Annotated in this window: 100 protein-coding genes and 3 pseudogenes; 56 read left to right on the top strand and 47 right to left on the bottom strand. The window is 30.8% G+C overall.

The annotated features are described in order from the left end of the window. Window positions 1–63: 63 nt before the first annotated feature. Entirely contained in the window at window positions 64–1,251 is a 1,188-nt protein-coding gene (locus tag BTO16_RS07920) for a C40 family peptidase (protein WP_105021066.1), read from the bottom strand. Between the two features lie 168 nt (window positions 1,252–1,419). Between BTO16_RS07920 and kynU the strand changes: the two genes are divergently transcribed. From kynU to BTO16_RS07830, 18 genes are all read left to right on the top strand, one after another. Further along, a complete protein-coding gene (gene kynU / locus BTO16_RS07915) occupies window positions 1,420–2,685 on the top strand; it encodes a kynureninase (RefSeq protein WP_105021065.1) in 1,266 nt (421 codons plus the stop codon). A gap of 65 nt (window positions 2,686–2,750) precedes the next feature. Then, entirely contained in the window at window positions 2,751–3,101 is a 351-nt protein-coding gene (locus BTO16_RS07910) for a DUF6980 family protein (protein WP_105021064.1), read from the top strand. Further along, on the top strand, window positions 3,102–4,511 hold the full coding sequence (locus BTO16_RS07905) for an FAD-dependent oxidoreductase (protein WP_105021063.1): 1,410 nt from the start codon (window positions 3,102–3,104) through the stop codon (window positions 4,509–4,511). Window positions 4,512–4,645: 134 nt separating this feature from the next. Beyond that, window positions 4,646–5,179 carry a DUF1697 domain-containing protein gene (locus tag BTO16_RS07900; protein ID WP_170064429.1) on the top strand — a complete coding sequence of 178 codons (534 nt, stop codon included), beginning with the start codon at window positions 4,646–4,648 and terminating at the stop codon, window positions 5,177–5,179. A gap of 31 nt (window positions 5,180–5,210) precedes the next feature. After that, on the top strand, window positions 5,211–5,615 hold the full coding sequence (locus BTO16_RS07895) for a RidA family protein (RefSeq protein ID WP_105021061.1): 405 nt from the start codon (window positions 5,211–5,213) through the stop codon (window positions 5,613–5,615). Between the two features lie 33 nt (window positions 5,616–5,648). After that, the gene (locus tag BTO16_RS07890; RefSeq protein WP_105021060.1) at window positions 5,649–6,413 is read left to right on the top strand and encodes a DUF6090 family protein; all 765 of its coding nucleotides are present in this window, start codon (window positions 5,649–5,651) and stop codon (window positions 6,411–6,413) included. Further along, window positions 6,403–7,182: a DUF6090 family protein gene (locus BTO16_RS07885; protein WP_146105365.1), complete on the top strand. Its 780-nt coding sequence runs from the start codon at window positions 6,403–6,405 to the stop codon at window positions 7,180–7,182. The genes BTO16_RS07890 and BTO16_RS07885 overlap by 11 nt, the downstream gene beginning before the upstream one ends. A 55-nt stretch (window positions 7,183–7,237) precedes the next feature. Further along, window positions 7,238–7,912 (top strand): DUF6090 family protein, encoded by a 675-nt coding sequence (locus tag BTO16_RS07880; protein ID WP_245892033.1) that lies wholly within the window; start codon window positions 7,238–7,240, stop codon window positions 7,910–7,912. Beyond that, on the top strand, window positions 7,909–8,670 hold the full coding sequence (locus BTO16_RS07875; protein ID WP_105021057.1) for a DUF6090 family protein: 762 nt from the start codon (window positions 7,909–7,911) through the stop codon (window positions 8,668–8,670). The genes BTO16_RS07880 and BTO16_RS07875 overlap by 4 nt, the downstream gene beginning before the upstream one ends. Next, window positions 8,667–9,410, top strand: a complete 744-nt coding sequence (locus BTO16_RS07870; RefSeq protein ID WP_105021056.1) for a hypothetical protein — start codon at window positions 8,667–8,669, stop codon at window positions 9,408–9,410. The genes BTO16_RS07875 and BTO16_RS07870 overlap by 4 nt, the downstream gene beginning before the upstream one ends. A 35-nt stretch (window positions 9,411–9,445) precedes the next feature. Continuing rightward, window positions 9,446–10,159, top strand: a complete 714-nt coding sequence (locus tag BTO16_RS07865) for a DUF6090 family protein (protein ID WP_170064386.1) — start codon at window positions 9,446–9,448, stop codon at window positions 10,157–10,159. Next, complete coding sequence (locus tag BTO16_RS07860) at window positions 10,156–11,598, top strand: aldehyde dehydrogenase (protein ID WP_105021054.1); 1,443 nt, start codon at window positions 10,156–10,158, stop codon at window positions 11,596–11,598. The genes BTO16_RS07865 and BTO16_RS07860 overlap by 4 nt, the downstream gene beginning before the upstream one ends. After that, the gene (locus tag BTO16_RS07855) at window positions 11,591–12,031 is read left to right on the top strand and encodes a GNAT family N-acetyltransferase (protein ID WP_105021053.1); all 441 of its coding nucleotides are present in this window, start codon (window positions 11,591–11,593) and stop codon (window positions 12,029–12,031) included. Before BTO16_RS07860 ends, BTO16_RS07855 begins: the two co-directional genes overlap by 8 nt. Next, entirely contained in the window at window positions 12,024–12,242 is a 219-nt protein-coding gene (locus tag BTO16_RS07850) for a DUF6500 family protein (RefSeq protein ID WP_105021052.1), read from the top strand. The genes BTO16_RS07855 and BTO16_RS07850 overlap by 8 nt, the downstream gene beginning before the upstream one ends. Before the next feature lie 75 nt (window positions 12,243–12,317). Beyond that, the gene (locus BTO16_RS07845) at window positions 12,318–13,094 is read left to right on the top strand and encodes an SDR family oxidoreductase (RefSeq protein ID WP_105021051.1); all 777 of its coding nucleotides are present in this window, start codon (window positions 12,318–12,320) and stop codon (window positions 13,092–13,094) included. Window positions 13,095–13,205: 111 nt separating this feature from the next. Next, on the top strand, window positions 13,206–13,736 hold the full coding sequence (locus BTO16_RS07840) for a 3-hydroxyanthranilate 3,4-dioxygenase (RefSeq protein WP_105021050.1): 531 nt from the start codon (window positions 13,206–13,208) through the stop codon (window positions 13,734–13,736). Window positions 13,737–13,741: 5 nt separating this feature from the next. Next, entirely contained in the window at window positions 13,742–14,146 is a 405-nt protein-coding gene (locus BTO16_RS07835) for a PaaI family thioesterase (protein WP_105021049.1), read from the top strand. A 1-nt stretch (window position 14,147) separates the two neighbouring features. Continuing rightward, window positions 14,148–15,233, top strand: coding sequence for an amidohydrolase family protein (locus BTO16_RS07830; protein WP_105021048.1), 1,086 nt, complete (start codon window positions 14,148–14,150; stop codon window positions 15,231–15,233). 137 nt (window positions 15,234–15,370) lie between these two features. Here the strand turns inward: BTO16_RS07830 and BTO16_RS07825 are convergent, their stop codons facing one another. The 7 genes from BTO16_RS07825 to dnaK form a co-directional block, all read right to left on the bottom strand. Then, window positions 15,371–15,994, bottom strand: a complete 624-nt coding sequence (locus BTO16_RS07825) for a hypothetical protein (protein ID WP_105021047.1) — start codon at window positions 15,992–15,994, stop codon at window positions 15,371–15,373. A 42-nt stretch (window positions 15,995–16,036) separates the two neighbouring features. Further along, window positions 16,037–16,459, bottom strand: a complete 423-nt coding sequence (locus BTO16_RS07820; protein WP_105021046.1) for a DUF2141 domain-containing protein — start codon at window positions 16,457–16,459, stop codon at window positions 16,037–16,039. A gap of 253 nt (window positions 16,460–16,712) precedes the next feature. Continuing rightward, window positions 16,713–18,869, bottom strand: a complete 2,157-nt coding sequence (locus tag BTO16_RS07815; protein WP_105021045.1) for a TonB-dependent receptor — start codon at window positions 18,867–18,869, stop codon at window positions 16,713–16,715. A gap of 90 nt (window positions 18,870–18,959) precedes the next feature. Continuing rightward, window positions 18,960–20,243 (bottom strand): NAD(P)/FAD-dependent oxidoreductase, encoded by a 1,284-nt coding sequence (locus BTO16_RS07810; RefSeq protein ID WP_105021044.1) that lies wholly within the window; start codon window positions 20,241–20,243, stop codon window positions 18,960–18,962. Window positions 20,244–20,392: 149 nt separating this feature from the next. Beyond that, window positions 20,393–20,917: a hypothetical protein gene (locus tag BTO16_RS07805; protein WP_105021043.1), complete on the bottom strand. Its 525-nt coding sequence runs from the start codon at window positions 20,915–20,917 to the stop codon at window positions 20,393–20,395. A gap of 9 nt (window positions 20,918–20,926) precedes the next feature. Beyond that, window positions 20,927–21,814 carry a metallophosphoesterase gene (locus tag BTO16_RS07800; RefSeq protein WP_105021552.1) on the bottom strand — a complete coding sequence of 296 codons (888 nt, stop codon included), beginning with the start codon at window positions 21,812–21,814 and terminating at the stop codon, window positions 20,927–20,929. Between the two features lie 236 nt (window positions 21,815–22,050). After that, the gene (dnaK, locus tag BTO16_RS07795; RefSeq protein WP_105021042.1) at window positions 22,051–23,952 is read right to left on the bottom strand and encodes a molecular chaperone DnaK; all 1,902 of its coding nucleotides are present in this window, start codon (window positions 23,950–23,952) and stop codon (window positions 22,051–22,053) included. 241 nt (window positions 23,953–24,193) lie between these two features. Here dnaK and BTO16_RS07790 point away from each other — a divergent pair, with 241 nt between their 5' ends. Together BTO16_RS07790 and BTO16_RS07785 are read left to right on the top strand one after the other, a co-directional pair. Next, window positions 24,194–24,535 carry a DUF2853 family protein gene (locus BTO16_RS07790; protein WP_105021041.1) on the top strand — a complete coding sequence of 114 codons (342 nt, stop codon included), beginning with the start codon at window positions 24,194–24,196 and terminating at the stop codon, window positions 24,533–24,535. A gap of 89 nt (window positions 24,536–24,624) precedes the next feature. Continuing rightward, complete coding sequence (locus BTO16_RS07785; RefSeq protein ID WP_105021040.1) at window positions 24,625–26,049, top strand: L-serine ammonia-lyase; 1,425 nt, start codon at window positions 24,625–24,627, stop codon at window positions 26,047–26,049. Window positions 26,050–26,107: 58 nt separating this feature from the next. Here the strand turns inward: BTO16_RS07785 and BTO16_RS07780 are convergent, their stop codons facing one another. Beyond that, on the bottom strand, window positions 26,108–26,839 hold the full coding sequence (locus BTO16_RS07780; RefSeq protein ID WP_211298210.1) for a bacteriorhodopsin-like: 732 nt from the start codon (window positions 26,837–26,839) through the stop codon (window positions 26,108–26,110). A gap of 88 nt (window positions 26,840–26,927) precedes the next feature. Here BTO16_RS07780 and BTO16_RS07775 point away from each other — a divergent pair, with 88 nt between their 5' ends. Then, complete coding sequence (locus tag BTO16_RS07775) at window positions 26,928–27,812, top strand: Brp/Blh family beta-carotene 15,15'-dioxygenase (protein ID WP_105021039.1); 885 nt, start codon at window positions 26,928–26,930, stop codon at window positions 27,810–27,812. 284 nt (window positions 27,813–28,096) lie between these two features. Here the strand turns inward: BTO16_RS07775 and yaaA are convergent, their stop codons facing one another. After that, the gene (gene yaaA, locus BTO16_RS07770; protein WP_105021038.1) at window positions 28,097–28,855 is read right to left on the bottom strand and encodes a peroxide stress protein YaaA; all 759 of its coding nucleotides are present in this window, start codon (window positions 28,853–28,855) and stop codon (window positions 28,097–28,099) included. Window positions 28,856–29,003: 148 nt separating this feature from the next. On the opposite strand from yaaA, the gene BTO16_RS07765 reads away from it, so the two are divergent. The 4 genes and pseudogenes from BTO16_RS07765 (at window position 29,004) to BTO16_RS07750 (ending at window position 31,474) form a co-directional block, all read left to right on the top strand. After that, window positions 29,004–30,119 (top strand): DUF2914 domain-containing protein, encoded by a 1,116-nt coding sequence (locus tag BTO16_RS07765; protein WP_105021037.1) that lies wholly within the window; start codon window positions 29,004–29,006, stop codon window positions 30,117–30,119. Window positions 30,120–30,174: 55 nt separating this feature from the next. Next, window positions 30,175–30,291, top strand: a pseudogene (locus BTO16_RS17830) (transcriptional regulator); the annotation flags it as partial. 139 nt (window positions 30,292–30,430) lie between these two features. After that, window positions 30,431–30,898, top strand: a complete 468-nt coding sequence (locus BTO16_RS07755) for a DUF6428 family protein (protein WP_105021036.1) — start codon at window positions 30,431–30,433, stop codon at window positions 30,896–30,898. Window positions 30,899–30,943: 45 nt separating this feature from the next. Continuing rightward, window positions 30,944–31,474: a CIA30 family protein gene (locus BTO16_RS07750; protein WP_245892026.1), complete on the top strand. Its 531-nt coding sequence runs from the start codon at window positions 30,944–30,946 to the stop codon at window positions 31,472–31,474. A 22-nt stretch (window positions 31,475–31,496) separates the two neighbouring features. Here the strand turns inward: BTO16_RS07750 and BTO16_RS07745 are convergent, their stop codons facing one another. Both BTO16_RS07745 and BTO16_RS07740 read right to left on the bottom strand, forming a co-directional pair. Next, window positions 31,497–32,534 carry an RluA family pseudouridine synthase gene (locus tag BTO16_RS07745; protein ID WP_105021034.1) on the bottom strand — a complete coding sequence of 346 codons (1,038 nt, stop codon included), beginning with the start codon at window positions 32,532–32,534 and terminating at the stop codon, window positions 31,497–31,499. A gap of 49 nt (window positions 32,535–32,583) precedes the next feature. Next, window positions 32,584–33,207 carry a PASTA domain-containing protein gene (locus tag BTO16_RS07740; protein ID WP_105021033.1) on the bottom strand — a complete coding sequence of 208 codons (624 nt, stop codon included), beginning with the start codon at window positions 33,205–33,207 and terminating at the stop codon, window positions 32,584–32,586. Window positions 33,208–33,297: 90 nt separating this feature from the next. On the opposite strand from BTO16_RS07740, the gene BTO16_RS07735 reads away from it, so the two are divergent. The 8 genes from BTO16_RS07735 (at window position 33,298) to BTO16_RS07700 (ending at window position 42,134) form a co-directional block, all read left to right on the top strand. After that, window positions 33,298–34,272 (top strand): D-alanine--D-alanine ligase, encoded by a 975-nt coding sequence (locus BTO16_RS07735; protein WP_105021032.1) that lies wholly within the window; start codon window positions 33,298–33,300, stop codon window positions 34,270–34,272. A gap of 121 nt (window positions 34,273–34,393) precedes the next feature. After that, window positions 34,394–34,858, top strand: a complete 465-nt coding sequence (locus BTO16_RS07730; protein ID WP_245892025.1) for a four helix bundle protein — start codon at window positions 34,394–34,396, stop codon at window positions 34,856–34,858. 289 nt (window positions 34,859–35,147) lie between these two features. Further along, window positions 35,148–35,603 (top strand): pantetheine-phosphate adenylyltransferase, encoded by a 456-nt coding sequence (gene coaD / locus BTO16_RS07725; RefSeq protein ID WP_105021031.1) that lies wholly within the window; start codon window positions 35,148–35,150, stop codon window positions 35,601–35,603. Next, entirely contained in the window at window positions 35,603–37,360 is a 1,758-nt protein-coding gene (locus BTO16_RS07720; protein WP_211298209.1) for a M14 family metallopeptidase, read from the top strand. Before coaD ends, BTO16_RS07720 begins: the two co-directional genes overlap by 1 nt. A 13-nt stretch (window positions 37,361–37,373) precedes the next feature. Next, on the top strand, window positions 37,374–37,880 hold the full coding sequence (locus BTO16_RS07715; protein ID WP_105021029.1) for a pyridoxamine 5'-phosphate oxidase family protein: 507 nt from the start codon (window positions 37,374–37,376) through the stop codon (window positions 37,878–37,880). A 2-nt stretch (window positions 37,881–37,882) separates the two neighbouring features. Beyond that, complete coding sequence (locus tag BTO16_RS07710; RefSeq protein WP_105021028.1) at window positions 37,883–38,989, top strand: lactonase family protein; 1,107 nt, start codon at window positions 37,883–37,885, stop codon at window positions 38,987–38,989. A 470-nt stretch (window positions 38,990–39,459) separates the two neighbouring features. Continuing rightward, window positions 39,460–39,924 (top strand): (2Fe-2S)-binding protein, encoded by a 465-nt coding sequence (locus BTO16_RS07705; protein WP_105021027.1) that lies wholly within the window; start codon window positions 39,460–39,462, stop codon window positions 39,922–39,924. Beyond that, complete coding sequence (locus BTO16_RS07700; RefSeq protein WP_105021026.1) at window positions 39,921–42,134, top strand: xanthine dehydrogenase family protein molybdopterin-binding subunit; 2,214 nt, start codon at window positions 39,921–39,923, stop codon at window positions 42,132–42,134. The genes BTO16_RS07705 and BTO16_RS07700 overlap by 4 nt, the downstream gene beginning before the upstream one ends. A gap of 35 nt (window positions 42,135–42,169) precedes the next feature. Here BTO16_RS07700 and BTO16_RS07695 read toward each other — a convergent pair whose 3' ends face one another. Next, on the bottom strand, window positions 42,170–42,571 hold the full coding sequence (locus BTO16_RS07695; RefSeq protein WP_245892023.1) for an HU family DNA-binding protein: 402 nt from the start codon (window positions 42,569–42,571) through the stop codon (window positions 42,170–42,172). A 484-nt stretch (window positions 42,572–43,055) separates the two neighbouring features. Between BTO16_RS07695 and BTO16_RS07690 the strand changes: the two genes are divergently transcribed. From BTO16_RS07690 to BTO16_RS07680, 3 genes are read left to right on the top strand one after another with little or no spacing between them, the layout of a single operon-like run. Then, on the top strand, window positions 43,056–44,321 hold the full coding sequence (locus BTO16_RS07690; protein ID WP_105021025.1) for a DNA cytosine methyltransferase: 1,266 nt from the start codon (window positions 43,056–43,058) through the stop codon (window positions 44,319–44,321). After that, the gene (locus tag BTO16_RS07685; RefSeq protein ID WP_105021024.1) at window positions 44,318–44,632 is read left to right on the top strand and encodes a hypothetical protein; all 315 of its coding nucleotides are present in this window, start codon (window positions 44,318–44,320) and stop codon (window positions 44,630–44,632) included. The genes BTO16_RS07690 and BTO16_RS07685 overlap by 4 nt, the downstream gene beginning before the upstream one ends. Beyond that, window positions 44,629–45,708: an HpaII family restriction endonuclease gene (locus BTO16_RS07680; protein WP_105021023.1), complete on the top strand. Its 1,080-nt coding sequence runs from the start codon at window positions 44,629–44,631 to the stop codon at window positions 45,706–45,708. The genes BTO16_RS07685 and BTO16_RS07680 overlap by 4 nt, the downstream gene beginning before the upstream one ends. Window positions 45,709–45,973: 265 nt before the next feature. On the opposite strand, the gene BTO16_RS07675 is transcribed toward BTO16_RS07680, so the two are convergent. The 3 genes from BTO16_RS07675 to BTO16_RS07665 form a co-directional block, all read right to left on the bottom strand. Then, complete coding sequence (locus BTO16_RS07675) at window positions 45,974–46,210, bottom strand: hypothetical protein (protein ID WP_105021022.1); 237 nt, start codon at window positions 46,208–46,210, stop codon at window positions 45,974–45,976. 330 nt (window positions 46,211–46,540) lie between these two features. Continuing rightward, window positions 46,541–48,202 (bottom strand): SulP family inorganic anion transporter, encoded by a 1,662-nt coding sequence (locus tag BTO16_RS07670; protein ID WP_105021021.1) that lies wholly within the window; start codon window positions 48,200–48,202, stop codon window positions 46,541–46,543. Window positions 48,203–48,333: 131 nt separating this feature from the next. Beyond that, entirely contained in the window at window positions 48,334–48,930 is a 597-nt protein-coding gene (locus BTO16_RS07665) for an NUDIX hydrolase (RefSeq protein ID WP_105021548.1), read from the bottom strand. Between the two features lie 7 nt (window positions 48,931–48,937). Here BTO16_RS07665 and pyrE point away from each other — a divergent pair, with 7 nt between their 5' ends. Both pyrE and BTO16_RS07655 read left to right on the top strand, forming a co-directional pair. Beyond that, on the top strand, window positions 48,938–49,579 hold the full coding sequence (gene pyrE, locus BTO16_RS07660; RefSeq protein WP_105021020.1) for an orotate phosphoribosyltransferase: 642 nt from the start codon (window positions 48,938–48,940) through the stop codon (window positions 49,577–49,579). Window positions 49,580–49,591: 12 nt separating this feature from the next. Beyond that, a complete protein-coding gene (locus tag BTO16_RS07655) occupies window positions 49,592–49,981 on the top strand; it encodes an orotate phosphoribosyltransferase (RefSeq protein ID WP_105021019.1) in 390 nt (129 codons plus the stop codon). Here BTO16_RS07655 and BTO16_RS07650 read toward each other — a convergent pair. Then, window positions 49,978–50,709, bottom strand: a complete 732-nt coding sequence (locus BTO16_RS07650) for a biotin--[acetyl-CoA-carboxylase] ligase (protein WP_105021018.1) — start codon at window positions 50,707–50,709, stop codon at window positions 49,978–49,980. The two genes, BTO16_RS07655 and BTO16_RS07650, sit on opposite strands and share 4 nt — an antisense overlap. Before the next feature lie 87 nt (window positions 50,710–50,796). Between BTO16_RS07650 and rsfS the strand changes: the two genes are divergently transcribed. From rsfS to BTO16_RS07615, 7 genes are read left to right on the top strand one after another with little or no spacing between them, the layout of a single operon-like run. After that, the gene (gene rsfS / locus BTO16_RS07645) at window positions 50,797–51,165 is read left to right on the top strand and encodes a ribosome silencing factor (RefSeq protein WP_105021017.1); all 369 of its coding nucleotides are present in this window, start codon (window positions 50,797–50,799) and stop codon (window positions 51,163–51,165) included. A 21-nt stretch (window positions 51,166–51,186) separates the two neighbouring features. Beyond that, the gene (gene ftsH, locus BTO16_RS07640) at window positions 51,187–53,166 is read left to right on the top strand and encodes an ATP-dependent zinc metalloprotease FtsH (RefSeq protein ID WP_105021016.1); all 1,980 of its coding nucleotides are present in this window, start codon (window positions 51,187–51,189) and stop codon (window positions 53,164–53,166) included. A gap of 7 nt (window positions 53,167–53,173) precedes the next feature. After that, window positions 53,174–53,758 carry an LUD domain-containing protein gene (locus BTO16_RS07635; RefSeq protein WP_105021015.1) on the top strand — a complete coding sequence of 195 codons (585 nt, stop codon included), beginning with the start codon at window positions 53,174–53,176 and terminating at the stop codon, window positions 53,756–53,758. A gap of 1 nt (window position 53,759) precedes the next feature. Then, entirely contained in the window at window positions 53,760–54,554 is a 795-nt protein-coding gene (locus tag BTO16_RS07630) for a phosphatidate cytidylyltransferase (protein ID WP_105021014.1), read from the top strand. Between the two features lie 2 nt (window positions 54,555–54,556). Then, entirely contained in the window at window positions 54,557–55,213 is a 657-nt protein-coding gene (locus BTO16_RS07625) for a phosphatidylserine decarboxylase family protein (RefSeq protein ID WP_105021013.1), read from the top strand. After that, window positions 55,188–55,460, top strand: a complete 273-nt coding sequence (locus BTO16_RS07620; protein WP_105021012.1) for an acyl-CoA-binding protein — start codon at window positions 55,188–55,190, stop codon at window positions 55,458–55,460. Before BTO16_RS07625 ends, BTO16_RS07620 begins: the two co-directional genes overlap by 26 nt. Before the next feature lie 32 nt (window positions 55,461–55,492). Next, on the top strand, window positions 55,493–56,137 hold the full coding sequence (locus tag BTO16_RS07615) for a YceI family protein (protein WP_105021011.1): 645 nt from the start codon (window positions 55,493–55,495) through the stop codon (window positions 56,135–56,137). A gap of 302 nt (window positions 56,138–56,439) precedes the next feature. Here the strand turns inward: BTO16_RS07615 and BTO16_RS07610 are convergent, their stop codons facing one another. The 5 genes from BTO16_RS07610 to BTO16_RS07590 all read right to left on the bottom strand — a co-directional run bounded on the left by BTO16_RS07610 (window position 56,440) and on the right by BTO16_RS07590 (window position 62,507). Next, entirely contained in the window at window positions 56,440–57,384 is a 945-nt protein-coding gene (locus tag BTO16_RS07610) for an XdhC family protein (RefSeq protein WP_105021010.1), read from the bottom strand. After that, entirely contained in the window at window positions 57,381–57,884 is a 504-nt protein-coding gene (locus BTO16_RS07605) for a hypothetical protein (protein WP_105021009.1), read from the bottom strand. The genes BTO16_RS07610 and BTO16_RS07605 overlap by 4 nt, the downstream gene beginning before the upstream one ends. Further along, window positions 57,874–60,126 (bottom strand): xanthine dehydrogenase molybdopterin binding subunit, encoded by a 2,253-nt coding sequence (locus tag BTO16_RS07600; protein WP_105021008.1) that lies wholly within the window; start codon window positions 60,124–60,126, stop codon window positions 57,874–57,876. Before BTO16_RS07600 ends, BTO16_RS07605 begins: the two co-directional genes overlap by 11 nt. Next, window positions 60,126–61,526, bottom strand: a complete 1,401-nt coding sequence (locus BTO16_RS07595; RefSeq protein ID WP_105021007.1) for an FAD binding domain-containing protein — start codon at window positions 61,524–61,526, stop codon at window positions 60,126–60,128. The genes BTO16_RS07600 and BTO16_RS07595 overlap by 1 nt, the downstream gene beginning before the upstream one ends. Before the next feature lie 102 nt (window positions 61,527–61,628). After that, the gene (locus BTO16_RS07590) at window positions 61,629–62,507 is read right to left on the bottom strand and encodes a TIGR01777 family oxidoreductase (protein WP_105021006.1); all 879 of its coding nucleotides are present in this window, start codon (window positions 62,505–62,507) and stop codon (window positions 61,629–61,631) included. A gap of 125 nt (window positions 62,508–62,632) precedes the next feature. Here BTO16_RS07590 and BTO16_RS07585 point away from each other — a divergent pair, with 125 nt between their 5' ends. Together BTO16_RS07585 and BTO16_RS07580 are read left to right on the top strand one after the other, a co-directional pair. After that, entirely contained in the window at window positions 62,633–63,760 is a 1,128-nt protein-coding gene (locus tag BTO16_RS07585; RefSeq protein WP_105021005.1) for a vWA domain-containing protein, read from the top strand. 90 nt (window positions 63,761–63,850) lie between these two features. Then, window positions 63,851–65,317, top strand: coding sequence for a MoxR family ATPase (locus BTO16_RS07580; protein WP_105021004.1), 1,467 nt, complete (start codon window positions 63,851–63,853; stop codon window positions 65,315–65,317). 111 nt (window positions 65,318–65,428) lie between these two features. Here BTO16_RS07580 and BTO16_RS07575 read toward each other — a convergent pair whose 3' ends face one another. The 13 genes and pseudogenes from BTO16_RS07575 to BTO16_RS07515 all read right to left on the bottom strand — a co-directional run bounded on the left by BTO16_RS07575 (window position 65,429) and on the right by BTO16_RS07515 (window position 79,681). Next, entirely contained in the window at window positions 65,429–66,004 is a 576-nt protein-coding gene (locus tag BTO16_RS07575; protein WP_105021003.1) for a YdeI/OmpD-associated family protein, read from the bottom strand. A gap of 102 nt (window positions 66,005–66,106) precedes the next feature. Then, the gene (locus tag BTO16_RS07570) at window positions 66,107–66,700 is read right to left on the bottom strand and encodes a hypothetical protein (RefSeq protein ID WP_105021002.1); all 594 of its coding nucleotides are present in this window, start codon (window positions 66,698–66,700) and stop codon (window positions 66,107–66,109) included. Between the two features lie 359 nt (window positions 66,701–67,059). Further along, window positions 67,060–68,383: pseudogene (locus tag BTO16_RS07565) on the bottom strand (M28 family peptidase). 122 nt (window positions 68,384–68,505) lie between these two features. Then, entirely contained in the window at window positions 68,506–69,021 is a 516-nt protein-coding gene (locus tag BTO16_RS07560; RefSeq protein WP_105021001.1) for a GNAT family N-acetyltransferase, read from the bottom strand. A gap of 18 nt (window positions 69,022–69,039) precedes the next feature. Continuing rightward, on the bottom strand, window positions 69,040–69,948 hold the full coding sequence (ypfJ, locus tag BTO16_RS07555) for a KPN_02809 family neutral zinc metallopeptidase (protein WP_105021000.1): 909 nt from the start codon (window positions 69,946–69,948) through the stop codon (window positions 69,040–69,042). A gap of 30 nt (window positions 69,949–69,978) precedes the next feature. Next, complete coding sequence (locus BTO16_RS07550; RefSeq protein ID WP_105020999.1) at window positions 69,979–71,037, bottom strand: alkaline phosphatase D family protein; 1,059 nt, start codon at window positions 71,035–71,037, stop codon at window positions 69,979–69,981. Window positions 71,038–71,082: 45 nt separating this feature from the next. Beyond that, window positions 71,083–72,318, bottom strand: a complete 1,236-nt coding sequence (locus tag BTO16_RS07545) for a DEAD/DEAH box helicase (RefSeq protein ID WP_105020998.1) — start codon at window positions 72,316–72,318, stop codon at window positions 71,083–71,085. Window positions 72,319–72,394: 76 nt separating this feature from the next. Then, window positions 72,395–72,727: pseudogene (locus BTO16_RS07540) on the bottom strand (SRPBCC domain-containing protein); the annotation flags it as partial. Between the two features lie 90 nt (window positions 72,728–72,817). Continuing rightward, complete coding sequence (locus tag BTO16_RS07535) at window positions 72,818–73,438, bottom strand: hypothetical protein (RefSeq protein ID WP_146105364.1); 621 nt, start codon at window positions 73,436–73,438, stop codon at window positions 72,818–72,820. A 175-nt stretch (window positions 73,439–73,613) separates the two neighbouring features. After that, window positions 73,614–74,426 carry an amidohydrolase family protein gene (locus BTO16_RS07530; RefSeq protein WP_105020996.1) on the bottom strand — a complete coding sequence of 271 codons (813 nt, stop codon included), beginning with the start codon at window positions 74,424–74,426 and terminating at the stop codon, window positions 73,614–73,616. A gap of 111 nt (window positions 74,427–74,537) precedes the next feature. Further along, window positions 74,538–75,032, bottom strand: a complete 495-nt coding sequence (locus BTO16_RS07525; RefSeq protein WP_105020995.1) for a GNAT family N-acetyltransferase — start codon at window positions 75,030–75,032, stop codon at window positions 74,538–74,540. A gap of 179 nt (window positions 75,033–75,211) precedes the next feature. After that, on the bottom strand, window positions 75,212–77,122 hold the full coding sequence (gene htpG, locus BTO16_RS07520) for a molecular chaperone HtpG (protein WP_105020994.1): 1,911 nt from the start codon (window positions 77,120–77,122) through the stop codon (window positions 75,212–75,214). A gap of 144 nt (window positions 77,123–77,266) precedes the next feature. Next, entirely contained in the window at window positions 77,267–79,681 is a 2,415-nt protein-coding gene (locus tag BTO16_RS07515) for an alpha/beta hydrolase family protein (RefSeq protein WP_105020993.1), read from the bottom strand. 400 nt (window positions 79,682–80,081) lie between these two features. On the opposite strand from BTO16_RS07515, the gene BTO16_RS07510 reads away from it, so the two are divergent. Continuing rightward, window positions 80,082–81,089 carry a 3-oxoacyl-ACP synthase III family protein gene (locus BTO16_RS07510; RefSeq protein ID WP_105020992.1) on the top strand — a complete coding sequence of 336 codons (1,008 nt, stop codon included), beginning with the start codon at window positions 80,082–80,084 and terminating at the stop codon, window positions 81,087–81,089. A gap of 433 nt (window positions 81,090–81,522) precedes the next feature. Then, a complete protein-coding gene (locus BTO16_RS07505; RefSeq protein ID WP_105020991.1) occupies window positions 81,523–81,885 on the top strand; it encodes a CoA-binding protein in 363 nt (120 codons plus the stop codon). Here the strand turns inward: BTO16_RS07505 and BTO16_RS07500 are convergent. From BTO16_RS07500 to pyrR, 5 genes are read right to left on the bottom strand one after another with little or no spacing between them, the layout of a single operon-like run. Next, window positions 81,872–82,789, bottom strand: coding sequence for a ribonuclease Z (locus tag BTO16_RS07500; RefSeq protein ID WP_105020990.1), 918 nt, complete (start codon window positions 82,787–82,789; stop codon window positions 81,872–81,874). The two genes, BTO16_RS07505 and BTO16_RS07500, sit on opposite strands and share 14 nt — an antisense overlap. Continuing rightward, window positions 82,786–83,106: a T9SS type A sorting domain-containing protein gene (locus BTO16_RS07495; RefSeq protein WP_105020989.1), complete on the bottom strand. Its 321-nt coding sequence runs from the start codon at window positions 83,104–83,106 to the stop codon at window positions 82,786–82,788. Before BTO16_RS07495 ends, BTO16_RS07500 begins: the two co-directional genes overlap by 4 nt. Window positions 83,107–83,118: 12 nt before the next feature. Further along, window positions 83,119–83,445, bottom strand: coding sequence for a hypothetical protein (locus tag BTO16_RS07490; protein WP_105020988.1), 327 nt, complete (start codon window positions 83,443–83,445; stop codon window positions 83,119–83,121). Window positions 83,446–83,449: 4 nt separating this feature from the next. Continuing rightward, window positions 83,450–84,379: an aspartate carbamoyltransferase catalytic subunit gene (locus tag BTO16_RS07485; protein WP_105020987.1), complete on the bottom strand. Its 930-nt coding sequence runs from the start codon at window positions 84,377–84,379 to the stop codon at window positions 83,450–83,452. A gap of 2 nt (window positions 84,380–84,381) precedes the next feature. Then, window positions 84,382–84,921, bottom strand: a complete 540-nt coding sequence (gene pyrR, locus BTO16_RS07480) for a bifunctional pyr operon transcriptional regulator/uracil phosphoribosyltransferase PyrR (protein ID WP_105020986.1) — start codon at window positions 84,919–84,921, stop codon at window positions 84,382–84,384. A 291-nt stretch (window positions 84,922–85,212) separates the two neighbouring features. Here pyrR and BTO16_RS07475 point away from each other — a divergent pair, with 291 nt between their 5' ends. The 5 genes from BTO16_RS07475 to BTO16_RS07455 all read left to right on the top strand — a co-directional run bounded on the left by BTO16_RS07475 (window position 85,213) and on the right by BTO16_RS07455 (window position 91,458). Continuing rightward, complete coding sequence (locus BTO16_RS07475; protein ID WP_105020985.1) at window positions 85,213–86,583, top strand: tetratricopeptide repeat protein; 1,371 nt, start codon at window positions 85,213–85,215, stop codon at window positions 86,581–86,583. Window positions 86,584–86,783: 200 nt separating this feature from the next. Further along, window positions 86,784–87,707: a DUF368 domain-containing protein gene (locus BTO16_RS07470; protein WP_105020984.1), complete on the top strand. Its 924-nt coding sequence runs from the start codon at window positions 86,784–86,786 to the stop codon at window positions 87,705–87,707. Next, window positions 87,708–88,715 (top strand): DUF368 domain-containing protein, encoded by a 1,008-nt coding sequence (locus BTO16_RS07465; RefSeq protein WP_105020983.1) that lies wholly within the window; start codon window positions 87,708–87,710, stop codon window positions 88,713–88,715. Continuing rightward, complete coding sequence (locus BTO16_RS07460; protein ID WP_105020982.1) at window positions 88,696–89,448, top strand: shikimate dehydrogenase family protein; 753 nt, start codon at window positions 88,696–88,698, stop codon at window positions 89,446–89,448. The genes BTO16_RS07465 and BTO16_RS07460 overlap by 20 nt, the downstream gene beginning before the upstream one ends. A gap of 108 nt (window positions 89,449–89,556) precedes the next feature. Then, the gene (locus tag BTO16_RS07455) at window positions 89,557–91,458 is read left to right on the top strand and encodes a DUF349 domain-containing protein (protein ID WP_105020981.1); all 1,902 of its coding nucleotides are present in this window, start codon (window positions 89,557–89,559) and stop codon (window positions 91,456–91,458) included. Window positions 91,459–91,563: 105 nt separating this feature from the next. On the opposite strand, the gene BTO16_RS07450 is transcribed toward BTO16_RS07455, so the two are convergent. Next, window positions 91,564–92,337: a zinc ribbon domain-containing protein gene (locus BTO16_RS07450; protein WP_105020980.1), complete on the bottom strand. Its 774-nt coding sequence runs from the start codon at window positions 92,335–92,337 to the stop codon at window positions 91,564–91,566. A 2-nt stretch (window positions 92,338–92,339) separates the two neighbouring features. Beyond that, complete coding sequence (locus tag BTO16_RS07445; protein WP_105020979.1) at window positions 92,340–93,434, bottom strand: Nif3-like dinuclear metal center hexameric protein; 1,095 nt, start codon at window positions 93,432–93,434, stop codon at window positions 92,340–92,342. 197 nt (window positions 93,435–93,631) lie between these two features. On the opposite strand from BTO16_RS07445, the gene lpxK reads away from it, so the two are divergent. Continuing rightward, window positions 93,632–94,657, top strand: coding sequence for a tetraacyldisaccharide 4'-kinase (gene lpxK / locus BTO16_RS07440; protein WP_105020978.1), 1,026 nt, complete (start codon window positions 93,632–93,634; stop codon window positions 94,655–94,657). A gap of 148 nt (window positions 94,658–94,805) precedes the next feature. Continuing rightward, a complete protein-coding gene (locus tag BTO16_RS07435; protein ID WP_105020977.1) occupies window positions 94,806–95,294 on the top strand; it encodes a thioredoxin family protein in 489 nt (162 codons plus the stop codon). Window positions 95,295–95,702: 408 nt separating this feature from the next. Here BTO16_RS07435 and BTO16_RS07430 read toward each other — a convergent pair whose 3' ends face one another. From BTO16_RS07430 to BTO16_RS17595, 5 genes are all read right to left on the bottom strand, one after another. After that, a complete protein-coding gene (locus tag BTO16_RS07430; RefSeq protein ID WP_245892021.1) occupies window positions 95,703–96,803 on the bottom strand; it encodes an OmpA family protein in 1,101 nt (366 codons plus the stop codon). Between the two features lie 86 nt (window positions 96,804–96,889). Continuing rightward, window positions 96,890–97,786, bottom strand: coding sequence for a Ppx/GppA phosphatase family protein (locus BTO16_RS07425; protein WP_105020975.1), 897 nt, complete (start codon window positions 97,784–97,786; stop codon window positions 96,890–96,892). Between the two features lie 6 nt (window positions 97,787–97,792). After that, a complete protein-coding gene (locus tag BTO16_RS07420; RefSeq protein WP_105020974.1) occupies window positions 97,793–98,281 on the bottom strand; it encodes a SixA phosphatase family protein in 489 nt (162 codons plus the stop codon). A gap of 32 nt (window positions 98,282–98,313) precedes the next feature. Further along, a complete protein-coding gene (gene pdxH, locus BTO16_RS07415; protein WP_105020973.1) occupies window positions 98,314–98,961 on the bottom strand; it encodes a pyridoxamine 5'-phosphate oxidase in 648 nt (215 codons plus the stop codon). A gap of 128 nt (window positions 98,962–99,089) precedes the next feature. After that, window positions 99,090–99,497, bottom strand: a 408-nt coding sequence (locus tag BTO16_RS17595) for a T9SS type A sorting domain-containing protein (protein WP_170064428.1), incomplete at its 5' end; no start/stop codon positions are given.

Genomic DNA, 99,497 nt, shown 5'->3' with positions numbered 1-99,497 from the left:
TAGCACGAGCACACGAATGCCAAACTGAACAGATTGCTTTGTTCCTCGCAATGACGGCTATTTCTACAACTTCAGCTTCTTTTTCAAGTCAACAATCATAGCATCTTTAACACCTAAATAACGTTTGCTCCCTAAGTATCTATTTTTATTCATTTCGTCATAATTCGATTGGTTTTGATCCATAGAAGATAAATGTACATTGCCAGAAGCATGAATAAATTCCATTTTATCATTGCCCAACCAAATACCAACATGAACAACTCTTTGTTTTTGATCTGAGGTTGCCTTTGTTCCGAAAAATAGTAAATCGCCTTTTTCTAAACCTTCAAATTTTAAAGTAGCATCTATCGTTTTACCAGCATTAATTTGTTGAGACGCATCTCTTGGAATTATAAAACCGTTCATTAAATACACCATTTTTGTAAATCCGCTACAATCCATTCCTTTAGCAGATGTTCCGCCCCATAAATAAGGAAAACCTACCATATTTTTTGCAACATTTTCAATATTTTCTGGTGATGAAGCTAAATTTGTTAACCAAGATTCATAAAGTACTGCCTCCTCTTTTTTAATAAAACCAATTCTTTGATCAGGATATGCTACTTCATAGAAGTTTGCCTCTAAAGAGATGTATTTTAAAATTCCGCCTAAAGTAATGTCTGATATAATTTCAGAATTTTCGCTTTTATCAGCATAAACATATCCAAAATTTTTAGTGTAAATTACTTTTTTACGATTATTCCAAGTAGCAATCTCTTCTTTGGTCATTAATTGAATTCCGCCTTTATCAACCCAAGAAATATAAGTATCTGGAGTTTGAATTCTATAAAAATCGCCATTTTTATCCAATACTTTTAAAGACATGCCTAATAAACCTTGCGTACCCAGCTCTGCAGAATGCTTTGGTTCTGAACGAATATTAATTACCGAATTTTTAGCTACGGCAAACTGTAGATCTCCAATAACAGCATCTGGCAAAACACGCACATTATTGGTAAATTGTAATTTTCTAGCGTTTAAACTATCTAGCAAAATTGAAAATGCTTTTTTAGAAGTGGTTTCTCCTTCTATAATAAGTTGATTGTCGGCCAATTCAAAATGGATGTCAAACAATTCAACTCGTTTGTCAGGAGCAAATTCGGCTTTTATGGTTGCATGAATATTCTCTAATTCAGAAATTATTTTTGCATCATTTTTGCACTTCATTAAAATAAGCAGCAATAGAAAAGAAACGTATTTTAGAAACTTCATTCGAATAGATTTTTTGCTAAAATACAAAACAAAATTGCTGTTTCATAAAATGCAGAAAATCATTTAAAACAAGAAAGACAGGTTTTTGTGATTTTGCGAAATTCGTGTAGAAACAACCAATTCTCAATAGGATTGTTTTATATTTACGATAAATCATTTTTAGTATTGATGAAATATCAAAACACAGAAGCATTTGCGAAACAGCAAGATAAAGAGGATGCACTTTCTCATTTAAGAAATCGATTTCATATTCCGAAAGATAAAAACGGAAATGAATGGTTGTATTTTACTGGAAATTCTTTGGGTTTACAGCCCAAATCGACCAAAGAATACATCAATCAAGAATTAGAAGATTGGGCAAACCTTGGTGTAGAAGGTCATTTTGAAGCGAAGAATCCATGGTTAAATTACCATGAATTATTAACAGATAAGATGGCTAAAATTGTAGGTGCAAAACCAATTGAAGTGGTGGTAATGAATACGCTTACAACAAATTTACACTTATTAATGGTTTCTTTTTACAGACCAACAAAAACAAAATATAAAATTGTTATTGAAAGCGATGCTTTTCCTTCGGATAGATATGCGGTGAAATCTCAATTAAAATTTCATGGTTTTGATGATGAAGACGGAGTTATAGAATGGAAACCAAGACCAGGAGAAACGCTTTTAAATATCGAGGATTTAGAATCGATTCTTAAATTTGAAGGCGATGAAATTGCGCTATTATTAATTGGAGGCGTAAATTATTATACAGGTCAGTTTTTAGATATCAAAAAAATAGCAGAAATAGGGCATTCAAAAAACTGTATTGTAGGTATTGATTTGGCGCACGGAGCAGGAAATGTGCAACCTAATTTACACGATTCAAATGTAGATTTTGCAGCTTGGTGTACGTACAAATATTTAAATGCAGGTCCGGGAAGTTTAGGCGGTGTTTTTGTGCACGAAAAACATGCAAAAAATAAAGATTTGCCGCGTTTTGCAGGTTGGTGGAATCATAACAAAGAAACACGTTTTAATATGAGACAGCCTTTTGATGTGATGGAAGGCGCAGAAGGTTGGCAATTAAGCAACCCGCCAATTTTATCGATGGCCGCAATTAAAGCTTCTTTAGATGTGTTTGATGAGGTTGGGATGGATGCATTAAGAGAAAAATCAGAAAAACTAACCGGTTATTTTGAGTATTTAATCAATGAAATCGATTCTGATGATATTAGCATTATCACGCCGAAAAACCCAAAAGAAAGAGGTTGCCAATTATCGATTCAAGTTAAAAATGCAGATAAGAATTTACATAAAAAACTTACCCAAAATAATATTATTACCGATTGGCGAGAACCTGATGTAATTCGTTGTGCGCCTGTGCCAATGTACACTTCTTTTGAAGATGTGTTTAGAATGGTCACTATTTTAGAAACACTTTTAAAATAGTAAAACTTGATTTTTCTTCGTTTTTTATGAAATGAAAAGGAGTTTAAATAAACAGCATTGCAACAATGAATTTTACAGAGTTTAAAAAATTATATCAGAAATTTGAAAATATTGACTACTCAAAATCAGGTTGGAGAACAGCTGAATATGATGCTTTTTTAGACGCAAAAGATGATCATCATCATTTTTACGAATGGTATTTGAAGCAGGAGTTGATAAAAGAAAACTTTAACACAGAGAATTTTTGCTGCCCTGTTTTGGCATACCATACTTTCTCAGGCAAAAAGAATGAAAACGAAGCAATCATTTATCAAAAAGTTGATAAAAGCTTTGCGATACCAATTCACGATGGAGGGCCTTCTTTAATCGCAATTAGAAATTGTCCGTGGTGTGGATCAGGATTAAATAAGAAATAAATGAATAAAAAAGAGAACATATTAATTATAGGAGCTGGTTTATGTGGCTCATTATTAGCGTTACGATTAGCGCAAAGAGGTTATAAAGTAGAGGTGTATGAAAGTAGACCCGATTTGCGAAAAGTAGATATTTCTGCAGGAAGATCGATCAATTTGGCTTTATCCGATAGAGGTTTAAAGGCATTGCGTTTATGCGGAATGGAAGAAAAAGCAAGAGAGATTTGCATACCAATGTATGGCAGATTGATGCATGATACCGCTGGCAACACTTTTTCTTCGAACTATTCTGGACGAGATAATGAATATATCAACAGTATTTCTAGAGGGGATTTAAACGCTCTTTTATTAGACGAAGCAGAAAAACATGAAAATGTAACTCTTTACTTTAATAAACGATGTCAAAAAGTAGCTATCGAAAATACGATTGCGCATTTTAAAGATTACGAAACGGATGAAGAATTTACGGTAAACGCAACAGTTCTTTTTGGTACCGATGGTGCTGGTTCAATTTTAAGAAAAAGCTATATTTCTGAACGTAAATTTTTATTTAGTTATGCTCAAAATTATTTAAATCACGGGTATAAAGAGTTAGAAATTCCTGCGGATAAAACCGGGAATCATCAAATAAGTAAAGGGCATTTGCACATTTGGCCAAGAGGCGATTTTATGTTAATTGCGTTGCCAAATATGGATGGTAGTTTTACAGTAACCCTGTTTTTAAGTTATGATGAAGGCGAGTTTAATTTCGATAATTTAATATCCGAAGAAAAAATTACCGCCTTTTTTGAAAAAGAATTCCCAGATGCGTTGGCTCTAATTCCTAATATTTTAGAAGAGTTTACAAACAACCCAACCGGACCTTTAGGAACCGTAAAATGTTCGCCTTGGTTTTATAAAAATAAGACCCTATTATTAGGCGATTCTTCGCATGCAATTGTGCCGTTTTACGGACAAGGAATGAACGCTTCTTTTGAAGATGTGGTGGTTTTTGATGAAATATTAGATAAAAACGTAGGTGATTGGCAAGCTGTTTTTAAAGCCTATCAAAAAGCAAGAAAAATAGATACAGATGCGATTGCAGATTTGGCAATTGATAATTTTTATGAAATGCGAGACCATGTGGCAAATCCGCTTTTTAAAGAAAAAAGAAAGATTGAAATGGATTTAGAAAAGCATTTTCCTACGCAGTATTTTTCTAAATATTCTTTAGTTACGTTTAATGAAAATATTGGGTATCATGAAGCGATGACAAGAGGGCGAGCACAAGACAAAGCCTTGCTAAATTTAGTTGCAGATGCCGCTGTGCATACAAACTTAAACATGACAAAAGAGGAGTTGAAAGTTATTTTAGATAAAGTAAAAGAAGAAACAAATGCCATTTTAGAAGAGGATAAAATTGCAGGAATGTAGTTTTTTTAGAAGCTATTTCCTGCTTTCCATTATATCTTTTTTCTGAAAAAGAAAAAAGGATGCCATTTCAATCAGGGCTAACCCAGGTATAATGGTATTGATTGTCGAAAGCAACAAGAAGTTTAAAAAGCAAATTGGAAAGATATATTGTTTTATTAAGAGGAATTAATGTATCCGGAAAAAATAAAATTCCGATGGCAGCATTACGCCAAATGTTACATAACATGAAGTTTCTAAACGTACAAACCTACATTCAAAGTGGTAATATTATTTTAGATTCAAATAAAACAAAAGCAGAAATCTGTCAGCAAATAAAAGAAGGAATTAAAGAGAGGTTTTACTATGATGTTCCTGTTATTATAAGAACAATTCCAGAATGGAAAAAAGCAATTGAGAAGTATCCTTTTTCATTAGAAAATGAAAAAATAGTGGCTTTTGCTTTTTTGGATAGAACATCAGAAATTACAGCAATTGAAATCAATAATAGTGGAGAAGATCAATATAAAATAGTAAATGATATTGTGTATTTATATTGCCCAACAGGATTTGGTAATACAAAATTAACGAATAATAGTATTGAGAAAAAATTGAATGTTATTGCAACATCAAGAAATTTAAGAACAGCTTTAAAGTTGTTAGAATTGGGTAAAGACCTCACAGGTTTTTAAAACCTGTGAGGTCTATTTATATAAAATAATTATGTCAGAAAAAAAAGTAACACCAAGAGGCGCATATCCACATGTAAAAGTTGTGGGAGATTTTATTTTTGTATCAGGAACAAGTTCTAGACGCGCAGACAATACCATCGCAGGCGTTGATATTATTGACGAAATGGGAACAAAATTTCTAAATATAGAAACACAAACTAGCGAAGTATTAAAAAACATTGATATCAATTTGCAAACGGTTAGGGCAAGTTTAAAAGATGTGGTAGACGTTTCTACATTCTTAGTAAACATGAATGATTTTGCAGGCTACAACAAGGTATATGGAACCTTTTTTGACAAAGAGACAGGGCCAACAAGAACTACCGTTGCTGTGCATCAATTGCCACATCCAGATTTGGTAGTAGAGATAAAAGTAACGGCATTTAAGAAAAAGTAGTTGATAAAACTCTTTAAAAATATCCGGAAATCAATGATTAAAAAAAACAATACAACGAAGTATTTACTCTACGCTATAGGAGAAATAATTCTTGTAGTAATTGGTATTTTGATTGCTCTTGCTATAAATAATAGTAATGAGGAGCAAAAGTTTCGCAAGCAAGAAGTAAAATATCTTAAAAATTTGCAAGCAGATGTTAAATTAGAACGAGTAAATAATGATAGTATTATCAAGTACAGAGGTGGTACCATAAAAGCTGCGGCACGACTGCTCGATTTTAAAACATTAGAAACAGCACTTGATGTAATAGAATTAGAAATGACCATTAACCAAGTGTTTTCTAGGCAAATATTCATTCCTACAAACAATACGTATAAAGAATTATTGAGTTCTGGTAATCTCAATTATATTACTAACGACGCTATTAAATATCAATTATTAGAACTAGATAAAATGTATGTGTCTATAAATAATAGTGAGCATCATATGTATAGAGAATATGAAGAGTATCTTTATAATGTTTCTATAAAAAATGGTGAAGTACTCAATTTATTAGATGTTCAAAAAACTGCAGCAACAGGAATACCAACTTATAGTGCTCCATCACAAATTCCGGTACTTACTGTAATTCCTGATTATAATAGACTGCTAAAAATTAATGAATTTAGAAATGGACTAAAGCTTTCTGTCATGAATAATGTAGGACTAAAAAGTGCGCATAAAAAAATGATTCATCTTCTTTTAAAGTTAAACGAATTGATAGAGAAAGACTTACAAAAGAGTGGGGATGATGATTAAATTTTTTAGAAAAATTCGTCAAAACCTTTTAAAAGAAGGAAAAACCACCAAATACTTTAAATATGCAATTGGCGAAATTGTATTGGTAGTTATTGGTATTTTAATTGCACTTCAAATTAATAATTGGAATGAAGAAAATGCGAACCATAAAAAACAGATTGATTATTTAAAATCTTTAAAAAATGAAATGGAAAGCAACCTGCAAAATGTTAACAAAGAAGAACAGCACATTTTAGATTTTATGAAAAGGGAAGAAGTATTGGTTAAAATAATGAGTTCCTCTAAAGCAATAGATAGTACAAGCGATAAAACAATATTTAAATTTTATTTTGATATTTATAATGATGACGTAATAACCAATATTGAAACGGGTGCCATAAGTGAAATTATTTCTTCAGGTGGCTTGCAGTATATAAAAAATGATAGTATTAGGAAATTAATAGCCTCTTGGGACACGAACACTTATCTTGTAAAATATCAAGAAGAGAACTTAAAAGAAACCTTAAAAGAAATTGACAATTTATTTTTTGATGAAGAACTAATCAGTACCAGATACGTTTACTCGTTCCTTGAATCATTTGATACCCAAAAGTTAGGAGAACCTTTGGGAACGAATTCGCTCAAACCCTTATTACAATCAAAAAAATTCGAAAGCCTTTGTCTTTTACATTATGGCAAATCTCGTGTTATGATAATTAAGACGTATCCAAAATACAAAGCGAGTCTAAACCAAATGATTAATTTAATAAACATCGAAATCGATAAATAAAAACATATTATATGTTATGATAAAACTCTTCCGAAAAATCCGTCAAAACCTACTTATGGAAAATAAAACATCCAAGTACTTTAAATATGCAATTGGCGAAATTGTTTTGGTAGTAATTGGGATTTTGATTGCTTTGCAAATTAATAATTGGAACGAAGTACTTAAGGCAAAAAAATTTGAGCAAGAGATTATTGGTTTAATAGATCAAAATCTCGAACAAGATTCTATCGCAATGTCCAAAGAATTATTTTCGGCTAAACTTGCCATACAATTAACAGATAGTCTGTTGTCTCAAGTTTCAAGAAAAATATATACTAGTAATCTTGATAATTGGATGGGAAAGATTATCTGTTTTGAGCGTTTTAAATCTCAATCTAGTGCTTTTGAAGTATTAAAGTCTAAAGGAATAGAATTTATTTCAAATAATGAGTTGCAATTATCTTTGATTTCATATTACGACGAAAGTCTTTTTAAAGTATATGAAAGTTTGCAGGATGTAGAAGACTCTTTTCAGACTGATTGGAATCCTGTAATTAAAGAGGATTTTTTAGATTTTAAGTGGAAAGATTTCTGTGTGCCAACTAATTCTAAAAACTTCTTTGAGAAACCTTCTACTATTGTACTTTTTAAAATATATCGAGATAATAGAAACGGTACGGTAAATAGTATAACATCTAGTTTAAAAAAGCTTTCAGAAATTAGAATGCAAATAAGAAAGAATAAAACATGATAAAATTCTTTAGACATATTAGAAAATCTTTAGTTATGGAAAATAAAACATCTAAATATTTTAAATATGCTGTTGGCGAAATTATACTGGTAGTTATTGGAATTTTAATTGCACTACAAATAAATAATTGGCATGAAGCCAGAAAACAAGAAAAACAAATTCATACCAATATATTATCTCTTGCTAAAGACATCTCGATAGATACGCTAGAACAAAACCGAACAACGAAATCCTTACAAAGAGAAATAAAAGCGGGCAAAAACATCATTGCAATTATGGAGTCTGAAACACATTATATATCTGATTCTCTCGCCTTTATTCTAGATTTTAATGCGTTTACAGGTGTTTATAATTACCCGGAACAAACCAATACTTGGAAACTTTTAAATTCTTCGGGCAGTCTGGCTGAATTTCCAGACACTATATTATTAAGGATGTTGCAAGATTATTATGATAGTTACACTAGTTTAACTACTAATTTTTCAGAATCAGGAAACCAAAGTAGATTAGATCTTAGAAAAATAAAATATGAACTCTTTTTAGACGCAGATCATAAAAAGTTTTTTCCAACAAACACACCAAAACCACCCAGTAAAAAAGCGTATAAAGCAATTTTTGAAGACAAAAGAATATTGCCTCTATGTCGCTATATAAATGGTGGTGCTAATTTTTTTGAACCCAAATTTATAAGTGTTCAAAAAAAAGCGGAGGCTATCATCCGTTATATTAAACTTAATTATAAATCATTAAAACAATGATAAAATTCTTTCGAAAAACCCGTGAAAAAGTTCTGAATGAAGGTAGAACATCCAAATATTTTAAATATGCACTTGGTGAAGTCATTCTTGTCGTTGTTGGTATTTTAATTGCGCTTCAAATTAATACTTGGAATCAACAAAAAAATAATCAAGCAATACTTAAACAATTTCTGGTGGAGTATAAAGAAGAACTTAAATTAAACATAGAAAATTCTAAACGGGATATAAAGTTTATTGAAGTTGAAAAAGAAGAAAAAGATAAACTTTTAAAAAATAGAAGACTAGATACAATTAAGTTACAGTCTTTAGAACTGAAGGTTGAGGTGCATTATCTTAATCTAGATTATAGTCCAACCCTACAAAAAAGATTTGAAAATTCACAGATTACGGCATACGGAAAATACAACGCTATTTTTATAGAATTACAAGAACTTTATGGATTTCAATGGCCATTTTTAAAAAGGTCGCTAAACAGTCACAATAAAGAAGTCGATCAAGCGAATGAGTTTTGGCGTTATCAGCAAAAGAGTTATGAATTAAAATATTACAACGATGGCGATACTTTTATTGGGGATTCAATTGAACGGAAAAAAGAATTGATTAAGTTGCTAAAATCACCAATAGTAAGAAATATATTAAAAACTGATTTTAAAGAAAAAGAAATAATAAAAAGAAAAATAGAAGATGTGCTTAGACTGTCTGAACGTTCTCTTGAGCAAATAAATAGCGTACTTCAATGATAAAACTCTTTAGAAAAATCCGTCAAAACCTACTAATGGAAAATAAAACCAGTAAATACTTTAAATATGCCATTGGTGAAATTGCATTGGTGGTTATTGGTATTTTGATTGCTTTGCAGATTAATAATTGGAATGAAAATAGAAAAGCCAACATAGAAGAAACAGTAGTTCTAAATAATTTATTCGAAAATCTAACGCTTGCCAAACAACAATCGGAAGTATTAATTTTAGAAGAAAAAGAGTTGAAAAAGTCACTTATGTTTATTCTTGGAATTGATTTAATTCAAGATAAAAAAAGTGTTACAGACTCAATTTTTGAAAGTGCAGTTTGGGATTTACAAACGGATTCACCAACTGTAAATGCCTATATTAACTTAAAAAACACCAACAAATTAAGTTTGATAAAAAGCAAAGAAATTAATGAAAAATTTTCTGGTTTTGAGTTTAGCATAAATAAATTAAAAGATTTACTTGAGGACAGATTAAATGTACATCAAATTAGAATAGATGCTATTTTTGAAAACGACATCAATTTTATTCCGTTAATAAAATACAATATCCCGAATATTTCTATTGAAAAAGAAAAGACAAATGAGTATTCACAGATTTTAAAACAAAAAAGAATTCGGAATCTTTTGGGAATGAAACTTTCTTTTACGCAAGATGTTATAAATTACAGAGAAAATCCAGATACAGAAATAAAAGATTTATTACTTTTAATAGCGTCTGACTTAAATAGTAAACAATGAAAATTCAAAACTACATAAATGGCGAATTTGTAAACCCGATTCAGAATAATTGGATAGATAATTACAATCCTGCAATTGGAGAAGTCTACGGGCAAATTCCGAGTTCAACAAAAGAAGATGTACAGAAAGCATACGAAGCAGCGCAAAAAGCATTTCCAACATGGAGCAATACTACCTTGGATAAAAGAAGCAAAATCCTTTCTAAAATAGCTGATTTAATTTTAGAGAAATTAGACTTTTTAGCAGAAGCGGAATCTAAAGACAACGGCAAACCAATTAGTTTAGCAAAGCAAGTAGATATACCAAGAGCTGCAAGTAATTTTCGGTTTTTTGCAAATGCGATTACTCAGTTTTCATCCGAAGCGCATGAAAGTGTTGGTTTAAATGCGGTTAATTTTACGTTGCGCCAGCCAATAGGAGTTGTAGGTTGCATTTCGCCTTGGAATTTACCTTTGTATTTATTTACATGGAAAATTGCACCTGCAATTGCAGCAGGAAATTGTGTGGTTGCAAAACCAAGTGAAATTACACCAATGACCGCTTTTTTATTAGGTCAAATTTGTACAGAAGCTGGCTTGCCAAAAGGGGTTTTAAATATTGTTCATGGTTTAGGAACCTCAACAGGACAAGCAATTGTAGCACATCCAAAAATAAAAGCAATTTCATTTACGGGAGGTACAAAAACAGGAGCTCATATTGCAAGTGTTGCTGCACCTATGTTTAAGAAATTGTCATTAGAATTAGGAGGTAAAAATCCGAATATTATTTTTGCGGATTGCGATTACGACAAAATGTTGGCAACTACCGTGCGTTCTTCATTTGCAAATCAAGGTCAGATATGTTTATGCGGAAGCCGAATTTTTGTGGAAGAAAAAATTTATGATAAATTCAAAAAAGATTTCATTAAAAAAGTAGCTGAATTAAAAGTAGGAAATCCATCCGAAGAAAGTACAAATATTGGTGCTTTAGTATCCAAAGAACATTTAGAAAAAGTAAAAAGGTATATTGATTTAGCAGAAAATGAAGGAGGGAAAATCCTTTTTGGAGGTGATAAAGTTGCCGTTAAAGAGTGTGAACAGGGTTATTATTTACAACCCACAATTATTGAAGTATTTGATAATAAATGCAGCTTAAATCAGGAAGAAATTTTTGGACCAGTTGTAACCATCATGTCGTTTAAAACTGATGAAGAAGCCCTATCTTTAGCGAATGATGTAAAATATGGATTGTCATCTACCTTATGGACTAACAATCTAAATAGAACGATGCAGTTTTCTAAACAATTACACACAGGCATTGTTTGGGTAAATACTTGGATGTTACGCGATTTAAGAACACCTTTTGGTGGGCAAAAAGACTCGGGAGTTGGCAGAGAAGGAGGTTTTGAAGCGTTGCGTTTTTTTACAGAACCAAAGAATATTTGTATTCAATATGAATAAAATTACTGATGACATTTATTTTTCTGATGATAAAAAAGATATGGATTTTGATGTGATTTTTAAGCTAATTAAAAACTCATATTGGGGAAATTTAAGAACCATAGAAGAACAAAAAATAGCATTAGAAAATACGCTTAATTTTGGATTGTTTTATAATAATACTCAAATTGCATTTGCAAGAGTAATGACCGATAAAGTGTTTTTTGCGTATCTTTTAGATGTTATTGTAGCTGAAAATTATAGAGGAAAAGGATTGTCTAAATTATTGATAGCTAAAATTTTAAATCATTCTGATTTGCAAAAAATAGAGAAATGGATATTAGCCACTAAAGATGCTCATTCTCTTTATGAAAAATTTGGTTTTGAAGCTTTAAAAAAACCGGAAATGATTATGGAAAAACTAAGTAAAAGAGCAAAATTAATATATGAATAAAGAAATCAATGAAAAAATAATTCAGGTTTGTGATGAAAAGATTGCAAAAAAAGGAGAAAATGTTGGTTTGTCCTTTTACGCATTTTTTAAGAATAAAAATGACAACGCAGCTTTATTAATGGAAGTCGTAACTTGGTGGATTGAAAAACACCAATTAGATCATTTCGAGAAAGCAGTTAAGATTAAACAGATAATTGAAGAGAGTAAATAAGAATCAAGATGAAAGAGCCAAGAGAAAAGAGAGCAGTCTTAATTCTTGGTTTTTACTTCTTATATCATTAGAAATATGGAATTAAATTTAAAAAATAAAAACGCATTAGTTTGCGGTAGTACACAAGGAATAGGCAAAGCAACTGCAATTTTATTAGCAAAAGAAGGGGCAAATGTTACCTTGATCGCTAGAAATGAAGAAAAGTTAAAAGCTGTTTTATCAGAATTAGAAAACGATACGCAATGTCACAGCTATTTAGTAGCAGATTTTTCGAAACCAGAAGAACTGAAAAAAGTGATAGAAAATTCTAATTTACAGTTCCATATTTTAATAAATAATACAGGAGGTCCAAGAAGTGGTGCAATTTTAGACGCAACTTTAGACCAATTTCAACAAGCTTTTTCGCAACATTTAGTATGTAATCATATTTTGGTGCAAGCTTTAGTTCCTTTTATGAAAACACAGTGTTTTGGAAGAATTATTAATGTAATTTCAACATCTGTAAAAGAACCAATTCCGGGTTTAGGAGTAAGTAATACTATTAGAAACGCCGTTGCTAATTGGTCAAAAACTTTGTCGGAAGAAATAGGTAGTCACGGAATAACGGTTAACAATGTGTTACCAGGGTTTACAGAAACGGTGCGTTTATCAGAAATTATTAAGATAAAAGCAAACAATGAAAATACAACTATTGAGCAAATGACTGCCACAATGAAAAATTATTCGCCTGCAAAACGATTTGCAAAACCAGAAGAAACTGCTAGTGCAATTGTGTTTTTAGCTAGTGAAAAGGCGAGTTATATAAACGGAATCAATCTTCCTGTTGATGGTGGAAGAACGAAATCACTTTAAAAAGAACCAAGAACCAAGAACCAAAGAATCGAGATATCTAGAAGTAGGTCTATTTTTAGTTATCTTAAATGATCTTGGATGTATAAGTCTAATAATCTAATTTTCAGAAAAATGAGTACACTCGTAAAACCTTTAAATTTTAAAAAATGGATTGATGAAAATCGTCATTTATTAAAACCACCAGTTGGTAACAAACAAGTTTGGAAAAATGGTGAATATATTGTAATGGTTGTTGGTGGCCCGAATAATAGAAAAGATTATCATTATAATGAAACTCCAGAATTCTTTTATCAAGTTGAAGGAGATATGATTTTGAAAATCATTGATGATAAAGGCAAAATGATGGATGTAGAAATTAATGAAGGCGATATTTATTTATTGCCTGCAAAAGTGCCCCACTCACCACAAAGAAAAGAAAACACTGTTGGTTTAGTAATTGAGTACCCGCGTTCTAGAAGAATGTTAGATGCTTTAGAATGGTATTGCGAAAACTGTGGAAATCAATTATATAGAGAGGAATTTGCACTAGATAATATTGAAACAGACATGCCAATTATTTTTGATAATTATTACTCTGATGTAGAAAAATGTACTTGTGATACTTGTGGAACAGTAATGGAGGCACCAAAGAAAATTAAATAGTTTTTATGAAACAAGAAATTTTAGAAAGTCATAGTAAGCAGGGATTTCTGCAATATTTAGGTGTGGAAATTATTTCGATCGAAAAAGGAATTGTAAAACTTTCTTGTAAAAAAAGCGATAAACTAACACAACAAAATGGATTTTTTCATGCAGGTGTTATTACCACTATTGCAGACGCAGCTTGCGGTTATGCAGCTTTAACAACGATGCCAAAAGGAGCTGATGTTTTAAGCGTAGAGTTTAAAACTAATTTAATGAAACCGGCAACTTCCAATACCATTATTGCAACAGGTACCGTCATAAAATCAGGAAGAACGTTGGTTTTTTGTGAGGCCAAAATAACAGACGAAAGTGAAGAAATTACTTTTGCAACATTACAAGGAACGATGATTTGTATTCAACCAAAATAAAATGGAAAAAAGAAAACTACGCATAAACGGACATTCTCATTTATTACCATATCCAGAAGAAATTCCTCAATTTATGAAGGAAAAAGAAATTTTTTGGGTAGATGATGAGCGCAAACATATGTTGCAAAAAGGGTGGAGACGACCTGTAACAGATTCTAGTTTTTTCTTAGATGAAAAACTTCTTTGGATGCAAAAAAATAAAATTGATCATGCGGTAGTTTTAAACCTTTCACAATTATATGGTAATGGATTGCGTTTGGAGGAAATGAAAAAAGCACTTCGTTTTCAGAATGATTTTAACGCAAAAGTACAGCATAGTCATCCAGATAAATTTACTTGCGGATTTGTGGTGCATCCGGGTTTTATCTATGGTGCATTAGATGAAATGAAACGTTGTGTAGAAGAATTAGGCTTAAAAGTGTTGTGTTTGCCAACGCATTTTATGGATTCTATTGGGCAGTGGCGTTGTGTTTTTGATGAAGAAAACGATCGAATTTTTGAATTGGCAGACAAGTACAAATTGGCAATTGAAATTCATCCGTATGACGGTGATAAAATGATAAAACTAGAAAACACAAATTGGCGTTTTCATTTAATTTGGATGTTGGCACAATGTGGAGATGCGTATCATTTTTATACTTTAAACGGTATGCAAGAGCGCTATCCAAACATTAGAACTTGCTTTGCACATGGTGGTCAATTGGCACAAATGAATTTAGGAAGACGTATTCAAGGTTTTGATGGAAGGCCCGATTTATTTGAAGGAAAATACCATCCAAGAAGAGCTGTAGGACATAAAAATATTTTCTTTGACACACTTGTACATGATACAGATTCGTTAAAATTGATGTTTCAAAGACAAGGCACAAGTCAGGTTTTAATGGGTTTAGATGATCCGTATCCGTTAGGAGAAATGGAAAGTGACAAACAATCTTCGTATCCCGGAAAAATTTTAGATTTAGCAGTAGAAAAAAAGATAATTTCAGAAACCGAAAAAGGTCAAATTTGGGAGGATAACGTGTTACAATGGTTATTTGGTGATGATGAAAAAGCCAAACAAGAATTGATTGATAAAATTTTAAAGTAAGCAGTATTCAGCTGGCAGTATTCAGCTGGCAGTATTCAGTTTTCAGTATCCAGTATTCAGTAGCAGTAGCAGTAGCAGTCGCATGAGAACTTAAAACCGCTACTGAATACTGGATACTGAGTGCTGAAAACTGAAAACTAATTTTCACATTGTTTCAATACTTCTAAAGCTCTTTTTAATAAAAACTTCGGATAAAATTCTTGTTCAATTTTTTCATCTTTACCTAAAGTTATTGCGCGCTTTATTTCATCACAATACGGTTTTGTAGATTTTCCAAAAAAGGCTGCAGCACCCATTTCCCATTCTGCTTTTCCTAAAATTACTCGAGGGTTTTGCGGAGCAATTTGCAAAGCTTGCGCATATAATTGATTGTTTTTTCCGGATAGCGTCATTCCGTATTTTTGACCATCAAAAGCGATATAAGCGAGGTTTAATAAAGCTTGAGTTATTATAATTTCTGGATTATTTTCTGATTTGGAGGAAGCAGCATTTAAAAATTCTTGTGCTTTTGATAATTTGGCAGTTAGTATTGCTTCCTCTTTTAAACCAAAACTTCCTATTATTTCTATAGTTGCAGCATAATAAAAAGGTAACCAGTTTTCTGTTTCTACGGTAGAAATTCTTTCAAAAAGCTGCGAAGCTTCTGTCATTTTTTCTGCTTCCCAAAGAGAGAAAGCTTTTTTCATTCCTGTTTGATATGGAGTTTGAGCAGTTACATTTAAGGCAATACATAGCCCTATGAATAAAAATAAATTTTTCATAATTAATTGATTTTAAGTAATTTGGTGTTAAATTAAAGTGTTTTAATTTACGTTTATGGTGATTGTTTTATTGGAGTCTAAGTTGAATTTTGCGTCTTGAAATTTTGGCGGTCCCATAAAACCAGTTGCATCATTTGAAAAGCCATACGGCTCCTTGGGAATACCAAAAATTTTAGTATCCATTTTTTTATTATTGTTTTCATCATGAAATAAAGAAACAGCATACGAACCTTTCTTTAATCCTTTAAGTATGCCTGTAGCTTTTTTGTCTTTTACATCGGCAATAACTCCGATTTCTTTTTTAAGAAAATTTTCTTCACTATCGTAAATTGCAATAAAGATTTTTCCTTTATTTTCTTTGATTCCTTTTACTTCAATTGTTAAATCGAAAGTTTCGCTCTCTTGCGCATTAGTAGAAAATATTCCAGAAAAAAGAATAGCTAAGATTAAGATTGTATTTTTCATAATATTTTTTTTTTGATGATTCAAATATCTAACGTTTTTATAACAACTTAGCAAGAATAATACCGAATTGTATTTTTTTAGTACTGAACTGTTGTTTTTAATTTATGTATTTATTTTTAGTGTGTGTAATTGCCTATAAAAATGCTTAGCCCTGATTGAAACGGCATCCTTTTTTTGATGTAATTTTTGCTTTTTAGCAGAAATTTTAGCGAAAAAAGATATAGTGGAAAGCAGGAAATAGCTTCAAAAAATACTACAAATTATCTAACTGATTACTCTTTTTATCATCGCTCATTGTCCAGAAAAAGCCTACAAAAAAGAAGCTGTCTGCATTTGGGATTATAGCTTGTCTGTCAAAAGTGCCATTTGTATTTGGTGTGTTTTTATAATTATAACCAAATACGTTTTTTGTACCTAAAATATTGTTTGCAGAGAAATATAAAATTTTCTGTTGGTCTATTAAATACGCCCAATTTAAGCTTAAAGAATTGTAGTTTTTTGTTTGATTATTTAAAAAGCCGGCTTCATTAGGATTTGTGTAATTTCTGCCAGAAGCCAAGGTATAGGTAAACCCGATTTGGCTTTTTAAATCTGTTATAAAGTGTTTACCAACCAAAGATAGATTGTGCTTTGAGGCAAAATTGGGCCTTGCCGCTGTTGGGTAATTTTTATAGTCTCTTTCTGTATCTAGAAAAGAATATGAAACCCAATAATCTGTGTTTTTGATACGTCCATTTTGCCTCCAAAAAATATCGACTCCTTTTGCAAAACCAGTTCCGTTATTCGAGAAATTTGAGTTAAAGCCAACAACATCAGTATTATATTTTACCAAATCATTGTAGTCTTTAAAATAGGCTTCAATTCTAAAAATTTGATTTTGTTTTGTGTGTTGATAATTTGCAATTAAATGCGATGTGTTTTCAGCTTTAAAATCAACATTAAATTTTAAATAATCGTTTTTTGGATTCTGATAAAATTGCCCATATGCCAAAGAAAATTGCGAGTTTTTTCCTGATTTATAAGAAAGCGAAGCCCTAGGCGAAATGGTAAATTCGTTTAATAACCCAGAATGCTCTGCTCTAATTCCGATTTTGGTAACCAAGTTTTTAGAAAAGAAAATATCAGTTTCTGCAAACGATGCGAATAGGTTGTTTTTAAAGCCGTAGGTAAATTTTTGAGCATTGATTTGTATATAGCTTTCATCAAAATTTGTGATAAAATATTCTGACCCAAAACTGATTTTAAATCGCGTTGTAAACTGTTTTTTTAGTTTTATTTTAAAATGTACAGAGTTGTCTGTATTATCAATTTTGTCATCAATAATTTTTAAATTAGAATGATCATTTGTAAAACTTAAACCCGTTTCAAGTTTCCAATTATCGCTAAATTTATTTTTGTAAGAACTATTAAAATATAAGTTTCTATTTTGCAATCCAAAGTGAAAACCATCCGTGAAATTAATGTCATCCTGAATTAATTCAAAATTAGTATAACTAAAAGCGCCGTAAATTTTTAGTAAAGATTCGTCTTTAAAAGTGTGTCGGTAAATCATTTCGCCGTTCGCAGATTGTACCGGTTTGTTCCATTTATTTCTGTCTGGAAAAGCTTCTTGATACGGCGCTAAATTAATATAAGAAGCATTTACACTCAGCGAGTTTTTATCCCAAATTTGGGTATTTCCAACACCAACTCCAACCGTCATTAAAGACACATCTGTTTTTTCTTGATCTGGTTCATCGATGGTTTCTAATAACAAAACACTAGACAGCGCTTGCCCGTATTCTGCAGAATAACCACCCGTAGAAAAGGTAATTCCTTTAAATAAAAAAGGCGAATAGCGTCCACGTGTAGGAATGTTATTTGCACTAGGTGTGTACGGTGTAAAAACACGAATTCCGTCAATAAAAATCTGAGTTTCCTCGGCTTCACCACCTCTTACAAACAAGCGTCCATCTTCATCAACAGTTGCCGTTCCTGGTAATGTTTGCAAAGCACCTAAGAAATCGCCCTGCGCACTTGCCGTTGTAACAATATCTAAAGGTTTTAAAACGGTTACTTTTGCTTTTTCGCCAGCTTCAAAAGTACCTGCATTTATAACAACGGCATCTAAAGAATTTACATCATCTCTTAACTTTATGTGTAAATTTTTGAGGGCTGAAACATCCGCAGTTTTTATAAAAGTTTCAAAAGAAATAAAAGAAATTACTAAAGTTTGAGTATCTTTTTCTGATGTTTTAAAAGAGAAGTCTCCATTTTCGTCTGTGGATGTTCCGTCGTAAGTGCCGTCTAAATAGATATTTGCACCTAATATTGGGTTGCTTCTAATATCGGTTACTTTTCCTGAAATTGTAGTTTGAGCAAATAAAGAAATTTGACTACTTAAAAATAGAATACCTATAAAACGTTTCATCTGATTTGTTTTTGATACTACAAAAGTGAAGCGATTTTACTTTTTAAAATAAAAAGAAATACTGAAACGTGTAAAAAGCAATCTGAACTGTTATGCTTTTTTATTCTTTTTAAAAGGTCTAATAATCAATCTTGATTCTCGATCAAAACGAATATAATTATAGACCCAATTTAGAAAAACGACGGCCTTGTTTCTAAAACCGATAAGTGAAAACAGATGCACAAACATCCAAACAAACCAAGCAAAAACTCCTTGAAATTTCCAAAAAGTTAAATCTACAACGGCTTTATTTCTACCAATTGTTGCCATAGAGCCTCTGTCTTTATAAACAAAAGGAGTTTGTGTTTCGTTAGAGATTTTGGCTAAAATGTTTTCTGCGATTAATTTTCCTTGTTGAATGGCAGGTTGCGCCATCATTGGATGACCGTTTGGGTTTTTTAAGGATGACATACAAGCAATATCACCAATTGCATAGATATTTGTGTAATTTAAAACCTTGTTAAATTCGTCAACTTTTATTCTTGCAGCCCTTTCTACAATGCATTCTGTAGTTAAACCGTTAATCAATTCTCCTTTTACACCAGCAGCCCAAATAACAGTTTCTGCTCTAAAAGAATCGGCACTATTGGTCGTAACTGTTTTTCCATCATATTCTAAAACGCGTAAATTTTTCCAAACATTTACGCCTAAATGAATTAAGAAATCTTCTGCTTTTTCGGATGCTTTTGCACTCATCCCCTTTAAGATTTCGCTAGAACTTTGAATCAAATTTATTTGCATTTGACGGATGTCTAAATCAGGATAATCTTTAGGTAAAATTCCTTTTTTCATTTCTGCTAAAGCACCAGCTAGTTCAACTCCTGTTGGTCCACCACCAACAATTACAAAATTCATTAAGGCATTTCTTTCATCCATATTTGAAGTTAGCAATGCCTCTTCAAAATTCTCTAAAATTAAACTTCTAATATCTAAAGATTGCGGAACAGATTTCATTTCCATTACATGTTTTTGGATGTTGGTATTGCCAAAAAAATTAGTGGTAGAACCTGTTGCAATAATTAACTCATCAAAGTCTAAATTACCAATCGATGTTTCAATCTGATTTTTTTCTGGATTGATTTTTAGCACTTCTGCCAATCTAAAATAAAAATTTTCTACATCGTTAAAGCGTTTTCTTAAAGGAAAAGCAATAGAATCTGGTTCTAATCCGCCCGTTGCAACTTGATAGAGTAACGGTTGAAACGTATGGTAATTATGTTTGTCTATTAAAACTACTTGTAATTCTTGTTTTTCTAACCCTTTTGCAGCCGCTAAACCTGCAAATCCGCCACCAATTATAACAACTCTAGGGAAACTTGACTGTGGGATATTCATTTTTTATGACTGTTAGTAATTTAGAATAGTAGATTTTTAGAAATGCAAAGCTACTTAAAAGGAATTTATTTTTTACCTTTTTTCATTTTTCTAATAATCTCTATGAATTCTCTGTGAAACTCTGCGAAATAACAATTCCAAAGCTTGAATTATTTATAACACTTCTTAATTTCTTGCAACGTTTTATCAGAATTGATAAAATCAGAAATAATTTTAAATTTGATGTCTTTTATACTTGCTTCAAAATAACGTGTCCATTTATCCTCATTTAATAAATGAGTACTCTGTTTTATTCGTTTTTGAGCTTCAGAAAATGTAAATAAATGATTGGTAGAATCTTTTGTGCCTGACTGAATTTTAGCTGTTCTTTTATCAAAATTTACAGCAATAAAAAATAGTTTTTCTGATGAACTGATGGGGTAGAAGTCGCTCCATTTTGCAAATCCGATAACTATTTGTTGATTTTTATAGTTTTCATTTGTAGTTATTTTCCATCTACAATTTGCAACTCTTCCCCAATGATTCGATTTTCTGTACACGCCTTCATCCGTATAAAAATAAATACTTTCTGATTTACTTTTATAATTGGTGTTTTCTGGGAATTCAAAAGTATCAATTAGATCGAATTCGCAAAAAGTGTGTTTAAAAAAGTTGGTTTGATTGTAGGTTTTCAAGTTAAGTAATTATTTGATGATTAATTTTCTTGAAATTTCTCTATGAAAACCTTCTACAAAAACAGTGTCTTTATCAAATTTTACTTTCGCAAAAGCAGAGGTTTTTTCTGTGTCTACCATTCCTTTAAAAGTTAAATAGTGCACATTATCAACCAACTGATAAGCGCCTGCATGATTATGACCATTAAAAAACAATTTTACATTTTTATATGGTTTAATTAAAGATAAAAATTGTTCTCTGTTCCAAATAGTATGTTGATCTATTGGAAAAATGGGAAAATGACAATAAAAACCAACTTTCTGATTTTCTTGAACAGCTTTGTTTAATTCTGATCGAATCCAATTTAGTTGCGTATTGCTCAAACCGCCATTCCATTTTTTTAAATAAGGTAAATTTTTATTTTCTAAAGAATTGAAAAGTGAATCTGTTTGTTGTTTTTTAAGCTCTGAAGTTGTGCCGTAAAAGCTTAAATCGTTTCCGTCTAAAACAATAAATCGCCAATCTCTTTCTACAAAACTATAATACCTATCTTTTAAATTTAGTTTTTCGATAATCTTTTCTTTGTGGGCTTCGCTAACGTCAAAATCATGATTTCCTAAAACGTGATAAGATGTAGACTTCAAACTGTTCCAAGTTGGTAATATACTATCTAAACTGCTCATTTTTTGATCAATAAAATCACCTAAATGAATGGTGTAATTTAAAGAATCTTTGTTTAAAATAGCAATTGCTTCTTTTAATCTTTGTGGAGATTTTTTATAGTACCTGTCCCATTTTACTTCGCAATCACAATATTGGCAATCTGCAATAATACCTATTTTAAAAGACGAATAGGTTTTTTTTGAACAGGAAATTATCAAAACTAATAGAAGTACAAGAAATATAAATTTTTTCATAAGCATCAAAAGTAATTAAAAGCAGACAATTTTTAATCATAAAAAAACGCAATCAAATGAATGATTGCGTTTTAGTTATTTTAAGAAAATATGTTTTTCTTGAGATAATCTGAAACAAGTTTAAGATTAACTTCTTGTGATTCCCTAAATTAATTAGAGATGATCTTCTTGAGATGCCCCTAAAAGGCGGGATAAGCGATATGTAAGAATTTGTAAAAACAAATTCAACATTCTGCTTACTTAACCTCTTCGAAATCTACATCTTCAACATTGTCTCCTTGAGCGTCTTTAGCTTCTGGTTGACCTTGTTGCTCTGCTCCAGGTGCTCCTCCGGCTCCTTGTGCAGCATACATTTCTTCAGATGCAACTTTCCAAGCAGCATTAATTTTCTCCATTGCAGCATCAATTAGTGCAATATCTCTAGATTCATGAGCAGCAACTAATTCAACTAAAGCAGCTTCAATTGGTGCTTTTTTATCATCAGATAATTTATCACCAAATTCTTTTAATTGATTTTCTGTTTGAAAAATCATAGAGTCAGCTCCATTTACTTTTTCTGCAGTTTCTCTAGCAATCTTATCAGAATCAGCATTTTCTTCTGCTTCTTGTCTCATTTTAGCGATATCTTCTTCAGATAAACCAGAAGAAGCTTCAATTCTAATTTCATGAGATTTGTTTGTTCCTTTGTCTTGAGCAGAAACTTTAATGATACCATTTGCATCAATATCAAAAGTAACTTCTACTTGAGGTACGCCTCTTTGTGCAGGAGGTAAACCATCTAAATGGAAACGACCAATTGTATTATTATCAGCAGCCATTGCTCTTTCACCTTGTAAAACGTGAATTTCTACAGATGGTTGATTGTCTACTGCTGTAGAGAATACTTGAGATTTCTTAGTAGGAATAGTTGTGTTTGCATCAATTAATTTTGTGAAAACATTCCCCATTGTTTCGATACCTAAAGATAAAGGTGTAACGTCTAATAACAATACATCTTTAACATCACCAGATAAAACTCCACCTTGAATTGCAGCTCCTAAAGCAACAACTTCATCAGGATTTACACCTTTACTAGGCGCTTTTCCGAAGAATTTTTCAACAGCTTCTTGTACAGCAGGAATTCTTGTAGAACCACCAACTAAAACTATTTCGTCGATATCAGATTTTGATAAACCAGCATTTTTTAACGCAGTAGCACAAGGTGCAATTGTACGTTTTACTAAATCATCAATTAATTGCTCAAATTTTGATTTAGATAAAGTTCTTACCAAGTGTTTTGGGCCACTTGCGGTAGCAGTAATATATGGTAAGTTAATTTCTGTAGAAGCAGAAGAAGATAATTCAATCTTCGCTTTTTCAGCAGCTTCTTTTAAACGTTGTAAAGCCATTGGATCTGTAGTTAAATCCATGTTTTCATCCGCTTTAAACTCAGCAGCTAACCAGTCAATGATTTTTGCATCAACATCATCACCACCTAAATGTGTATCACCATCTGTAGCTAATACTTCAAAAACACCATCTCCTAATTCTAAGATAGAAACATCATGTGTTCCACCACCAAAATCAAAAACAACGATTTTTTTATCATCGTGAGATTTATCTAAACCATACGCTAATGCAGCGGCAGTTGGTTCGTTTATTATTCTTCTAACTTTTAAACCAGCAATTTCACCAGCTTCTTTTGTAGCTTGTCTTTGTGCATCGTTAAAATAAGCAGGTACCGTAATTACAGCTTCAGTTACTGTAGTTCCTAAATAGTCTTCTGCTGTTTTTTTCATTTTCTGTAAAACCATTGCAGAAATTTCTTGAGGCGTATATAAACGACCATCAATATCTACTCTTGGCGTGTCATTATCACCTTTTACAACTTTATAAGGTACTCTTTTTACTTCGTTAGAAGAATCAGAGAACTTATTACCCATAAAACGTTTAATAGAATAAACTGTTTTTGTTGGGTTTGTAACAGCTTGTCTTTTTGCAGGATCACCAATTTTACGCTCTCCACCTTCTACAAACGCTACAATCGAAGGAGTTGTTCTTTTTCCTTCAGCATTAGGTATTACAACAGGCTCGTTACCTTCCATTACAGATACACAAGAGTTTGTTGTTCCTAAATCTATTCCAATTATTTTACTCATAACTCAATATTTATATTTAAAAAATTCTTAATTCAATTTTACATTTAAACAATTGGCAAACTGTGTGCCAACTGCTTTTTAATTAGAAAATGTCAGTTTTAGAAAATATTTTTTAATGATTTGTGACACTTTGACATAAATTGTGTCCAAATTAAAGAGCACCTATTCAATTTGAAATAATTAATTATTTTCTTATATTTGGGAAGTTTAACAAAAAATTAATAATTTAAAAAACAAAATCATGAGTAAATTTGATGAAAAAGTAGCATTGTACAAGAAATTTATGGACGACAGAGATTTACGTTCTAATTCTGATTTATTAGCAGCTGTAACAAAAGGTTTAGGACCATCTATTTACAAAGCAGACGCAGAAACAGTTTCTGGTTCTGATGCTAAAGAATTAGCAACAGTAAAAAATAACTTCTTAATTAAAAAATTAGGTTTGGCAGATGATGCTAAATTAGATGCAGGAATAGAAGAAGTTATGGAAAGAATTGGAAAGTCTGAAAGAAAAAAATACAGAGCTGTGGTTTACTACATGTTAGTTAAGAAATTTGATAAAGAGTCTATTTACGGAATGTAAATAAGTTTCTTTTAATAATATCAAAATAAATCCAACTCATTGAGTTGGATTTTTTACATTTACAGCCATAATAAGTCAAATTTTTACGGATGTCGCAATTTATTAGTGTTTTTGATATGCTCAAAATTGGTGTTGGTCCATCAAGTTCTCATACGCTTGGGCCTTGGCGAGCTGCACAACAGTGGATTAAAACTGTAAACGAAACTAAATTATTTCATCAAATAGATGGAATAAGAATAGATTTATTTGGCTCTTTGTCTCTTACCGGAAAAGGACACGCTACAGATTATGCAATTTTGCTAGGTTTAAGTGGTACAGACCCAGAATATATTCCTATTCCTGAAATTGAAAATATCGTCAGTCAAATTAAAAATCAACATAAATTACAATTTAATAACGAAAGAGAAATTACTTTTTCTTTTGAAAATATTGTTTTTAATAAAGACTTTCTTCCTTTTCATGCAAACGGAATCACTTTTAGAGGTTTTTGTAAAGGCAAAGAAATATCAACTGAAACCTATTATTCTATCGGTGGAGGTTTTATTGTGCAAGAAAAAGACCATTTAGAAGAAGTAATAGAAATTACTAAAAAGAATTTTCCGTATCCAATAAACAAAGCAATACAATTAGAAGAATATTGTGAAAATGAAAATCTACTAATTTCTGATGTCGTTCTAAAAAACGAATTAGAATTAAGAAGTGCCGATGAGATCGATTTTGAATTGAAAAGAATTTGGGAAACGATGTTAGAATGTATGCATATTGGTTGCCATACAGAAGGCAAACTTCCTGGCGGATTAAATGTAAAGCGTAGAGCGTTTGATTTACACAATAAATTAATTAAAGACACAACGTATAAAAATCTAGAGCAATGGATAACTGCTATTAGAAGTACCGAAGTTAAATTTAGAGAAATTTTAAAATGGGTAAGCTGTTTTGCACTTTCTGTAAATGAAGTAAATGCTGCTTTAGGTAGAGTTGTAACCGCACCAACAAACGGAAGTGCAGGTGTAATACCGTCTGTTTTAATGTATTATTTAGTAATAGAAAATCATCAAGCAGATTTTAGTCACATAAAAAGATTTTTATTAGTTGCTGGCGAAATTGGTAGTATTTTTAAAAAGAATGCCACAATTTCTGCAGCAATGGGAGGTTGTCAGGCAGAAATAGGAGTGTCATCTGCAATGGCAGCAGCTGCTTTAACCGAACTGTTAGGTGGTTCTCCTGCACAATGTTTATCCGCAGCAGAAATTGCGATGGAACATCATTTGGGGTTAACTTGTGATCCTATTGGTGGTTTAGTGCAAGTGCCTTGTATTGAAAGAAATTCTATGGGTGCAATAAAAGCGATTCATGCCGCAGAAATTGCTTTAGAAACCAATCCGAAAGAATGTTTAGTTTCTTTGGATAAAGTAATTGATACGATGTGGGAAACTGCAAAAGACATGAATAAAAATTACAAAGAAACATCCGAAGGAGGTTTGGCGGTTACTGTTAGAATCGTTGATTGTTAAAAAAAAAGTCCAAAGGCTTTTTAAGGCTTTTGGACTCTAAAATAATTAATTAAAATTATTATTTTTTGATTTCTTCAGAACTTTGAACAGCTAAGTTGTAAACAACCAATCCAAATCCAATTTTGTTAATAGCATCTCCAATGTTGTAAATAACATCTAAGTCTAATCCTCCAAATACACCTTCGTACCATCCTGGAGTTCCTGCCATATACCCAATTGGGTAAATTGCCCATCCAACTAATACAAACCAGCATAATGTTTTGTGTGCTTTTAATACAGCTCCGCCTGCAGCTTCAGCTAGTTTCTTAGCAGTACCGAACCAGATGTCATACACAATTACGAAATATGCTAGACCTGAAATTAATCCCCAGAACCATGCTTGATCTCTGTAAAGAACTTCTCCCATGTATCCTGTAACTAACATTACTACAGATAAGAAAATTAATCGCCACATTAACGATTTTTTAGCTCCTGCTACTTTTAAAATTAAATAGAATTCAACACACATTAATGGTACTGTTAATACCCAGTCTACGTATCTAAAGAAAGTTGGCGATTCCATGTTTGATACCCAATAATCTCTCATGTACCAATAATGTACAGCAGCGATAAAAGTAATCAAACCTGAAACTAAAATTGATGTTCTCCATTTCTTATCAAAGCTACTCATTGATAAAAAGAAAAATACTGAAGCGGCCATCATAGCCATACAGCCTACAAAAAATGTAAACCCAACATAATCATCGGGCGCCATCTTTGCAACCGACAAAAAATTAATTGATAAATTCATTGTAAATAGATTTAAGTTAGTAAAAATTGTTTAACGTTTATTTGTAAACGCTAAACAAAAATACAATAAAAATTCATAACTTTGATATATGGTAGCAAAAAAAACATACAATTATCAAGATTTTATGATCTTTTTTACATTTTTCTTATTTTGGATAAGTATTCAATTTGGAGAAGTAGTAGAAGATTTATTAGCGTATGTAATGGTTGTTTCTATAGGTATTTTGCACGGTGCCAACGATTTATTAATTCTATCTACTAAAGATAAAATTGATAAAACGTTTAGAAAAAACCTTATTATCTATATAAGTATTATTGTTTTATGTGTTTTTATCTATTTAATCAGCCCTTTTATTGCGATTTTACTTTTCGTTTTACTAAGCGCTTATCATTTTGGAGAAGAACATCTTGGTGAAACAATCAATTTAAATTTTTTATTTAATGTAGTTTACTTTTTAGCTTACGGATTGTTTATTTTTTCGTTACTCTTTTATCAATCAATTATGGATGTAGATACCATTATGATAGAACTCACAGGGGCAACATTCACTAAACTTCAAATTGAAACTACGTTAATAACGAGCGCTATTTTTTTATTTACCGGAAGTTTGTATTTGGTTTTAGCTAAAAAAAATACGGTCGAAATATTTGTGAAAGAATTCTTTTATTTACTGCTATTATTTCTAGTTTTTAAAACTTCTTCTTTGATTTTAGGTTTTGCCATCTACTTTATTTTTTGGCACTCTATTCCTTCAATAATCCACCAAATAGAATTTATTTCGGGAGATTTGAGCAAGAAAAACACCCTATTTTATGTAAAAAAAGCTATGATTTATTGGGTCATTAGCATCGCTGGGTTATTAATTTTATACCAATTAGTTCCTCAAATAAAGTTATTTGCAACCGTTGTTTTTGTAATTTTATTTGCAGTTACTGCGCCACATACTTGGGTGATGCATAAAATGAAGAATTGATTAAGTTTTTCTTCAGTATATAGTTTTCAGTCTTCAGTTTTCAGTTTTCAGTTTTCAGTCTTCAGTCTCAGTCTCAGTTTTCAGTCTAAGTGTTCAGTTTAAAGTTAGTCCTTTATCTAAAGAAGCTATTGCTCAATTTCCACTAAATACTGCAACTGCAACTGCTACTGTCCACTGTAACTGTCCACTGCAACTGCAACTGCAACTGCAACTGTCCACTGCCACTTCATACTGCCATTTCATACTGCCATTTCATACTGCTACTAAAAACGACTAACTAAAAATTACCTGGTAAACACCAAATCATTTCCAGAAGACATTTCTTCAGAAAAACGATACTTATCAATATTAAAACCTTTTAATTCTTCGATGGTTTTAACGTTGTTTTCAATAATAAAACGCACCATTAATCCACGCGCTTTTTTGGCATATGTCATCACAATTTTATATTCTCCATTTTTAAAATCTTTAAAGACTGGCGTTATCATCGGTACTTTTAAAACCTTTTTTGGCAACACTTTAAAGTATTCTGAGCTGGCTAAGTTGATCAATAATTCACCATCAGCTAATTCAGTATTCAAAGCTTCAGCAACAGAATTATCCCAAAATTTGTACAAATTTTCTGTTTTACCAACTTGTAAACGTGTTCCCATTTCTAAACGGTACGGTTGTATTAAATCCAACGGTTTTAACAAGCCGTATAAACCAGATAAAATACGCAGACGTTCTTGCAAAATGGGTAATTTTTTTTCATCCAAAGAATTAACGTCAATTCCTCTAAAAACCTCACCAGTAAAAGCGTAGATAGCTTGTTTAGAATTCTCGGTTGTAAACGGAGTTTCCCAAGTTTGATTGCGATCATAATTTAAGGCAGCTAAATCATCAGAAATTTTCATTAAGTCGGATAATTTATTTTTTGAAAGTGTTTTTAGTTTCTTGTGTAGTTTTTCTGATTGTTCTAAAAAACGAGGTTGCGTATGCAAACTAGTAGGAACTTTACTTTCGAAATCTAGAGACTTTGCTGGAGATATAATGATTTTCATTTGTTTTTATTTAATAATTTAAACACTAATTATTAATTGTAAATATACAAATCATTAAAACTTTTTTAAAGTTCTGCAACTATTTTAAATTGATATTTAAATTGATAAAATTTATTTATATTCACTTAAAGTCAATCTTATAATAATTATGAAAAGGAGTATAGTTAAATTAAAGAAAAGTAGGGTTAACTTATTTTTAAAAAAGCATAAAAAATATGCGCCACTTCTATTTTTTATTGCTGGTTTTACTTGGGATTCTTTTACACTTGGCAGAATCGATAGATTGTATGACATTGTTATTTTGTGCACTTATATGTGCCTATTAACCCTTAGTATTTATTTCTTTAATTTGGTTGGTAATAAAAAACGAAGAAATAGTTTTTTAAAAAAATATGGAAATTATTTACCATTGGCAATTCAGTTTTTCTTGGGAGGTTTAACAAGTGCCTACGTTATTTATTTTTCTAGAAGTGTATCGCTTTCTAAAACAGCTTCTTTTTTTGTTATTTTAGTTATTGTATTATTTGCAAATGAGTTTTTTAAAAAACGAATTTCTAATAAATACTTTCAGTTTTGCGCTTATTACTTTGTCAACTTTACTTTTTTTAGTTTTTTTTTACCCTTAATGCTAAAAGAAATGAACACAACTATTTTTTTAATTTCTGGCGCAATTAGTTTAGTGTCTACATTTATTTTGGTAACTCTTGTATACAGAACGAGTGACTCTGCTAGAGTAGAAATTGTAAAAAGGAAAATGATGTTCATGATTTTTGCAATTTATCTATCAATTAATATGTTCTATTATTTTAAGTTGATTCCCCCAGTTCCTCTAGCTTTAGACAAAGGAGTTGTTGCTTATAATATTGATGTTAAAAATGGATATTACGAAGTAACTTATGAAGTTGATGATTGGTATGTTTTTTGGCGAGATCATAAAATTAATTTTAGTAGATATTCTAATAAACCAGTATATGTTTTTACATCAATATTTGCTCCAACAGATTTAAAGAAGAAAATTTACCATCAATGGAAATGGTATAATAATGAGTTAGAAACTTGGGAGAATTCAGATAAAATAGGTTTCGAAATTATAGGTGGAAGAGATAATGGATACAGAGGCTATAGCTATAAAGAGAATGTAAAAGATGGTGAATGGAAAGTAGAAGTAATTACAGATGAAGATTTGGTTTTAGGTGTTGTAGATTTTAATATTAGTACCCAAAAAGCTGTTTTAAAACCAATCTTGATTACCAAGATGTATTAGTTTTAAAAAAAAGAGTACAGTTTAAATATATTAATCGTAATATTGCAATAAACAAATTAAGACGGGTCTTACCAAGTCAGAAATATTTACTGATGAACAAAATGAAATTGCTGCCATTGCAAAAGTGTTTGGTTATCCTGCAAGAATTGCTATTTTATATTTTTTAATAAAATAAAAATACGAGAAGTCTGTTTTTTAAATAAAAATTTAACAGATAGTTGTTGTTGAAACAAGCATTAAGAAAAGAGAAACAGTATACAGAAAACAAAAAAACAAAAAATAAAGAATAAAGAACCAAAAAATATAATAGTATGAAATTATCAGAAATTAAAAACCATTTAAAAGGTGTAAACAAAATAGGCTTTCAGTTGCCAAACGGTAATTTGGTTGCTAGTCATTTTCATGTAACAGAAGTTGGTAAAATAACAAAAGATTTTATTGATTGTGGAGGTAAAGTTAGAAGCGAAACGGTAATTAATTTTCAACTTTGGGAAGAAAATGATTACGATCATAGATTACATCCAGAGAAATTATTGAATATAATTGAGTTATCAGAAAAGAGATTTCAGTTTGACGACTTAGAAATTGAAGTAGAATATCAAGGCAAAGAAACAATAGGGAAATACAATTTAGATTTTGACGGAACGAATTTTTTACTAACGTCTAAATTAACGGCTTGCTTAGCGCTAGATGCTTGCGGAATTCCAGCTGAAAAAACAAAACTTAAAATTATAGAAGCTGTAGGCTCTTGCTGTGATCCAAGTGCTGGTTGTTGTTAGTTTGGTTTCTAAACCTAAAAAATGAAGTGTAACTAAACAGCGTTTATGAAATACATACTATTTATATTAATTTTATTTTCACTTATGAGTTCAAAAATAATCTTTGATTTTAATAAAAAATCAAACCTTCAAAACTGGGTAATTGTAGACGATGTAGTTATGGGTGGCGAATCATCTGGCTCTTTTAAATTAAATGAAGATGGTTTTGGTGTTTTTCAAGGCCGTATTTCTTTGGATAATAATGGAGGATTCTCTTCTTTGCGCTATCGATTTCAAAAAATTGCAATTGATGATAATACTCAGATTGTTATCAAACTAAAAGGAGACGGTAAAAACTATCAATTTAGAATAAAATCGAATTCGGGTGATTATTACTCGTATATATTACCTTTTTCAACTTCAGGAGAATGGCAAGAAATAAAAATTCCTCTAAAAGAGATGTACCCTTCGTTTAGAGGAAGAAGATTAGATCAGCCAAATTTTTCTGATGACGCTATTGAAGAAGTCACCTTTTTAATAGGAAACAAAAAAAATGAAAACTTTAAACTTTTGTTAGATACAATAGAGTTAAAATAACTTTGATACATTAAGAAGAAAACTATTCAAATTCGTGTTTAGAATTTTCAGAATAGGTTCTCCATTTTTCTAAACAATCCGCAATATCTTGAGGAATTTCTGTGTTAAACTGCATAAATTCACCAGTTATAGGATGTGTAAACCCTAATGTTTTTGCATGTAAAGCTTGCCTTGGCAATACTTTAAAACAGTTTTGTACAAATTGCTTATATTTTGTAAAAGTGGTTCCTTTTAAAATACCATCACCACCATAACGTTCGTCATTAAAAAGTGTGTGACCAATATGTTTAAAATGCGCTCTAATTTGATGTGTTCTTCCGGTTTCTAATTTACACTGCACTAAAGTAACATACGTTAAACGTTCTAAAACCTTATAATGTGTAACGGCATGTTTGCCAAAATCACCATCAGGAAAAACATCCATTTGCAAACGATTTTTTAAACTACGCCCTATGTTACCTTCAATTCTGCCTTCATCATCTTCCATATTTCCCCAAACTAATGCATAATACAAACGTTCTGTAGTTCTGTCAAAAAACTGACGCGATAAATTTGCCATCGCAAACTCGGTTTTTGCAACTACTAATAATCCGCTTGTGTCTTTATCAATTCTATGCACCAAACCTGGTCTTTCATTAGAATTGGTAGGTAAATTTTCTATATGATAAATTAAGCCATTTACCAAAGTACCAGAATAATTTCCGTGACCTGGATGTACTACCATTCCTGCTGGTTTGTTTACAACAATTACAGTATCATCTTCATACATAATATCTAAAGGAATATCTTCTGCAACCAGCAAGTTTTCTGCAGGCGGATATGCCAAAACAACCCTAACAATATCGTTTGGCTTTACTTTATGATTCGATTTTACAGCAATATCATTTACTAAAACATTGCCAGCTTTTGCTGCTTGTTGTACTTTATTTCTTGTAGAACCTTCTATAAAGTTCATTAAAAATTTATCAACTCTTAAAGGTTCTTGACCACTACTTGCAGTAAATCTGTAGTGTTCGTACAAATCATCATTATCATTATCTTCAGAAATATTTTCTTGCATGTCTTTTATTTTAATTGCAAATAGTTAAAATTTGCTTTCTGCCTACTGCTTACTGCGAATCATTTTCTCCCGCAGGTTCATCTATTGGTCCATCTTCGGGGATTATTCCGGGCGCTCCGTCTCTTTCTCCGTTTCCTAAAATCAATTCTATAATAGAGTTTTTTTGCAATTTATCGTTCGCACTTATAATTCTACCTTTATGTCTTAACCCCCTTACAACATCTTTTCCAATATCGTTTATATAGGTATAGTCTGTGCCAACAATAAAACCGATTGCTCGTAATTCAGAAATTGCTTGTCTTTTTGTTCGTCCGTTTAAATTAGGAATTGTAACATCTCTATATTTTGACGGATTTAAACTCAAGTAAATTTTACGTTTTTCTTTTACAAAAGCACCCGCTAAAGGGTTTTGTTCAATTACAGATTTTTTTGGATAGGTAGGGTTATATCTCGCACTATCATTAACAACAAAATCTAAATTCAACTCGTTTAATGTTCGCTCTGCCTCTGCAATTGTTAGTTTGTGTAAATCCGGAACTTGAATTTTTTGATCGTGATTTGTACTAACATTTAACCAAAATTTCAAGAAAAATACAAATACAACAATACCAATAATTGCAAATGCAATTTGCTTAAAAAAGGTTTTACTTTTAAAAAACTGAATTATACTCATAGAAAAGTTTTAAGGGTTCAAAGATATAAAAACTAAACGTTGTTGTTTCTATTTATATTTTGATAAATTTGTTTTTATTATTTTACATTGATGAAAAAAAATATAGCGATTGTAATGGGTGGATTTTCATCCGAAGTAAACATTTCTTTAAAAAGTGGAAGCGTTGTTTACCAGCATCTAAACAGGGAGAAATTTACTCCTTTTAGAGTACATATTTTAAAAGAAAAATGGGTTGCTTTAGATGACAAAGAAACTGAATACCCAATAGATAAAAACAATTTTTCTTTTTTGATGAATGGAAAACCAATCATTTTTGAGTGTGTTTTTAATGCAATTCACGGTAATCCTGGAGAAAACGGCGTATTACTTGCCTATTTTAGTTTAATAGGAATTAAACATACTTCGGCGCCTTATTATCAAATGGCATTAACATTTAATAAACGAGATACCTTAAGTGTTGTAAAAGAATATGGTGTTAAAACGGCAATTTCTGTTTATTTAAATAAAGGTGATGTTGTAAATACGGATGAAATAATTGCCAAGGTTGGTTTGCCTTGTTTTATAAAACCCAACAATGCAGGTTCTAGTTATGGTATTTCGAAAGCGTATACGAAAGAAGAAATTTTAATAGGCATTGAAGTTGCATACAAAGAAGATGCAGCCATTTTAATTGAGTCTTTTTTAGACGGAACAGAGGTGTCTGTTGGTGTTATTCAATATAAAGGCGCAACAAAAGTATTGCCAATTACAGAGATTGTTTCCGAAAATGATTTCTTTGACTACGAAGCAAAATACGAAGGAAAATCGCATGAAATTACACCTGCAAGAATTTCATCCGAAGAACAGCTTAAAGTGGAAGCAATTGCAGAAAAGGTGTACAAAGTTTTAAATATGTCTGGTTTTTCGAGATCAGAATATATTTTGGTAAATGGCGAACCTCATTTTTTAGAGATAAATACCGTTCCTGGTTTAACAGAAGCAAGTATTTTGCCACAACAAGCACAAGCAGCCGGAATTTCTTTAGCCGAATTATTCGAATCTGCTATTGAGTCTGCTCTTTTATAGAGGCAGGATGTTTTTAAAATAGAATCAAGAGACAAGAGACAAGAACCAAGAGACAAGAACCAAGAGACAAGATTAGTTTGTTTGTGATAGAGAACCAGGATGTTTAGAATCGTGAGACAAGATGAGTTGTATTGTGGAGACAGGAGACATGATTCGTGTTTCAAAAAAATCAAAATCATCAAAATCATCAAAATCATCAAAATCATCAAAATCATCAAAAATTAAAGATATGAAAAGACATAATTTTAAGAAACTACAAATTTGGCAAGAAGCAATAGAATTAGTTACTTTAAGTTATAAATTTACTACAACTTTACCTGATTTTGAAAAATTTGGGTTAGTTAGTCAATTAAACAGGTGTGCTGTCTCTATTCCTTCAAACATCTCAGAAGGTACAAGTAAAAGAACAAGTAAACATTTTACAACGTATTTAGAACATAGTTTAGGTTCTGCTTTTGAATGGGAAACACAAATTATAATTTGTAAAAACTTAAATTTTATTTCTGATGAAACTTTTATAGACTTTGAGAAAAGAATTCAAAAATTACAACAAAAAATTTCTAACTTCATAGATTCATTAGATTGATGTGTTAATGTTCTAGAATCAGGATGATTTTGAATCGAGGGACAAGATGATTACTTTTGTGGAATTGAAACAAGATAATTTTGAAACATGAAACAAGATTTAATTCCAAGTAAGTCTTAAAAGTCGTGTTTCGTAAATCAAGAACCAAGATAAGTTTGTATTATGGAACCAAGAACTGTCGTTATTCGTGTTTCAAAAACATCAAGAACATCAAAATATAATTTTAAATTAGAATCAAAAGTCATGATTCTTGAATCAAAAAAGTCTTGAATCCAAAATTAAAAAACATATGAAAAAAGCAATTTTTCCAGGATCTTTTGATCCAATAACATTAGGTCATTTTGATATTATTAAAAGAGGTGTAAAATTGTTCGATGAACTCATTATTGCAATCGGAATCAATGCTGATAAAAAATACATGTTTTCTTTGGATGAGCGCAAGAAATTTATAGAAGATTGTTTTAAAGATGAACCTAAAATAAAAGTGGTTACTTATAAAGGTTTAACGGTGCACTTTTGCGAGAAAAATAATGTTGATTTTATTTTAAGAGGCTTAAGAAATCCGGCAGATTTTGAGTTCGAAAAAGCCATTGCGCATACAAACAGAGATTTAGCGCCAATTGAAACAGTCTTTTTGCTAACATCTGCAAACACATCTTATATTTCTTCTTCAATTGTAAGAGACGTAATTAGAAATGATGGAGATTACACAAAATTAGTTCCTAAAACAGTAAGCGTTAAATAATGGTAAAATATTTTTTTAAAATCAGTTTTTTTGCATTCTTTTTTCTGATGATTTCTTGTAATAACGCATCCAAAGAAAACATCGATTTTACAACACTTTTCGAGAAATCAAAAGGAACAGAAACTCCGGAATACAAAGATGTAATTGCATATTACACAAAACTATCAGAAACATATTCTCAAATATCGTTGTTCTCGTTTGGGCAAACAGATGCTGGCGAACCTTTGCATTTAGTAGTCTATAACAGAGAAGGTATTTTTAATGTTGATGAAATTAAAAACGCAACAAAAAACAGAATTTTAATAAACAACGGAATTCATCCTGGAGAATCAGACGGAATTGATGCGTCCATGATGCTGCTAAGAGATATTGTGCAAAACGATTCTTTGCAAGAAAAATATAAAAATTCGATTATTTGCGTAATTCCGGTGTATAATGTTGGTGGTTCTTTAAATAGAAACTCACATTCAAGAGCCAATCAAAACGGGCCAATTGAATATGGTTTTAGAGGAAACGCAAGAAACTTCGATTTAAACAGAGATTTTATCAAACAAGACACTAAAAATGCAGCTGCTTTTGCCGAAATTTTTCACACGGTAAATCCAGATGTTTTTGTAGACAATCATGCAAGTAATGGCGCAGATTATCAATATGCAATTACACATTTATTTACGCAACATAACAAATTAGGCGGCAATTTAGGAAGGTTTCTAAAAAAAGAAATGCAACCAAAAATCGAAAAATCTTTAGAGAACAAAGGCGTTTTTATTACACCGTATGTAAATGTTTGGGGAACTACTCCAGAAGCCGGATTTTCTCAGTTTTTCGATTCGCCAAGATATTCTACAGGGTACACAACACTTTTTCATACGTTGGGTTTAATGGTGGAAACACACATGTTAAAACCATATAAAATTAGGGTAGAACAAACCTACGAATTGCTGTTTTCTGTTTTTGATTTTGCAGAAAAGAATTCAGTAACGATAAAAGACTTGCGATCAAAAGCAACCCAAGAAATTTTAGCTAAAAAAACATATCCGATTCAGTTTAAAGTGGATAAAGAAAAATATCGCGATCTGTATTTTAGAGGTTATGAAGGTAAATTGATTGATAGTAAAGTAACCAAAGGGAAAAGGTTGTTTTACGATAAAAACAAACCTTTTGAAAAGGTAATTAAGTATTATGATGAGTTTGCAGTAACGAAAGAAATCACGATTCCGAAAGCGTATATTTTACAACAAGGTTGGCACGATATTATTAGCAGATTAGTTACTAATAATATAGAATTTACACGCTTTAAAAAAGACACTACAATTGCTGTGGAGGTAAATCATATCAAGGATTTTGAAACTACAAAAATGCCTTTTGAAGGTCATTATTTACATTCTAATACAACTATTGAAAAGTCATCAGAAAAAATTACCTTTAAAAAGGGCGATATTTATATTGATACCAATCAAAACGGAATTCGTTATTTGTTAGAAACGCTAGAAGCAGAAGCTACAGACTCGTTTTTTAATTGGAATTTTTTCGATACAGTTTTGCAGTCTAAAGAAGGCTATTCTGCCTACGTTTTTGAAGATATTGCTGAAAAATTTTTAGCTGAAAATCCGCAAATTAAAAATGAATATGAAGCCAAATTAAATTCAGATAAAGAATTTACAGAAAATGCAAATACCCAATTAGATTGGATTTATGAAAAATCGCCACATAATGAAAAAGAATATTTGCGTTTGCCTGTGTTTAAAGTTTTTTAAATTATAATTTTTGATGAAATATTTTCTTTGTTCCTTTTTGATAATTGTTTTTGTGAGTTGTAAAAATGCCCCAAATTCTGTTAAAAAAGACATCAAAGAAATTGCAAAAGAGATTATGACAGATGCAAAAAACTGCGCATTAATTACCGTAGATTCTTTAGGAGTAGCGCACGCAAGAGCAATGGATCCTTTTTTGCCAGAAGAAGACTTTACGGTTTGGATGGGTACAAACCCAAAGAGTTTAAAAGTTCGTCAGATTCAAAAAAACCAACAAGTAAGCTTGTATTATTTTGATGCAAAAAGTGCAAGTTATGTTACGTTACAAGGAACTGCAAACATTGTAAATACTAAAAACGAGAAAGAGAAGTTTTGGAAAAAAGCATGGAAAAGCTTTTATAAAAACAAAACAACAGATTTTACTTTGATAAAGTTTACGCCCAAAAAAGCTACCATCATCAGCGAGAAATATCAAATTTTAGGAGATTCAATTTCTTGGGAAACGCCAACTATCAAATTTTAAAAATGAATAAAATAGCAACAACCTTTTTAATTGTAATTACAATAATAGTAATGACAGGATGCAAATCAGTACAGAAAGAAAACTATGCTTTCTATGTAGGCACATACACACAAAAAGATTCTAAGGGAATTTACAAATACGCAATCTCATCCGAAGGAAAACTTTCTAAAATAGGATTGGCTGTAGAAACGATCAATCCAACTTTTTTAGTAAAATCAAAAGATAGTAAAATACTTTTTGCAGTGGGCGAAACCAATGAAAACGGAACAGGATTTGTAAAATCTTTTAAAATTGAAAAGGATTCGTTACAACTTATAAGTAAAGAAGAAAGTGGTGGAGCAGGACCTTGTTTTGTAGCTTTAAATGATCAAAATTATATAGTTACTGCAAATTATGGCGGCGGAAGTGTTGGTTTATTAAAAGCAGATGCATCAGGTAAATTATCTAGTTTATTACATGTGCAACAACACGTTGGTAAAGGAACTACAGGCAGACAAGAAGGGCCACATGCACATTCAGCTTGGTTTCATCCTACAAAAAACGAATTGATATCTGTAGATTTAGGCACAAATCAATTGTGGTTTTCTACTATTGATACAACCCAAAATAAGTTGGTTTTAACCAATCAAAAAACCTTAGAAATGGCAGAAGGAGCAGGGCCAAGACATGTAACTTTTCATCCAAATAATAAATGGATATATGTTTTAAACGAACTAAATAATACCGTTTCTTTAGTAAAAGAAAAAGAAAACACGTATTATGTGGAGTCTTCAATAGCAACACTTCCAGAAGATTTTACGGCATATAGCAAAGCTGCAGATATTCATATTACAAAGGATGGCAAATTTTTATATGCTTCAAATCGCGGCCATGAATCAATTGTAATGTATACGGTAAACCCCAAAAACGGAACTTTAAAAACGATTGGATTTCAACCTGTTTTAGGGAAACATCCACGTAATTTTTCTTTATCACCCAATGAAGTATTTTTGATAGTTGCAAATCAAGATACGAATAATATTGTTTCATTTAAACGAAATTCAAAAACAGGAAAATTAACTTTTGTAAGCGAAATTGCTGCACCAATGCCCGTTTGTATTTTATTTTAAAGTTTTACTTAACCCAATGTGAATTTTACGATAGAAATGAGTAAAATTTGTGTCTCGAGCAGCAATTTTAGTTTTAAATAGGTTTTCCATGTAACTTTTTAAAGAAAAAATTACTCGAACCTTTAGGAGAACAAATTTTCTTTTTTAAGGCGTACAAGTGCTATAGACGGATTTATTTTTTTAATTAACAAACACTAGTTTTTAATTAAAGATATTTTTAGTTTACATATCCAGTTAAAATAAATGTGTTATTCATTCTTTGAAATAATTTTATAGAGATAAGACAGGTAATTTTATTTAGGTTTTACACATTTGTTAGATTCTTTGCAGCAAATCTTGTTTCTAGGCTTAAAAGCGTAGTGGTATTTTCTTTTTTATCCTGCAATGATTAAAAACAATAAAGTTTTTAGAATTCTTTATTTTATAATTCAAATGCAATTCCGTAACTTGTAACTTCAAAATCGATACAGGTGAGTAAAAATTTATCAATTAACGGAAAATCGTACACTATTGATGTACAAGACGATATGCCGCTTTTGTGGGCAATTAGGGATATTGTAGGTTTAACAGGTACAAAATTTGGTTGTGGTGTAAGTCAATGCGGCGCCTGTTCTGTTTTAATTGATGGTACACTTACAAAATCTTGTAGCATGCCGGTTTCTTATGCTTTTGGTAAAGAAATTTTTACAATCGAAGGATCATCACCAAATTTAGAGTTTTTACGAGAAGCTTGGAATGAGGGTAATGTGCCACAATGTGGATATTGCCAATCTGGGCAACTAATTGCCGCAACCTCTTTGTTAGATGCAACAGAAAACCCTACGGATAAAGATATTGATGCTGCTATGAGTAGTAATATTTGTAGATGCGGAACCTATACAAGAATTAAAAAAGCTATTCATAAAGCTGTTGCACTTAAAAACGAATCGATATGAGTAAAATACAGCAAATAAATCGTAGAGATTTTGTAAAATTATTTGGATTGGCTACTGGCGGAATCATCTTAGGATGCAACATTTCTTCGGATAGCAAAGATTTTATCCCGCAAATAGAAGGCACTTTTGCACCGAACTTATTTGTGCAAATTCAGAAAGACGGAAATATTATTTTAATGGCTTCTCGCTCAGAAATGGGGCAAGGAATTAGAACCTCTTTAGCATCTGCAATTGCGGATGAACTAGAAGCAGATTGGAAATTTATTACCGTTCAACAAGCAACAGGAAATGCCAAATATGGCAATCAAAATACAGATGGCTCACGAAGTGTAAGAACTTTGTTAGCACCAATGCGTAAAATGGGTGCAACTGCAAAAGCAATGTTAATTACTGCCGCTTCTAAGAAATGGAAAGTTTCAGAAGCAGACTGTTTTGCAGAAAACCATTTTGTCATCAATAAAAACACAAGTGAGAAAATCTTCTTTGGCGATTTAGTGGAAGAAGCAGCGAAACTTACCATTCCTGACGACGCAACCATCCAACTAAAAAAAGTTGAAGACTTTAAATACATTGGTAAAACTTTAAAAAGCGTAGATTTAAAAGCCTTTACACATGGTACAGCAACCTACGGAATCGATGTTCGCATACCAAATATGAAATTTGCTGCGATTGCGAGATGCCCAGTTACATTTGGGTCGGTAAAAAGTTTTAATGCAAATGCGGCTGAGAAAACACCGGGTGTAGAAAAAGTTTTTCAGTTAGATAGATTGGTGCCGCCAACAGGATCGTTTTTTGGAGCTTTAGGTGGTGTTGCAGTTATTGCCAACAACACGTGGGCTGCTTTTCAAGGAAAAGAAAGTTTAGAAATTGAGTGGAATTATGGCGAAAATCATTCATTTGATTCCGAAAAATTCAAACAAACACTTACCAACAGAATTAAAGAAAAAGGAAAATTAGTTCCTGGTAGTACTGGAAAAGTGGATGATGCTTTTGAGGAGGCAGCAAAAACAGTAGAAGCAATTTATCATGTTCCGTTTTTAGTGCACGCACCAATGGAAGTGCCAAATGCAACTGCATGGTTTCAAAAAAATAAAATTGAAGTTTGGGCACCTGTTCAAGATCCACAAACAGCAAGAGCAGAGCTTGCGCACTTTTTTGAAATTCCTTTAGAAAATATTACCGTAAACGTTACTTTTTTAGGCGGAGGTTTTGGACGTAAATCAAAATCTGATTTTGTGGTAGAAGCCGTTGCTTTATCCAAAAAAATAAAAGCACCCGTTCAAGTAGTTTGGACGCGTGAAGATGACATTCAGCATAGTTTTTACCACGCAACAAGTGCACAATACTTAAAAGGTTCTTTAGATACAAACGGCCAAGTTACAGGTTGGTTGCAAAGAGTTGCATTCCCTTCTATTGTATCGTCATTTAAACCTTTGTCTGAGTATGCGTCTGGTTTTGAACTCAATCAAGGGTTTACAAATAATCCGTACAATATCTCTAATTTTAGTTTAGAAAATGCCAAAGCAGAAGCCAATTTAAGAATTGGTTGGATGCGCTCTGTAGTGCATATTCATAGTGGTTTTGGTAACAATTCTTTTGTAGACGAATTGGCATTTGCAGCCAAAAAAGATGCCGTTCAATTTCATTTAGATTTAATAGGAGCCGATAGGGTTATAGAAGGTAGATCTGAGTTTCCGTACGATTCTAAACGAATGAAAGCCGTTTTAAAAAATACTGCTAAAGTTTCTAATTGGGGTAAAACGATTCCTGAAAACCACGGTTTAGGAGTGGCAATTCATTATAGTTTTTACAGTTATGTTGCTACTATTGTAGAGGTTTCTGTAATTAACGAAAAGGTAAAAGTAGAAAATGTTTGGACTACCATCGATTGTGGTTTGGCACTAAACAAAGACAATATTAAAAACCAGTTAGAAGGTGCTGCTATCTTTGGGATGTCGCTTGCATTGTACGGTAAGATTTCTGTAAAAGAAGGCGCCGTTGAACAACATAATTACTATGATTATGAAATGACAAGAATGAAAGATGCACCAAAAATTCATGTAGACATTATAGAAGCGATGCACGAACGCCCAACAGGAGTGGGGGAACCGGGAGTGCCTGTTATGGCGCCGGCAATTTGCAACGCTATTTTTAATGCTACAGGGAAACGTATAAGAAGTTTGCCTTTGGTTGATTTTGGTTTGGTGTAAATTACCACATAAAGGTATCGGGTATTTTAAAATAATTAAACACTTCTACTACCTTCTTTATAAGTAGTAATACCTGCCTTTAACTTTCTTTTCATTTTAACAGATGGTTGATAGTTAATATGAAATTTTTTGATATTTCTTTTTACACTTAAGGCTTTTGGTGTAGCAGCTGCTATGCCATTAAAGCCCATTTTAAATTTACCAACATCACCTAAATCTACAATTTTACCATTACTTAAATAATAGTCTAGCTTTTTACCCAAAGCCATTAATACTGCTTTTACATCTACTTCATGCAAAGTACACTCGTTGCTTATACTTTCGCTTAAAGTATCTAAATCTATAGTACCTGTATTTACTGCTTGTAAAATATATTGTTCCTCTTTATTTTTTATACTATTGGTTCTTTTGGTTATTCTATAACGTAATGCCATCATTATGTGCTTTTTTTTGTATATTTATAAAACTTAGAAACTATCTCTCTTTTAAGGTATTAAAAGCGTTCTTTGTAAAAATACTACAACTTTTTATAATTTATACTAGTATATTTAGAAATATATACTAGTACTTTTTAGAATTGCACCTTGACGCGACACAAACTGCATCAGGCTGCAATATAAAGTGCGTCTTGATGCGGGATAAAGTTTGTTCTTGATGGGGTTTTAGAAACTGTTAATGGTTTTATTGGTGGGAGTTTTAGTTAGAATATACGAGCATTAGTGAAATATAGACTACTAAAGTTTCTGGATTTTCTTATTGTTTTTGTAGTTTGAATTTTAATGTGATGCTAAACTTGCTTAAGGTTTTAGATTGGTAGAATTTGGACTGATTTAAGGAGTCTATGGTATGAACAATAATTTATATGTAATTTAAAATGAACTTTTTTTCATAACTTGCGGTAATAATTAAAAAATCGAATAAGTGCTTCTAAAAGAAAGTATAACTATTGAAAATTTTGAAGATAAAAAATTTAAAATAAAGCTTATAGGCTCTGAAAAAGATACAGAAGCTGCCTTTACACATTATTTACATAATTACAAAAAAGGTGTTTCTCATTTCTATAAACCTGATGCACTAGAACACGTTAAGAATTTTTTTGAATATAAATTTCCTGATGAGAAAATATCAAAAGTAGTAGCTGAAGAAGCTTTACAGTATTTGATTTTTCAACAAGAAGATGTTCCATTTCCTGCTCCTAAGAATCCTGGTTTTAAGTTTATAGATTTATTTGCGGGAATTGGTGGTTTCAGACTTGCATTTCAAAATCTTAAAGGAAAATGTGTTTTTACAAGTGAGTGGGACAGGTATTCAAAACAAACTTACCAGGCTAATTTTGGAGAAGTTCCATTTGGAGATATTACAAAAAAAGCGACCAAAGATTATATTCCTGATGGATTTGATGTTTTGTGTGCTGGGTTTCCTTGTCAAGCATTTTCAATCGCTGGAAAAAGAGGAGGATTTGAAGACACACGCGGAACATTGTTTTTTGATGTAGCAGAAATTATAAAAAAGAAAAAACCGAAAGCAATATTTTTAGAAAATGTAAAAGGTTTAAGAAGTCATGACAAAGGAAAAACATTAGCTACTATTTTGAATGTTTTACGTGAGGATTTAGGTTATTTTGTACCAGAACCACAAGTTATGAATGCAAAGGAATTTGGAGTTCCACAAAATAGAGAGCGAGTTTTTATTGTTGGGTTTAGAAAAGATTTGAAAGTTACAGAGTTTGAATACCCAAAACCTATTAAGAAAAAATATACTCTTGAAGATATTTTAGAATCCGAAACTGTTTCTGTAAAGTATTATCTATCTGAAACTTATGTAAATACTTTGCGAAATCATAAAGCTAGGCACGCAAGTAAAGGGAATGGCTTTGGTTACGAAATTATTCCAAATAACGGAACTGCCAACGCAGTTGTTTGCGGAGGAATGGGACGAGAAAGGAATTTAGTGTACGATTTCCGATTAAAAGATTTTAAACCAATAACCCATATTATAGGAGAAGTAAATAGAGAAGGAATTCGAAAAATGACACCGAGAGAATGGGCTAGATTACAAGGTTTTCCAGACGACTTTAAAATTGTAGTTTCAGATGCACAAGCTTATAAACAATTTGGAAATTCGGTTGCAGTTCCAGCAATTCAAGCTACTGCTAAGAAAATAATAGAAAAACTTAATGCAATATGAATTTGATAAAAAGTAAAATATTTGTAGCTCTGGGTTCTGAAGTTAATACTGGTAAATTTGAACAATATTCAACAAACGCAAAGTTTGAAGAATTATCAAAACCAAATGGATTAATTTATTATGAAGTTAAAGACCTTGAAGAAGCATCTTCTATTTGTCGTAAATTTATTCAAACTTACTCATTGGGAAGTGGCAACTGGCTAGGAGGTAGAGTAATAAATGAAAAAAGCGATTTTTTAGCACGAATTTCTTATAATGGTAGAATTTGGGACAATGAAAATTGGGAAATAGCAAATGAACTAGCAATATGATTAAAGGAAATAAGGGCGAGTGGAGTGAAATTTACACACTTTTTAAACTACTTGGCGACAAACAGTTATTTCTGGGAAACAAAGAAATTGAAAAATTAGAAGGAATTGTGTATCCCATCTTATGTGTTTTGAGAACCGAAAATAATGGAGATTTTGAATATTCAATTAAAGACGAAATCATACTTATTTCTGGTGGAGAAGAGGTTTTAAAAATCCCAATTACAGAGTTTAAGGAAAAAGCTAAATTCTTACTTGATAAAATTAAGTGTAATAAAGAAAGAACTTTTTCAGTTCCAGAAATTGAGCAGTTTATGCAATCTATTAATTGTCTTTCTTTAAAAGCTAGTTCAAATTCAAAGACTGATATTACAATCGTTGTTCACGACCAAAGAACAAATCAACAACCCACTTTAGGTTTTAGTATAAAATCACAATTAGGAAGCCCTTCTACCTTGCTTAATGCAGGAAAAACTACAAATTTTATTTTTAAAATTTCTAATCTAAAATTAAGAGAATCTGATATTATCAAAATTAATTCTATAGATTCGAGAAGTAAAATAATGGATAGAATTAATTATGTTTTAGAATCAAAGGGACATTTTCATTTTGTAAAAACTGAAAAACAAATATTCTCAAACAATTTAATTCTTATTGATAGTAAACTACCTGAAATTTTATCGCATTTAGTTTACGACTTTTATGCTAGTAAAAGTTCAGGCGTTTCGGATTTGGTAGAAAACACAAATTCTAAAAATCCATTAAATTTTGACACTTCTAATGAACATAAGTTTTACGAATACAAAATTAAACGATTTTTAACAGACGTAGCTTTAGGAATGATGCCTTCGAAAGTTTGGACTGGCCAGTATGATGCAACTGGAGGATATTTGATTGTTAAGGAAAGTGGGGATGTTTTGTGTTATCATATTTACAACCGAAATCAATTTGAAGATTATTTATTTAATAATACAAAATTAGAGACAGCAAGTTCTAGCAGACACGATTTTGGTATTGTTTATGAAGAAGATGGAGAGTTTTACTTTAAACTCAACTTGCAAATTAGATTTATAAAATAAACTGTTCATCCTTTATAACTCATTAATTGAACCTTTATCGTTAAAAAAATACTAACGAAATACAAATGATCAATTCCTTTTCAATCGTCTTAATCAAAAGACGCTTTTAAGATAAATTATGTTTTCCAAATTTTCGATAATAATTTAATTGAAAAGTTTCTACTTCATCACTTTTTTAATCTTTTTTAAAAAAAAACTAAGAAATAAAAATTATCTGTTTAAAACCTGTACGTCACTTTTTGACTTCTTTTTGTTTTAAACAACCTCAAGAAATTTGCCTAGTAATAATAGCAATAGCTTCTGTTTTACCTAAAATGTTATCAAACTCCAATAGAGAATCTTCATCTTTATACACACCATTTCTATCATTCCAAGATAACCAGTCTATTAAATCTTCACGAGACCAAGAATTTAATTCAATTTGAAGTTTATCTTTATCCAATTCCATTATTTTGTAATTTGGATGTTTTAATTTTCTTATTTCTTCTAAATCTGAAATCATAGCTATTTTATCTTAAAATTTATAATCTAAAGATACTGAAATAAATTTAAATAACCTGTGGGTCAGATAGTTAAATTAAAATATATAGCTTCCAAATTAAAAATTGATGTTTGTATTCCTAAATTAACTTCATAGATTGTACGTCCGTTTGATAACTAAAATAAACAAATTAACGACAATTCTATATTTTGTAGAATTAGTTTTCTAGCCCTGATTGCAGTGGAAATCCTTTTTATGAAGAATGAATAAAAAGATTGCAACGTAAAGCAGGAAATAGCTACAAATAATAATTATAAAACTTTATTCCCTGCTAAACGTTTAAAATCCCTCTTAAAACTTATACTCCTTCAAAGATTTCGGAAACTTCTCTGGGTTAGCCGCTAAGTGATAACGAGGATCATCGATATCTTCTTCAATAATATCTAGAAAAATTGGACTTGCTTTGTATAAAAGCACCTTACAATCTTCACTTAAATGTTTTAATCGAATGCTTTTACCTTCGGCTTGGTACTTTTCTACCAATGCATAAATAGCTTCTATAGCAGAATGATCAGAAATACGCGCTTCTACAAAGTCGATTTCTACTTTTTCTGGGTCGTTTTTTACATCAAACTTTTCATTAAATGCAGCGATACTTCCAAAGAACAACGGTCCCCAAATTTCGTATACTTTCGTACCGTCTTCTTTAATACGTTTTCTAGCTCTAATTTTTTTAGCGCTTTCCCAAGCAAAAACCAATGCAGATACAATTACACCTACAAATACGGCAATTGCAAGATCAAAAATAACGGTTACAGCAGAAACGATGATTAAAACAAAAGCATCAGATTTAGGTATTTTCTTTAAAATTCTAAAACTAGACCAAGCAAAAGTTTCAATAACCATCATAAACATTACACCAATTAAAGCTGCAATTGGCACTTGTTCTATTAATTTATCAGTAAAAAGAATAAAAGTTAATAAGGTTAACGCCATCATTATTCCAGATAAACGTCCTCTACCACCCGCATTGATGTTAATTACAGTTTGTCCTATCATTCCGCAACCACCAGTTCCCCCAAAAAGACCACTTACAATATTTCCTGCACCTTGTGCAACACATTCTCTATTTCCGTTTCCTCTAGTTTCTGTTAATTCATCTACTAAATTCATTGTCATTAAAGACTCTATTAAGCCAACCGAAGCCGCTAAAAAGGCAAAAGGTAAAATAAACGTTAAAGTATCTAGGTTAAAAGGTAAGTTTTGCCAAAGTTCTAAATTAGGTGTTGGGAATTCTCCTTTTAAACCCGTTCCGCCACCTTCAATAATATAAGAGCCTACGGTTGTAACTTCTATACCAGAAAAAATAACGATAAAAGTGGTTACTAAAATAGCCGTTAAAGAGGCTGGTAATTTCTTTGTAATTTTTGGTAATAACCAAATAATAGCCATGGTTAAAGCAACAAAACCAAGCATAATGTACAATTCTTTGCCAAACATATAGGTGCTTACATATTCATTTACACCGTTTTCTGAGACCTTTACAGATTTGTGAGTAAACATTTTTACTTGTGCCCAGAAAATAACAATTGCCAATCCGTTTACAAATCCCATCATTACAGAATGCGGAATTAAACGTACAAAACGACCTAATTTTAAAACTCCTGCAAGAATTTGTATTACTCCCATTAAAATTACACAGGCTAGTAAATAAAAATAACCCATGTTGTCTATGGGCGTGTCAAACAACATTCCTTTTGTATGCCCTTCAGAAATCATGCTTACAAAAATAACAGCAACAGCACCTGCAGCACCAGAAATTAAACCCGGTCTTCCGCCAAAAACAGCGGTAATTAATCCAATGATAAATGCACCGGAAAGTGCCACTAAAGGATCTATTTGAGCTACAAAGGCAAAAGCTACCACTTCTGGTATCATCGCTAAAGAAACAGTGATTCCTGCTAGCACATCGTCTTTTGCGTTTGGTATTATTTTTCTAATGAATTCAGTCATAATTTAGTAGCTTTTAAAAGTCGGCAAAGGTAGTTGGTTTTTTTTAGATAGACTTAGGCATAACGTTTTAATAAAAGTTAAAGACTACTGTAAAATAAATGAAGCTCATTTAGTAGCATTTGTTACTGAATTTAGCCTTCTTTATACGTATCATAAACCAATTTAATATTTTCGAAAGTGTTTTTTAAAGCTTCATCAATTGCGGTGTCATTTTTAAAACAAACAGCTGTAATGCCTTCTTCCGTTTGCGGAACTAATTGTCCATTAAAGTCTGAGTTCATTAAAAACCAGTGGGTTTCTTTTAGTTTTGCGCCTTTGTGAAAATAAATATGATAGGTAATAGTTATTTTTTTGATAATCGATAGATTAAAAATGCCACATTCTTCTTCAACCTCTCTAATTGCAGCAGTTTCAATACGTTCTCCTTTTTCAATTTTTCCTTTTGGTAAATCCCAAAAATTATTTCTAAAAATAAATAACACTTCTTTTTTAGGATTTAAAACCAAGCCGCCGGCTGCAGGAATAACTTCTATATTCTGTAAGAAAATGAGCCAATCATCCTTTAAATTAGAGGTGTAAAGGTTGATTCCTTTTATTGTTTCGTCTTTTAACTTGTGAAGGATATCATCAAAAATAATATTTTGAAAGTCGTAAACCGGATAATTATTTTCTTTTTTTAGAGAAGATGTGATAATAATTGGTTTATCATTTACAAAAACTTTATACATTTGCGGTATGATTTTAAACAAAGATAACGCAAAAAAAACAGCCGAGCATTTATTGCAAATTAAAGCAATAAAGCTAAGTCCGCACGATCCCTTTAAATGGGCTTCTGGTTGGAAATCTCCTATTTATTGCGATAATAGAATAACGTTGTCTTTTCCATCAGTTCGTATTTTCTTAAAAGAAGAAATTGCTAAGATTGTAGAACTACAATATGGTAAACCAGATGTAATTGCAGGTGTTGCTACAGGCGCAATTGCTATTGGCGTTTTGGTTGCTCAAGAATTAGGTGTACCTTTTGTGTATGTAAGACCAGAACCTAAAAGTCACGGTAGAAAAAACCAAATTGAAGGCCATTTAGAAAGTGGGCAAAATGTGGTGGTTATCGAAGATTTAATAAGCACAGGTAATAGTAGTTTAAATGCTGTTGCAGCTTTAAAAGAAGCTGGCGCTGTGGTGAAAGGAATGGTGGCTATTTTTACCTATGGTTTTAAAGTTGCTGAAGATAATTTTAAAGCAAAGAACATTCATTTAACCACCTTAAGTAATTATAAAAACCTTCTAGAACAAGCGTTAGATAGTAATTATATTTCTGAAAAAGAATTAGAGACACTGCAAGAATGGAGCGCAAACCCTAGTGAGTGGAAACAATAAAAAACAAACAATATGAATATTAGTGGTACAAAAGTAGTGGTGAATAAATCTCAAAAAGAAACTTTTGAGTTTTTATCAGATTTAAAAAACTTTGAGCAATTAATGCCAGCATCTATTCAGAAGTTTGAGGTAGAAGGCGATTCTTTTATCTTCGGATTAAAAGGAATGCCAGAAATAAGGTTGGTTTTAAAAGAAAGCACAGAATTTTCGAACATTACTTTGGGAGCGGCAAGTAGCAAATTAAGTTTTGAATTGGTTGCAAATATCGATGAGATTGATGAAGCTTCTTCTAAAGTGCAGTTAGATTTTAATGGCGAATTTAATATGATGATGGCAATGATGGTTAAAAAACCATTGACCAACTTTATTGAAACGCTAACCGATAATTTAGAAAAACTTTAAAGGAAAGAAATTTCTTTCACTCCGAATTCTCTAGTGGTTTCATCTTCTAATTCCACTTGAAGATTGCCATAATTAGAAACACCTATAATTTTACCCATAAATAAAATGCCATCTTTGTCTTTAAACATAGATGGTATTTTGTTTTTGTACAAAGCAGTTAAGTAATCTGTTTCTAGTTTTAGGTATTCTTTTAATGAAAGCAGGTGTATTGTCTTTTTTAAATTTTCAACAATTTCGATCAATAAACGATCTAAATCAAATTCTAAATTGCTAGTAATTTTTAAAGAGGATACATTTTTTATAGTATCTGGAAATTTTTCTTGGTTTACATTTAAGCCAATACCGATGATAGAACTATTAATTTTAGTACCTTTAATATTGTTTTCTATTAAAATGCCACAGATTTTCTTGTTTGCTGACAAAATGTCGTTAGGCCATTTTATAGAAAGATTCGGGATTTTATGATGTGCAAGGGTGTTAAATACGCCTAGAGATATTGCGAAGTTTAAATATTTTTGATGTCTAATTTCTAAATCAAAATCATTCGTAAAAACACTGAATGTAAGGTTTTTAAAAGGTTCAGAGATCCACTTGCTTTCTTGTTGGCCACGACCTTTTTTTTGTTCACCCGTAACCACAACCGTAAAGTTTTCAAGCGCAGAATTTTGCCCTAATTCTTTTAAAAAAGAATTGGTAGAATTGGTGGCATTAAGTTTGATTATTTTCAAGTGTTAAATAAAGTGTAAACTAGTTCAATAATACATAAAATACTCGCAAAAAAATAATAACTTTGCACTAAATTAGAAAAAATATTAATGGCAAAAAAGCAAGCAAGCATCGATGATTTAATCTCTGTGATTATTAAGGGGATAGATGATGTTAAGGGAGAAAATATTTTATTATTAGATTTAAGAGAAATAGAAAATACAGTTTGTGATTATTTTATAATCTGTTCTGGAAATTCTAATACACAAGTAAATGCAATTTCTGGTTCGGTTCAAAAAGTAGTTAGCAAAACACTTAAAGACAAACCTTGGCACATAGAAGGGCAAACAAATTCTGAGTGGATTTTAATGGATTACGTTCATGTAGTAGTGCACGTTTTTCAAAAACATGTTAGAGACTTTTATGATATTGAAGGCCTTTGGGGTGACGCAAAAATTACCGTAATAAATCCAGTTTAATCTTATTGATTTTATAAAAAAATGAGCGATTCAAATAAAGAGAATAAATCTAATTTACCTAAGTTTAAGTTTAGTTCGTACTGGATTTATGGTGCAATTTTTATTGTAATTATTGCAGTACAATTTTTTAGTAGCGGCGACTTGGCGTCTAAAAGTATTTCAAAAAATAAATTTGAAGAAATATTAAGAGACAATGATATCAAAGAAATCGTTGTTATTAATAAAGATGTTGCGCAGTTGTTTTTAACGGCAGAAGCTCTTAAAAAGACGAAACATGCTAAGCAAACTTCAACAACATTTTATAGACCAGGATCTCCTGTTTACGAATATAACTTTGGAGATTTAAGAACTTTTGAAGAAAATATTGCAACGATTAAAAAAGAGAATAATTTAATTGTTGATGTAGATAATAAAGAGAGCACAAGCATTTTTGATGCTATTCTTGGTTTTTTACCATTTATTATTTTAATCGCAGTTTGGTTATTTTTTATGAGAAGAATGTCTGGTGCCGGTGGTGGCGCAGGCGGTGGAGGTCAAATTTTTAGCATTGGTAAATCGAAAGCTAAATTATTTGATAAAGACACGAAAGTAAAAACTACGTTCGAAAATGTTGCTGGTTTAGAAGGAGCAAAAGAAGAAGTACAAGAAATTGTAGATTTTTTAAAGAACCCAGATAAATATACTTCGTTAGGAGGTAAAATTCCAAAAGGAGCTTTATTAGTAGGTCCTCCAGGAACAGGGAAAACCTTATTAGCAAAAGCAGTAGCTGGTGAAGCAGATGTTCCTTTTTTCTCTTTATCTGGTTCAGATTTTGTTGAAATGTTTGTGGGTGTTGGAGCTTCTAGAGTTCGAGATTTGTTTAAACAAGCCGCTCAAAAATCGCCGTCAATCATTTTTATTGATGAAATTGATGCAATTGGTAGAGCTCGTGGAAAAAATAACATGACAGGTGGTAATGACGAACGTGAAAACACATTAAACCAGTTATTAACCGAAATGGATGGTTTTGGAACCGATGTAAATGTTATTGTATTAGCTGCAACCAACAGAGCAGACGTTTTAGATAGTGCGTTAATGCGTGCAGGTCGTTTTGACAGACAGATTTATGTTGATTTACCAAATATTAACGAAAGAAAAGAAATTTTTGAAGTTCATATAAAACCATTAAAATTAGCAGATGATGTTAAAATAGGGTTTCTAGCGCAACAAACTCCAGGTTTTTCTGGTGCAGACATTGCAAATATGTGTAATGAAGCTGCTTTAATCGCCGCAAGAACAGGTAAAAAAGCAATTCATCACCAAGATTTTTTAGATGCTGTTGATAGAATTGTTGGTGGTTTAGAGAAGAAAAATAAAGTAATTACACCGAAAGAAAAGAAAGTAATTGCGTTTCACGAAGCGGGTCATGCAACTGTAAGTTGGATGTTAGAGCATGCTGCACCTTTAGTAAAGGTTACGATTGTGCCAAGAGGACAATCATTAGGAGCTGCTTGGTATTTGCCAGCAGAAAGAATGATTGTTCAAACAGAACAAATGTTGGATGAAATGTGTGCTACAATGGGAGGTAGAGCTGCAGAAAAAGTAATGTTTAATAAAATTTCTACAGGAGCTTTAAGCGATTTAGAAAAAGTAACGAAACAAGCTAGAGCAATGATTACTGTCTATGGTTTAAACGAGGAAGTTGGTAATATTACGTATTATGATTCATCGGGTAATGATGCTTTTGTAAAACCGTATAGCGAAGAAACTGGTAGAAAAATTGATAAAGAAATCTCTAAAATGATCGAGACACAATATCAAAGAGCTATTGATCTTTTAGAAAATAACAAAGAGAAGCTAACGTTATTAGCAGATTTGTTATTAGAAAAAGAAGTTATTTTTAAAGATGACTTACAAGAAATCTTTGGTAAGAGACCTTTTGGCGAAGCAGAAGAAGTAGAGCACGAAACAATCAAAGAAGTACTAGAAAAACCGGCAGTAGATAATACGCCTGAAGCATAATTTTTAAATGAATTTCTTTAAAAAGCTCTTTAATATCCAAACAGATGAGGATACAGAAACAGAAAAACAAGAGGTAAAATTATCTCTTGATGATTTGTTTGTACATAATTTTCTTAAAAAAGGAGGGAAGTTTTTGTATTGTGTAAATAAAGCAGAGGTTATTGATAATTTTAAAAAAGTGCTCTCAGAAAATAATTGGGATGAAATTTATTTGTTAAACGAAAGCTTAGCTTCTTTATTTAATAAGAATGAAGTTAAAATAATACACAAATTTAACGATAACACCCCAATACTTACTTCTTGCGAACATTTAATTGCAGATAACGGAGATATTCTCTTTTCGTCAAATCAATTAAAAAGTACAAGGTTAAGAGAGTTTTCTGACAACTTTATTGTGTATGCAACAACAAGTCAACTAGTTAAGGATACGGGTCAAGGTTTAACAGGTATTAAAACAAATAGGACAAAGAGTTTGCCTACTAATATCTCTGCTATAAAAAATTATATTATTGATAATAGTGATGATAATTTTTTAAACTATGGTAACAGTAATTCAAAAAACTTATATTTGTTGCTATTAGAAGATTTATAATATGCGCCACCTCTTAACAAGGAGTCTTTCTGGAATAATATATGTTTTAATATTTATATCTGCAATTCTATTGTCAAAGGAATCTTATATAGTATTAACTACAATTTTCGGGTTTTTATGTATTTGGGAATTCACAAAAATGGTAGCTTTAAAAAACTACGCAGCCTACATTTTTTATGCTTTCGTTTTATTTTTGATGATACAAAGGCAAAACAGCTATGCTACCGTTTTAGTTTTAGCAGTTACTATTGCTTCTTCTTTGTTTCTGATGTACCAATTATTTGCCAAAAAACAAATCACTTTTTTTAATGATAGAGCTAAGTTAGGCGTAACTATTAGATATGTAATATTTTCTATCTGCTTTTTGGTTTTGCTTCCTTTTTATAAAGGTAATTTCCATCCCTATTTAATGATTAGTGTTTTGTCTATTATTTGGATAAACGATTCATTTGCTTTTCTAGTTGGTAAAAATTTTGGAACACGTAAGTTGTTTCCGTCTGTATCACCAAAAAAAACTGTAGAAGGTTTTCTTGGAGGTTTAACTTTTGCACTTTTAACCGCTTTTTTAATCAGTAAATTTAATGTTGATTTTTCTTTGTTAAATTGGTTAATTATAGGACTCATTGTATCTGTAGTAGGTACAATAGGAGATTTAGTTGAATCAAAATTTAAAAGGCAAGCTAAAATTAAAGATAGTGGTAGCATAATGCCAGGACATGGAGGTATTTTAGATAGACTAGATAGCTTGTTGTTTGCTGCACCATTTGTATATTTGTATATTAACTTTATAATTTAAAAATGATTCGTTTTCATAAAGAAGGGTATAAGATTATTTCTGTAACTTTTATTATTGCAATTTCTGCAATTTTATTGGTAGAAAATTTTATTGATATTGCTTGGTTGGTAAAAACTATTCAAGTTATTATTTTAGGCTTTGTAGTTATTGTATTGCAATTTTTTAGAAATCCTAAAAGGTTTACCAATTTAAATGAAAATCAAATTATAGCACCCGTAGATGGTAAGGTTGTAGTTATTGAAGAAGTAGAGGAAACAGAATTTTTTAAAGATAAAAGAATTCAAGTGTCTATTTTTATGTCTCCTATAAATGTGCATGTTACAAGATACGCTATGAGTGGAGTTATAAAATATAGTAAATACCATCCAGGAAAATTTTTAGTTGCTTGGCATCCAAAGTCATCAACAGAAAATGAACGAACGACGGTGGTTATCGAAAATAAATCTATCGGTACTATATTATACAGACAGATTGCAGGTGCATTAGCTAAGAGAATTGTAAATTATGCTAAAGAAGGAGATAAAGTTGTGCAAGGTACAGATGCAGGTTTTATTAAGTTTGGTTCTAGGGTAGATATTTATTTACCATTAGGAACTAAGATCAATGTAAATTTAGGAGATAAAGTAAAAGGTGGTGTCCAAGTTATCGCAGAAAAATAAATCGGATTTAGATATCGAGTATAAAGCTGCTTTCGACAAAATTTCGAAGCTGAAAGAAGCTGTCGCTCCAGATATTATGCTAAAATTTTATGCTTATTATAAGCAAGCAAATTTTGGTAATAAATTTTCTTTTAACAGTGGTATAGATGTTAGAAGTGCATTTAAATTTAATGCATGGGTGCAATTAAATGGCATGTCTGCAGAAAAGGCAAAAAAAGAATACATAAAACTTGCCAAAGAATATTAAACAATTAAAAAGAATTTTAAATAACTATAATTATGAAAAAAATATTTATTATATCGTTTTTAGTGATTGCAACCGCATTTAACTTTACTGCATGTAAATCGGATGCTAAAAAAGAAGATGGCAAAACAGAATCAACAGAAGCATTAGAAGCTACTAGTAAAAGTAACGCACCTTTTGCGGTATCGAACGCCAATAATGAAATTAACTTTACAGCATATAAAACTACCGAAAAAATAGGTGTTGGTGGTCAATTTAATAAAGTAGATGTTATTTCGGGTGGTGAAGGTGCGAATGTAAAAGAAGCAATTAATAACACTGAATTTTCAATTCCTGTTAGCAGTCTTTTTACCAAAGATACTAGTAGAGATTACAAAATTAAAAAGTTCTTTTTTGGGATGATGGACAACACAAAGTTACTTTCTGGTAAATTAACGTTAACAGATGATGTAAGTGGAGTAGCAGAAATCAAAATGAACGGAATTAGTCAAAAAGTACCTTTTACATACACAATTGTAGACAAGACTTTTAATATGAAAGCTGTAATGGATGTTAATGATTGGAATGCATCAGCTGCATTAGCATCTTTAAATACTGTATGTTTAGATTTACACAGAGGTGCAGACGGCGTTTCTAAAACATGGAGTGAAGTTGCATTAAACATTACTTCTACGTTTTAAAATAATTACGACAGTTTAGTTTAAGTATAAAAAAAGGTAACAATTTTAAATTGTTACCTTTTTTCTATTCCAGACTAAAAGTCATTACGGCGATTATACCAATTTAAGTATACATTGACGCTAAAACAATTAAAGCTAACAATGTTACACTGAGCTGGTCGAAGTGTAGCCTAAGTTAACTAAAAAGTCTTCGACAAGCTCAGGCTGACATTCGGTAAGAGAATTGAAATTAGAATATAATTTACAGAAATTTTGACCCCTTATTTATAGTAACAGCAAGACATTAGAAAATTAAATTGGTATTAGTTATTTTTAAATTGAATGAGCTGTGCTGCAATGCTAATTGCTATTTCTTCGGGTGTTTCGCTTTTTATAGATAAACCAACAGGAGCGCGTATTTTATCTAATTCTTGTTGTGTAAAACCTTCTTTGAGTAATACGTGCCACATTGTTTTTAACTTTGCTTTACTTCCTAACACACCCACAAAATTATAGTTGTTTTTAATGAGTTTACGCAATACGAATAGATCATCAATATAGGTATTCGTCATAATAACAATATAAGTAGTGCTCTCTTTTTGAATATAAGTATTGATGAATTCATAGTTAATAATCTTTTTTTCACTTGCAAAACTATTAGCTACAAAGGTGTTTAGGTTTGGTCTATTGTCTAAAACAATTACATGAAAACCAAGTTGTATAAATGTTTTTGTTACCGCTAAACTTACATGGCCACCACCCACAATATAAAGGGTTTCTTTGTAGTTAATTTGCTCTTCAAAAAACCAATTTTCTAAAGCGTTTATCTCGTATTTAAATCTGCAATCGGCTGCTTTATCTGCAAATGAGAACGAAGTAGGGGAGAGCCTCAATATTCCTTGAGTATTCTTTTTAAGTGCAGTACTAATTGATTTTATATCAGCAATATTATTTTTATTTAAAGGATGAAAAACAACCGTTTGCTTGCCAGAACAAATCATACCAGAGCCATCTTTAATTTTTCCTTTGTGAATTTGTTTTTTTATAAATATGGAGGTCTTTTCTTCTTTTAAAAGCTGCAGACATTCTTCTACAAGGGTAAATTCCATAATACCACCACCAATAGAACCAAAGATAAAGCCATCTTTAGCAACCATCATTTTAAAACCTTTTCTACCAGGCGAACTTCCAGAATTTTCTATAACAGTAAGTAGATAAACGGTTTGATTATCTTGTAGTTTCGTTAAAATATGTTGCCAGATTTTCATTGAAAGATGGTTTCACTTAAAGCATAATAAATTGCCATAATTGCCGAGAAAATAGCACTTGCAATAAAGCGCCAGTCTAATTTTATTTTATTTTGGATGGTATAATTTGCGATAAAAGAAATAGGAATATTCACTAAAAACGAAATCCCTGCAATTTGTAATAAATTGAAATTTACGTCACTAAAATTACCTGAAAACAGTTTGATAAAGGCTAAATGTCTAAATATCCAAATAGGATTAAAATAAGCAATAGCCAATCCTGTCTTTGCTAAAGTCTTTTTTACACCAGATAAATTTGTGGTTTTCTTATCAATCCAACTAAAATAATTTGGTATTTCAAACGCATAAATAGTCGCACCTACGAGAATCATTCCTAGTAATCTAAATAGAGAAAATTCATCTAATAAAATTGCAGCAATACTATCACCAGCACTATAAATGAGTGCGCCTTTAAGGATGTTCTGTTTGGTAAACTGAAGTCTAATGTGGTTATTTTTCATACAATCCCATTACTACTTTTTCCGGAGTAAAAGGTGCATGGAACTTTATTTTATAGTTCGGGTTAAATTCCTTTACAGCTTGCTGAATGGCAAAATAAACACCAATTCCGTACATTAAAGGTGGTTCTCCAACAGCTTTTGATTTTCTAATAGCCATTTCATTTCCATCAGTTTCTAAAGGTATCGTTTCTATTGTTTTTGGGGATGAAAAGATATCAGGAATTTTATATGTCGATAATGAGTTTGACAATAACTTTCCTTCTTCACTGTATGAAATCTCCTCCATAGTCATCCAACCGATTCCTTGTACCAATGCGCCTTCAACTTGACCGGTATCAATACCAATATTCATCGATTTTCCAAAATCATGTACAATTTTTACATTTTCAATTTCATAAATTCCACGAATACAATCTACGGTAACCGTTGTAATTGCGGTTCCGTAAACGTGATATGCAAAAGGATGTCCTTTCTCTTTTGTTTTATCAAAGTTGATAATTGGTGTTGCATAATGTGCGTTTTCTGATAAGGAAACGCGTTCTAACATCGCTTGTGCAATTAATGCATTCCAAGTTAATTCTGATTTTTCTCTCTCAACAAAAATAAAATCCTTTTTAAAATGAATCTTTTCTTCGGATGAAAGCAGCATTTTAGCAGCAACTTTCGTTAACCTTTTAATTAACGAGTTACAAGCCATTTCAACAGCTTTTCCGTTTAAATCGGCAGTAGAACTTGCAGCAGAAGGCGATGTGTTTGCAACACGAGTTGTATTTGTAGTTTCAATTTTTAGTTTGTTTGCAGAAATGCCAAGAATATCTTGCGCAACTTGTAACATTTTTGTGTTTACACTTTGGCCCATTTCTACAGCACCAGTAGAAACGCCAACACTACCATCTTGATAAATATGAATTAATGCTCGGGCATGATTCATAGAGGTGTTTGTAAACGAAATACCAAATGCAATTGGCATTAAAGAAATTCCTTTTTTATATACTTGATTTTCTTTGTTAAAAACTTTAACTTCTTTTTGAAGTTTTTCTAACTCAAATTTTTCTTTAGCTGAAAACCATGTTTTCTTTGCTTGTACTTCTTTCGCTATTTGTCCGTAAGAAAATTCGTTATTCTCTTCTAATAAATTAGCTTCTTGTATTTTACTTTTATCAATTGCCAATGCATCTGCAGCTTTTGCAATCGCACTTTCAATCACAAACATTCCTTGCGGACCACCAAAACCTCTAAACGCTGTATTGGGCGGTAAATTAGTTTTACAGCTGTACACAGTCGTTTTTACATTAGGTATAAAATAACTGTTGGTTGCGTGGAATAAAGTTCTTTCTGCAATTGCTGGAGATAAATCTGCAGCAGCACCAGAATTTTGTAAAAACTCAGCTTCAAAAGCTTTAATTTTTAAGTCTTTAGTTAGTCCAATTTTAAAGGATGAAGCATATGGATGACGTTTTCCTGTCATTCGCATATCATCATGTCTGTTCAACATATACTTTACAGGTTTGTTTAAATGTTGCACGGCAACGGCTGCCATAACGGCCCAAGGTGTTGCTTGGTCTTCTTTACCACCAAAACCACCACCTAATCTAATTACGTCAACTTCAATTTTATGCATTGAAATTCCTAACACTCTGGCTGCAATTTTTTGCACTTGAGTGGGGCCTTGTGTAGAAGAAGTTATTTTAATAGATCCGTTTTCTTGCGGAACCACATAACAGCCTTGCGTTTCTAAATACAAATGTTCTTGTCCGTTAGAAAAAGTTTCTCCTTCAAAAACAAAATCGCAATTTGCAAAAGCAGTTGCTGTTTCACCAAGATTAAAAGAACGTGGTGCATTTATAAAACTTCCTTTTTCTTTTGCTTCTTTTGCAGTGGTAATTATTGGTAATTCTTCTATTTCTATGGTTATTAAAGCTCTTGCTTTTTTTGCAATTGCATCTGTTTTCGCAACAATAAATGCAATTGGTTGTCCCCAAAAGTGAACTTCATTTTCAGCCCATAAAGGTTCATCAGGAATGATACCGCCAATTTGGTTTTCGCCTAAAACATCTTTATACGTAAATATTCTTTCTACGCCTTCTAAAGCTTCTGCTTTGGTATAATCTACACTAATAATCTTTCCGTGTGCTTTTGGAGAATCAAAACACAAACCAATTAAGGCATCTTGCCTACAAATTAAATCATCAACAAAAAGCGATTCGCCACGAACGTGTGTAAAACTGTCTATATTTTTCATTAATGGATCAATTTTTTAAGTGCTACTTGGTTTGGAAATAACGTTATAAAATGGGCAAAGAACAATTGTTTTGCTAACATTCTTTTATAGGTTGCTGTGCCTCTTACGTCACTAATTGGTGAAATTTCTGATTGTAAAATTTCTTCAGCTTGCAGGATTGTTTCTGAGTTGATTGTTTTTCCTATTAAAAAAGCAGCTGTTTTATGTACATATTTTGGGATGGCTGCAACGCCACCAATAGAAAAGTGAACGGCACTAATTAGATTTTCTTTTACAGAAATACTAAAAGCAGTATTTACGGAAGCAATATCTAAATGCGTTCGCTTACTTACTTTTTCGAAATTAAAAAAGGAGTTATTTTTAAGTTTAGAAAAGGAAATCGATTTTAAAATTTCATCTTTCTGTAAGTCGTATTTTTTATAATCTTTATGAAACTCTTGAAAAGGAATTGATCTTTCTTTTCCGTTTTTATGCTGAATTAATAAGGTTGCGTTTAATGCTAAAAAGAAAATAGACATATCGCCAATTGGTGAAGCATTTACAAAATTACCACCTAAAGTACCCATATTTCTAATAGGTTCTGATGAAATAATTTTTAGAAATGATTTTAAACCTGTAATATTATTTCTGAAGTCCTCATTTTCTAGAAGTTCTGTAACAGTAGTATTTGCGCCAATTGTAAAAACATTATTTTTAAGATAAATTCCTTTTAAACTTGTATCATTTGCAATTAAGTGCACTTTTTCTTCGGATAATTTAGCTGCATTACGCACATACAAATCGGTGCCATTTGCGACAATTTGTCCATCTGAATTTAGTTTCTCTATTATTAACCCTTTTAATTTATCCGGAATTGTTTCAAAATAATCAGGTATAAAACCTTCTTTTATCAACCATTCAATTTGATGGTTTTTATCTTGTGTTTTTAGTTTCTCTTCAATTTCAAAACCAGCTTTTTCGATAGATTTATACCCTGTACACCTGCAAATATTACCGCTAATAGCGTCATTGCAAGAATTTAAAATTTTTGTATTGTCTAAAGCAAAACCAGTCATAGAAACCACAAAACCAGGTGTACAAAAGCCACATTGCGTTGCAAAATTAGTTGCCATCGCTTCTTGTACTGTATTTAGTTTTTTTGGAAGATTAATACCTTCTACAGTTACTACGTGTTTACCATTTGCATTTCCTAGTGGAGAAATACAAGAGGTTATATTTTGGTAACTAACTGTGCCGTTGTTTAAGGTGCCAATTAAAACAGTGCAAGCTCCACAGTCTCCTTCTCGGCAACCAATTTTAGTTCCTTTTAAGTGTTGATGTTCTCTAATGAAATCTGATAATGTGATTCCAGAGTTTTCATCCGTTTTAATAATTTTAGAATTGAGTATAAATTGTATCATGCGCAAGTAGCAAGATACAAAAATGTTACGAGATTAAAAGAAGCGGTTGCTTTAGTTTTTTTTCGTCGTCTAAATTTAAAAAAAAAGTGATCGTTATGGCATTTAATTAAAATCTTCCAATGCTTTTTTAAGTGTTGGAAATTTAAATTTAAAATTGGTGTCTGTAACTTTTTTTGCAGAAATTCTACTTCCCTCTAAAAGGATAATTGCCAATTCCCCAAATAAAAGTTTCAACATAAAAGCAGGAACACAAATTCCTATAAAAGGTCTTTTGATACTTTTAGCAAGTGCTTTAGAGAAAGAAACACTTGTATGATGTTCAGGCGCAGCTGCGTTAAAAACACCAATTAAACTCCCTTCAACGGCACTTATATATTGTTCGCATAAATCATCAATATGAATCCATGGTAAATATTGTTTTCCAGAACCTAAAGGAGAAATTATCGGAGTTTTCATTTTATCTAATGCTCCGCCTTTTTCGGCTAAAACAATTCCGGTTCTTAAAATAGTTACAGGAATGTTTTTTGTTGAAAATTGTTGTGCAGCTTGTTCCCATTTGATGCAAACATCCGCTAAAAAATCATTACCAGCTTTATCCGTTTCCTTAAAAATTTTATCCGAAGTAATAGCACCGTAAAAACCAACGCCAGATGCAGAAATAAAACCTTTGAGATCAATTTTTAATTCCTTTATTTTATCAAAAAGAAAGTTGGCAGATTGCACTCTACTATCAATAATTACTTTTTTTCTTTCTTCCGACCAACGTTCGTCTGCAATTCCGGCTCCTGCCAAATGAATAATATAATCAGAATTTTTGAGTGCCTTTTCATCCAATTCTTTGGTAGAAAGATCCCATTTAAATTCATTTTTACTTGAAGGATTTCTGCTTAAGATTACAACTTCATGATTTTTATCAACCAACATTTCTGTTAGCCTTTTGCCAACCAAACCTGTACCACCGGTGATTACTATTTTTGCCATAACGTAAATATAATTAATTTTTGTTCACTGTTTTTTAAATTTGATAAAACAAATCTATGTCAAGATATAATAAAGCAATGTGAATCTTTATTTTTACTGCTGATAAAGCTGTATTTTTATACTCGATGAAAAAAAATAATACTAAAAGAAAAGGATTTGTTTTTAAAACTTTTGAAGCAGAAAATCAATCTCCTTTTGATAAGTTATTCGAAATATTTAAAGAGCTCATTACCCACACCTCAGGTGATTTTGATGAAGCGATAGATTGGTTGCGTTCTTTAGATACGGAATATAAATTAACGGACGAAAATTATACGATTGATGATTTTGTAGAAGACTTAAAGAAGAAAGGATACATCAAAGAAGAAATAAAAGCAGATGGAACGGGTGGCACAAAAATTACGCCCAAAACGGAACGTGCAATTCGTCAGCAGGCATTAAATCATATTTTCGGAAAAATAAAACGAAGTGGTTCTGGAAATCATAAAAGTAAATCTCCGGGTTTAGGAGACGAACACACAGGTGATTTTAGAAATTATCAATTTGGCGATGCGTTAGACAAAGTTTCTATGACAGAAAGTTTAAAAAATGCCCAAATTAATAACGGAATTGACGACTTTAGGTTAACAGAAGATGATTTAGTTGTTGAAGAAACAATGCATAAAAGTCAGATGAGCACCGTGTTAATGATTGACATTAGTCATTCTATGATTTTATACGGCGAAGATAGAATAACGCCTGCAAAAAAAGTGGCGATGGCTTTGGCTGAATTAATTACAACAAGGTATCCAAAAGACACTTTAGATATTATTGTTTTTGGTAATGATTCTTGGGTAATAAAAATTAAAGATTTGCCGTATTTACAAGTTGGGCCTTATCACACAAACACAGTTGCTGGTTTGCAATTAGCGATGGATTTGTTAAGAAGAAAGAGAAATACGAACAAACAAATTTTTATGATTACCGATGGGAAACCAAGTTGTTTGCGTTTGCCAGACGGCCAATATTACAAAAACAGTAATGGCTTAGACAAATACATTGTAAACAAATGTTATGCAATGGCGCAACAAGCTAGAAAATTACACATCCCAATTACTACGTTTATGATTGCACAAGACCCTTATTTAATGCAATTTGTAAGCGCATTTACACAAGCAAATAAAGGAAAAGCATTTTATACAGGGCTAAAAGGTTTGGGTGAAATGATTTTTGAAGATTACGAAACAAATAGAAAGAAGAGAATTAAAGGATAAAAAAACTGCTTTTAGCTTTGGGCTATTAGCAGTTCTAAAAAACACGAGTACGTACTAAAGGCAAAAAGCCGATAGCAAAAAGCGATTTAAATGAATATAGAAAATATAAAAACATTAGGAGAATTAGTAGCATCAGGATATCAATCAAGATCGATTAAAGACGAATTGAGAGAAAATCTGATTCGTAAAATAAAGAATAAAGAGACCACTTTTGTAGGGATTCACGGGTATGAAAACACGGTAATTCCTGAATTAGAAAGAGCGATTTTAAGCAAACACAATATCAATTTATTAGGATTAAGAGGACAAGCAAAAACACGTTTGGCAAGATTGATGTTGAATTTGTTGGATGAATATATTCCGGTTGTAGTGGGATCAGAAATTAATGATGATCCTTTAAATCCGATTTCACGATTTGCAATTGAAATCATAAGAGAAAAAGGAAATGAAACTTTAATTTATTGGATGCACAGAAGTGAGCGTTTTGCAGAAAAACTAGCAACGCCAGATGTAACCGTTGCAGATATTATTGGGGATATTGACCCAATTAAAGCTGCAAATTTAAAACTGAGTTATGCAGATGATAGAGTGATTCATTATGGAATGATTCCCAGAGCAAACAGATGTATTTTTGTAATTAATGAATTGCCAGATTTACAAGCTAGAATTCAGGTTGCACTCTTTAATATTTTACAAGAAGGAGATATTCAAATAAGAGGTTTTAAATTGAGATTGCCTTTAGATATGCAGTTTTTATTTACTGCAAATCCAGAAGATTATACAAACAGAGGTAGTATTGTAACGCCTTTAAAAGACAGAATTGGCTCTCAAATTTTAACGCATTATCCAGAAGATATTGAGACTGCAAAAATAATTACGCAACAAGAAGCAAAGTTAGACAAGCGTCAAACTGAAACTATTTTTGTGCCAGAATTGGCAAAAGATTTGTTAGAGCAAATTGTTTTTGAAGCAAGAGAGAGTGAGTTTGTAGACGCTAAAAGTGGCGTAAGTGCTCGTCTGAGTATTACAGCTTTCGAAAACTTGTTAAGTACAGCAGAAAGAAGATTGTTAATTTCGGGTGATGAAAAAACGACGTTGCGTTTAAGTGATTTTGACGGAATTATTCCTGCAATTACAGGTAAAGTAGAATTGGTGTATGAAGGAGAGCAAGAAGGAGCAGCATTTGTAGCAAAAAGTTTAATAGGAAATGCAGTAAAAAGTTTGTTTCCTATTTATTTTCCTGAGATTAAAAAATTAGAAAAGCAAACAGCAGAATCGCCTTATGATGAGGTAATTTCTTGGTTTTTTAATACAGATTCAGACTTCGAAATTTTAGACGATTTAAACGAGGAAGCGTATAAGAGCTTATTAGATAAAATAGCTCCTTTAGAGGCTTTGCTAAGCGAGCATCAACCAAATACAAAAAAACAAGAAAGTTATTTTGTAAAAGAATTTGTATTGTGGGCTTTGGTAGAATTCAAAAAATTAAGCAAATATAGATTTGCGGAAGGCACTCAGTTTAAAGATCCTTATGGTAATTTTATAGACGGCTTGTAAGTTTAAATACCTAGAAAGTAAACGACTGCTATTCGTTTAAACTTCTTTATGGCTTAAAATTAAATACAGACCTCACTAATTTTTAAAATTTGTGGGGTTTCTTTTTGGTTTTTACCAGTTACTTCTAGATTTAATGTTTTGTTCACAAAAAGAAATGATTTCTATAATTCTTTGAACTCTGGTCGTTTCTCTTTTTGCTTGATTTAACCAATATAAATAACTCTTTCTGTAACTTGGAGCAAAGCTTTTGTAGTGCTCATAAGCCATTTTATTTTTATCAAACTCAGTTTGTAAATCTTCTGGAATAATTCCTTTTTCAACAGCATCTAACGCAGTCCAAGAACCATTTTGTTTGCCTATTTGTATAATTTTTAGACCGTTTTCATGGATTAAATTATTAGCAATTAATTGTTTAATATGTTTTTTGTTGACCGCACTCCAAACGCTTTTGGGGTTTCTTGGGCAAAAATATTGTCTACGTTTTCCATTTCCCAAACTTTTTACCGTAGCATCTATCCAACCAAAACAAAGAGCAACTTTTACAGCTTCTTCCCAGCGCATAGATTCCTCTTCATTTTCTACTTTGTAGAAGATTAGAAAAATTCCTTTTGATGAAACATGATTTTTTGATAACCAAATTCTCCATTCAACATCATTTTTAAAATAGAGTTCAGGTTTATTTTGCATTTGTTAAAGGTACAGGTTTTAAATAAAAATTGACACCTTAAAGCTTAAGGTGCCAATCAATAATTAACTAAATTCAAATAATTATAAATTAAAGTATAAATCTTAAAAGTTTATTACAAATAGATTTATACTGTTTTGTAAAGCTCTGTCAAGCTCAGTTTTTAGAGTTTTATTCATAAAATTATTGATATCCATGCCAATTTGAAACTCAGTTTCTCCCTTAAGCTTGTAAGCAATAATTAACTTATTTACATCGGTTGTATAGTTTTTATAAAAATTAATGTTTTTATCACCATTAAAATCTAGAGTATTTTGAAAGTCGACGATATCAATCTTTTTATCCTCTAAAATTTTTAAGATTACTTTATCTATAAAATCATTGTTATTTTTAATTGTTATAACATTACTAAGATTTAGTATGCTTTTTTGAGGAACTGTTTCTTTGACATCAAATAAACTTTGATCTTCATTGCTGTAAAAAGGGAATTTTCCTTCTGAATTATTTACTGGTTTTATTGTGTTTAAAGCCTGTAATTCTTCTTGTTTTTCTAAAGCGAAAAAATCATAAGTAGTTACATTATAGTGGTTTTCTTCAATATTGCTATAAAATGTTTTTTCTGAAAAAGGATTTGCATCTTTCTGAGAAAAAGATAAATTAACAATTAATACACAGGCAATTACTATTAGATTTTTCATAATTAGTAGTTTTATACTCAAATATAATAGTATTACTATTATTAAAGAAAATAAAGCTATTGATTTATCTTATATCTTAATTAGAGTAGTCTATAATAAATTGGAAATTAATAAATTATAATGAAGATTTTAAGCAAAGGGGTTTGTTTCTTTCGTCAGGCACTGTGATTGTAGAAAACGAAAGTTATACCTATTTTTTAATTTTACTAAAAATATTTTGGGCTCTTTAAAATTATTTTTATTCTAAAAATATTTAGGAACCTTATATTAAGAGCAAAAAAAACACCCAACTTTTAGGTTGAGTGTTTTTCCATTTCATTACTTCATTTTTTTTTGTGTTTCAAAATAGACAAATGAAACTACTCCGACTTCATAATTTTATTAGGGAAAACAACTACACTTTCATGCCCATTTTCTCCAACAGCGGCAACTCCAAAAAAGAAATTGTCAATTACAATGCCATCTAAAGTAAACATTGTAGATTCAACATATCTGCTATTATCCCAAGTAGGAGAAGTGGTATCTCTCCAATAAATTTTATATCCTTTTGCTCCATCAACTTTCGTCCATTTAAGTTTAACAGCTGCTTCAACAATTCCGCCAATTTCAACTTCTTTTGGCGATTTTGGAGCCCATGCTAAACCAGCCATACTTATTGCATTTACCGCTGTTAGCTTTTTTGCATACGGAAAATTAACATGTTCAAAAGTATCTCCATATTTGATGCCATTTTCTATCCTGATGCTGTTGCGTATAGTTTTCATGCGCTTCCATAATTCTAATACCCGCAAAACCTAAATCGTTAAAAGGTCTGTGATGTCCTCCACGTCCAAATCTATCTAATCTATAAATCATCATTGGGTTCATTTCGGGCATATACATTTTTACACTTTTATGAATATATCTTGCTAATTGACGCGAAATTCCGTCAACTTCACCGCCATAAAAACGACGCATTCTTCTCTCGTTTTCTGTTTCGTTTGCTGGCACAGGTTCAGAAAAAATTCTAAAAGATCTATTATCAATTACGCCATCAACACCCGTAATATTACCAATCATATCATTATTTAAAACGCCTATAATTTCCCAACCTTTTTCTTTGGCATATTTTGCGAGTCCTGCACCACCAAATAAGCCTTGTTCTTCGCCTGATAAACCAACATAGATAATGCTACTTTCAAATTTATATTTTGATAAAACTCTTGCAGCTTCAATAGTTCCTGCCATTCCTGAGGCATTGTCATTTGCACCAGGAGCATCCGTTGTAAAATCCATCGTATTACTTGCACGCGAATCTATATCGCCACTCATAATTACAAATCTGTTTGGATATTTTGTGCCTTTTTGAATAGCTACCACATTTACCACATAAGCATCATGAGGTACTCTATTACCCATTTCTTTTGTAACTAAATCTTTCTGATAAAAGACATTTATACAATTATTACAGCCTTTAGAAATGTTTTCGAATTCAGATTTTATCCAGCGTCTTGCAGCACCAATTCCGCGTGTGCTAGAAATAGTGTCAGAAAATGTGTTTCTTGTTCCAAATTCTGTCAGTATTTTTACATCTGCTTTAATTCTATCTGCCGAAATAGCATCAACAATATCATAAATTTTAGCGTCTGTTTGTGCAGATATTGTTGCTGATACTAAAAGTATAAAAAGAGTTATTTTATTCATTGTAAAAATATTTTCTATGAAGATACTGACTTTTTAAAAACTAAAAACCATTTCAAAAAATAATGAAATAGTTTGAAAATAAAAAAATGATATTTTACAAAAACTTAATCTAAATAGCCGTTTTAAAACGCTAAATACATAATATGATTAGGATTGTAATGTGTTTCAGAAATTTTAAAATCATACTTTCCAACTTTTACAAAACCTCTTTTTTCATAAAAGGTAATGGCTCTTTGGTTTTCTACCCAAACTGCTAACCAAATTCCTTTTTGATTGTTTTCTTTTGATAGGTTTACGTTAAAATTAAACAATTCTTTACCTAAATTTAATCCGTAAAACGCTTCTAGTAAATATAATCTGCTTAAAAGAGTAATATTTTCTGAACTAACGTTTTCGTTTTTTGAGTTTAAAATAACCTTCGAATAACCAGCAATTTTAGCATCTGAATAAATTAAATAATAGTCGTTTTTAACGTCTGATAATTCTTTTTTAAAATTTTCTTCGTTAAAATTTTTACTCACATAATTTTCAATATCTTTTTTAGGAGCAGAATGACCGTGCGCAACTAAAAAAGCTGCTTTACCAATTTCTGATAAAAGTAGCGCGTCTGTTATAGTTGCTTTTATAATTGTATGCATAGTTTAATACTTAAAAGATTATAAAGAATTTGTATTAAAAGTATCGCCTTGGTTTATATCACCAGTTTTAAAACCTTTTGTAAACCAGCGCATTCTTTGTGCAGAAGTTCCGTGGGTAAAAGAATCTGGTACAACGCTACCTGTAGCTTGTTTTTGCAAACGATCATCGCCAATTGCAAAAGCCGCATCTAACGCTTCTTGTAAATCACCATTTTCCATAATCTGACCCATTTTTTCTGAATGATGTGCCCAAACGCCGGCTAAAAAGTCGGCTTGTAATTCTAGTTTTACAGAGAATTGATTGTATTCTTTCTGACTAACTTTTCCGCGAAGTTGTTGCATTTTATCGGTAGTTCCCATTAAATTCTGAATGTGATGCCCAACTTCATGTGCAATTACATAGGCTTGTGCAAAATCTCCAGGCGCATTTAATTTGCTTTCCATTTCTTGAAAAAAACTTAAATCGATGTATAGTTTTTCATCACCAGGACAATAAAAAGGACCGGTTGCACTTGAAGCAGAACCGCAAGCGGATGAAACAGCATTTGTAAAAAGCACTAATGTTGGTTCTCTGTAATTAGGCAAAATTTGATTCCAAACATCTTCTGTATTGGCTAAAATTGTTGCGCTAAATGCTGCCAATTCATTTTCTTTTGCAGTGCCTTTATAGTTTGTGTTTTCTGTTTGATTACTATTTCCTGATAACAAATTACCAATAAAACTAACAGGATTTGTACCTGTAAAGTAGGAGATGCCCAACACAATTGCCACAACTATAAGACCTTTTTTAGAAAAAAGAAACTTAAATAAAAAACTGATGAGCATTGGGTTTAGAGTTTTTCCAAGTCCGCCGCCAATTCCTCTACTTTCGCTTTGTCCTCTTCTGTCATCAACATTAGAACTTTTACGTCTGCCTTTCCATTTCATAAATATGTCTTTTTTTTGTAAATTGTGTACTTATTTCTTAAATTGAAGTTCTTTTAAAGGAACCGTATATTCAATTCGTTGGTTGTCTTTAATGTCCCAAGTTTCCATTTTAATCATGGTTTCTTTTGCATCCCAATCTATCGTAATTAATCCAAAATGATTCTCCATAATTGGGCCTTCTATTCTGTTTTTATTTGGCGTGGCGAATTCCCACGTAGAAGATAATCCACTGGAAGTAAAATCATAAATAGGATAGGTATTTTTAGTAACTAGTTTAGAAATTTCTGAATAATGCACATCACCAGAAATAAAGAAAACCCCATTTGCTTTTGTTTTTTGGATGATTTGTAGCATTTTTTGCTGTTCATGAGGAAAATTAGCCCAACTTTCATAGCCATTCCATTCGATTCCAAACTGAGTTCCTGTTCCAATAATTCTGATATCAGCTGGTTTTTTAAGTTGCTTTTCTAACCAATTCCATTGCTCTTTTCCTAAAATAGTTGCGGTGGTATCTGTGTGTGCAGCATAACTTTTATAGTAAAAAGAATACCTTTCGTCTTTATCAAATTCGCCTTTATACCGTTTTAAATCATCTCTAAAAGTTCTTGTATCTAATAAAATTACCTGTACTATATTTCCAAAATATTCATATTCATACTGATGATAAATACCTGTATGATTTCTTCTTTCAGAATTGATGGGTTCTTCAAAAATTTCTAGAAATATTTCTTTGGATTCTTCTTTAAAAGGATAGTTTTTACCAGCGTCATTTTTACCATAATCATGATCATCCCAAGTAGCAATTATAGGTACATTCTTTTTTAAATTTATGTAGGGTTCTTTGGATGTTAATCGTTGATATTTAGCTTTTAGCTTTGTCATGTCATCTGTATCACCATAAATATTGTCTCCTAAAAAGATAAAAAGATCAGGAGTATGGTTTACAATATTATTAAAAATAGGAAGCGAATAACTTTGATTACTACAAGAACCAAACGCAATTTTGGTAACTTTCTTTGTTTGACCATTTATTTGAAAGTTAAATAGAAGTATACAAACAAATATTTTTAAAATGATGCCTTTTTGCATGCAGTGTTATTTTTGATACACAAAGATTAATGATTTAAGTGGAGACTAATACCAGCGCTTCTTATTCTTTTTAGAATTATCCGATTTTCTTCCTTTTTTGTTTTTACTAACCGTATTTGGTTGTAATTTTTTATGTTTTGGTTTGTCAATAACATAAGGATGTTCAGTAATAATTTTAATTGGTTTTTCAATTAATGCTTCAATGGTTTTAATGTAGCTATTTTCATCTGGCGAACAAAAAGAAAATGCAATTCCAGATTTACCAGCTCTACCAGTTCTACCAATTCTATGCACGTAGGTTTCGGGCACATTCGGAATGTCAAAATTTATAATGGCATCAACATTGCTAATGTCAATTCCACGAGCAGCAACATCCGTAGCAATTAAAATATTAGATTTTTTAGTTTTGAAGTCTTCAATAGCTTGATTTCTGACACCTTGAGTTTTATCGCCATGAATACTTGTTGCTTTGTATTCATTTTTAAGTAAGGATTGTTCTAATTTATCAACACCAAGTTTTGTGCGTCTAAAAATTAAAATTCGTCCGTTTATTGTGTTTCTTAATAAGTGCAAACACAAATCTGTTTTGTTCTTTTTAGGCAGATAATACAATAACTGACCAATATTTTTTGCAGTAGTTTCTTCTGGATTTATTTCGACTTTAACTGAATTTTTTACGATCGTTTTTGCTAATTCGTCTATTTTTTCTGGTATGGTTGCTGAAAAAAGTAAGGTTTGTTTTTTCTTCGGACATAATTTTTCAATCTTAGTTACGTCGTTTATAAAACCCATATCTAACATTAAATCGGCCTCATCCAATACAAAAATTTCAATAGCGCCTAAGTCAATATTTCCTTGCAGTTGCAAGTCGATTAACCTTCCTGGCGTTGCAATTAAAATATCAATTCCGTTTGCCAATTCTTCTTTTTGCGGTTCTAAAGAAACACCACCAAAAACTGCCGTAGTTTTTAAATTAGTGTATTTGCTGTAGCTTTTAAAGTTCTCTAAAATCTGAATTGCCAACTCACGAGTAGGAGTAACCACTAATGATTTAATCTTTCTTACTTCATTTTCATCCACTGGTTTATCAAACAAAAGCTGAATGATAGGTAGCGCAAAAGCAGCTGTTTTTCCTGTTCCTGTTTGCGCAGAAACAATAACGTTTTTTTTCTCTAAAACTAAAGGAATTGCCTGTTGTTGAACTAAAGTTGGTGTGTGATATCTTTCTTCGGCAACTGCTTTTAAGATAGATTTATTGAAAGGAAAATCAGAAAACTGCATTGATGTATTTTTACTGCAAAGGTAGTTTAAATTGGAGAATGGTTTTTGAATCTTTTTAAGCAATTATTTATGATAGTTAATTAGATTTTACATACTTTTTAAAGTTGTCTAAAATTGATTGCCAACCATTTTTTTGTATTTCAATTGAATTTTCTTTTTCAGGATCAAAGATTATAATTATTTCAGTTTTATTTTCGCTTTCGTTAAACTTTACTGTAACAGTTCGTTTCTCAAATTCATAAGTAAATTGGTTTTTGTCAATAATTTCGCTATAAATTGCTTCAAAGTTAAAACCAAAACTACCATCTTTTGCTTCCATTCTGGCGCAGTATCTACCACCAATTTTCATGCTGTTTTCTGCACTAGGACAATGCCAAGTTGGGTGGGCAAAATTCCATTTTACTATATGTTTAGGATTATTATAAAAATTCTAAACCTTGCTTTTATCAGCAATTATAGTTGCTTGTACTTTTATTTTTTTAGCGTTCATTTCTTAAGACTAACCTCCTGAAAAATATTCTGATATTTTCCATTTATCGTTGGTTTTTACAATTTCTATATTATAATCCCAAGCGCAACCATCACCGCAAATAAAATCGTAATGCAGATATCCTCTTGTATAATCATCATTAAAAATTATTCTTGAAATAAATAAATATCCAAACTCATTTTCATTTGTTTCAAAATCTTCGGTTTTTTCACCATCAAAATATTTAATATTTAATTGGTCATTTTTAAAGGAATAATTTAAGGCACGTTTTTTTAATTGATCGTTTTTAAGGTTTATGAATAAGTTTTTTTCTCTTTCATATTTTACTGAATCTTGAATAAATGCTAGTTTGGCTTGTTCAATTTCTTCAAAGGATAAATCATTAGCTTCAATTTCGAAGCCTTCTGGTTTATAGGTTATGGCTGTAGTTGTATCTAAAACAGTATCTACATACAAAATAAGTTTTTTGTTTTTAGTATCAATTACATTTTTCATTTCATCAAATTTAGTCATCTCAAGAATGATGTCATTGATGGCTTCATTTTCAACTTTAATATATGAGTTGCTGTTTTCTTTTTCGCAACTAACAATTGAAAATACTATTAAAATTAATGTAGTAAATTTATTCACTTTCAGTGGTTTGAGGTTTTTTTATGTATTTTTTTTAATGTTATTATTAGTTTAATGTTTCTCATTAAAAAGTACACAAAATTAGCTATTTTTTTATAATTTTAATCAAAAAAGCCTCTCTGTTTTCACAAAGAGGCTTAAATTTTTTTATCCGATGAAAGAGACTTAAAATGTGTTATTTTATTTTAGAAATATCAATTTTAAAAAGTTTTGCAGCATTTTCCCAAAGAATTAATTCTTTTTTATCTTCTGCTAAATCTAACTGATTCATAAATTTTAAATACGATTTCATATTAGATATTGGCCAATCTGTACCATATAATAAGTATTTAGGATCGCCAGCATAGGTTATCATTTCTTCGATTTCCTTTTTCATATAGCGTTCAAATTTTTCGTTAAAATCGCCTAAAACCAATCCAGAAATATCTGCATAAACGTTTTCATTTTTATAAACAACTTCCATACAATCTTTAATCCAAGGATTACCAACGTGACAAATTACAATCTTTAAATCTGGGTAATCTACTGCCAAATCATCAATATGTAATGGGTGAGAATATTTTACTTTGCCTGTTGGTGCATAGGTGTCTCCAGAATGAAACATTACAGGAACATCATATTCTATAGCCATTTCGTACATCAATTTAAAACGGATGTCGTTAGGATAAAAAGGTTCATAACCAGGATAAAATTTTAACCCTTTAATGTGGCCTTCTTTTAAATATTGACTAATTTCTATAACATCTTTGTAATTATAATGCAAGTAACTAATACCAGCAACAACACCAATATTGTTATAGCCTTTTACCGCTTCTACAACTTGTTTTGTGCTAGGTCTGTGTTCGTTTACTTTATAAGAAGATAATATTAAAGAATAATCTACATTATTTTCTTTCATTGTTTTTGAAAGTAAATCTAAACTGTCTGTAATAGAGGTTACTCTGTCTTCGTGGTAATTGTTAAGGTGCGTATGTACGTCTATAATCATTTTTTAATAAGGGTTTTTTTATTAAGGAATCAAAGTTACAAATTTTAAATAAAAAATGTGCTGAATTTTATATTGAGACGTAAATATTTAATACTCTAATGTTGATTTTTTTTATTTTAATAGTACCCAAATATAATCGCTTATAATTTTTCCATTTTTTATAACGGCATTTTTTTTTATGCTTTCTAGTTCAAAACCATTTTTTTCTAATACTCTCATTGATGCCTTATTAAAGTCAAAAACTCCTGCTTCAATTCTGATGATATTAAAATTATGAAAAGTATAAGCTGTCATAAGTTTTATAGCTTTGGATGCAATGCCGTTTCCCCAAAAAGGTTCGCCAATAAAGTAGCCCATTTCTGCGGATAATCTAAAAACATCTGTTTTAATTTCAATTCCTATTTCTCCGACAAACTGATTATTCCAATAAATTAATTTTCTAAAAGCAGCTTTATTTGCTAGTTGAATTGTAATAAAATCAGTTGCGTCTTTTAACGTAAACGGATTAGGAACTTTATCATAGCCATTATCAAAAATAATTGGATTGTTTTTAAATTCAGCATACTGATTTACAATATCTATGTGATAATCTCTTAGTTCAACCATTATTTTTAAACGTTATATTTTGATGCATTTTAGATACGAAGTTAGCTGTTTTTGAAGAGCAAAATCGAAAAAACCTCTAAGTTTTCACAAAGAGGTTTTGAAAATATTTGTAATTGCAAATGTAAATGAAGTAATCTGCTTATTAAATTAACAGATTGCTTCGTTCCTCGCAAAGACGATTACTTAATTAATTCGTAAGAACGTTTAATAAAACTTGTTAACTCTTTACCATGTAAAAGGTTCTGAGATAATTTTGCTAAATCAAAAGCTTGAGAGATTAAGTGTTTTTGTTCGTCTGCATTTTTACTATTTAAGATATTAGAAATTAGCGGACTATTGGTGTTTACAACTAAATTGTACATGTCTGGGAAATTACCCATTCCCATCATTCCGCCACCACCAGAAGCTTGCATTTCTTTCATTCTACGCATAAATTCTGGAACCGTAATAATAAAAGGAGAAGCATCAGAATCCATCGCTTCTAATTGAACTGTATATGCTTCAGCAGCAATTGCAGTTTCAATAATTGGCTTTAAGGTCGTTTTTTCTTCTTCGGATAATTTAGAAATTGCAGTTTCATCTTTTTTGATTAAATTATCAATAAAATCAGAATCTACTCTTGTAAATTTTACTTTTGCATCACCACCTTCTAATTTTTGCATTAAATGCGAAATAATAGGAGAATCTAAAACAACAACTTCATACCCTTTTGCAGTTGCATCTTCGATATAACTGTGTTGTGCATCTTTGTTAGAAGCATATAAAATAACGTGATTGCCGTCTTTATCAGTTTGAGTATCTTTTGTTTTTTCAAGTAGCTCATCAAACGTAAAATAAGAATCTGCAACTGTTGGAAATAAAGCAAATTTCTTAGCTTTATCAAAGAATTTATCTTCAGACAACATTCCGTATTCAATAATTACTTTAATATCGTTCCATTTTTTTTCAAAATCTGCACGATTGTTTTTGAATAAAGAAATTAATTTATCAGCTACTTTTTTAGTGATGTAACCAGAAATCTTTTTAACGGCTCCGTCTGCTTGTAAATAAGAACGAGAAACATTTAAAGGAATGTCTGGAGAGTCTATAACTCCTTTTAACATTTGTAAAAAGTCTGGTACAATTCCTTCAACATTATCCGTTACATATACTTGATTTTGATACAATTGAATTTTATCCTTTTGCATATCCATTGAAGTACTTAATTTAGGAAAGAATAAAATTCCTGTTAAGTTAAAAGGATAATCAACATTTAAATGGATGTGAAATAAAGATTCTTCAAATTGCGTTGGATACAATTCTCTGTAGAAATTAGTATAATCTTCATCACTTAAATCTGCAGGCGCTTTTGTCCAAGCAGGGTTTGTATTGTTGATGATATTATCTACATCAATTTTTTTGTGAGGTTCTGTAGTTTCTTTTCCGTCTTTATCTGTAGTAGTTTGCGGCGTAAAATCTGGATCGTTTACTTTTTTAGTTCCAAATTTAATTGGCACTTGGTTAAAACGATTGTATTTATTTAATAAACCTTTAATTTTATCTTCCTTTAAAAAGTCTAGAGAATCTTCTGCAATGTGTAAAACAATTTCTGTTCCTCTGTCTTTTTTGTCATGTTCTACCAACGTATATTCTGGAGAACCGTCACAAGTCCAATGAGCAGCAGCATCTTCTTTAAAAGATTTTGTAAATATATCTACCTTTGCAGCAACCATAAAAGCGGAGTAAAAACCTAATCCAAAATGACCAATTACGCCAGTTTCGTTTTTATCGTCTTTATATTTTTCTAAAAATTCTTCAGCGCCAGAAAATGCAATTTGGTTGATGTATTTTTCAACTTCATCCATCGTCATTCCTAAACCTTGATCTTTTATTGTTAAGGTTTTAGCTTCTTTGTCGATGCTGATTTCAATCTTAGCATCACCCAATTCTGTTTTAGCTTCACCAATAGCAATAAGGTGTTTTAGTTTGGTTGTTGCATCTGTTCCGTTAGAAATCAATTCACGCAAAAAGATTTCGTGATCAGAGTATAAGAATTTTTTTATCAGAGGAAAAATATTTTCTACTGATACATTAATATTTCCTTTAGCCATATTTATGTATGTTTTGTTTAACTTTAATTATTTATAATTTAGAATAGTCAAATAAAATACCAAAAGGAGTTTTATGACAAGATGACATAAAAAAAGCCACTCCTAAAAAAGAGTGGCTGTGTCAAATATTTAAAAATATTTTTTTTAATTGGTGGTTTCCTTATTTTTCACATATTTTTCTAACCATTGATCTTGTTCCCAAAGCATATGCATAATAGATTCTTTTGCGCGATACCCATGACTTTCCATAGGTAGCATTACTAATCTAACGGTTGCACCTAGTCCTTTTAGGGCATTAAAATAACGTTCACTTTGTAGAGGATATGTTCCAGAATTATTGTCTGCAACTCCGTGAATCAGTAATAATGGAGTTTTCATTTTATCTGCATGCATAAAAGGAGACATATCGTAATATACATTTGGTGCTTCCCAATAACTTCGTTCTTCACTTTGAAAACCAAACGGAGTTAAGGTTCTATTATAAGCGCCACTTCTAGCGATCCCGGCGGCAAAAAGATTTGAATGTGATAGCAAATTGGCTGTCATAAATGCACCATAACTATGGCCGCCAACTGCAACTTTATTTTTGTCTATATAACCTAAATTATCAACCGCATCGATTGCTGCTTTGGCATTGCCTACCAATTGTGTTCTAAATTTATCATTAGGTTCATTAGATCCTTCGCCAACAATAGGAAAAGCAGCATCGTCTAAAACTACATAACCTCTGGTAATCCAATAAATTGGCGAACCAGAGTATGGATATACAAATTCGTTAGGGTTTGCAGTACTTTGCGCTGCGCTTGCTTTATCCTTGAATTCTTTTGGATATGCCCATAAAATCATAGGATATTTTTTACCTTCTTCATAGTTAAGAGGTAAATATAATGTGCCTTCTAGCTCTAAGCCATCATCACGTTTATAGCTAATAACTCGTTTATTTACATTTTCTAGACTTTTAAATGGATTTTGAAAAGCTGTAATCGCTTTTAAACTTTTCTTTTTTAAATTTCGAATATAGTAATTTGGATATGTTGTTTGAGATTGAATATTAACTAGTATTTCACCTTTTTTCATGTCAATTGCTGAAATGAAGATTTCAAGTTTATCCGTAAATTTAGACTCATATAAACGCTTTTTTTTATTTGTTTTTATAGTAAACTCATCAACAAACGGAAATTGCCCTTTTTTAGAGAAACCAGCACCCATTAAAAATAATTTATTGTCTTGTATATCAAGTGTTTTTATGCCAAATTCATTTTTAGACAAAACAAAATCTCCTGGATCGCTATACACATCTTGATAACTTCTGTCTGAAATTACTTTAGCTTTGCTATTTATATCCGAAGGATTAAATAAATAAGTTTTAGTATTTCTGGTATTCCACCACCTATCAGTAGCAATTGCTATATTGTCATTTCCCCATTGTATGCCTGCAAAACGCTGTTGAGTTTTTAAAATCATTTTAGGATTGTCATTAAAAGGAGCATCTAATTGATACACGGCATCTCTGTGTTCAATCGCTATTTCTGGATCTCCGTTATCTAAAGCCTCTACCCAAACTAACACAGCAGGTTTGTCTCCACGCCATCTCATACTTCGTTTACCAGTCCTTGTTGCCATGAAGCCTTTAGGTCTAACTTCATCAATAGGTACATCATTTACCGTTTGAATCAATTTAGCATTTAAATCATAAACGTTGCTTTCACTTGGAAATCTAGAGTAGGTTACTAAATACGAAAATGGACGTTTAATTTTAGTAATCATTACATAATTTCCGTCAGGAGAGAAGCTAATATCTTCATACATATCCGTTGGAAGAAAATCTTCTATTTTTCCAGTTATTGATACTTTTTTTATATCTGATGAAGCTAATTGTTCAAAATTAAATTCATCATTTGGTGTTTTTAATAAATCTTGATAGGTTCTGTTTTGCGCTTTAGAACCATCACTCACAGAAATTGTTGGTCCATTTGGTACGGCTGTAATTGTATTAATTAGTGGTTTTCTATTATTGGGCAATGTTTTAATTAACAAGTGCTTATTGTCTTTAAACCAATTAATACTTTCGCCCATATTGGCATTTATATTTGCGTCTGTAATTTTAGTTGCATTGCCTTCACTTACATTTAAAATCCAAACTTCTACGCCAGTTTGAGTAGTATTTAAACAAGCGATCATACTTTCGTCTGGAGACCATGTAAAACCAGATAAACGTGAGTTTTCTGGTAAATTAGTTACTTGTTTTGCATTTATATCTCCTGTTTTTTTTACTTTTAAATTTGTGTAAAAATTAGTTCTACTACCAATATTGGTAACAGGGTTAATTCTTAAACCAGCTAAACGTAATTCTGTTTCAGAAAGTTCTGCAATCGATTTGTATTGATTTCTATATATAAAAACCATGTGTGCTCCTTTACTGTCTATTTGCACACCTGGTGCTAAATCTACATCTGCTAATTCTAAAATTTCTTTAGAAGGCTTTTGATAGGTTAGACTTTCTTGTGCATAGGAATAAGTGGCTAATAATAAAATGACTAATATAAGTTTGGCTTTCATAAGTAATTGATTTTAATTGTATTAATTATTAGTAAAAATAAAGATAATAAAAAAACAGTTATTTAAAATTATAATTTATCATAAAAATGTTTTGCAAAAATAGTGCTATTTTAGTGCAGCTAGTTTTTCAGACTTTTTTAAGGCTATAATTTTTTTACAAAGAATTTACAGTACTATTATTTGATTATAAAAAGTGATCATAGCCGCTTTTTTGGACTTTGTAATTATAAGAAAAGAATACAAAGTTTTATTCTTTAAAAAAATGAAAATAATTGGTGGATAATGATTTATCAAACAATAAATTAAATTTTCGAAATTCAGTTTATTGCGAGGATATTAATTAATCACTATTTTTGTTACAGAGAAATAAACAGATAACTAAAAAATACACCCATAAAATATGTATAATTCAAAAATTACCGGACTTGGATATTATGTTCCTGACAATATTGTTACGAACAATGATTTAAAGGAATTTATGGAAACTTCGGATGAATGGATTCAAGAAAGAACCGGAATAAAAGAACGCCGCTGGATTGATCCAAAGTCTGGAGACACAACTGCCGTGATGGGTGCAAAAGCTGCAAGAATTGCCATTGAACGATCTGGCTTAACAAAAGATGATATTGATTTTATAGTGTTTGCAACTTTAAGTCCAGATATGTATTTTCCAGGCGGTGGAGTGCAAGTGCAAGATATGTTAGATATGCCAACAATTGGCGCTTTAGATGTGCGTAACCAATGTTCTGGTTTTATTTATGCAATGTCTGTAGCAGATCAATTTATAAAGACTGGGATGTATAAAAACATTTTAGTTATTGGTGCAGAAAATCATTCTGGAGGTTTAGAAAGGTCAACTAGAGGTAGAGGTGTTACTGTTATTTTTGGAGATGGAGCAGGAGCAGCAGTTTTATCGCGAAGCGAAGAAAAAGGGAAGGGAATCTTATCTACTCACTTACATTCGGAAGGTAAACACGCTAAAGAATTGGTTTTAGAAGGACCATCAACCCAAAGATGGGTTCCAGAAATTTTAGAAGCAAATAATCCTGATGATGTTTCTTATTTTCCTTATATGAATGGTCAGTTTGTTTTTAAACATGCTGTAACTCGTTTTTCTGAAGCAATTGTAGAAGGTTTAGAGGCAAATAATTTAGAAAAAGAAGACATCGATATGTTAATTCCGCATCAAGCGAATCTACGTATTGCACAGTTTATTCAAAAGAAATTTAGATTGTCTGACGATAAAGTATATAATAATATTATGAATTACGGTAATACAACCGCTGCATCTGTAATTATTGCATTAACAGAAGCTTGGGAAAAAGGTAAAATTAAAGACAATGATTTAGTTGTTTTAGCTGCTTTTGGTAGTGGTTTTACTTGGGGTAGTGTAGTAATTCGTTGGTAAAAGATTTTTTTTATTTTTAAATAATAAATAACCCTAAGCAATTTTTTGTTTCGGGTTATTTGTGAATTCAAATTATTATTATAATTACTTTATTTAAAGTAGTTTTATTTTGAACTCTTTTAAAACCTGAAATAAATTTATATCCTACGGTTTTTTTTGAAAATTTTTGAGTTTGGGAGTTTTTTTAGCGGTATTTGTATTCATAATTATTCTGTTTACTTGAAGCACAGTAATCGTTATTTGATAGTAACATGTATTCTTTAAATTATTTTAAGTAAATTTAGAGAATATAAATAAGTTTTATTTGGTTAAGTAACTTTGGTAGAAAAACTTATTTTTATTGTGTTAATTTTAACTTCATTCATCAACTTTTAGCCACATGAATGCTTATATTTGTTAATATACTAACCTTTTTAACTCAAACTTAACCATTATGAAAAATGTAACACTAGTTCTTGGTGCGTCTGCAAACCCAAACAGGTACTCTAACATTGCAATTAAAAGATTGCTTGATAAAGAATTATTTGTAAAAGCATTAGGAATAAAAAAAGGGAAAGTCGTAACTATTAAAATTGATGATGAAAAGCAAGATTATAAAAATATAGATACCGTTACTTTGTATTTAAATCCAAAAAGACAAGTAGAATATTACAATTATATTATTGGTTTAAAACCAAGAAGAGTAATTTTTAATCCAGGGGCTGAAAATGAAGAATTTGTAAAATTGTTAGAAGAAAATAATATAGAGCCTGTTATAGCTTGTACTCTAGTAATGTTGTCTATTAATCAATACTAAAAGTTTTACCAGGTTCTGCTAATTCTGTGTTTTCAAAAATTTCTTTAGCTTCATTTTTAAATAAAGAAATGTCTTTGTATCTACCAGAATAATGACCAATAACCAATTGTTTTGCAAATGCATCTTTTGCAATTTGTGCAGCTTGTTTAGAAGTAGAATGTTTAGTTTTCTTGGCTAAATCTTCTCTGTCAGCTAAAAAAGTTGCTTCATGATATAATAAATCCACATTTTTTATGATTGGTATTATATCTGGTTTGTAATAAGTGTCACTGCAAAAAGCAAAGCTTAATGGTTTTGTTGGCGCAATTGTTAACTGTTTGTTTAATACAGTTTCTCCATTTAATAAAACAACATCTTTACCTGCCTTAATATTTAAATAATCCGCTTTATCAATTTCTGGATAACCGCTTATATTTAGCATGTTTAACTTTCTAGGTTTTTCTTTTTCTGTAAACAAGTATCCATTGGTGTACACTCTGTGGTTTAAAGGTATTGTTCGCACAGAGACTTTGTCATCTTCAAAAATAAGTTCACTTTCTTTGGATGTTAATTCGTGAAATATAATTGGATATTGAGCATGCGATTGAGAAATCTTCAATTGCAACAGTGTTACTTTTTTTATACCTTTTGGGCCATAAACATGCAACTCTTTTTCTCTGCTTAAAATGCCGTAAGTAGCTAATAGACCTACTAAACCATAAAAATGATCGCCATGTAAGTGAGAAATAAATATATGATCAATTTTAGAAAATCCTACTTTATATTTTCGCATTTGACGCTGCGTACCTTCGCCGCAATCAATTAAAAAATGACGATTATTTATCTCTAAATATTGAGATGTAGGAAAAGCATTGATACGTGGAGTTGCTGAATGACAACCTAAAATAGTTAAATTTAAACTCATTTAATTACAAAACGTTTAGAAATTATATTTTCTACGTCTTGAACACTATAAATATAAATACCAGAAAGTAAGTTTCCTTTTTCAAAAGAAAATGAATTATGGCCAATAGTTGCCTTTACTTTTTCTTTGTAAACGGTTTTACCCAAAACGTTTATTACAGTAAATATAACGTATGTATTGCTGGAGGAATTAAAGGTTATTTCTGTATTATTCGTAAACGGATTTGGAGCGGTAGATAATTTCTCAATTGATTTTTCTTGCGAAAATCCAATTGTGGATACTGTTAAAAACAAAATAAAAAGTAATTTTTTTATCATTCTAGGGGTTTTTTAAAATCCTAATTCTCTTTCAATAGCTTCCATTTCTAAAATATCTTCTGCTTCGATTAGAGTAGGAACAATGTTAAAATTTTGAGGTAAATCATCAATATTTGCAATATTATACACAATTACAAACGATTTGTCATGCTTTTTTTTACCATCACTCAAAAATAACAAAAATTCTTCTTTTGTGATGTTAATATTCTTAGAAATGTCTAATACTAAATGTTCACTTTTATACGCTTCTTTCATTTTTGAAAAAGCAGTAAAAAAGTCTGAAAACGAATCTTCATTAGATGATACAAGTGTGTAATTTTCTTTTTTTTCTATGAACATTAATTTATCTTTTAATTTGCTGTGCTAATAAATAAATAACAGCCATTCTTACTGCAACACCATTTTCTACTTGATTTAAAATAATAGACTGGTTAGAATCTGCCACTTCACTTGTAATTTCTACACCTCTGTTTATAGGACCTGGATGCATAATTACAATTTTCTTGCCAAGATTGTCTAAGATTTCTTTGTTGATACCAAAAAGCTGCGTGTATTCTCTTGTTGATGGAAAATATTTAATATCCATTCTTTCATGCTGCACTCTTAAAACATTGGCAACATCACACCATTCTAACGCTTTTTTAAGATTTGTTTCAACTTGAACACCTAAACTTGTAATATATTTTGGTATTAAAGTAGTTGGTCCGCAAACTTTAACTTCTGCACCTTGCAATTGCAGCGCAAAAATATTAGATAAAGCAACCCTTGAATGCAAAATATCGCCTACAATAAGTATTTTTTTTCCTTTTACAGATCCTAGTTTTTCTCTTATAGAATAAGAGTCTAACAACGCTTGCGTTGGATGTTCGTGCGTTCCATCACCAGCATTTATAATCTTCGCGTTTACATGTTTAGATAAAAAAACACCTGCGCCAACATTACCGTGTCTCATAACAACAATATCTACTTTCATAGCTAGAATATTGTTTACAGTGTCTATTAAAGTTTCTCCTTTTTTTACGGATGATTGACTTGCCGAAAAATTAATAACATCCGCAGAAAGTCTTTTTTCTGCAAGTTCAAAAGAAAGTTTTGTTCTTGTGCTATTTTCAAAAAATAAATTGGCAATTGTAATATCTCTAAGAGAAGGAACCTTTTTTATAGGTCTATTAATAACTTCTTTAAAATGATCTGCAGTTTTAAAAATAAGATCAATATCTGTTGCTTTTAGATATTTTATGCCTAATAAATGTTCTACGCTTAATTGATCCATAATTATTTGAGTTCTATATAAACTGCATCTTTTTTATGTGTTTCTTTCCAAGAAACTAAAACTTTTTCTTCATTTATGGCATCAACTTGCCTGCCTTTATAATTTGGCTGAATCGGTAAATGTCTGCTAAAACGCCTATCAATTAAAACTAATAATTCTATACTTTCTGGTCGCCCAAAAGATTGTATTGCAGTTAATGCAGCTCTTATGCTTCTGCCAGAAAATAAAACATCATCAATAATAACCACTTTTTTATCTTCAATTAAAAAATCAATTTCTGTTGATGTTGCAGCTAAAGGCGAGTCTCTTCTTCTAAAATCATCTCTGTAAAAGGTAATATCTAGCAGGCCTAGTTTTAGATTGTTAATGCCGTATTCGTTTCTTAATAAGGCGGTTAATCTGTTTGCTAAATAAGTTCCTCTTGGTTGTAAACCAATTAAAACAGTATTAGAAAAGTCATTATGATTTTCAATTAGCTCACAAGCTAATCTGTGAAGAATAATTTCAATATCTTTTGAGTTAAGTAAGGTTTTTTTGCTCATTAGAGTGCTATCAAATTTTAGTTGATAGTTATTGAAAATCAAAATTAGGGTAAATAAACGTATGAGCAAAATAAAAGAAGACACTAATTATAAAAATTACATGCTTCACATAAAATTTTCATTTAGATTTACACGTATGTCAACTATTTTTTTTCTTAATTTTAATAGCATTTAACTAAATTATTTTCTAATTATTTGTTGTTAATTAAATTGTTGAAAACAAAAAGTAGTCCTCTAAAAGTGCAGTAACAGTTGTAGTACCTTTAATTTATAATTCAAAGCACCTAAGTTATGTCTTTAACGAAGTTTGAATCCATGCTAAAAACCAACAATATCTTTTTTTTTGATTTAGTTGAGTTTGAGGAGATTATTATCCATTATCTGGATGCAGGTAAACATGCACTTGCAAAAAAAGCCGTGAAACTTGGTCTGGAACAACACCCACAATCTGTAGATTTAAAATTATTGCAAGTAGAGATTTATGTATTTGAAGGTGAATTGGTTAAGGCGTCTATTTTGTTGAAAAAATTAGAGCAAATAGAACCCAGTAATGATGAGATTTTTATACAAAAAGCAACTATTAATTCAAAAACAGGAAATCATAAAGAAGCGATCGTTAATCTAGAAAAAGCACTAACGCTTACAGACGATAAATTAGACGTGTGGTCTTTAATCGGTATGGAATATCTGTATTTAGATAATTTTGACAAGGCACGCCTAAGTTTTATAAAATGTATAGAAGAAGATTTTGAGGATTATTCTGCACTTTATAATATAGTATATTGTTTTGATATGGAACAAATGCATGAACAAGCTATTGTTTATCTTGATAATTATATTAACAAAAATCCATATTGTGAAGTCGCTTGGCATCAACTAGGTAGACAGTATTTTATACTAAAAAGGTATGAAGAAGCTTTAAAATCTTTTGATTATGCTGTTTTAATTGATGAGTTCTTTATCGGCGGATATTTAGAAAAAGCAAAAACCTTAGAAGAACTAGAGCAATATCAAGAAGCGATAGATAATTATTTAATTACGCTAGAGTTAGATGATCCAACTGCATTTGCGTATGTTAGAATTGGCGAGTGCTATGAAAGAATACACAAATTTGATGCAGCAATTTCTTACTATAAAAAAGCAGTTCACGAAGATCCATTATTGGATAGAGGTTGGATTTTACTTACCGATTTATACTACAATGACCAGAACTATCAAAAAGCAGCGTATTATATTTCTAAAGCCTTAAAGATCGATGAAGATAATGCATCGTATTGGAGAAAATATTCTCAAATTAAACTAAAACTTAACTTTTTTGAAGAAGCAGTTATTGGTTTTGAAAATTGTCTAGAACTAAATGACGATTCTTTAGAAATATATATTGGTTTAACAGATGTTTTGTGTTTTTTAGGAGAGTTTGAAGATGCAATTACAGTATTATTGAAAGCACAAAAAACGTATAAGAAGCTAGCAGAAATAGAGTATCGATTAACAGGGTTGTTTTTTGTTTTAAACAAAGAAAAATACGGCCTTCATCATTTAATTGCTGGTATGAAAATAGATTATGATTACCACATTGTTTTAAAAGAATTGTACCCTTCCGTTTTTGAAAATAAAAAAGTACAGAAATTAATTGCAAACTATAAAAAGGCTATGGAGTAATTTGTTTAAAAAAAATAAAATAGAAAACCTGAATTTGAATTTCAGGTTTTTTTATGCCTAATTTTTTTTGTGACACTAATTTTATCCAAATCAAACGAATTTGTATTTCAAGTCTCAGAAGCAAATCAAAATTAAATTGCTTTACTTATTGTTTCTTAAATTTCTACTATCTTCGTTTTTCAAAAAAAATAAAACTTAAAATGAGTAGAACTATTAAAGACTATATTGTTATTGGTTTAAAAGGAATTGCCATGGGAGCTGCAGATGTAGTACCCGGCGTTTCTGGAGGAACTATTGCATTTATTTCTGGTATTTATGAAGAATTATTAGGTTCTATAAGTAATGTTAATCTAGGTTTGTTTAAAACCCTAAAAAAAGAGGGTTTTAAGGCTGCTTGGAACCAAGTAAATGGTAATTTTCTATTATCACTTTTTACAGGTATTTTTATAAGTATTATTTCTCTAGCTAAAGCGATAAAATATTTACTAGAAAACGAACCTATTTTATTATGGTCTTTCTTTTTTGGTTTGGTTGTAGCTAGTATTATTTATATTGCTAAACAAATAACAAAATGGAATGGTATTGCTATTATAGCTTTAGTTATAGGAGCTTTTTTAGCCTATTATATAACAACACTAAATCCGTTAGTAACAGAAAATTCTTCTTTACTTTTTATGTTTTTTGCGGGTGCAATTGCAATTTGTGCTATGATTTTACCCGGAATTTCTGGTGCATTTATTTTAGTGTTATTAGGTGCATACCAGCCAATTTTAGCGGCTGTAAATGATAGAGATTTAAAAACTGTTGCCACTGTTGGTTTAGGTGCTATTGTTGGTTTATTAAGTTTTTCAAAAGTTTTAAAATGGTTGTTTGCAAATTATAAAAATTACACGTTGGCTGCCTTAACCGGTTTTATTATTGGTTCATTAAATAAAATTTGGCCTTGGAAAGAAGTTTTAACATGGCGTACAAATTCTAAAGGAATTGAAGAGGCATTAAATGAACAAAGTATTTCTCCTTTTTCTTTTGATGGAGATGCGCAAATTATCTTAGCAATTGTTTTGGCAATTGTTGGTTTTTTATTAATTTTATTAATGGAAAAATTAGCAGTTAAGAAACAATAAATGCAAAAAGAGAGAACTTTTAAAGAAAAAATAACCCTTTTTTTAAAAGGATTAGTAATGGGAGTAGCAAATAAAGTGCCCGGAGTTTCTGGTGGAACAGTTTCTTTTGTATTCGGTTTTTATGAAGAGTTAATATACTCATTTAGAAAAATTAATTTAAATGCTTTAAAATTTCTTTTAAATGGTAGGTTTAAAAGTTTTTTTAAATACACAAACGCCCAATTTGTAACCCTTATAATGACGGGTAGCATTTTTAGCTATTTTAGTATTTCTTTAATTTTAGACTACTTTTTAAAATACTATGAACTCTATGTTTGGAGTTGGTTTTTTGGAATGATTGTAGGCTCTATTTATTATATAGGAAAAGATTTTGGAAAGTGGACCGGAAGAAATTTTATATTCCTAATTTTTGGAGTAACACTTGGTTTAGGAATTAGCTTTTTAACACCCGCAAAAGAAAACGATAACCTTTGGTTTGTATTTGTTTGTGGTATAATTGGGGTTTCTGGTATGACGCTTCCTGGTCTTTCTGGTTCTTTTATCCTAATTTTATTGGGTAATTATGTGTTGCTTTTAGTAGATTCTGTAAACGTTTTATTAAATGTTTTTACAAATTTAATTTCAGGTAATTTCGATGTTTTATCCGATCCTATTAAAATAAGATATTTAAAAATTATTGGGGTCTTTACGGCGGGTTCTGCTTTTGGTTTAGTATCTATATCGCATGTATTAGGGTATGTTTTAAAACGTTGGAACAAAATTGTAAATGCCATTATTATTGGTTTTATAACGGGTTCTTTAGGGATTGTTTGGCCTTGGAAAAATAAAATTTATACGGTTAGTGATGGTCAATATTTATTTGATCAAGAAGGAAATAAGATAATTGAAAATTACGAAAGATTTATACCCGAAGTATTTAGCTTAGAAACTTTTTTAGCTGTTTTTTTTATTTTTTTTGGTATCGGTTTAATATTAGCAATAGATTATTATGAAAGAAGGAGAAATTAAGACTTTTGGTTTATTAGGAAAAAACATTTCGTATTCATTTTCTAGAGGATATTTTACAGAAAAGTTCGAAAAACTAAATCTTAAAAGACATAAATACGTGAATTTTGATATTCAGCAAATAAAAGATTTTCCTTTAGTTATTGGTAAAGAAAATAACTTAAAAGGCATTAATGTAACCATTCCTTATAAAGAAGCGATAATTCCGTTTTTAGATAAATTAGATGAAACTGCAAAAACTATAGGTGCAGTAAATACTATAAAGTTTACTAAAAGAGGTAATTTAAAAGGATATAATTCTGATGTTGTTGGTTTTGAAAACTCGATAAAACCATTGTTACAAAGTCATCATAAAAAAGCTTTAATTTTAGGAACTGGTGGCGCATCAAAGGCAATAGCGCATGCTTTAAATAAAAACAATATTAAGTTTAAGTTTGTGTCTAGAAATCCCGAAGGGAAAAACGAAATTTCTTATGATAGTTTAACACAAGAAACGCTCCTAAAATATACTGTAATTATTAATTGTACACCTTTGGGAACTTTTCCAGACACAGAAAAATGCCCAGATATTCCGTATCAATTTATAACAGATACCCATTTATTATATGATTTAATCTACAATCCAGAAGTTTCTACTTTTTTATCCAAAGGAAAAGAAAAAGGAGCAATTATTAAAAACGGATTTGAAATGCTACAATTACAAGCAGAAGAATCTTGGAGAATTTGGAATGATTAATTGCGCATAAATTATACTTGTAAACTTAACTTGTAGCTTTTATAAGTTGTCTGTATCTTTATGCTTTAAGTAAATAGTATTTTATAAACGACCTTAAACATTGTAGATATGTTAGATGAGAATGAAAAAAACGTTGAAAAAGACGAATTAAAAGCAGAAGAAATTGTAGTTGATACGACTTCTAAACCAGAACAGAAACCAGAAGAAGCAAAGCCCGTTAAAGTTGATGAAACCAATGAGGCTGTAGATGAAATTGAAAAGTCTGTTGCGGAAGATGCGGAAAATGACGAGTCTAAAGAAGACGACTCTCCTGCTGTAGATTATGATACTTTTTCATTAGAAGAATTGGTTTCAAATTTAAAAAAGACGTTGGAAGAGAACCCTGTTCAAAAAATAAAATCGCAAGTTGAAGGTGTTAAAAGTGCTTTTAATCAAAAATTCGGAGCAATGTTAGCCGAGAAAAAAGCGGCTTTTTTGGAAGAAGGAGGTAATTCTATCGATTTTCAGTTTTCAAGTCCTATAAAATCCGACTACAATAATTTATTATCAGACTATAAAAAGAAAAGAGATGGTTTTTATAAAAACCTTGAAAATAATTTAAATGAAAACTTTGTAAAGCGTGAACAAGTTATCGAAAATCTTAAAAATTTAATTGAAGAAGCTGATACTTCTACAATGTATAAAAATTTTAAAGAAATTCAAGATACCTGGCGTACAATTGGTTCGGTGCCAAAATCTCATTATAATGATACTTGGAAAACCTATCATCATCATGTAGAGCGCTTTTACGATTTATTACATTTAAGCAATGATTTTAGAGATTTAGATTTTAAACATAATTTAGAGAAAAAAATCAAAATTATAGAACAAGCAGAAGCTTTATCCGAAGAGGCAGATATTAATCATGCTTTTAAAGAACTACAAGATTTACACAAAAAATGGAAAGAAGATGTAGGACCAGTGGCGAAAGAAATGCGCGAAGAAGTGTGGCAAAAATTTAGTGCGGCAACTAAAAATATTCATGACAAAAGACATGATTATTACAAAGAAATGCGCTCTAAATACGATGAAATTATAGAGAAAAAAATGATTGTTATCAATGCAATTGATGCATACGATCCTTCTAAAAATAAATCTCATAGCGATTGGCAGAAAAGTATTAATGAAATTGAAAAACTAAGAAAAGAATATTTTAGCGCTGGTAAATTACCTTATTCTAAAAGCGAAGAGGTTTGGCAAAAATTTAAAAATGCTACCAAAAAATTTAACGCAGCTAAAAATGTTTTTTATAAGCAAGAAAAAAACGGACAGCAAGAAAATCTTGAACAGAAAATTGCATTAATTGAATATGCAGAATCTATGAAAGATACCGAAGATTGGGAAACGGCTACAAATGCCATGAAAAAAGTACAATCTGATTGGAAAAAAATTGGTCATGTGCCTCGTAAATTTTCTGATGACATCTGGAAACGTTTTAAAGCAGCATGTAATCATTATTTTGATAGATTTCATGAACAAAAAAATGCCGTAAGTAAAGAAGAGCAATTAGTTGTAGATGCTAAAAAAGGATTCTTAGATAACTTAAAAGTAACAGAAGACGCAACTAAAGAGTCTGTTTTAGAAGCGATTAGTTCTTGGAAAGATTTAGGTAGATTGCCAAGAGAAGTACGTCATTTAGAAGGTAAATTTAACAAACAAATAGACAGAATGTTAGAAAGTTTGTCTTTGGATAAAAATGAAGTTTCGATGTTAAAATTTACGACTGTTGTAGATTCTTTAGCAGAAGATAATGATAGTAGAAAACTAGATTCAGAAGAAATATTTGTAAGAAAAAAGATTGATGAGATCTTTAAAGAAATACAACAGCTAGAAAATAATATGGGCTTTTTCTCTAATGTAAAAGCTAATAATCCTTTGTTTTTAAATGTTAAAAACAAAGTAGAAGCGCACAAAGAAGATTTAGCAATTTGGAAAGAGAAATTAAGCTACCTAAAAAAGTTAGCGTATTAATTTACTAGAATTATTTTAACTACTGCCTATAGCAATCAGTTAAAATTTTACATAAAAAAACTCGAAGTTTTAAACTTCGAGTTTTTTTTATGATTAAAATATTTTTTAAGCAAATAATTGATCAATTTTCTCTTTTTCTTCAATAGCTAAAGCAGCATCAACTAAAATACGACCACTATGCTCATCGATAGTAATTTTCTTTCTGTTTGCAATTTCTAATTGTACTTGAGGTGGAATTGTAAAATAAGAACCTCCAGAAGCACCACGTTCTATGGCAACAACAGCTAAACCATTTTTTACTTTAGTTCTAATTCTGTTATAAGCAGAAAGTAAATGATCGTCTATAGAATCAGAATATTCGATAGATTTTTCTAATAAAAGCTTTTCTTCTTTTTCAGTTTCTTTTAAAATAGCATTTAATTCAGATTTTTTATGACCTAAATGTTTTTCTTGTTTTGCCATTTTTTCTTTAGTAGCGTCAATTACTTCGTTTTTCTGAGCAATTTTAGCTTTGTATTCTATAATTCTTTTTTCTGCTAATTGAATTTCTAAATCTTGATATTCAATTTCTTTAGACAATGAATCAAATTCTCTGTTATTTCTAACTTTCTTTTGTTGTTCGTCGTATTTTTTCATTAAACCGTTAGATTCTTCAATCGCTAACTTTTTGTTATTGATGTCTGTTTCTAAATTAGCAAGATCTTTAGATAAATTAGAAATTCTAGTGTTTAATCCAGCAACTTCATCTTCTAAATCTTCCACTTCTAAAGGTAATTCTCCTCTAACGTTTCTAATTTCGTCAATTCTAGAGTCAATTAATTGTAAATCATACAATGCTCTTAATTTTTCTTCAATCGAAACTTCTTTCTTCTTTGCCATGATTATATATAATATATAGGATTTGTACTTTTTTCTGATAAAATGACTGCAAAATTACTAAATTTTTTTGTAAGATAATCTACTAAAAGGTTTTTTGTAAACTGTTCGCTTTCATAATGGCCAATATCTGCCAAAAGTATAGTGTTTTCGGCTGTAAAAAATTCATGATATTTAAAATCAGCACTTACATAAGCATCAGCACCAGCTTTTTTTGCATTTGAAATAGCAAAACTTCCAGAACCACCTAAAACGGCCACTTTTTTTATTTTTTTGTTGATAAAAGCAGAATGACGCACACAATCTGTCTTCATTGTGTGTTTTAAATACAATAAAAATTCTTTTTCATCCATTTCTGATTGCAATTCGCCAATCATTCCCATCCCAATATCTTGATGTACATTTTCTGTGGTTACAATTTCGTAGGCAATTTCTTCATAAGGATGATTTTCTTGCAATGCTTTTAAAATAGCTGTTTCATTTTTACTTTCATAAATTACAGATATTTTTGCTTCTCTTTCTGTGTGAAGTGTTCCTTTTTTACCTAAAACAGGATTTGAGTTTTCATTTCCTTTAAAAGTTCCATCACCTAAAACCGTAAAAGAACAATGGTCATAGTTGCCAATATTTCCTGCTCCAGAGGCAAAAAGAGCTGTTTTTAAAGCATCTGCATTTATTATTGGCACATATGTAGTAAGTTTTTTAATAATTCCTTTTTTAGGTATTAAAACACGTGTGTTCTTTAAACCTAAAACTTCACACATTTTGGCGGAAACTCCGTTTTTAGAATTGTCAAGCGCAGTGTGGGTTGCGTAAATAGCAATGTCATTTTTAATTGCTTTTAACACAACTCTTTCAACATAAGAATTGCCGTTTAACTTTTTAAGTCCGCTAAAAATTATGGGATGAAAACTAATAATTAAATTACAATTTTTGCTAATAGCTTCATCTACCGTTTCCTCTAAGGTATCTAAAGTTACTAAAACACCAGTAATTTTTGTGTTGTAACGACCAACCAATAAACCAACATTGTCAAAATCTTCTGCATAGTTTAAAGGTGCTAATTCTTCAATATAATTGGTGATGTCTTTAATAATCATTTTTAAAATGTATATAATTTCAAAGTTACTATTTTTAAACGAAAGAAGTTTCGATATCTGAACTCCAATTTTCTGTAAAATTCTTACTCTCTTGAATTTTATTTTTTATCTGTTTAGGATAAAAGACGAGCTATTTTATATTCTTCATAAAATTCTTAGGTGTCTTTAAGAGAATCTTTTGTCGTATTTTTACCAAGATGAAATTAATACGATTTTTATTATTTCCTTTTGCAATTTTATACGATTTGGTAACCACAATTCGTAATATGTTGTTTGATGTTCATTTTTTTAAATCAACCTCATTTAAAATTCCAGTAATCGTTGTTGGTAACCTAAGTGTTGGCGGAACGGGTAAAACACCTCAAATAGAATATTTAATACGATTGCTAAAAGACGCGACTAAAGTTGCTGTTTTAAGCAGAGGGTATAAACGAAAAACAAAGGGTTTCCTGATGGTAAACAATCAACATACAGCAAATGATGTTGGTGATGAGCCTTTACAATATTTTAAAAAATTCACAAATATAAATGTAGCGGTTCATGAAAATAGGGTAGAAGGTATTGCTAATTTACTAGCTCAAAAATCATCAGAAATAGTTCTGTTAGATGACGCGTATCAGCACAGAAAGGTAAAAGGAAGTTTTTATATTTTATTAACCAAATATGATGATTTATTTACGGATGATTTTTTATTGCCAACAGGAAATTTAAGAGAAAGTAACTCAGGAGCAAAGAGAACTGATGTAATTGTAGTTACAAAATGTCCTTTTAATATAAAAAATGAAGAGAAAGAGCAGATTAAAATAAAGTTAAAGAAGTTTAACAAAGAAGTTTTTTTTACAACTATTTCTTATTCGGATAAAATAACTGGAAGTCAAGAAATTAGTTTAAACGAACTAAAAAACTTTGAAGTTTTGTTAATAACCGGAATTGCAAATCCAAATTCGATGATAGCTTTTTTGAGTGAAAAGAATATTAAGTTTACACATTTAAAATACGCAGATCATCATCATTTTTCATCTAAAGAAATAGAAGTAATTCAAGAAAAGTTCAAAAGTATCAATGCTGATAAAAAGTTGATTTTAACAACAGAAAAAGATTATACCAGACTTTCAAATAAAATACAATCGCTTTCTTTCTTAGAAATTGAAACTAGTTTTATAGAAAATCAGCATAAATTCGATGCTATTATAAAAGCTCATATACAAGAAAACCGATGTTAAAAACACCGGTTCATTTTTGATTTTTGTTAGAAATACCCATTTTCAGAATACTCAACAATAATAAGACCCAGTAACATTTAAAAAGTCACACTTTAATTATTTATATTTTGGTATTGTTTTTGATAATTTTAAAGAAGGAATTTAAATCATGAAGAAAATAGTTTACACTTTTATTATTTATTTGTTTACAACTCAAGTTTATTTTGCGCAAGATGAAGGTGCGTATATCCAAAAATCTGTTCAAGCATCTGAAATTAAACTAAATTGGATGCCAACTTATAAAGAGGCATTAAAAAAATCTAAAAAACAAAAAAAACCTATTTTAATCTATTTTACAGGATCTGATTGGTGTGGACCATGTAAAATATTAGATAAAAATTTGTTTCATACAGAGAAATTTAAAAATTTAGCAGATAAAAATTTAATTCTCTTAGAAATAGATATACCAAGAAGATTAGACATCATATCACCTATAAAGATGATTGAGAACAAGTCTATTCAAAAAAAGTACAAGGTAAATGCGTTTCCAACTTTAATGATTGTAAATCATAGGGGTAAAAAATTAGCCGAGAAAAAAGGGTATGTAATCGTTGATTATTATTATCCTTTTCTTCAATCTGAAATAGACGACTATTAAAAATTTAGTATCAACTATAAACCCGAAGCAATGTAATTTTGTTTTATTCGTAAAAAGGCGTAGTTCTAATTAAAGCGATGTTTTATATAAATCAGTTTCACTTATATTTTTAAATTTATATTAAACCTATTTATTTTTTTGATAAAGTGTGTAAAAATAATCATTAATGATGGTTTTAACCCTTGCAGCTAATTAGAACATATCTTTTTATTTTCTGATCTAACTAGGTTTTAATTTAAATCGCTAGTTATTTCTGTCAATTTTAAAAGTATCTTTCTTTTATTAAGTTTTGATTAACTTTTTACTTTCATTCAAAATTAATTTAAATCACTGTCTTCTTCTTTTAAGTTTTGTAAAAAAAAAACGAAGCTGTTTAGCTTCGTTTTTAAATATATTTTATGGTAATTTTTATTTTTGATTAACAACTCTAAAAGTTGTTCTTCTGTTTACTGAGTGTTCAGATTCAGAACAAACAACACCATCAGCACATTTGTTTAATAATCTAGATTCCCCAAAACCTTTAGCATACAATTGACTAGCGTTAATTCCTTTAGAAATTAAGTAATCTGTAACTGCTTTTGCTCTGTTGTCTGATAATTCCTGATTCTCGCTTTTTGTACCTCTCATATCTGTATGCGATTCAATAAAAACAGCAACGCCATCATTTAAAATAGGCAATAATCTTGCATCAATGATTGCTTTTGCACCGTCATTTAGAGTAGCGCTAGAAAAATCCCAGTTAATTGGTAAAGGGTTATTATCTACTAATTTACAGTCAACAGCTTTCCAAGAAGTTAATCCTCCCTTTTTAACTAAAATTTGTTTAGTTATAGATCTGTAAACTGCTGGTACTATTGTTTCTTCTGAATAAGCATCTTTTACTAATACCGTTTTTGAAATAGTTTCATATTCTGGTTCGGTTTGCACAAGTGTAGTAGTTGGTTTGTTTACCATAACTTTTCTTTTGTACGTTTTTCTTACTCCTGAAACTGGTATTTTAGCTGTAGACGCGTCATTAACTAATTTCTCTACGGGCATTGTTTTAAATTCTGCTGGTAAAGGCTTGTAACACCAATATCTACAATCGTTAGGATCGCTTGATTCACAATCTGGCATTTTTTCGCTCATTGCCCAACTAGCAGATGCAGCTTTTACTTCTACCGTTTCAAAACCCTGATTAAAAATTGCTTTTTTAACTTCTATTTTAGAACCATCTTCTTTTTCGTAATAGGTTACTTCTTGAGTACCCCAAACAGCGGGAACCAGTAAAATTTCTTCACCAGCTTCTCTTATTAAGACTTTTTCTTGAATAGTTCTGTATTCTGCAGGATGTGAAATTATGGTTCTGTATTCTGGAGCAACAGCTACATTGATAGCTTCATTTTTCCAAATATCTGGAGTTTTACAGCGAACATAACATTTTCCTGGTTCTGGGTTTTCTGGTAAATCTTGACCCAAAATAACAGCGCTAAACATTAAAAAAGCGAAACTTAATATAATTTTTTTCATACTAGTAAACATTAATAAATACCTTTCTTTTAATTAATTGACAACGTGCCAAATGTACTAAAAACATTTATAAAATTAAATATAAATTATAACTTATTATAATACAAACTTTTAATAATTCCGTCGGAAAGACCAATTTTAGGCACATATATTTTAGTTGCGCCACTCCATTTCATTGCAGATATATATATTTTTGTAGCTGGTACAATAACATCTGCTCGGTCTGGATTTAAGCTTAATTCAGATATTCTGTCTTGATAGCTCATTTGTTTTAGAAATTGATATTGTGCATTTAAGTATATAAAAGAAATAGGTTTTCCTTCTAATCTACCAGACATTTTAAAAAGTTTGTTAATATTACCACCAGAACCTATTAATGAGAGGTTTTTAAGACCTAAGGTATTTTTTTTAATCCATTTCTCAACATTTGAGAAAATTTCTTTATTTACTGTTTTTTTATTGCTTAACAAACGAACAGTTCCCATTTTAAAAGACTTAGAGATAAGTATTTTGCCTTCAGAAAAAATAGTAAATTCGGTACTACCACCGCCAACATCTACATATAAATAAGAATTATTACCTTCTATTAATTGATTTAAATCTGTTGATGAAATGATTGCTGCTTCTTCTTTACCGCCAATAATATCAATTTGAACACCTGTTTCTTTAAAAATTTTTTCTGCTATTTCTGCACCGTTTTTTGCTTCTCTCATGGCAGAAGTAGCACATGCTTTGTAGCGTTCTACATTATGAACTTTCATTAACAATTTAAATGCTTCCATTGCATCAATCATTCTTATAGTGTTTTGTTCACTAATTATTCCACTAACAAATGCATCTGCACCTAAACGAATTGGCACACGTACTAATGCAGATTTTTTAAATTGTGGTTCTTTTCCTTCGCTAACAATAATATTAGAAACCAATAGTCTAATTGCATTTGACCCAATATCGATTGCTCCGTATTTTTTTATTTCTAACAAACTTTTTTATTTATGATTTTTCGGAAATTCAGTTAAAATAGTTTTACCTTTTTTGATGTTTTTCCAATGTTTTTCTTCAAATTGTATACCTACAACACCGCAAGTTGGCACATGAGCTAAAGGTTTACTTCCAAATTTATTTACAAAAGTATTGATACCATGATCATGGCTAAAAATAATTGCAGAGCTAAAACCATCATCCAATGCTTTAACAGTTTTAACTAAATAACCATCACTAAAGCTATATAATTGACGTCTAATTTTTAGGTTAGAAAGTGGATATTCGAAATTTTCACAAAAAATAACAGCAGTATGTAAAGCTCTATTTGCGCTACTAGACATAAAAACATCGGGTCTAGAAACTAGTTTTGACAGTACTTTAGACATTAAATGTGCGTCTTTAATTCCGCGTTTTTTTAAAGGCCTATCAATATCTTCAATTCCTTCATACTCCCATGAAGATTTTGCGTGTCTAACTATATAAAGTGTTTTCATTCAATTTTAGTATAAGTTTGTAAATATAAAAATTAAGGTGATAAACGTTCTATTTTCCAAGAAAAATCTTTCTCTAAATTATATCTTATTCGATCGTGCATTCTATTTGGTCTTCCTTGCCAAAATTCTATAGAAATAGGTTTTACTAAATAACCTCCCCAATTTTTTGGTCTTGTAATTTCTTTTCCTTCAAATTTTTTTTCAAAGGATACTAAGTTTTCATCCAATTCTTTTCTTGATGAAACTACCGTACTTTGGTTAGATGCCCAAGCACCTAATTTACTTCCGTCTGGTCTTGAATCGAAATAACCATCAGATAAATTTTCTGCTAGAATTTCTGCTTTTCCTTTTATGATAATCTGTTGTTCTAAACTTGGCCAAAAAAAAGACAAACAAACATTACCGTTTTTTGCAATTGCTTTTCCTTTTTCTGAATCATAATTAGTATAAAAAATAAAACCTTCCCAAGTATATTTTTTTAATAAAACAACTCTGCTTTTTGGAAACCCATCTAAGCCAATTGATGAAACAGTCATAGCATTACTTTCATCCAATAAATTAGAACTATCAGCATTTAAAAACCATGTTTGAAATAATTGTAAGGGATTTTCTGGACAGTTACTTTCTAAAAGTTCTTGTTTCTCGTAAGATTTTCTATAGTTACTTAAGTCTTTTTGCATTTGTAGAATTATAAGTAGTAAAAATACGAATGTTTATTTTTAATCATAAAGAATAAAATATTTTTATAGCAAAAAAAAAGAGGAACTTAAAACAGTTCCTCTTTTTTGTATTAATAAATTAGCAATTTTTATCTAAAGAATATTTTAGAGGTTCCGTAATTTGTTTGTTTGCTGTTCACTTTTAAGAATAAGATACCAGGTTTTACTTTTACGTTAAAATCGATTTCATTTTTACCGGTTGTTAATTGAACAGGAGCATTGTAGATTTCTTTACCAGTAACATCATATAAAGAAACGGTTGCTTTTGCATCTACTTTACTAAATAAAAGCACGTTTACATTTCCTTTAGAAGGATTTGGGTATGCCATAAATTTATTTTGAAGCTGTTCAATTTTACCAACAGTTTGGTTTTCTACAGCAGTTTTGGTGAACTTTACATCAGAGATTTTTAAATCTAATTTTTTAGTATTTGCTTCTACTGGTAAGAATGTAAAAGTGATGGTTGTTAAATCATCCGCAGAAATTTTAGTAGTGCT

The organism is Polaribacter glomeratus (assembly GCF_002954665.1).
Classification (GTDB): domain Bacteria; phylum Bacteroidota; class Bacteroidia; order Flavobacteriales; family Flavobacteriaceae; genus Polaribacter; species Polaribacter glomeratus.
This window is presented reverse-complemented; position numbering and strand designations above follow the sequence as displayed.

What these genes read in the sequence shown, in the direction of transcription:
- BTO16_RS07515 (WP_105020993.1), bottom strand. Translation starts at nt 79,681, where the DNA reads ATGAAAGCCAAACTTATATTAGTCATTTTATTATTAGCCACTTATTCC.
- BTO16_RS07715 (WP_105021029.1), top strand. Translation starts at nt 37,374, where the DNA reads ATGAAATATTTTCTTTGTTCCTTTTTGATAATTGTTTTTGTGAGTTGT.
- BTO16_RS07810 (WP_105021044.1), bottom strand. Translation starts at nt 20,243, where the DNA reads ATGAATATCCCACAGTCAAGTTTCCCTAGAGTTGTTATAATTGGTGGC.
- BTO16_RS07905 (WP_105021063.1), top strand. Translation starts at nt 3,102, where the DNA reads ATGAATAAAAAAGAGAACATATTAATTATAGGAGCTGGTTTATGTGGC.
- BTO16_RS07575 (WP_105021003.1), bottom strand. Translation starts at nt 66,004, where the DNA reads ATGCAAAATAAACCTGAACTCTATTTTAAAAATGATGTTGAATGGAGA.
- BTO16_RS07730 (WP_245892025.1), top strand. Translation starts at nt 34,394, where the DNA reads ATGAGTTGTATTGTGGAGACAGGAGACATGATTCGTGTTTCAAAAAAA.
- BTO16_RS07590 (WP_105021006.1), bottom strand. Translation starts at nt 62,507, where the DNA reads ATGGCAAAAATAGTAATCACCGGTGGTACAGGTTTGGTTGGCAAAAGG.
- BTO16_RS07500 (WP_105020990.1), bottom strand. Translation starts at nt 82,789, where the DNA reads ATGAGTTTAAATTTAACTATTTTAGGTTGTCATTCAGCAACTCCACGT.
- pyrE (WP_105021020.1), top strand. Translation starts at nt 48,938, where the DNA reads ATGATTTTAAACAAAGATAACGCAAAAAAAACAGCCGAGCATTTATTG.
- BTO16_RS07470 (WP_105020984.1), top strand. Translation starts at nt 86,784, where the DNA reads ATGAGTAGAACTATTAAAGACTATATTGTTATTGGTTTAAAAGGAATT.
- BTO16_RS07865 (WP_170064386.1), top strand. Translation starts at nt 9,446, where the DNA reads ATGGAAAATAAAACCAGTAAATACTTTAAATATGCCATTGGTGAAATT.
- BTO16_RS07545 (WP_105020998.1), bottom strand. Translation starts at nt 72,318, where the DNA reads ATGCAGTTTTCTGATTTTCCTTTCAATAAATCTATCTTAAAAGCAGTT.
- BTO16_RS07825 (WP_105021047.1), bottom strand. Translation starts at nt 15,994, where the DNA reads ATGAAAAATTTATTTTTATTCATAGGGCTATGTATTGCCTTAAATGTA.
- BTO16_RS07475 (WP_105020985.1), top strand. Translation starts at nt 85,213, where the DNA reads ATGTCTTTAACGAAGTTTGAATCCATGCTAAAAACCAACAATATCTTT.
- BTO16_RS07570 (WP_105021002.1), bottom strand. Translation starts at nt 66,700, where the DNA reads ATGAAAAATCTAATAGTAATTGCCTGTGTATTAATTGTTAATTTATCT.
- BTO16_RS07550 (WP_105020999.1), bottom strand. Translation starts at nt 71,037, where the DNA reads ATGCAAAAAGGCATCATTTTAAAAATATTTGTTTGTATACTTCTATTT.
- BTO16_RS07490 (WP_105020988.1), bottom strand. Translation starts at nt 83,445, where the DNA reads ATGTTCATAGAAAAAAAAGAAAATTACACACTTGTATCATCTAATGAA.
- BTO16_RS07780 (WP_211298210.1), bottom strand. Translation starts at nt 26,839, where the DNA reads ATGAATTTATCAATTAATTTTTTGTCGGTTGCAAAGATGGCGCCCGAT.
- BTO16_RS07775 (WP_105021039.1), top strand. Translation starts at nt 26,928, where the DNA reads ATGGTAGCAAAAAAAACATACAATTATCAAGATTTTATGATCTTTTTT.
- BTO16_RS07485 (WP_105020987.1), bottom strand. Translation starts at nt 84,379, where the DNA reads ATGGATCAATTAAGCGTAGAACATTTATTAGGCATAAAATATCTAAAA.
- BTO16_RS07800 (WP_105021552.1), bottom strand. Translation starts at nt 21,814, where the DNA reads ATGAAAAAATTTATATTTCTTGTACTTCTATTAGTTTTGATAATTTCC.
- BTO16_RS07720 (WP_211298209.1), top strand. Translation starts at nt 35,603, where the DNA reads ATGGTAAAATATTTTTTTAAAATCAGTTTTTTTGCATTCTTTTTTCTG.
- BTO16_RS07420 (WP_105020974.1), bottom strand. Translation starts at nt 98,281, where the DNA reads ATGAAAACACTTTATATAGTTAGACACGCAAAATCTTCATGGGAGTAT.
- BTO16_RS07585 (WP_105021005.1), top strand. Translation starts at nt 62,633, where the DNA reads ATGAAAAAAAATAATACTAAAAGAAAAGGATTTGTTTTTAAAACTTTT.
- BTO16_RS07790 (WP_105021041.1), top strand. Translation starts at nt 24,194, where the DNA reads ATGAGTAAATTTGATGAAAAAGTAGCATTGTACAAGAAATTTATGGAC.
- htpG (WP_105020994.1), bottom strand. Translation starts at nt 77,122, where the DNA reads ATGGCTAAAGGAAATATTAATGTATCAGTAGAAAATATTTTTCCTCTG.
- BTO16_RS07600 (WP_105021008.1), bottom strand. Translation starts at nt 60,126, where the DNA reads ATGAAAAATATAGACAGTTTTACACACGTTCGTGGCGAATCGCTTTTT.
- BTO16_RS07530 (WP_105020996.1), bottom strand. Translation starts at nt 74,426, where the DNA reads ATGATTATAGACGTACATACGCACCTTAACAATTACCACGAAGACAGA.
- BTO16_RS07855 (WP_105021053.1), top strand. Translation starts at nt 11,591, where the DNA reads ATGAATAAAATTACTGATGACATTTATTTTTCTGATGATAAAAAAGAT.
- BTO16_RS07630 (WP_105021014.1), top strand. Translation starts at nt 53,760, where the DNA reads ATGCGCCACCTCTTAACAAGGAGTCTTTCTGGAATAATATATGTTTTA.
- BTO16_RS07700 (WP_105021026.1), top strand. Translation starts at nt 39,921, where the DNA reads ATGAGTAAAATACAGCAAATAAATCGTAGAGATTTTGTAAAATTATTT.
- BTO16_RS07880 (WP_245892033.1), top strand. Translation starts at nt 7,238, where the DNA reads ATGGAAAATAAAACATCCAAGTACTTTAAATATGCAATTGGCGAAATT.
- BTO16_RS07625 (WP_105021013.1), top strand. Translation starts at nt 54,557, where the DNA reads ATGATTCGTTTTCATAAAGAAGGGTATAAGATTATTTCTGTAACTTTT.
- BTO16_RS07860 (WP_105021054.1), top strand. Translation starts at nt 10,156, where the DNA reads ATGAAAATTCAAAACTACATAAATGGCGAATTTGTAAACCCGATTCAG.
- BTO16_RS07455 (WP_105020981.1), top strand. Translation starts at nt 89,557, where the DNA reads ATGTTAGATGAGAATGAAAAAAACGTTGAAAAAGACGAATTAAAAGCA.
- BTO16_RS07495 (WP_105020989.1), bottom strand. Translation starts at nt 83,106, where the DNA reads ATGATAAAAAAATTACTTTTTATTTTGTTTTTAACAGTATCCACAATT.
- BTO16_RS07755 (WP_105021036.1), top strand. Translation starts at nt 30,431, where the DNA reads ATGAAATTATCAGAAATTAAAAACCATTTAAAAGGTGTAAACAAAATA.
- BTO16_RS07460 (WP_105020982.1), top strand. Translation starts at nt 88,696, where the DNA reads ATGAAAGAAGGAGAAATTAAGACTTTTGGTTTATTAGGAAAAAACATT.
- BTO16_RS07435 (WP_105020977.1), top strand. Translation starts at nt 94,806, where the DNA reads ATGAAGAAAATAGTTTACACTTTTATTATTTATTTGTTTACAACTCAA.
- kynU (WP_105021065.1), top strand. Translation starts at nt 1,420, where the DNA reads ATGAAATATCAAAACACAGAAGCATTTGCGAAACAGCAAGATAAAGAG.
- pdxH (WP_105020973.1), bottom strand. Translation starts at nt 98,961, where the DNA reads ATGCAAAAAGACTTAAGTAACTATAGAAAATCTTACGAGAAACAAGAA.
- BTO16_RS07525 (WP_105020995.1), bottom strand. Translation starts at nt 75,032, where the DNA reads ATGGTTGAACTAAGAGATTATCACATAGATATTGTAAATCAGTATGCT.
- BTO16_RS07895 (WP_105021061.1), top strand. Translation starts at nt 5,211, where the DNA reads ATGTCAGAAAAAAAAGTAACACCAAGAGGCGCATATCCACATGTAAAA.
- BTO16_RS07835 (WP_105021049.1), top strand. Translation starts at nt 13,742, where the DNA reads ATGAAACAAGAAATTTTAGAAAGTCATAGTAAGCAGGGATTTCTGCAA.
- yaaA (WP_105021038.1), bottom strand. Translation starts at nt 28,855, where the DNA reads ATGAAAATCATTATATCTCCAGCAAAGTCTCTAGATTTCGAAAGTAAA.
- coaD (WP_105021031.1), top strand. Translation starts at nt 35,148, where the DNA reads ATGAAAAAAGCAATTTTTCCAGGATCTTTTGATCCAATAACATTAGGT.
- BTO16_RS07785 (WP_105021040.1), top strand. Translation starts at nt 24,625, where the DNA reads ATGTCGCAATTTATTAGTGTTTTTGATATGCTCAAAATTGGTGTTGGT.
- BTO16_RS07595 (WP_105021007.1), bottom strand. Translation starts at nt 61,526, where the DNA reads ATGATACAATTTATACTCAATTCTAAAATTATTAAAACGGATGAAAAC.
- BTO16_RS07815 (WP_105021045.1), bottom strand. Translation starts at nt 18,869, where the DNA reads ATGAAACGTTTTATAGGTATTCTATTTTTAAGTAGTCAAATTTCTTTA.
- BTO16_RS07765 (WP_105021037.1), top strand. Translation starts at nt 29,004, where the DNA reads ATGAAAAGGAGTATAGTTAAATTAAAGAAAAGTAGGGTTAACTTATTT.
- ypfJ (WP_105021000.1), bottom strand. Translation starts at nt 69,948, where the DNA reads ATGAAATGGAAAGGCAGACGTAAAAGTTCTAATGTTGATGACAGAAGA.
- BTO16_RS07890 (WP_105021060.1), top strand. Translation starts at nt 5,649, where the DNA reads ATGATTAAAAAAAACAATACAACGAAGTATTTACTCTACGCTATAGGA.
- BTO16_RS07695 (WP_245892023.1), bottom strand. Translation starts at nt 42,571, where the DNA reads ATGATGGCATTACGTTATAGAATAACCAAAAGAACCAATAGTATAAAA.
- BTO16_RS07745 (WP_105021034.1), bottom strand. Translation starts at nt 32,534, where the DNA reads ATGCAAGAAAATATTTCTGAAGATAATGATAATGATGATTTGTACGAA.
- BTO16_RS07870 (WP_105021056.1), top strand. Translation starts at nt 8,667, where the DNA reads ATGATAAAATTCTTTCGAAAAACCCGTGAAAAAGTTCTGAATGAAGGT.
- BTO16_RS07735 (WP_105021032.1), top strand. Translation starts at nt 33,298, where the DNA reads ATGAAAAAAAATATAGCGATTGTAATGGGTGGATTTTCATCCGAAGTA.
- dnaK (WP_105021042.1), bottom strand. Translation starts at nt 23,952, where the DNA reads ATGAGTAAAATAATTGGAATAGATTTAGGAACAACAAACTCTTGTGTA.
- rsfS (WP_105021017.1), top strand. Translation starts at nt 50,797, where the DNA reads ATGGCAAAAAAGCAAGCAAGCATCGATGATTTAATCTCTGTGATTATT.
- BTO16_RS07875 (WP_105021057.1), top strand. Translation starts at nt 7,909, where the DNA reads ATGATAAAATTCTTTAGACATATTAGAAAATCTTTAGTTATGGAAAAT.
- BTO16_RS07820 (WP_105021046.1), bottom strand. Translation starts at nt 16,459, where the DNA reads ATGAAAAATACAATCTTAATCTTAGCTATTCTTTTTTCTGGAATATTT.
- BTO16_RS07580 (WP_105021004.1), top strand. Translation starts at nt 63,851, where the DNA reads ATGAATATAGAAAATATAAAAACATTAGGAGAATTAGTAGCATCAGGA.
- BTO16_RS07685 (WP_105021024.1), top strand. Translation starts at nt 44,318, where the DNA reads ATGAATTTGATAAAAAGTAAAATATTTGTAGCTCTGGGTTCTGAAGTT.
- BTO16_RS07675 (WP_105021022.1), bottom strand. Translation starts at nt 46,210, where the DNA reads ATGATTTCAGATTTAGAAGAAATAAGAAAATTAAAACATCCAAATTAC.
- BTO16_RS07665 (WP_105021548.1), bottom strand. Translation starts at nt 48,930, where the DNA reads ATGTATAAAGTTTTTGTAAATGATAAACCAATTATTATCACATCTTCT.
- BTO16_RS07830 (WP_105021048.1), top strand. Translation starts at nt 14,148, where the DNA reads ATGGAAAAAAGAAAACTACGCATAAACGGACATTCTCATTTATTACCA.
- BTO16_RS07450 (WP_105020980.1), bottom strand. Translation starts at nt 92,337, where the DNA reads ATGGCAAAGAAGAAAGAAGTTTCGATTGAAGAAAAATTAAGAGCATTG.
- BTO16_RS07850 (WP_105021052.1), top strand. Translation starts at nt 12,024, where the DNA reads ATGAATAAAGAAATCAATGAAAAAATAATTCAGGTTTGTGATGAAAAG.
- BTO16_RS07845 (WP_105021051.1), top strand. Translation starts at nt 12,318, where the DNA reads ATGGAATTAAATTTAAAAAATAAAAACGCATTAGTTTGCGGTAGTACA.
- BTO16_RS07670 (WP_105021021.1), bottom strand. Translation starts at nt 48,202, where the DNA reads ATGACTGAATTCATTAGAAAAATAATACCAAACGCAAAAGACGATGTG.
- BTO16_RS07655 (WP_105021019.1), top strand. Translation starts at nt 49,592, where the DNA reads ATGAATATTAGTGGTACAAAAGTAGTGGTGAATAAATCTCAAAAAGAA.
- BTO16_RS07505 (WP_105020991.1), top strand. Translation starts at nt 81,523, where the DNA reads ATGAAAAATGTAACACTAGTTCTTGGTGCGTCTGCAAACCCAAACAGG.
- BTO16_RS07635 (WP_105021015.1), top strand. Translation starts at nt 53,174, where the DNA reads ATGAATTTCTTTAAAAAGCTCTTTAATATCCAAACAGATGAGGATACA.
- BTO16_RS07615 (WP_105021011.1), top strand. Translation starts at nt 55,493, where the DNA reads ATGAAAAAAATATTTATTATATCGTTTTTAGTGATTGCAACCGCATTT.
- BTO16_RS07430 (WP_245892021.1), bottom strand. Translation starts at nt 96,803, where the DNA reads ATGAAAAAAATTATATTAAGTTTCGCTTTTTTAATGTTTAGCGCTGTT.
- BTO16_RS07465 (WP_105020983.1), top strand. Translation starts at nt 87,708, where the DNA reads ATGCAAAAAGAGAGAACTTTTAAAGAAAAAATAACCCTTTTTTTAAAA.
- BTO16_RS07610 (WP_105021010.1), bottom strand. Translation starts at nt 57,384, where the DNA reads ATGAAAATCTGGCAACATATTTTAACGAAACTACAAGATAATCAAACC.
- lpxK (WP_105020978.1), top strand. Translation starts at nt 93,632, where the DNA reads ATGAAATTAATACGATTTTTATTATTTCCTTTTGCAATTTTATACGAT.
- ftsH (WP_105021016.1), top strand. Translation starts at nt 51,187, where the DNA reads ATGAGCGATTCAAATAAAGAGAATAAATCTAATTTACCTAAGTTTAAG.
- BTO16_RS07560 (WP_105021001.1), bottom strand. Translation starts at nt 69,021, where the DNA reads ATGCATACAATTATAAAAGCAACTATAACAGACGCGCTACTTTTATCA.
- BTO16_RS07680 (WP_105021023.1), top strand. Translation starts at nt 44,629, where the DNA reads ATGATTAAAGGAAATAAGGGCGAGTGGAGTGAAATTTACACACTTTTT.
- BTO16_RS07910 (WP_105021064.1), top strand. Translation starts at nt 2,751, where the DNA reads ATGAATTTTACAGAGTTTAAAAAATTATATCAGAAATTTGAAAATATT.
- BTO16_RS07445 (WP_105020979.1), bottom strand. Translation starts at nt 93,434, where the DNA reads ATGATTATTAAAGACATCACCAATTATATTGAAGAATTAGCACCTTTA.
- pyrR (WP_105020986.1), bottom strand. Translation starts at nt 84,921, where the DNA reads ATGAGCAAAAAAACCTTACTTAACTCAAAAGATATTGAAATTATTCTT.
- BTO16_RS07740 (WP_105021033.1), bottom strand. Translation starts at nt 33,207, where the DNA reads ATGAGTATAATTCAGTTTTTTAAAAGTAAAACCTTTTTTAAGCAAATT.
- BTO16_RS07710 (WP_105021028.1), top strand. Translation starts at nt 37,883, where the DNA reads ATGAATAAAATAGCAACAACCTTTTTAATTGTAATTACAATAATAGTA.
- BTO16_RS07920 (WP_105021066.1), bottom strand. Translation starts at nt 1,251, where the DNA reads ATGAAGTTTCTAAAATACGTTTCTTTTCTATTGCTGCTTATTTTAATG.
- BTO16_RS07840 (WP_105021050.1), top strand. Translation starts at nt 13,206, where the DNA reads ATGAGTACACTCGTAAAACCTTTAAATTTTAAAAAATGGATTGATGAA.
- BTO16_RS07750 (WP_245892026.1), top strand. Translation starts at nt 30,944, where the DNA reads ATGAAATACATACTATTTATATTAATTTTATTTTCACTTATGAGTTCA.
- BTO16_RS07510 (WP_105020992.1), top strand. Translation starts at nt 80,082, where the DNA reads ATGTATAATTCAAAAATTACCGGACTTGGATATTATGTTCCTGACAAT.
- BTO16_RS07885 (WP_146105365.1), top strand. Translation starts at nt 6,403, where the DNA reads ATGATGATTAAATTTTTTAGAAAAATTCGTCAAAACCTTTTAAAAGAA.
- BTO16_RS07605 (WP_105021009.1), bottom strand. Translation starts at nt 57,884, where the DNA reads ATGAAAAATAACCACATTAGACTTCAGTTTACCAAACAGAACATCCTT.